Source organism: Streptomyces prunicolor NBRC 13075, from assembly GCF_000367365.1.
Classification (GTDB): domain Bacteria; phylum Actinomycetota; class Actinomycetes; order Streptomycetales; family Streptomycetaceae; genus Streptomyces; species Streptomyces prunicolor.
In genome coordinates this window covers 1-83689 of the sequence record NZ_BARF01000048.1, presented here as the reverse complement: position 1 = coordinate 83689, position 83689 = coordinate 1, and the positions used below count along the sequence as shown (strand labels likewise).

Sequence of the window (83689 nt, the reverse complement as noted above, 5' to 3'; positions counted from 1 at the left end):
GCCCCTGGTTGGCTGTCGCGTGAGGGCGTGAGGGCGTGAGGGCGTGAGGGCGTGAGGGCGTGAGGGCGTGAGGGCGTGAGGGCGTGAGGGCGTGAGGGCGTGAGGGCGTGAGGGCGTGAGGGCGTGAGGGTGCGCCTGCTGCCCTGGCCGGGTGACCGGCGCCGGGACTTCGCCGGTGCGTGTCGGTCGAGGTGCCGGGTGGGGGTGGGGGCGTAGGGGTATGCGCCTGTCTGCCTGACTGTCGCCAGCCGGATGGGCGGGACCTGTCGACCCATCGATCTATCGACCTGCCGGACCTGCCGAGCCCCGAGGTCGTGCGTCAGTCCCGCCCGCAGTCTCGAAACTTGGGCCGCCGCTGCCGTACGTGCCCGTGCTCCATGGCGCTTGAACGCCCGGTCGCTGATGCCGTACGTCCCCATCTACTCAGGGCACTTGAACTTCGGTCCCCTGTGTCATACGCGCTCGCGCACCCCCGGCGCTCACCCCAATCCCACCCACCCCTCAACTCCACCCCAAACTCCTGCCAACCTCGTTGACACACCATCAGCACGCGCGTTCACTCGACACTCGTGCATGGCAACGTTGTCAGGCCGTGGGAGCGACCAGGAACCGTTGCCTGTCGCCGGCGTGCCGGTGTTCTCCGGTGTGCCGTCACCTGATCTGCGAAGCACGAACCGCTGCGGAGGCGACCGATGGTGAGACCCCGACGTTCAGCCGTGCCACGTGACCGCAACAGATTCCGTCAACGCCTCGCCGTGGCCTGCGTGTTGGGCCTGACCGCCCTTCCGCTCACGGCGATCGGCAGCGCCGGCATCGCCCATGCCGCGAGCGCCGCGACGCCCGCCCTCGTGACGGACCCCGCGTCCCTCGTCAACCCCCTCATCGGCACCTCCGGGGCGGTGGACACCTTCCCCGGCCCCGACATGCCGGCCGGGATGGTGCAGTGGGGTCCCGACACGACACCGAACCGTCCTGACGGCGGTGGCTACGAGTACAACGACACCAAACTCTCCGGCTTCAGCCTCACCCACGTCTCGGGACCCGGCTGTCCCGTCGCGGGCGATCTGCCGATTCTGCCGGTGACCGGTTCGCTGTCGGGTGACCTCGGGAGTACGTCCGTCGGCTTCGGCCATGCCGACGAGCAGGCCGGCATCGGGCGCTACAAGGTCACCGACGCGAACGGGGTCAAGACCGAGCTGACCGACACCACCCGCGCCGGTCTTGGCGCCTTCACCTTCCCCGCAGGTCAACAGGCCAACCTGCTCTTCAAGTTGAGCGGCGGCGCCACACAAGTGGACGGGACCCGCGTCCAGGTGGTGAACGACAAGGAGATCAGCGGCGCGATCGACAGCGGTCACTTCTGCGGCGCGAGCAACAGGTACACGCTGCACTTCGACGTGAAGTTCGACCAGCCGTTCACCGCCAGCGGTACGTGGGTCGGTAGCACCATCAACCCCGACGCGCGATCGCTGAAGGCCGGCAAGGTCCAACTCGCCCCGCAGGTGACCAAGTCGGCGCCGCTGAAGGAGAAACACTTCACCGTCCCGGCGAAGCCCGCCCCCACGATCCATGGGACCGGTCCAAAAGCCAAAGCCAAAGCCAAAGCCAAAGCCAAAGCCAAAGCCAAAGCCACAGCCACAGCGAAAGCCGCCCAGCCTCCCACGACCGGCGCCAACGGCATGTACCTCACCTTCGACACCACCGCGAACCCCACGGTGAGCGCGAAGGTCGGCATCTCGTACACGAGTGACGCGGGCGCGGCGAACAACCTCAGCACCGAGATCAAGAACTGGAACCTCGGCACGGTCGAGAAGGCCAACCACGACGCCTGGAACGCCGTACTGAACAAGATCCAGGTGGGCGGCGGATCCACCGACCAGCAGACGCAGTTCTACACCGCGCTCTACCACGCGCTGCTGCACCCGAACGTCTTCTCCGACGACAACGGCCAGTACATGGGCATGGACAACCAGGTCCACACACTGGCCAAGGGGCAACAGGCCCAGTACGCCAACTACTCCGGCTGGGACACCTACCGTTCCCAGACCCAGCTGATGGCGATGGTCGAACCCAAGGTCACCGCCGACGTCGTCACCTCGATGCTCAACGGCTATGACCAGACAGGCCTGTTGCCCAAGTGGGCCTCGAACAACGGCGAGAGCTACGTCATGGTCGGCGACCCGGCCGCCGGCATCATCGCCGACGCGTACGCCTTCGGCGCGACCGGCTTCGACACCGACAAGGCCCTCGCGGCCCTGCAGCACGAGGCCACCGTCCCCAACAACGACCGCCCCGGCGAGTCGGTCCGGGACGCGAAGGGCTACCTGCCGCTGGACGAGAACGACTACAACTGCTGCAACTTCTACGGCCCCGTCTCCACCCAACTCGAGTACGACTCCGCCGACTACGCACTCGCCTCCTTCGCGAAGTCGCTGGGCAGGACGTCCGTCTACGAGAAGTTCGCCACCCGCGCCCAGGACTGGATGAACGTCTTCAACCCGCAGACCGGCTACATGCAGGCCAAGAACAAGGACGGCCAGTTCGCGGGCGGCTTCACCCCCGGCACCTCCAACGGCTTCGTGGAGGGCACCTCCGCGCAGTACACGCCGATGGTCCCGTTCAACCTGAAACAGCTCATCCAGGCTCGTGGCGGGAACCAGGCGTACTCGTCCTACCTGGACAGCCTGCTCGACGACATCACCGCACCCGGCAACACCGACGCCGACCTGAGCAACGAGCCCAGCGTCGAGATCCCCTGGGAGTACGACTACACGGGCCAGCCCTGGAAGACGCAGGCGGCCGTCCGCGAGGCGCAGCAGAAGCTGTACTTCAACGCACCGGTCGGCTCGTTCGGCAACGACGACCTCGGCGCGATGAGTTCGTGGTACGTCTGGTCCGAGCTCGGCATGTATCCGGAGACCCCGGGCACGGACACGCTGGCGCTCGGCAGCCCGGCGTTCACGGTGGCCAAGGTGACCTTCGGCGGCGGAAAGACGGTGCGGATCAACGCACCGCAGGCCGCGTCCGACGCGCCGTACGTGCAGTCGCTCGACGTCAACGGCAAGGCGTGGAAAACCTCTTGGCTGACGTATCAGCAGTTGCAGAGTGCGGGCACTGCCGACTTCAAGCTCGGCACACAGCCCAACACGGCCTGGGCGTCCGGACCTTCGGCCGCGCCGCCGTCGGACACCACGGGCGGCGGCCGGGTGCTGGCCGCGACCGGTCCCGCCAACGGCCTTGTACTCACGCCGGGTTCGGCCGGTGACGGCACGCTCGACCTGACCAACCTCGGCAGCGCGGCCGTCACGGTCGACTGGAAGGCGACGGCTCCCTCAGGCGTCACCCTGGACACGGCGTCCGGCTCGCTGACGGTGCCCGCAGCGGGCAGCGCCGAGGCGAAGGATCACGTCACGGCGGGTGCGGACGAGGGGCTGTTCCCGGTCACGTTCGCGCTGACCGACCACAACTCCGGTGCGGCGCTGGCCGGTGCGACCCTCCGGGTGGCCGTGGCCAAGGCCGGTGCGCTGTGGCCGTACAACACCAACGAGGGCATCTATCCCGACGGCGCCACCTTCTCGGGCGGCTTCGACGGCGGTGGTTGGGCCTTCTCGCAGAACGCGTTGGCGGCTGCGGGCGTCACGAGCGGCTCGCCCCTCACGGTCGACGGCATCAACTACACCTGGCCGACGGTGACTTCGGGTCAGTTGGACAACCTGGAGATGGCCGGCCAGACCATCTCGATGCCGGCCGGCACATCGGGTGCGTCGCTGGGTCTGCTCGGTACGGCGACCAACGCGCCGACCGACGGCAGCGGCGTCTCGGGCACGGTGACCGTCACCTACACCGACGGCACCACCTCGCAGGGGACGGTCGCCTTCCCGGACTGGACCCTCAACGGCGGTTCCAGCACGTCGATTCCAGGTGACACGACCGCGGCCACGACGGCCTACCGGAACACCGGGAGCGGGGGCCGGGACAGCGTGAAGACCTACGTCTTCGCCACGAAGGTCCCGTTGGACCCGTCCAAGCAGGTCGCGTCGATCACCCTGCCAGTGACGGGCTCGACGGGCACGGACCACCTGTTCTCGTACGGCTTCGGCCAATAGCCAATAGCCAATAGCCAATAGCCAATAGCCAATAGCCAATAGGGGACAGCTAGTCAGCGAAGGTGGACCAGGATCCGGCCCGCGTTGGTCGGATCCTGCTCCACGCGGGCGTAGAGCTTCTTGATGTGCTTCTGCGCCAACACGGCCAACACCCGCTTCTTCAGTTGGCCCGTTCCCTTGCCCGGGATGATCTGGACGGTGTCGACCCCGGTGGCGGCGGCCTTGAAGAGGGTCTGCCGCAGGGCCGTGTCGATATCGCGATCGCTGCGGAAGTAGGGGTGCAGATCCAGGGTGATCAGGGCCATCGCCTCCGGGGGTCTCGTCGTAGGGACGCAGCGTATGCGAGAGCGCTCCTGAGGCGGAGAGTCCGTGGTGCTCTCCAACCCTGGTTCTACGCGGCAGTCGTCCCGTAGCCCGAGGACCGCGCTCCGCCCCGACCCTAGGCTCGATCACATCGAGAGGGCGTCAGCCTCCTCGTGGCACCGGCCGGCGCCTGTCCAAGTCCCCTAGGATTGAAGAGGCGTTGTGTCCCCTTTCGGATCAAACCGTTCCCCGGGCAGCCAGTCACAGACCCGCCGCGCCGCCGCCGGAGTCCTGGCCGCCTCGGCCGTCGTCCTCACGCTCGGCGCGCCGAGCGCAGCGGCTCGGAGCGCGCCGGTCACCTCCGGTGTCGGCCCCGCCTATGTGGCGCTCGGCGACTCCTACGCCTCCGGGGCCGGACTGGCCGGGGTGAAGGACAAGGCGTGCGACCGTACGGCCGGCAACTACCCCGGTCTGATCTCCGAGTTCGCCTCGATGGTGGGGCTCAAGCACACGTTCGACGACGTCACCTGCAGCGGCGCCACCACGAACAACTTCTGGAACCCGCAGGGCGCCAACGCCCCCCAGGTCGACGCGCTCACGCCCCGCACGAGACTCGTCACCCTGACCCTGGGCGGCAACGACGTCGGCTTCAGCAGCGTGCTCGCCACCTGCGCCCGTGTCGCCGCGACGGACCGGGACGGTACCCCCTGCAAGCAGTACTTCACGGCGGGCGGCAAGGACGTACTGGCCGAGCGCGTCGCCACCATGGAGGGGCGCGTCCACGATGTGCTCGCCGAGATCAAGCGACGCAGCCCCGCCGCCAAGGTGATCGTCGTCGGCTACCCCGCGCTCTTCCCCGACAACGGCGTTGGCTGCGGCGAAGTACCCTTCGCCAAGGGCGACTTCGCCTATCTGCGGGACACCACGAAGCAGGCCAACGCGGCGCTGCGACGCCAGGCGAATGCCGAGGGGGTCCACGCGTCCTACGCGGACACCTACTCGCCGACGGTGGGCCACGACATGTGCCAACCGCGCGAGGAACGGTGGATCGAGTCGCTGACCCCCGCCGCGAACACCGCCGCCGCGCACCCCAACGCGTCCGGTCAGTTCGCGATGGCCGTGGCAACCCTGCGGCAGATCTACAAGCCGTAGCCGACCGACAGCGCCTCAAGGCCCCCGAGGAGCCTCAAGGCGTACGTCCTGAGGCTGACAAGCCGCCCGGAAATCCGCCGCGCGCCCGATGACGCTCCCTCGGTCCCGCCTGCAAGGTGGCGGCCATGGGTGAACCCAGAGAACTGACGAAGCGTCATAAACGTTCCTTAGTAAGCCGGTTGGCGGCTGTCGCGGCCGTCCTGTGTCTCACCTCGGCCACTGTCGCTCTGCTGCCCGCGTCCTCGTCCGCCGTGACGGGGCCGGCGTCGGGCGGCAAGACGGTGGCCGAGGGCGGTCACACGGTCCGGATCAGCCGGACCGAGTACGGCGTCCCGCACATCCTGGCCCGGGACTTCGACGGACTCGGGTATGGGTACGGGTACGCGTTCGCGCAGGACAACGTGTGTGAACTCGCCGACCATGTGGTGACGTTGAGGGGCGAGCGGTCCCGGTTCTTCGGGTCCGACGGAGAGCCTGGTGAAGGGGAAGTCCAAGGCTCCAACCTCGCGAGCGACACCTACTACAGCGGGCAGCTGCGTGCGGGCACCGTCCGCCAACTGCTCGCCAAGAAAGCCCCGTTGGGGCCGACGACCGAACTGCGCCGCATGGTCGAGGGATACGCCGCCGGGTACAACCGCTACCTCCGCGACACCGGCGTCGACCACCTCCCGGACCCGACCTGCAAGGGGAAGCCCTGGGTGCGGCCGATCACCGCACTCGACGTGTGGAGCGTCGTCTACGACGTCAACAGGGTCACCGCGACAGTGCCGTTGGTCCCGGACATCGGCGACGCGAAGCCTCCGACGACGACTGCCGCCGACGGCAAGGAAACGGAGGCCTCCAGCGCAGCCGCGACCCTCGCCACTGCCACTGCCACTGCCACTGCCACTGCCACTGCCACTGCCACTGCCACCGCCACCGACATCGGCAGCAACGGCTGGGCCCTCGGCCGCGATGCCACCCGCACCGGCAACGCGATGGTCCTGGCCAACCCCCACCTTCCCTGGGCCGTCGGCTACTTCCGTTTGTACCAAGTGCAGTTGACGATCCCCGGCACCCTCGACGTCTCCGGCGCCGGCCTCTACGGCACCCCGTTGGTCGAGATCGGCCACAACCGCACCCTTGCCTGGACGCACACCGCGAGCGACGCCGAACACGCGTCCCTCTACGCGCTCAAGCTCGCCCCCGGCGACCCGACCAGCTACGTACTGGACGGCAGGACCGTACCGATGGAACGCCGTTCGGTCCCGGTCACCGTGCGCGGCGCCGACGGCAAGCTGAAGACCGTCGAACGGACCCTGTACTCCTCGCACTTCGGGCCCGTGCTGTCCTCCGGCTGGACCACGACTACCGCCTACGCGATCCGGGACGCCAACGCCGACAACCTGCGCTCCATGAACACCTGGCTGGCGATGGGCAAGGCGCAGAACCTCGGCCAACTCCGCGCCGCCCAGGACGAGTTCCAGGGCGTCCCCTGGACCTACACCCTCGCGGCCGACACCACTGGCGGCACGTACTTCACCGACTCCTCGGCCGTCCCGCACCTCACCGACGCCCAACTCGCCCACTGCACCCTCCCGAACGACGAGGGGCCGACCGCCCTGGACGGTTCGACGTCGGCCTGCGCCTGGGGGAGTGACCCCGACGCGCTCGTGCCCGGCGTCTACGGACCCTCCCGCCAGCCGAAGTTGAGCCGTACCGACTACGTCGCCAACTCCAACAACGGCCCCCAGTACGTCAATCCGGAGGCGCAGATCACCGGCCTCCCGGGCGTGTACGACACCGATCCCCACCTCGACGGGCGGGCTCAGCTCGGCCTCGACATGATCGCCCAACGCCGGGACGGCACCGACGGGTTGGGCGCACCGGGCTTCACCGAAAGCACCCTGCGCGACTCGATGCTCGGCAACCGCGTCCGGTCGGCCGAGACGGGCCGCGACGACATCGTCGGCATGTGCCGCGCCCACCCGAGCCTGACGGCCACGGACGGCACGCTGGTCGACGTCACGCAGGCCTGCACGACCCTCGCCCGCTGGGACACCCGCGCCGACACCACCAGCCGGGGCATCGTGCTCTGGAGCACGTTCTACAACCGTCTCCTCGACGGCGGTCCGCCCGACACCTGGCGCCGCGTCCCCTACGACCCCGCCCAACCCCTCACCACCCCAAGGGGGTTCAACGGCGAGGACTCGCGCGTCCAACGCGCCCTGGCCGACGCCGTGCAGGAGTTCGCGGCCCGTGACCTCCCGGTCGACGTCGAGCTCGGCGCCGTACAGAAGTGGGACGGCATCCCGCTGCCCGGCTGCGACGCGGGCTGCTTCGACGTCGTGGAGGCGAGCCCGGACTCGGGCTCCGGCACCCCGACCGCCGGCGCCTTCGGCACCACCTTCCTGATGACCGTCGAACTGACCCCGGACGGCCCGCGCGCCCACACCCTGCTCACGTACGGCCAGTCCGCGAACCCGGCCTCGCCCCACTTCTCGGACCAGACCCGTCTCTTCTCGCGCAAGCAGTGGGTCATGGAACGGTCCACCCCGGCGGAGATTGCCGGCGACCCGGCTCTGGAGGTGACGACTCTGCGCAGGTGAGGCAGGCCGACGCAGCGCGGGCGGTCGCAACTCGGCGGGCCGGGTGCGGGGTTGACTGGTCTATACCCTTGACTGGTACATACCAATGCGGTTCAGTGAGTCGCGTCATCCCCCACCACGGCCGCCCCCCACGCCGTGACCGGTCCAACCGGCCCGTGCGCACAAAGGCTCCGCTTCGCCCTGCCCTTGGCGGGGTACGGCCGTGCTCCACAGAGGAGTTGAACCCTGTGTCGAGACGCCGCATCGCCGCAGTACTGACCGCACTCGTCCTCGGTAGCCTTACGCCCGTGGTCCTTCCCGCCGCCGGCGCGTCCGCCGCCTCCTGTTCGAGCTATCCGAACTGGGTGGCCGGCAAGTCGTACGTCACCGGCAACATCGTCCGCTACACCGACGGCAAGGCGTACATCGCCGAGCACGACAACCCGGGCTACGACCCGGTCATCAGCACCTGGTACTGGGAGCCGTACGCCTGCGACGGCTCCGGTACGCCGGTCGGGAACTTCGTCGTCAGCGAGGCGCAGTTCAACCAGATGTTCCCGAGCCGGAACTCCTTCTACTCGTACAGCGGTCTCACCGCCGCCCTCAGCGCCTACCCGGGGTTCGCGAACACCGGCAGCGACACGACGAAGAAGCAGGAGGCCGCAGCCTTCCTCGCCAACGTCAGCCATGAGACGGGCGGGTTGGTGTACATCGTCGAGCAGAACACCGCCAACTACCCGACGTACTGCGACTGGTCCCAGTCGTACGGCTGCCCGGCCGGCCAGGCCGCCTACTACGGGCGCGGCCCGATACAGCTCAGCTGGAACTTCAACTACAAGGCCGCCGGTGACGCGTTGGGCATCGACCTGCTCAACAATCCGTGGCTGGTGCAGAACGACTCGGCCGTGGCGTGGAAGACCGCGCTCTGGTACTGGAACACCCAGACCGGCCCCGGCAGCATGACCCCGCACAACGCGATGGTCAACGGCGCCGGTTTCGGCCAGACCATCCGCAGCATCAACGGCTCGATCGAGTGCGACGGCAAGAACCCCGCCCAGGTGCAGAGCCGCGTGGACGCCTACACGCGGTTCACCTCGATCCTCGGGACCAGCACCGGGGCCAACCTCTACTGCTGATCGTGCGGGACGGGCACCGGCTGGACCGTTCCAACGGCCGGTGCCCGTTCCACCCCCGCGTTCCAGGGACGGTACGTTCCCGCAGGTCAAACCCTGTGTGAGCGTTCCAGCTTCCCGTTTCCCCCGACTGCTGTGGCGGCTGGGACGGATCGCCGCACAAGCTGCGGTTGTTCGCAGCGAGACCCACCACGAACACCCGGTGGCTCGCCTTCCAGCACCGCACCCAGGGGGAACCCGATCATGTCCAACACCATCTTCCGCCGCCGTACGGCACTCCTCACCGCGACCTTCGCCGCAGCCGCCTCGCTCGCGCTGACCGCCTGTGGAACGAGCCAGGACTCGGCGGCCAAGAACACCCCGACCGTCGCCGCCGACAACGGCGTCTCCTCGACCGCGACGCCCAAGACGGCCGCCGGGGACACCAAGGCCGAGGCCTCCGGTACGGACACGGCCGTGACCTCGAAGTCGGGCGGCAACAGCACCACGGCCAAGGCGTCCAGCGGGTCCAGGTCGACGTCCAGCATCGTCACCTGCACCGGCGCCAACACCAAGGTCACCGCGCAGACCGTGTCGCGTCCGCTGAACCACCTGCTGCTGACCGTCAAGAACACCGGCTCCAAGACCTGCTACCTGTACGGCTATCCGGCCCTGAACTTCCAGGACGCCCAGTCCGTGCCCCCGGTCGACGAGGACACGCAGCCGCAGGCGGTCACCACGCTCAGCCCCGGACAGTCGGGCTATGCGGGCGCCCTCCTCTCCGCCGCCGACGGCAGCGGCTCCGGCGGCTACACCGCGAAGACGCTCTCGGTGATCTTCCAGAACCGCGCGCTCGACTTCGTCGGCTCGGGCGTCAAGGTCGCGCTGCCCAGCAAGGGCGTGTACATCGACAGCTCCCTGACCACCACCTACTGGCTGACCAACCCCTCGGACGCCCTCAACTAGGCAGCCGGTGCCGCGTAGTTCCCTGCCGCACAGAAAGGACGTAGGTGTGCCCAGTGCATCGAACAATGTGAACCGGCGGCCCGATCCCGGGGCGCCCGCGCACGAGCACTTCGAGGTGGTGTGGCACACCTCGTCCGACGGCGCGTTCAGGAGAGCGGGCGTGCTGGCCTGGGAGATCATCGGCATCGCGGTGGGCCTGCACTCGGCGGACGAGGTACAGCCGAGCGGAATCGAGATCCGCGCGTACGAGGGCCCGCTCGTCGTCAGGTTCGTCTACGGCGACGATCACGAACTCGCCCGCCGGCACACGGCGTTGGTGGAACGCCGGCTCTGGAGTTGCACGGTGGGGGAGTTCCTCGCCTTCCTCCGCGAGACGTCCGCCGACCCGGCGACGCAACCGGGATCCGACGCGACGACGCAACCCGGATCGCCGGATTTACCTCTCTTGGATTGCGCGTAGCCGGGCCCAACCACCCGCATACCCACCCGAACCAGTCGAGGAGACCTCCCCCATGTTCGACAGCTCCCCGCCGGCGGACCGGCGCCTGAGCCGCCGTGTCACGGCCCTCGCGGTGGCCGGTACGGCCCTCACACTCGCCGTCCCTGTCTCGGCCTCGGCCGTCTCCGGCGCCGACCGCGCCAACGCCGCTGCCCCGGACCCGGTGTCCTCCTTCTCGTTCACCGCCCAGGAACGCAAGGACGCCCTCGCCTACTGGACCCCGGCCCGGATCAAGGCCGTAGGAAAGTCGGTGGATCTGGGGCCGACCGGGCCGAAGACCAAGACGTGGACCGGTCCACAGCTGAAGACCGTGGGGCGGATGTTCATGGTCAACGCCGCGGGGGCCGACACCTGGTGCACGGCCACCGCGGTGAAGAGCGCCAACCGGTCCGTGGTGATGACCGCGGGGCACTGTGTCCGGCGGTCCGCCTCGCCCGTCAACACCAACATGTCGATGGTGTTCGTCCCGGCCTACAGCAAGGGCAAGCAGCCGTACGGCGCCTTTGCGGTGCGTACCGTCCTGACGCCGCGCGCCTTCGCCGAGGAGGGCACGAACGACGTGGCCGCGATGGTCGTCGACGCCGACCGGAGCGGTCGTAGGCTCACCGACGTCGTGGGTGGGACGCCGATCGCGTTCAACCGGGCCGTCGGCGGGAAGATCTCGTCCTTCGGCTACCCCGCCACCCACCCGCAGCTCGGCGAGGAACTCCTGCGCTGTGTGGGCACGGAGAAGAAGGAGGACGGCCAGCGGATGATCCCCTGCGACATGACCGGCGGCTCGAGCGGCGGCCCGTGGCTGGCCGACTTCAAGGAGACCACCGGGCAGGGCACCCTCGTCTCGGTCAACAGTTCGCTGGACGGCTTCACGCCGACCAAGATGTACGGCGAGATCTTCGGCGCCACGGCCAAGACGATGTACGGGCGGGCCGAACGCGGCTGATCTCAGGGCCCGTTGAGGAGGGCTGCCCCCGCCGACAGGGGCAGCCCTACGCGAATACCGCCAGGGGAGGTGCGGTGCCGGATGCCTTGCCATGACAGCCGTGGGGTTGACCAACACTGCCGGCCCCGACACGTCCCGTTCCCCTGGCGGTAGGACCAGCTTGGGGCGTCGGGCGGGTGCGGGGGGCCTGAACTCCGGGATATCGGTGGGGAGATGGGTGCACGTAGTCGTCGGCGGGGGCTTCGGCGGGAGTACGTAGGTACCGGGTACCTATGCCGACTTGGTGCCCTCGGGCTGTGCCGCGGCCAGGATCTCGGTACGCGAGGTGATGCCCAACTTGGCCAGGATGTGCTCGACATGGGCGTCCACCGTGCGCTTGGAGATGACGAGCCGTTCGGCGATCTCCCGGTTGGACAGACCCTGGGTGACGAGCGCGGCGACCTCGCGTTCGCGGCGGGTGAGGGGACCGGCGGGGCGGGTGTCCGCGGTGGTGTGGCGGGCCGCGGGGATGCCGGGCGGTTCGTCCGCGTCCGTGCGTACGGCGTCCAGGAGTTCACGGCCCGACATCCTGGCCCCCGCCTCCCGCCACCGCTCGTACTGTTCGGCGCCCAACGCCGCCCGCACCGCCCGCTGTTGGGACTCCTGTTCCTCCAGCAGCCGGGGCAGCATGCCGACCGGGTCGCCGCCCAGCCGTCGCGCGTGCTCCGCGTAACCCAGCAGCCAGCAGGCCCTGACGTACCGCTTCTGCCCGGCCGCGTGCCAGGCCAGGCCCAGGGACGCGAGCGCCGCGACCAGCACCTCGCCGATCTCGCTCGCCGCCTCCAGCCCCCGGTGCAACGCCGTCGCGCTCTCCTCGGGCCGCCCGACCAGCCACAGGATGACGCCCTGGACCGTGAGCGTGGAACCGTACAACTGGCGCTCGCCGCGGCCCTCCAGATACGCCAGGCCCGTCTCGCACCACTCCAGCGCCCGGTCCGTGAAGCCCAACGCCGCGTACAGCAGGGCCCCTTCGTAGTGGACGACGCCGATGCCCAGCGCGTCGTCCGCCGCGATCATCCGTCCACGGACCGCCTCGAGAGTCGCCGACCCCTCCTCCACGGCCCCGCCGAGCAGCGTCAGGGCGCCCAAGTAGCCCTCGCTGAACAGCTCCACGCGGCTCTCGCCGACGCGGTGCGCCACCTCGTGCGCCTGTGGGAACCGGTCCAATGCCGTCTCCAGATCGGCCGTCCAGATCCCGAACACCCCGGTCATGAACAGTCCCCAGGCCCGCTCCGCGGAGTCCTGCGGGACGAGGCCGAGCCCCTTGTCGATCCAGTACCGGCCCTCCGACAGCGTCCCCGCCGCCCGCCAGTACGCCCCGAGCCGCGTCGCCAGCCACAGCGCGTCGCTCGCCCGCCCCTCGGTGGCGCAGCCGTACTCCAGGGCGGCCCGTACGTCGGCGATCTCCGCGCGTACGGCAAGGTGCAGTTGGACCTGGGCCCGGCCCATCAGACCGTTCCAAAAACGGCCGACGAGTTCGTCGTAGTGGGCGAAGTGCCGTTGTCGTACGGCCTCCGCGTCCTCCGTGGAGGCGAGGCGCGCGGTGCCGTACTCGCGGATGGTGTCCAGGAGCCGGTAGCGGCCGCCGTCCTCGCCGATGCGCTGGACGACCGACTTGTCGACGAGTCCGATCAGTGCCTCGACGACCTGCTCGCCGTCGAGTTGGACCGTTCCACCAGGGTCGTCGCCCGCGCACACCCGCTCGGCGGCGGACAGTTCGAAGGAACCGGCGAACACCGACAGTCGGGCCCACAGGAGTTGTTCCTGGGGTGTGCACAGGTCGTAGGACCAGTCGATGGCCGCGCGCAGGGTCTGGTGACGGGTCAGTGCCGTGCGGCGGCCGCCGGTGAGGACCTCGCAGTGGCGGTCCAGGCGGGCGACGAGCTCCGCGAGGGGGACGGCCCGCAGGCGTACGGCGGCGAGTTCGAGGGCGAGGGGGATGCCGTCGAGGCGGTCGACGAGGGCGAGGGCGCTCTCCCGGTCGGCGCCGTTCAGGGCGGTTCCGCCGGTGACGGCGGCGGCGCGCTGCACGAACAGGTCGACGGCGTCGGCCCGGTCCAGCGGGGCGATCGGCAGACACCGCTCGCCGGGCACGTCGAGCGGCTGCCTGCTGGTGGCGAGGACGCTCAGTCCGGGGGCCTCGCGCAGCAGGATGTCGCAGAGCATCGCGCACGCGTCGACCAGGTGCTCGCAGGTGTCGAGGACGATCAACATCCGCCGCCCGCGCAGGTGTTCCACGATGGCGTCCAACGGGGTCATGCCGGACTGCTCGGGCAGTTCGAGGACGCCCGCGAGTGTCGGCGGCACCAACTCCGGGTCGTGCAGGGCCGACAGCTCCACCAGCCGCACCCCGTCGGCGAACCGGTCGGTGACCGCGCGGGCCGCGCGCAGTGCCGTACGGCTCTTGCCGACCCCGCCCGGACCGACCAGCGTGACCAGCCGGGACCGTGCCAACTCGGTGTGCAGCATCCCGAGTTCCTCGGTGCGTCCGACGAAGCTGGTCAACTCCACCGGGAGTTGACCGCCCCGCCGCTGTCCGAAGCCGTATCCCATGCCGCCCCCATACCCGTCCGCCAACCGGTCACCACAGCGTAGGCGAGTGACTCCCGAGCGTGAACGGTAGTCGAGTCCGGCGGGTGGGCGCGAGATCGCGCGGGCGCCCGGCGGCACGCTGATCAGGCGACGCGCGCGCCGTTCACGCCGGGCTCGCCCAGCTGCCGGTCTCGACGGAGCGCACCATGGCGTCCAGAACCGCCGCGCTGCGTACGGCGTCCGCGAGCGTCGCGCCGTACGGCACGCCCTCGGCGACGGAGCGCAGGAAGCGGTACGCCTCGATGACCTTGAGGTCGTCGTAGCCCATCGCGTTCGCCGCGCCCGGCTGGAAGGCGCCGAACTCGCCGTCGCCCGGGCCGACATACACCGTGGTGACGGGCTGGTCCTGGTACGTCGTACCGCGGCTGACGGCCAGCTCGTTCATCCGGCGGAAGTCCCAGAACACCGCGCCCTTGGTGCCGTGCACCTCGAAGCCGTAGTTGTTCTGCTCGCCGACCGAGACCCGGCATGCCTCCAGGACACCCCGGGCACCGGAGGCGAACCGCAGCAGGCAGTTGACGTAGTCCTCGTTCTCCACCGGGCCCAACTCGCCGCCGGTGGCCAGGGCATGGCCCGCGGTCGCGCCGGTGGGGCGGGCCCGCTGCGGCAGGAAGATCGCGGTGTCGGCGGCGAGGGAGGTGATGTCGCCGAGGAGGTACCGGGCCAGGTCCGCGCCGTGCGAGGCCAGGTCGCCCAGGACGCCGTGGCCACCGCGCTCCAACTCGTAGCGCCAGGTCAGCGCGCCGTCCGGGTGGGCCGCGTAGTCGCTGAAGAGGCGGACGCGGATGTGGGTCACCGTGCCCAGCTCGCCCGAGGCGATCAGGTCGCGAGCCGCCTCGACGGCGGGTGCGTTGCGGTAGTTGAAGCCGACCGTGCCCTGGACGCCGGCCTTGCTGACCGCGTCGGCCACGGCGGAGGAGTCCGCCGTGGAGAGGCCCACCGGCTTCTCGATCCAGATGTGCTTGCCGGCCTCCGCCATCGCGACGCCGATCTCGCGGTGCAGGAAGTTCGGCGCGGTGATGCTCACCGCCTGCACCCGCGGGTCGTCGACCACCTCGCGCCAGTCGCGGGTCGTGGAGGCGAAGCCGAACTGTTCGGCCGCCTGCTCCGCCCGCCCGGGCACCTCCTCGGCGACCGTCACGAGCTGCGGCCGCACGGTCAGCTGCGGAAAGTGGTGCGGGACACGGGCGTACGCCTGCGTGTGCACCCGCCCCATCCATCCGAAACCCACGACGGCAACACCGAGCGAGGTCACCATGACTGCCCTTCTTTGGACCGGTCCATAAACTGTCTCCGCCACAGTGGAACCCATTCATCCTGATGTCAATACATGCACGTCAACACCGAGTGTCCGCGCCTTTGACAGGGGGCGCGACCGCATGGAACGGTCCAGCCATGAGCGCTCCGACCATCCGTGACGTCGCCGAGCGGGCCGGTGTGTCGAAATCCCTGGTCTCCCTGGTGCTGCGCGGCTCCGAGCAGGTCCGGCCGGAGAAACGGCAGGCCGTGCTGGCCGCCGTGGCGGAACTCGGCTACCGCCCGAACGCAGCCGCCCGCAGCCTCAGCGAGCGCCGCACCCGCTCGGTCGGCGTCCTGCTGAACGACCTGCGCAACCCCTGGTTCGTGGAACTCCTCGACGGCCTGGGCTCCCGCCTGCACGAGCAGGGCCTGCACATGATGCTGGCCGACGGCCGCCTCAACCGTCACCTCGGCGAGGACCTCACCCGCATCTTCACCGAACTCCGCGTCGACGGGCTGGTCGTGGTGGGCACCCTCCCCGGCTCCGAGGAACTCCTCGCAGCCGCGACGCACATCCCCACGGTGATCGCGGGCGCCATTGAACCGGTCCTGCCCCACGTCGATGCCGTGGCCGGCGACGACTCGTACGGCGCCATCCTGGCCACCGAACACCTCATCTCCCTGGGTCACCGCCGTATCGCCCACATCGCCGGCCCGGGCGTCGCCGGCGCACTCCGCTGCACCTCCTTCGAAATGATCATGGACGACCACGGCCTGACCGACCTCGCGACGGTCGAACAGGGCGACCACACGGAGGAGGGCGGCTACCGCGCGATGGTCCGCCTGCTCACCGCCCCGGAACGCCCCACGGCCGTCTTCGCCTTCAACGACATCGCGTGCGTCGGCGCGCTCTCGGCGGCCGAGGAACTGGGCCTCCAGGTGCCCCGGGACCTGTCCCTCGTCGGCTACGACAACACGTACCTCGCGCGCCTACGACACCTCTGGCTCACCACCGTCGACAACGGCAGCCACGACATCGGGCGCCGCGCCGCGCAGCTTCTCGTACACCGGATGAAGGATCCGGGGCGGGCAGAGGAGACGGTGTTGTCGGAACCGAGGCTGGAAGTACGGGGGAGCACGGACTCGCCCTCGACGTCGTAGTCCCGGCGCGGGCATGATCCATACGGTGTCGAACGAAACCGTGGAAACGCGCCGCCCGCCCCTGCTCTGGGAACAGCACTGCTGCCTGGCGCTGGAGAAACACGCCGACGTCGGTGAACTCGCCCGCTACCGAAGGCCGGGCGGCAGCTTCGTCTCGGTGAACGTGGGCTACGCGCCCCACGGCACCGACGACGTCACCGGTCTCCTCGCGAGCTGGCGGAAGAGGATCGCCGACGACGACCGGCTGCGGCTCGTCGCGAGCGTCGACGACATCGACGCCGCCGCGCGGGCGGGGGAGGTGGCGGTCGCCTTCGACCTGGAGGACTCCGGGCCCCTGGAAGGGGAGTTGGACCGGGTGCGTCTCTTCCACGACCTCGGCGTCCGCACGATGCTGCCGAGCTACAACACCCGTAATGCGGCCGGCGGGGGCTGCCTCGACGAGGTCGACGAGGGACTCACCGCCTACGGCCGGGCGCTGGTACGGGAGTTGAACGCCGTCGGCATGGTCGCGGACGGTTCGCACTGCGGCACCCGTACCGGACTCGACCTGTGCGAGGTGTCCCAACTGCCCGTCGTCTACAGCCACTCCTGCATGCGCGCGGTCTGGGACCACCCCCGCAACATCACCGACGACCAGGCCAAGGAGTGCGCCGCCACGGGCGGGGTCGTCGGCATCACCGGGGTCGGCATCTTCCTCGGCCCCAACGACGCCTCCGTCGAGGCCCTCGTCCGGCACATCGACCACGCCGTCGACCTGGTCGGCCCGGAACACGTCGGCGTGTCCACCGACTACCCGTTCGACGAAGGGGACTTCAACGCGATGCTCGAACAGAGCCCGGAGCTGTACCCCGACTGCTACACCCGCTGGGGCCCGATCGACTTCATGCCCCCGGAGGGCCTGCTGACCGTCGAGGGCGTCCTGCGTGCCCGGGGATATCCCGAGGACGCCGTCGCCGCGATCCTGGGCGGCAACTTCCGGCGCGTGGCCGCGCAGGTGTGGCAACAGGGCGCGTCCGCAACGGCCGTAGGGGCCGGTCCAAGTCGTTGAACAGTCGCCGCAGCCCCGCCCGGCGCCCGTGTGATGTGACGTCACGCCACGCGCCCATTACGGTCGTACGGACGACTCGGACGCCGGAAGAGGGGCAGCATGAGCAGCCGGAACCTGGGTGAGATCACGCGTATCGAGGACGCGGCGCTCACCCTGGCCGCACAGGCCGGGGACGTCGCCTCCCTGGGGCTGCTGCTGGAGCGGCACCGGGCCGGGATGCGGGCCGTCGCGGTGAGTGTGCTGGGGCCGGGGCCCGATGTCGACGACGTGGTCCAGGACGCGGCACTGACCGCGCTGCGGCGCGTGGGGGACGTACGGGACCCGGAGGCCGTGGGGCCCTGGTTGCGGATGATCGTGCGGAACCATGCCCGTTCGCTGCTGCGCGGGGCCGTCGATTTTCGCCCGCTCGACGATCTGCATGTGCCCGTGACGGACTCCGGTCCGGAGCGGTGGCTGGAGCAGCACGCCATGCGGGACTGGATCTGGGAGGCCGTCGAGGAGCTGTCGCCCGCGCTGCGGCTGCCGCTCGTGCTGCGTCATTTCAGCGTCGGCGTCACGTCGTACGAGCAGATCGCCGAGGCGTGCGGGGTGCCCGTTGGAACGGTCCGCAGCCGGCTCAGTCAGGGGCGGGCCAAGCTCGCGCTGGCCCTCGCCGCCACGGCCGACGCCCCGCACGGTGACGCGGCCCGCCGCACTCGCGCCAGCCGTATCGAGGCGCGCGAGACGCTGGACGCCGCGGCGAGCGGACACTTCGGCAAGCTGCTCACCGAGCGCTGGTCCCCCGAGGCCGCTCTGGTCCGGGGGAACCAACCGGTGGGCGGCAGAAGCCTGTTGGTGCGCGGGATGGAGTGCGATCTGGAGGCCGGCGTACGGCAGCATCTCGCGCACGCCGTGGCCGGGCGGTCGCTCGTCGTCTGGGAGATGGACATCAGCAACCCCGACGACGACCCCGAACACTGCCCGCCCGCCGTGGCCTGGCTGATGAGTCTGGACGGCGCCGGGCGGGTGCACCGGCTGCGCCTCGTCCACCCCAGGCCGGTGCCCGTCCCACACTCCCTCCAGCCCCTTATGGTGTGACCGGCATCACATCGTCTGTTTCGAACTTCGGCCTTTCTCCCGCGTCCTGTCCGTGTCATCGCCGTATGCCGAACAGGGAGATCCCATGAGCACCACCCCCTCGACCGACCCGCTCGCGACCGGAACCCACACCGTCGAGATCGACGGGGTCACGCAGAGCTACCACGTGCACGGCAGTGGACCGGTCCTCGTCGCGCACTCCGGCGGGCCGGGCATCTTCTGGGAGTACCTGCGCATGCCCGCGCTGGAGGAGCACCTCACGGTCGTCTACCCGGAGCCCATCGGCACCGGCGCCTCCGGCCGCCTGCCCGCCCACCCGCACGGCTACACCCGGGCCCGTTACAGCCGCTTCCTCGCCGCCCTGATCGAGCACCTCGGCGTCCCCGAGGTGCACCTCCTCGGGCACTCGCACGGGGGTTTCGTCGCCCAGTACCACGCCCTGCACCACCCCGACCGCATCGCCGGCGTGATCCTCTACGACAGCGCTCCGGTGACCGGTCCCGAGCACGGCGCCGAGGCCATGCGCCTGGTGCAGGAGTTCGCCGCCCGAAACGCCGACAACCCTGACCTCCCCGAGGTCATTGAGGCGTTCCAAGGCATCCCCACCATCTCCGACGACGCGCAGATGACCGCCGTCGCCCGGGGGATCTTCCCCGCCTACTTCGCCGACTTCTGGGGTCGGCAGGACGAGTTCGGTCCCGCGCGGGCCGGGGTGACGGCCACGTACATCTCCGGTCTTGACGACGACCTCACCCCGGACGTCATCGACGACCGCGCCGCCCTCGGCTCGCTCACCGTGCCCACGCTCGTCCTCGTCGGCCGCCACGACGTCATCTGCGGAGTGCGCTGGGCCGAGGAACTGCACGAGCTCATCCCGGGCTCGGAGCTGGTGATCTTCGAGAACAGCGGGCACTTCGGGCACCTGGAGGAACCGGAGGCCTTCGCGAAGGCGGTGACGGCCTTCGTGGAAGCCCCGGCCGGCAACTAGGTCATTTGGTCGAAGCCCCGGCGGACGGGTCCGGCCTAGTTTGGACCCGTCCAGAGGGTTTCCGACAAGACAACCAAGGAGCTACGGCATGAGTGCCGTCAAGAACATCGTTCTCGTGCATGGCGGATTCGTCGACGGTTCCGGCTGGCAGTCGGTGCACCGCCTGCTCACCCAGGACGGCTTCAACGTCAGCGTCGTGCAGAACCCGACCGTGTCCCTCGCCGACGACGTGGCCGTCACCCGGCGGGCCCTCGACGCCCTGGACGGCCCGGCGGTCCTCGTCGGGCACTCCTACGGCGGCGCCGTGATCACCGAGGCCGGACGCCATGAGGGTGTCGCCGCGCTCGTCTACATCGCGGCCTTCGCGCCGGACAAGGACGAGTCGGTCGGCACGCTGGTCGCCGACCCGGCGCCCGGCGCGCCCGTGCCGCCGATCCTGCCGCCCGTCGACGGCTTCCTCTTTTTGGACCGTGACAAGTTCGCCGCGTCCTTCGCGGGCGACCTGCCGGCCGAGGACGCCGCGTTCCTGGCCGACTCGCAGGTTCCGTGGGGCCTGGAGGCGCTCGGCGGTCCGATCACCGAGCCGGCCTGGCGGACCAAGCCCAGCTGGTACCTTGTCGCGACCGACGACCACATGATCCCGCCGCCCGTCCAGCACCAGATGGCCGAGCGCGCCGGCGCAACCGTGGCCGAGGCCGCGGGCAGCCACGCCATCTACGTCTCCCAGCCCGCCGCGGTGGCGGACCTGATCAAGAAGGCCGCGGCCCACCAGGCCTGATGCCCCATCCCTGACCACATGTCAACTCCCTGCTTCAGCCCGCCTGTTCACAGGCGGGCTGTCCGCGTCGCTTGCCAACGAACCCGAAAGGGAAACAGAAACCCATGACGACCGCCGTCCAGCCGTCCGTCGCCGAGCAGTCCGAGGCGGAGGCCCTCTACCGATTCCAGACCGAGACCCCCGAAGCCGTCCGTACCGCGCTGGGCATGACCGCCACAAGGCTCGGCGGCGGGGTGGTGCTGTCGATGCGCGACGACATCACCCGCTTCTGGAGCAAGGCCCTCGGCTTCGGAGTCAGTGCCCCCGTCACCGCCCAACTCGTCGAAGAGGTCTGCGACTTCTACCGCGCGGCACGCACCCCGCAGGCCGTCTTCCAGATCGCGCCCGCGTTCCTGCCCGAGGACTGGCCGGAGATCTGCGCACGGGAGGGCATCGTCCAGGGCGCGTCCTGGGTGAAGCTCGTCGGCACGACCGAGGGGGCCGTCGCCCGCGCCGACGCCCTGGACGTACTCCCCGACGGCATCAGCGTCACCCCGCTGGAGGCCCAACACGCCCTGGAATGGGGCACGGTGATGATGCGGGCCTTCGGAACGCCGGTCGAGCACTACGCCGAGATGGGCGCCGCGACCGTGACCCGGCCGGGCTGGCATCCCTACGGCGCTTGGCTGGACGGGGAGTTGGTCGGCACCGGCACCATGCTCGTGCGCGGCGACACGGCGCAGATGTTCGCCGGCGCCGTACTGCCCCACGCCCGGGGTCGCGGCGGGCAGACCGCGCTGCTCGCCGCCCGGGCCCGTACGGCACAGGAGTTGGGGTGCCGGGTCCTCGTCGCCGAGACCGGTGCCGAGCAGCCCGGCACCCACAACAGTTCCCTGCACAACATGCTCCGCCTCGGCTTCGAGGTGGCCTACGAACGCCCCAACTGGACCTGGCACTTGGAACCCGAAGCGAGCTGAGCGGGAGACGTCACGGCATCGGGGCGGTCAGCGCGTCACGCAGGCCGCCCCGAGAGGTGACGTTCAACTTCCGGAAGACACTGCGGAGATGGGCCGCCACCGTACGCGGGGACAGGAAGAGCCGTGTCGCGATCTGCTTGTTCGTCAGCCCGGTGGCGGCCAGTTGGGCCGCCACCCGCTCCTGCGGGGTCAGCAGCGCGTACCGGTCCCGGCCGTCGGACTCGACCGGCTCCAACGGCTTGACGGGGATTCCGCTCGCCCGCAGCTCGCCCGCCGCCCGCGCACTCCACGGGGCCGCGCCGAGACGCTCGAACGTGCCGAGCGCCGCGTCGAGATGCACCCGGGCCGCGCCGCCCGCCTTGGCGCGGCGCAGTCGCTCGCCGTAGGCCAGACAGATCCGCGCCCAGTCGAACGGCCGGCGCTCGGCACCGGGCGTGGCGATGGCCGCCTCGAACAGGTCGTGGTCGATGAAGTCCGCGGTCGCCATCGCCTCGGCGGCATCCGTCAGCATGGCCAGCCGGGGCGAGATCGACTGGATGTCGGCCCTGCGGAACGCCGCCACGTGCGCGGCCGCCTCCTCGTGGTGGTCGGTGCGGGCCGCGGCCTCGGTGAAGTCCAGCAGCAGCCACAGGGCGTGCGGCATGAACCGCGGCACCTCGCCGGGCGTGACGAGGGCCCGCAGCAGGCGGTGGGCGGTGTCGAAGTCCGCGTCGCCGAGCGCCGAGAGGGCCCGGATGTGCGAGGCGTAGACGCGCAGCGCGCCCAGCCCGCGCGGGTTGCCCCAGGAGACGAGCCGGTCCGCGATCTCCCGGGCGGTGGCGCCGTCACCGCGCGCGGCGGCCACAAGTCCGCGCTGGAAGCGGCCCGTTGACGCCGTCAGACGGTAGTCGTACGTCTCGCACCAGCCGAGGCCCTCCTCGGTCATCGCCAGCACGTCGTCCCACTGGCCGCCGGAGTAGGCGTCGCCGGCCAGCAGGAACTGCGCCTGGATCGCCAGGGCCATGGCCCCGCCGTCGCGGCCGTCGTCGATGACCCGGCGCAGCGCGCTGCGGCACCCCGGGAGGCGGTCGACGTAGGTGGAGGAGAGCGCGACGCCGAAGACCCGTACGGGATCGGTCTGTTGGTGCAGGCCGCGGACGAGGTGGTCGAGCCGGTCGAGGACGGGCAGCGCGCGGTGTGCCGGATCGCCGAAGGCGCCCAGGATCACCGGCAGCAGGCGGCCCGACGTGGGCGGACGGCGTCGCTTCGCGACATCCTCGAAGGAGTGCCACAGTTCCGGTCGGCCGCCGTAGAAGCACACCAGGAGAAGGGTGTTCAGTGCCTCGCGGAAGATGTCCTCGACCGTCTCGCCGTCCCCGGGCCACTCATGGGTCTCTATGGCGCCGATGAGCAGCCGGTGCGCGGTGTCCACATCGCCCTCGCCGTTGAGCAGCCGACTGGCCGCGGCGGTGGCGGCGGCGAGGGAGCCGACGCCGGACGGGTCGGCGTGGCCGGCGTTGTCCAGCAGCGCGCGGACGTTGCGCAGATCGCCGGTGATGTTGGCGCCCAGGCAGGCCGCCTCCGCCAGCCGCCGCGCCTTGTCCGTGCCGGTGGCGCTCAACTCCGAGGCGCGCAGCAGGGTGGTGATGGCCGCGACGGCGTCACCGCGGCGCAGGGTGCTGTACGCCGCCTCGTGCAGCAGGGCGGCCACACGGTCGTCGGGGCCGACAGCCGCGTCGGCGAGATGCCGGGCCCGGTGCTCGGAGCCCTCGGGGAGTTCCGCCGCGAGCGCCCCGTGCGCCCACCGGCGCTCCTCGCTGGTCGAAAGGTCCATCACCGCGGAACGGGTCAGCGGATGCCGGAACTCCAGCCGCCCCGTGCCGCCGTCGACCTGCACGAGACCGGCGCGCTCGGCGGGGGACAGCCCGCCGAGACCGTCCGGTCCGTCCGACGCCCGTTGCAGGATGTGCAGTTCACCCGAACCGTCCAGCACGGCGAGCAGCAGCAGCTTCCGGGTCGCCGCCGGGAGCGCGGCGACCCGGGTGGAGAAGACGTTCTTGAGCCGCTCGGTCAACGGCAGTACGGCGGGCAGGGCGCCCCACTCCGTCTGCTGCAAGTCGTCGAGCGGGACGGGGAGTTCGAGCAGGGCCAGGGGATTGCCCCGGGCCTCCGCGACCAGCCGCCGGCGGACCCTGGCCGCCATCGCGGGGAACCGGTCCGCCACCAGCTCGTTCGCCGCCGCGTCGTCCAGCGGCCGGACCTCGTACTCGGGTATCCCGATGTTGTTCAGCAACGACTCGTCCCCGGTCCTGGACGCACCCAGCAGGGCGATCGGCCCGGCGTGCGGGGAGCGGCCCAGGGTCCCCAGGACCATGGCGCTGGACCGGTCCACCCACGCCGCGTCGTCGACGATCAGCGCGAGCGGACCGGTCTCGGTGGCGGTCCGCGTCAGCAGGGCCTGCACGGCGTTCGTGATGGCGAGCAGTTCGGCCGGCTGCTCCTCGGACCGTCCGCGGACCGCCTGGAGGGTCTCCGCGTGCCACGCGGGCAGCGCGGGAATCCCCTCGGCCAGCCGCAGCAACAGCTGGTTCAACACCGAGAAACCGATGCCCTTCTGGTAGGGGCAGCCGAAGATCCGCAGCACCCGGAAGCCCGCTTCGGACGTGCGCGCCGCCGCGGCGTCCAGCAGCGCGGTCTTGCCCACCCCGGCCTCACCGGTCAGTATCAGCGCGGCGCCCCGCGCGAGGGCGGTGTCGAAGTGCCGGTCGAGAACGGCCAGTTCGGCCGACCGTCCGACGAGGTTCGGCGAGGTGAGGGATGCCGATGCCATGACGCCTCCCGTAGGGGTCGAGCGGGGAACAGGAACGGTCCAAACGCCTGAGACCATGTCACGCGATGCGTGTGGCCGCCTCCGTGGCCGCGTGCTGGACGGCGACACGGTCGGCCTTGACCGTCTCACCGTCCACGACGACGGCCTCGCCCGCGACCCAGACGTCCTGGACCGCGCGCGAACCGGCCGCCCACATGAGGTTGGCGAGCAGCCGGCCGTCCTCGACGTCGAGGCCCGCGGCGAAGTACGGCCCGTCCACGGAGAGATGGATCATGTCCGCCCAGTTTCCCGGGCGGAGCGCACCGATGTCGGTCCGGCCCAGGGCCGCCGCTCCGGCCGAGGTCGCCATGAGGAAGGCGTCCGCGGCGGTGAGGGCCATGGCGTCGGCGGTGGCGAGACGGGAGAACATCATCGCGAGGCGGGCCTCCTCCCACAGGTCGAGGTCGTCGTTGCTCGCGGGCCCGTCGGTGCCCAGGCCGACGGAGACGGACGCGGCGCGCAGGGCGTGCAAGTGGGCGATGCCGGAAGCGAGTTTGGCGTTCGAGCCCGGGCAGTGCGCGACACCGGCACCCGATTCGGCGAGCAGCCGGATGTCGTCGTCGGAGAGATGCACCGCATGAGCCGCGAGCAGCCGACCGTCCAACAGCCCGGTCTCCTGGAGCAGTTGAGGAACCGAACCGTGCGACTCGCGCTGGGCGACGTCCTCGGCGAGGGTCTCCGCGACATGGATGTGCACCAGGGCACCGCGCTGCGCCGCCTCCTCCGCCGTGGCGCGCAGTGCCTCGGGCGGCAGGGTGTAGGCGGAGTGCGGGCCGTAGCAGAGCTCGACGCGCTCACCCGGTCCGAAGCGCAGTCCGTCCGTGTCGATCCACTTGCCGATGGCCGCGAGCGCGGTACGCCAGTCGTCGCCGGGCCGGTCGAAGTAGGCGGGCGCGATCAGCACCCGGCTCCCGGCCTCCAGCGCCGCGTCGGCCACCTGCTCGGCGTGCGCGTACATCTCGGCGCTGGTCGTCACGCCGTAGCGGAGCATCTCGACGCAGCCCAGCAGCATGCCCGCGCGGGCGTCCCGGGGGCTCATGCGGGACTCGGCGGGCCAGATGGCGTCCTGGAGCCAGGACAGCAGCGGGAGGTCGCCGCCGAGTCCCCGCAGGAGTGTCATCGGGGAGTGCGCGTGGGTGTTGACCAGGCCGGGAGCGAGGATGCCGGACAGGGAGGTGACCGGGACGCCGGCCGGCAGCGGGGGAGCGGTGGCCGCCGTACCGCAGAAGGCGATGCGGCCGTCCGCGTCGACGTCGACCACGGCGTCGCGCAGGACGGAACAGGACGGGTCGGCCGGGAGGACCACGGGGGCGAGAAAGCGACGGGGCACGGACATGGGGGAGAGCTCGCTTCCGGACGGAGTGCTGTCAACGGGAACAAGAGGCGGGACCGGTCCAAAAGTTCGATCCCGGCGGCGTGAACTCGATCACAGGAGTCGGGAAGCGGGGTGTTCTGCTGTCATGAGCATCGCCGGTTTCGGGTGGATAGGATGAGGTGTGTCTTCCTGGAGCCAAGCGCTGACCTTCTCCTCCGCGAGCGCCTGGGACGAGGTCTTCACCGACTTCCACGGCGCGAGCCGCATCAAAGTGCCGGACCGCGGCGCCCCCTGGACCGGGCACCTGGAGTGGCAGCGGTCCAAGACCTACAGCCTCGCGCAGTGTTCGGGCGGAGAGGAGGTGGTCCAGCGGGACACCCGGCACATCCGCGCCGATCCCCGCGGCACGCACGAACTCCTCGTCCCGCTCGCCGGGTCGGCCTGGGTGGAGCAGGCCGGGGAATCCGGCGAGATCGGGCCCGGCGCCATGGCACTGTGCGACATCGACCGGCCACTGACGTTCGCGCACGGCACCGACCTCCGCAGCATCTCCCTGATCATGACCGGCCGGAACCTCTCCGCGCGCAGCCCGCGCGCCGCCGGGGGACCGCAGTTGCTCCACGGCGACCGCGGACTCGGCCGCGTCATACGGCAGTTGATCACCACCTTGCACGAGGAGCGCGAGCACCTCTCCGAGACCACCTTCGACATCGCCTGCGACCGGCTCCTCGACCTGGTGTGCCTGGCCGTGGAGGGCGGCGTCGACTCGGCGCCCACCGGCCAGCGGGCGAGCGTCGAGGCCGCGATCCGGCGCTACGTCCGCGAGCACGCCTGCGACCGCGACCTGGACGTCGTCACCATCGCGCGAGCGCTCGGCTGGTCCGCGCGTTACGTCCAGCAGGTGCTCCAGGCCGCCGGCACCACCGCACGCGACCTGGTCCGCCGCGAACGGCTGAACGTCGCCAGAACCCGTCTGGCGAGCGCCAGCTGGAGCACGTACTCGATCGCGGAGATCGCCCACGCCAGCGGCTTCGGCAGCCACGCCTCCTTCGCCACCGCGTTCCGCGCGGAGTTCGGGATCACTCCGCGCGAAGTGAGGGGCGGCCGCTAGGAGTTGACCGGCGGGGTGAAGTACCGGCGCGGATTGTCGACCAGCATGGTGGTGAGCTGCGCCTCGGTGACACCGGCGGCGCGCAGGGCCGGGAGCACCTGGTCGTGCAGGTGGGTGTGGTGCCAGTTCGGCGCGATCTGCTCCCGCACGCCCGGCGGGAACCAGTCGATGTGGCAGGACGCGTCGTGCGACAGGACCATCCGCTCGGCGAACCCCTCGCGCGCGAGCGCCGCCACGGTGGCCACCCGCTGGTCCTCGGGCAGCAGGGCGTCGAGACCGAAGCGGTCCATGCCGACGTACGAACCGTTGTCGATGAGCTGGTGCAGATAGTCCAGGTCGGTGCTGTCGCCGCTGTGCCCGATGACCACCGCGCCCAGATCCACACCCTCGCTGCGCAGCACCTCCTGCGCGACAAGTCCCGTACGGGCGGCGGCACTTGTGTGCACCGTGATCGGAGCACCGGTACGCAGATGGGCCTGGGCCACCGCACGCATCACCCGCTCGACACCCGGGGTGAGTTCGTTCTCGATCGCGCACTTCAGGAACGCGGCCCTGATGCCGGTGTCCGCGATGCCCTCGGTGAGTTCGCGGACGAACAGGTCGGTCATGCCCTCGGGGCCGCCGAGCAGGGTGCCCGGGCCGTGGTAGCGGAAGAAGTCGGGGATGTCGGCGAGGGTGTAAATGCCGGTCGCCGCAACGATGTTGAGGTCGACCTGCTCGTTCACCAGGGCGACGCGGGCGACATTGCGGCCGAGCCCGATGACGGTCGGATCGACCAGCGTGGAGACACCGGTCGCGACGAGGGCCTTCAGCCGGGAGACGGCGTCGGCGATGCGTTCCTGCTCGTCCCAGGTCTCCGGGAGGCTCTGCCGGAGTTCCTCACTGACGACGAAGACGTGCTCGTGCATCAGGACGGGACCGAGGTCGTTCACGGCTACCGGGCCGCGCACGGTCTGGACTTGGGGGACAGGACGGGCGTCTGGGGCTTGAGGGGTCGTCATGCTGATCCTTCGGTGCGTGCCCGGTACGAACACCTGGTGAACGGGCGCTCAGGGGCGGGGAGTTGAGATGTGGGGAGGGGAAGTCGTCGGGAGCGCAACAGATGGGGGATACCGGGGGCGTCAGGCGTCGGCCGCGGCCTGCTTGACGAGGTCGGCCACGGCGTCCGGCCGGGACACGTACACGGCGTGGCCGGCGTCGGTGCCGGTGACCGTGCTGCCCGCCCGCCGGGCCATGGCCCGCTGCGCGGGCGGCGGGATCATCCGGTCGTCGGTCGACACCAGGTACCAGCTCGGCTTGTGCCGCCAGGCCGGTTCACCGATCGCGCCGCTGAGCGCGTCGAGCCCCCACGGCACCTGCGAGTCGGCCATGAACTCGGCCTCGGCCACCGGTAGATCGGCCGCGAAGGACGCGTGGAACTTGTCCCGGTCCAAAAACAGGAACCCGTCGACCGGCGGCAGGATCGGCGGCACCGGTGCGCCCGGCGCGGGGTCGGCGATCAAGGTGTTGACGGACTCGCCCTTGTCGGGCGCGAACGCAGCGATGTAGACGAGCCCGGCGACCCGTTCGTGGTTGCCGGCCTCGGTGATGACGGCCCCGCCGTAGGAGTGCCCGACCAGGATCGCGGGCCCGTCCAACGTGTCCAACACCCGCTCGGTCACCGCGACATCGCTCGCGAGGGACAGGGTCGGATGCTGCACGACGCTCACCCGGAACCCGTCGTCCGTCAGCAGCCGGTACACCTCCCGCCACCCGGACCCGTCCACGAACCCGCCGTGGACGAGTACGACGTTCTTGACCAGTTCCGTATCCATGGACCCGACTCTTCCAAGGTCACCCGGGTGCCGTCTTTCGCGCCGGCGCGCAGTCCTTTCGCGGGAGCGCGATCCCGGTACGGGCGGAAGGTCGCCAGGAATCCCGGGCGGCCGACATAGTGCCTCACGTTCGGCGGTCATGTCGCCCATAGGGCGTTACGTCACCATCTTCCGCCCCGCGCTGATACGTTGCTCGGGCGCCGGAGCACCCCCACACCCGCCGCATCCGACGCCCCCACACATCCCCCGAAGAAGGAGAGCCGAGTGGCCCCGCACGGGACGCGCCGCACCCCACCGGCCCTGTTCACCGTCGCCCTCGCGCTCGTGCTGCTGACCTGGCCGGCCTGCGTACCCGGTGTCGAATCCCCGCCCCTGCCCGCGAGAACCGCCCCGGCGCAGGCGTCCGGCCCGCCCACGGCCTACGGCGCCTACGTCGGCTACGGTGCCGACGCCGTGCGCCGAGTCGCGGAGTTCGGGGCCTGGCTGGGGCGGCCCGAACCCCGGGTCGGGCACGCGTATCTGCCCGGGGAGAACTGGAGCGACATCGAGGGCGCCTCCAACGACCTTGCCCCGTGGGCCGATTGGCGCCGGAAGGAGGAGGACCGGCTTCTCGTCCTCAACGTGCCGATGCTGGACCGCAACGAGGCGCACCTCCCCGACGACGTGGTCCGCGCCGAGCTGGCGGACGGGGCGGCCGGGCGCTACGACGACCACTTCCGCGCACTCGCCCGACGGCTGGTCCAACTCGGCGTTCCGGACACCGAGATCGTCCTCGGCTGGGAGATGAACGGCACCACCTACACCCACCGTTGCGCGCCCGACCCCGCCTCCTGGAAGCGCTACTGGACGCGCATCGTCACCGCGATGCGATCCGTCCCCGGGCAGCGCTTCCGCTTCGACTTCACCCCCACCCGCGGCCGCGACGCGATCCCCTGGACCGAGTGCTACCCCGGTGACGACTACGTCGACGTCATCGGCATGGATGCGTACGACGCGCCGCGCGGTCTGTCCTTCTCCCAGCAACTGACCGAACCGTACGGGCTGTTGGCGCAGGTCGACTTCGCCCGCGCCCACCACAAACCCATCGCCTACCCCGAGTGGGGCCTGTTCGACAACGGCGACAACCCCACCTACATGCGCGGCATGCTCACTTGGATGGCCGGCCAACACCCGCTCTACCAGACCATCAGCGACTACTGCCCGCACGGTGTGTGGCGTTGCCGTGACAACCCCAAGTCCTCGGCCGTATACCGTTCCTTGACGGACAGTCAGTCATGAGGGGGGCGGAGAACGGCACCCGCCGTTCTCCGCCCCCCTCAGACCTCGCGCACCGAACTACCGCTCTACGGCGTCCACTTCACGTTCGGATTCACCTGGCCGGTCCAGTTGAAGATCGCCATGTTGTCCCAACCGTCCCCGCTGCCCGAGATGTTGGCCGGGTCCCAGCCGTTGCCGGTGACCGCGTACCAGGTCGGCTCCCAGTAGAAGACGCCGATCGCTCCCGCGCTCCGGGCCGTGTTCTGTACCGCCGTGAACTCCGCACCCTGGCCCGCCCAGGTGAGCGGATAGCCCGAGCAGCCGGAGGTCACCGAGTTGGCGGTGCCGTCCGCGTCGGACGTCGTGAACGGGTAGGCCGTCTCCGCGATGATGACGTCCTTGCCGTAGCGCGACTTCATGTCCGAGACGACGCTGCCCATGTTGGCCAGCGTGCCGTGCCACATGCAGTAGTAACTCGGCCCGGTGATGTCCCAGTTGACGCCCTGCGCCTTGATGCCGTCGTAGAACCAGCGGGCGTTGGAGTCGCTGTCCGCGTCGGCCGTGTGGATGATCACCTGGGTGGAACTGTTGCACGCCTTGGTCGCGTTGTAGCCCGACTTCAGCAGCAGACCGAGGTTGGTGAAGCTGTTGTTGACGACCTTGCCGTCGTCCCACAGCATGCCGACGTTGATCTCGTTGCCGATCTGCACGCTGTCCGGGGTGGTGCCCTGGGACTTGAGGCTGTTGCAGACGTCGTAGGTGTAGTTGTAGACGTCGGTCTGCAGCGCGCTGATGCCGTGGCTCGACCAGGCCGCGGGCTTGTACTGCTTGCCCGGGTCGGCCCAGGTGTCCGAGTAGTGGAAGTCGATCAGCAGCTTGAGGCCCTTGGCCTTGACCTGCTTCGCGTACGCCAGCACCTTCGCCTTGTTGTTGTAGCCGCTGGCGGGGTTGTTCCAGATCCGCAGGCGGACGTAGTTGACGCCGGCGCCCTTGAGGATGTCGAGCGGGTCCTTGGCGGTCCCGCTGGAGTCGTAGTACTTGGCGCCGAGGTCGATCGCGCGCTGCGCGGACGAGACATCGGCGCCGAGCATGGTGAGCGAGTTCGCGGCGGCGGCGTTCGTGGGGGTGAGCATCGCCGCCGGCAGGGCGACTGCGGCCAGCAACAGGGCGGCCTTCACTATGCGGCCCGGGATTTTCACGGGGTACCCGACCTCCTTGGGTCGACTGACATGCGCATGCGGGTGGGTCTGAGAACGTTCACAGTAGGAGAGGTGACAAGCGCTGTAAATATGTGTGTCGGTTGTATTTCCCGCAGTTGGTGGGCGTCTCGAACAAGCAAGTGGGATGGGAACGTACACAACCGTGTGCGCACAGTGGTACCGGGGTACTACGCCCGCGCCCTCAATGACCCCCCGGTACGACGGTTTCGAGCCCCCCGCACTCCTAGCGTTGCCGGTGGGAAGGCCCAGTGGGGGCGGTGGCACGTGAGCGTGAGGGATGTCGATGATCGAGGCGCAGCAGCTGACGAAGCGGTACGGGGAGAAGACGGCGGTCGACCGGCTGGACTTCGTCGTGAAACCCGGTACGGTCACCGGGTTCCTGGGCCCCAACGGCGCCGGGAAATCCACCACGATGCGCATGATCGTCGGCCTGGACGCACCCACCAGCGGCACCGTCACGGTCAACGGCAAGCCCTACGCCGAACACAGCGCACCGCTCCAGGAGGTCGGCGCACTTCTTGAGGCCAAGTCGATCCACCCGGGCCGCTCCGCGTTCGACCACCTGATGGCACAGGCCCACACGCACGGCATCCCGCGCCGCCGGGTCGACGAGGTCATCGAACTGACCGGACTGCAGTCCGTGGCGAAGAAGCGGGCCGGGGCCTTCTCCCTCGGCATGGGCCAACGGCTCGGCATCGCCGCCGCGTTGCTCGGCGACCCGGCGACCGTCATGCTCGACGAACCGGTCAACGGCCTTGATCCCGAAGGCGTGTTGTGGATCCGCAACCTGCTGACCGGGCTCGCGGCGGACGGTCGTACCGTCTTCGTCTCCTCGCACCTGATGAGTGAAATGGCGCTGGTCGCCGACCACTTGATCGTCGTCGGACGGGGTCGGCTGCTGGCCGACACCACCGTGCAGGACCTGGTCCGGCACGCGGGCGGCGACACCGTCACCGTGGCCTCCGAACAACCGGCCAGGTTGCGCGAGGTCCTCGCCGGTCCCGGTGTCGAGATCAGCGGCGAGGTCGGCTCCGAGGAACTGCACGTCACCGGGCTGACCGCGCGCGCCATCGGCATCAGGGCGGCCGAGCACGGCATCCCGCTCTTCGAACTCAGCGCGCGCACCGTCTCGTTGGAGCAGGCGTTCATGGACCTGACCCGGGACGCCGTCGAATACCACGGCTCCACCACCGTCGAGACCCCCGGGAGGGCCGCGTGAGCACCATCACCGCGACCGACAGCGCCGCACCCGCACCGGTGAAACCGGCCCGACCGCCGTACAAGGTCACCGGGCGCCGGGTGGTGCGCTCCGAGTGGGCCAAGCTGTGGTCCCTCCGCTCCACCTGGATCACCCTGGGCCTGGGCCTGCTGTTCCTGATCGCGTTCGGCCTGATCGCCGCCGCGCACTACAAGTCCTCGTACGGATCAGGGCACTTGAGGTCCGACGACGCGAACTCCACCGCGCTCGACATCTCCCTCTTCGGTACGAACTTCGCGCAGCTGGCGCTCGGTGTGCTGGGCGTCCTGGTCACCGCCGGCGAGTACTCGACCGGCATGATCCGCTCCACCCTGGCCGCCGTACCGCGCCGTCTGCCGGTGCTGTGGTCGAAGGCCCTGGTGTTCGGTGTGGTCGCGTTCGGGGTCGCCCTCGTCGGGGTGTTCGTCGCGTTCCCGATCGTGAGCGGCATCGTCTCCGACACCCCGGCCGCCCTCACGTTCTCCCACTCCGGAGTCGTACGGAGCCTGCTCGGCGCCGGTCTCTACCTCGGGCTGGTCGGCGTGATCGGTACCGCGCTGGGGGCGCTGCTGCGCTCGGTCGCCGGGGGCATTTCGGTCCTCGTCGCCACGTTCATGCTGGTCCCGGGCCTGATCTCGCTGCTGCCCAGTTCCTGGCAGGACGACATCAGCCCCTATCTGCCGAGCAATGCGGGCGGGTCGATGTTCGCGCTGACCCACGACTCGACGACCCTCTCACCCACCGCCGGACTCCTGGTCTTCCTGGGTTGGACGGCCCTCGCGCTGGCCGGTGCCGCGTACCGGCTGGTGCGGACCGACGCCTGAGGCCGGTGCCTCTGGCGAGCCGCGCGGCATCCGGCCTGGTCACCGGCCGGATGCCGCGCCGCCGTATGACCGCCGCGACCGCACAATGGAGGGGTGACACCGATGAGCCTCGACGACCCCGCCCCCGCCCCCTTCGCGGAGGCGGACCTCCCGTGGAGTCACCCCCTGGCCGGCGGGCTGTCCCGGCTCGGCCGGCGGATCAAGCTGGGCGACCGGAAGCATCCGTGGGTGCTGGACACGGCCCTGATCGTCCTGGTCGCGGTGATGTTCTGCGTGCCGGACCTGGTGGACGACGACGACGGCCGACGGCGCGGCTTCGACAACAGCTTCATCCATCTGCCCTGGCCCGCGACCATCGCCCTCCAGGCCGGACTGATCCTGCCGCTGCTGTGGCGGCGCCGCAGACCGACGCTCGCCTTCGCCGTCATCGCCGCGGTGTTCTTCGTCCAACTCGGGCTGGGCGCCTGGCTGCGCGCCGACGTCGCCCTGCTGATCTCCCTCTACAGCCTTGCCCTGCACGGGCAGTTGCGGCGGCTGCCGATCGCCTGCGCCGTCACCGCCTGCGCCCTGGGGCTGTTCGCCGTCCGGCTGCCGTCCCAAGTGCCGTTCCTGGACGCGCTGTTCGTCCTGTTCAGCACGATCACCGCGGCCGTGGCGCTCGGTCTCGTCGTCCGCATCCGGCGCGCCCAGCTCGCCGTACTGCGCGATCGCGCGGCCCGCCTGGAGATCGAACGCGACCAGCGCTCCAAACTGGCCGCCGCCGCCGAACGCACCCGCGTGGCACGGGAGATGCACGACATCATCGGCCACAACCTCTCCGTCATCATCACCCTCGCCGACGGCGGCGCCTACGCCACCGACCTCGCCCCCGAGCGAGGAAAGCAGGCCCTCCTCCTCATCGGCGACACCGGCCGCCAGGCGCTCGGTGAACTGCGCCGCATGCTGGGCGTGTTGCGCGTCCAGACCGGCACGCCCGACGCCCTCGAACTCAGCCCGCAGCCCGGCATCGCCGACCTCGACGCCCTGTGCGCCCGTATCCGCGCGGCCGGTCCCCAGGTCGTGTACCGCACCGGCGGCGACCCGTCCGCGCTCGACCGCGGGGTCCAACTCACCGTGTACCGCATCGTGCAGGAGGCGCTCACCAACGCCCTCAAGCACGCGGGCCACGACACCCGCGTCGACCTGACGGTGAACGTCGAGGACGCACGGGTGCGCATCGACTGCCACGACACCGGCCCGGGCACAGCCACCGCCGGACCCGCACCCAGCCACGACGAAGGACACGGACTCGCCGGCATGAGAGAACGCGCCGCCCTCTACCACGGCACCGTCACCGCGGGCCCGGCCCCCGGCGGCGGCTGGACGGTACGGGCCACCCTCGACCCCACCCCGCTCACCGGGACGACCGGGACGACCGGGACGATTGAGGGAGCGGTATGACGACCGTGCTCATCGTGGACGACCAGCCCCTCCAACGCCTGGGATTCCGGATGCTGTTGGAGGCCAACCCCGACACCGAGGTGGTCGGCGAGGCCGCGCACGGCGGCGAGGCGGTACGCATGGCGGCCGAGCTGCGTCCCGACGTGATCCTGATGGACGTACGCATGCCGGGTATGGACGGCATCGAGGCCACCCGCCGGGTCGTCGCGGCCGGCGACCGCTCCCGCGTCCTCATCCTGACCACCTTCGACCTCGACGAGTACGCCCACGAGGCACTGCGCGCGGGAGCCAGCGGCTTTCTCCTCAAGGACGCCCACCCCGAGGAACTCCTCGCCGGTATCCGCGCGGTGGCCTCCGGCGACGCGGTCATCGCCCCCGCGCTCACCCGCCGCCTGCTGGACGCCTACGCCCAGCACCTGCCCAAGAGTTCACAGGCCGGACCGGCGACGCCACCCGCGACGGACGACCCCCGCATCCGCGCCCTCACCGAACGCGAGCGCGAGATCCTCGTCGCCATCGGCCAGGGCTGGACCAACGGCGAGATCGCCGAGCGCCTCTTCCTCTCCGAGTCCACGGTGAAGACCCATGTCGGCCGCGTTCTGGCGAAGGTCGGCGCCCGCGACCGCATCCAGGCGGTGATCCTCGCCTACGACCTTGAGCTGGCCCGCCCCAACTCGACCGACCGGTAGGCGAATCGGACACCCCGGATTCTGAGTGCCTCTCTCGTTCCCGGCGTCGCGGCAGACAGCCAGGCACTCACCAGCACTCACCAGCACTCACCATTTCCCTCGGGACAAAGAACTTGGCCCGGAGCGACGGGACTTGAAGGATGACGGCTGTGCACATTCGACAGGCATGGCCCGATGACGCTCCAGCGGTCGCCGGCGTCCACGTGCGCTCCTGCCGGGTGGCCTTCGCGGGTCTTGTTCCCCAGCACTACCTCGACACCATGGACCCGAGCCGCGAAGCGTCCGAGTGGAGGGCACACATCGCGGAATCACGGTGGCCGTCGTCGGGAGTACCGGTAGCCGAGACCGAGGCCGGGATCGTCGGATTCACCGGGTTCGACCCCGCTCCGGACACCCCCGGCACAGCGGAGATCGGCATGCTCTACGCGATGCCTGAGGTCTGGGGCACGGGCATCGGAAAGCAGTTGATGCCGGCCACGTCGAGGGCTTTCGGGCAGGCCGACTACAGACAAGCCGCTCTGTGGGTCCTGGCGGACAACGAACGTGCCCGCCGCTTCTACGAAGCAGCCGGCTGAGGTGCGGACGGAGCGGCGGTGGAGGACTCCACGGGCGGCGCTCCTCTCGGCAAGTTGCGTCACCGTCGCGCTCTCGGCCGGTCCGGGCACCTTTCGTCCGTTGCCCGAACTCGCGCGGCCTGCTGCCATGGGCGCCGACCGACCGACACACCGGTTGACCGTCGCCGGACAAACTCCCTGCTCACCCCGGGTTTCCCACCGGTCCCCCCGACGGGCAACAGGAAACCCGTCGACCCCGCGACTCCCCCGGGACAGGCTGATCCCGTCAGCACGAAGCACCGCCTGCGACGACGCAGGAGACCCACTAGGGGAAAACATGCGCACGATGTTCCGCGCCGCCGTCACGTTCGCGACCGCCGCCACCGCTCTGGTCGCGATGAGCGGGGCGGCCCAGGCGAAGCCCGCCGACGAGACGCCCTGGGACGGGTGCCCGTCCGGGGCGGTCTGCATCTACGGCGAGGGAGTGGTCCCGGCCAACAACCCGCACCCGACCAACGTGTACTACAGCTACGGCGCCCACAACCTCAGCAACCAGTTCGGCCAGCACTGGATCCTCAACAACCAGACCGGCGGCGCGTCCGCGAGCCTGTGCAACGGGTCCAACGGCACGAACTGCACCACGACGATCGCCCAGGACAACGGCCTCCGCGTCGACTTCGCCTTGCCTCCTTCGAGGATGCCCCGTCCTTCAAGGTGGGGAGGAATCGAAGCTCCCGCGTAGCGGGGGAGCGCGCGGGGTTTCGCCGCCAGGGCGAAAGGCCGTGTTTGGACGGCAAGTTGATCTCCCATGGCGAGTCGTACTAGGTTGTTCTACGAGAAGATCGTCGCGCAGGTGAAGATGTTGCCTGCGTCCGCTCATGACGCGGACGCCTTGGCGGCGACCCTGCGCGCTTGCAACCGGGCTGCGAACGCGGCCTCCGAAGTGGCGTTCGCGAAGGACTTGAAGCGGCGCAACGTGTTGCAGGATGCCGTGTACCACCGGATCAAGGCTGACTTCGATCTCGGGGCGCAGGCTGCGGTGCGCACGGTGAAGAAGGTGTGCGACGCGTACGCCACGCTGAAGGCGAACCTGCGGGCCGGGAACTACGGCCCCGACGGATCGAAGCGACGGGCCGGGGTGGAGTCGAAGCCGATCGTGTTCCGGGAGACGTCGGCGCAGCCCTACGACGACCGAATTCTGACCTGGAACCTCGACCGGCGGACCGTCAGCATCTGGACGGTCGCCGGACGGCTCAAGGGCATCCCGTTCGTGTGTTCGCCCGAGGCGATGAAACTCCTGGCTTCCCGCAGGGGTGAGTCGGATCTGGTGATGCGGGACGGCATGTTCTTCCTGATCGCCACCATCGACATCCCCGAGCCCGAGGTGTTCGAGCCTGACGGGTTCCTCGGGGTGGATCTCGGCATCGTCAACATCGCCACCACGTCGGACGGGCGGATCATGTCCGGCCGTCAGGTCAACCGGTACCGGCGGCGCAAGCGTGACCTGCGCAGCAAGCTCCAGAAGAAGCGCACCAAGAGTGCGGCCCGGGTTTTGAAGCGCCAGCGGCGCAAGGAAGCCCGGTACGCCACCCAGCGCAACCACATCATCGCCAAGAAGCTCGTGCATACCGCTGAACGCACCTCCCGGGGTATCGGTCTGGAAGACCTGACCGGTATCCGGCAGAGGGTTACGGCCAAGAAGGACCAGCGGGCACGACTGCACTCCTGGGCGTTCGCCCAGCTCGGCTCCTTCGTCGAGTACAAGGCCAGGCGGGCGGGTGTGCCCGTGGTCCACGTGGACCCGCGCAACACCTCCCGCCAGTGCTCCGAGTGCTGGCACACCCACCGGTCCAACCGGATCAGCCAGGCACGGTTCGTGTGCAAGTCCTGCGGGACCGTCCTGCACGCGGACCACAACGGCTCCCGCAACATCGCCCACCGGGCCGATGCCGCGTGGCAGCGGGGCGCAGTCAACCGCCCCAGTACCGCCTAGCGGTACCGGACGCAGGGAACCACAGCGGGACATCACGTCCCGCTCTGCCTGCAAGCCCGGCCCTTCAGGGCCGGGTAGTTGACGCCCATCAACTCCATCACCCTCAACAGGCCGTAGCGGGATCCCTCGCCACGGGGGAGCACTGCTGGGACCGGTCCACACCGGTCCCGGTGGTTCCGTTTCCGCCACTCACGAGGCCAGCAGGCACGACGGCGAGCGGGTCGGCTTCGACTGCTCGGGTCTCGTCCGCTATGCCTACGCGCAGGCCGCCGGCTCCGACATCCTCAACGGCGACGCGAGCCGGCAGTACTACACGACCCGCGCCGCCGCCCGCTTCACCGCCGCCCAGGGCCTCGCCCCGCTGCTCCCCGGCGACCTGCTGGCCTACGGCGACTCGGCGGACCTGCACCACATCGCGATCTACCTCGGCGCGGGCAAGATGGTCGAGGCCAAGCAGTCCGGCACGCATCTGATGGTCAGCGATGTCCGCCTGAGCCCCGACTACTTCGGGGCCGTCCGCGTCAACACCGGTGCGGTGACAGGGCATGTCTTCCGGACCTGGGGCACCGGCGTCTGGACGAAAACCGCACCCTCGGTCGGCGCCACGCGCGTCTACGCCTTCCCCGGTCCGACCAGCATCCGCGTCGAGTGCCAGAAGCACGCGGAGACCGTCACCTCCGACGGCTACACCAATGACGCCTGGGCCTATCTGCCCGACTACAAGGCCTGGATGACCAACATCTACATCCAAGGCCCGGCCTGGCTGGACGGCGTCCCCACCTGTACCTGACCACCCGCACCTGATAAATCCCGTGCTTCACCACCCCGGGCTTCTCTACACTCGCCACATCCGTTGACGAGTGAGGGGAGCCCGGCCGTGCGTGACAACACCGCTGCCGTCGTTCCCCGTTCGCAGTACGAGGTGATCCTCGTGTCTTCGGCCGTCCGGTGTCCGCTGCGCGGCCGACACCGGATGCCCGTGACGTGACAGCTTCTTGACGCTCCGTCAAATCACCTCACCTGCACGGGAATTGCGCTGCCCTGTATGGAATCACTTTCGAAAGGCCACGGGCCGTGCGCACCGAACGCCCTCTCACCACCCCGCTCTCCGCCGTCCGCAACCTGGGCATCCTCGCCCACGTCGACGCCGGCAAGACCACCGTCACCGAGCGGTTCCTCTACCTCACCGGCACCACCCACAAGCGCGGTGAGGTCCACGACGGCACGACCGTCACCGACTTCGACCCCCAGGAGCGCGACCGTGGGATCACCATCTTCGCCGCGGCCGTCACCTGCGCCTGGGACGGTCACCGGATCAACCTGATCGACACCCCGGGCCATGTCGACTTCGCCGACGAGGTGGAACGGTCCCTGCGTGTCCTCGACGGCGCGATCGCGGTGTTCGACGCCGTCGCGGGCGTGGAGCCGCAGAGCGAGTCGGTGTGGCGCCAGGCCGACCGGTACGGCGTGCCGCGTATCGCCTTCGTCAACAAGCTGGACCGCGCGGGCGCCGACCTCGACACGGCCGTCGCCTCGATCCGGGAGCGGCTCCATCCGGCGCCGCTGGTGGTGCAGTTGCCGATCGGCACGGAGGACGGCTTCACCGGCGTCGTCGACCTGCTGTGGCTACGGGCCCTGGTGTGGACCGATGGCAGCGACACGGCGGAGGAAGTCCCGGTCCCGGAAAGCCTGTTGGAGGAGGCGCGGCGACGCAGGCGACTGCTGGAGGAGGCGGTGGCGGAACTGCACGCGGGTGCGCTGGAGGAGTTCTACGACGAATCGGCCCTGTCCGCCGAGACGTTGAGCTCCGCGCTGCGCGACCTCACCCGCACCGGCGACGGTGTGGTCGTGCTGTGCGGCTCGGCCTACCGCAACCGTGGCATCGAGCCGCTGCTGGACGCCGTAGTGGCGTATCTGCCCTCGCCGTCGGACGTACCGGCGGTGCGGGGGACGTACGACGGTGGCGAGCAGGAGCGGGCGGCCGATCCTCAACTGCCGTTCTCCGCACTGACGTTCAAGGTGAGTGCGACCGCGACCGGCCGGCTGACGTATCTGCGGATCTATTCGGGCACGATCGAGAAGGGAGACACGGTGTGGGACCCGGGCGTACGGCGCACCGAGCGGATCGGGCGCATCCTGCGGGTGCAGGCCGACCGGCACGAGCGGCTGGACCGGGCGGTCGCCGGGGACATCGTCGCCGTGGTCGGGCTGAAGTCCGCCCGCGCCGGCTCGACCCTGTGCGCACCTGACGCCCCGCTCGTCCTCGAACCGCCCACGGTCGCCGACCCGGTGGTCTCCGTGGCGGTGGAGGCGCGCAGGAGCACCGACACCGATCGACTGGCTTCGGCATTGGCCCGACTGGCCGAGGAGGACCCCTCGTTGGTCGTCCGGACCGACGCCGAGACCGGCCAGACGGTCCTGTCCGGCATGGGCGAACTGCACCTGGAGGTCGCGGTGGAGAAGATCCGCCAGGCCACCGGTGTGGAGGTCAACGTCGGCCGCCCCAGGGTCGCTTACCGGGAGACGGTCGTGCGAGGGGTGTCCGGACTGGTGTACCGGCACGTCAAACAGGACGGAGGATCAGGGCAGTTCGCGCATGTGGTGCTCGATGTCGAGCCGCTCGACGGTCTCGGCTTCGAGTTCCGCTCGGCGGTCGTCGGCGGGCGGGTGCCGCAGGAGTACGTCCGCTCGGTGGAGGCCGGGTGCCGTGACGCCCTCACCGAGGGGCCGATCGGCGGCTTCCCGGTGACCGGGCTGCGCGTCACGCTGACCGACGGGGCGACCCATGTGAAGGACTCCTCGGAGCAGGCGTTCCGCACGGCCGGTCGGCTAGGCCTGCGGGAAGCCCTGCGCGCCTGTACGACGGTCCTCCTCGAACCGGTCGTCGAGGTCACCGTCACCGTGTCCGAGGACGCCGTCGGCGGAGTACTCGGCGACCTGGCCGCACGGCGCGGCCGCGTCACCGGCTCGACGACCCGCACGGGTTCGGCGATCGTCACGGCGACCGTGCCGCTGGCCGAACTCTTCGGCTACGCAACGCGGTTGCGCAGCCGGACACAGGGCCGGGGCACGTTCACCGCCCGGCCGACGGGGTATGCGCCCGCGCCGGGTGCGGTGACCGTCCGATGACGGTGGCGGGTGCGGACCGAAGGGGGAGCTTCGGCCCGCACCCGCCACGTACTGAGGGACTCCGGGTGGTCTCCATGGACTCCCGGGGGTCTCACGGGCTCCCGGGATTTCGGAGACTCCCGAGGTCTCAGGGGTACGAGACCACCGTGGACGGGATCGTCGACGTGCCCGAAGTCGGCGAGCCCGTCTCGTTGATGACGTGCTCGTACTGGCCCTGCCCGCCGAGCGAGACGACCAGCAGGTCGTGGAACTTCACGCCCGAACGGTTCGGTGCCGCGAAGCCGTTGTGCTGCACGATCGTCGGGGCGACGTTGTAGTAGCAGTAACTGCCCAGGCCCCAGCCCTCGTGCACGGTCACGCTGTCGGCGACCTTGTACGCGGCGTAGCCCTTGATCGAGCCGTTCTGGATGGCCGCCTGGTTCGGGGCGTCGTACGCCTTCTCGTTCTGGAAGAAGATCGTGCGGCCCCGCTCGCCGTTCCACTGCACGTCGTACTTGTTGAAGTGCTCGACGAACAGGCCGGTGGCCAGCACGTCGGCGCCGTTGACGACGAGGCCGTAGTCGGCCCGGTTGGTGTCCCAGCCGATGCCCGTGCCGTGGTCGGCGCGCCAGAGCCAGGTGTGGTCGACGATGGTGTGGCGGTTGTTGATGACCATGCTGGTGGTGGCCTTGCCCGCGCCCGCGCCGCCGATCCGGACGAACACGTCCTGCACGGTGGTCGGGTTGGCGGAGTGGTCCGTCGTCGTGCCCGACGGGCCGACTTCCAGCAGGGTGTTCGAGTTGACGGTGCCCGCGTCGATCAGGAACCCGGCCAGCCGTACGCCGTCGACGTCGGCGGTCTTCAGGGCGGTAACTCCGTTGTCGGGGACGAGAGTTGCGTAACCCAGGCCCAGCACAACGGTGTTGGCGCGGTTCACCTGGATCGGCTGGTCCAGGTGGTAGATCCCCGGGGTCAGCAGGAGGTGAAGTCCCTGTGTGAGCGCCTGGTTGAGGGTGGCGGCCGTGACGCCCGGCTTCGCGACGTAGAACTGGGAGAGGGACAGCGAGGTGCCGCGGGGTGTGCCGTTGCCCCACGTCACCCCGCTCGCGTTGGTGCGCTTCTCCGGGAGGAAGACGCGGTACTCGGTGCCGTTGAGGTACAGGAAGGGCTTCTCGCGGGAGACCGGGGTCGTGGCCAGCGTGGTGTACACCGGGTTCGGGAAGCCCTGTGCCGGTGCGCCCTGCACGCCTGAAAACACCATGTTCCAGACGCCGTTGAGCCAGCTGCCGATCGCGCTGTCCCGGGTGTACCACTGCTGTTGCGAGTACGGCTGGACCTGGCCGTCGATCCGGCTGTCGGCGATGTAGCCGCCGCTGGCCCAACCGTAGCCGTTCGGGGAGAGGTTGAGGCTGCCGCGCACATGCATACGACGGAAGGGGGCCGCCTGAGCCACGGCCCACCTGTTCGTACCGCTGACGGGCACGAGCGCGAGGTTCTCCGCCGAACGCCAGAAGTTCTGGGTGGCGTTGCCGTTGAACCAGCCGGCGTCGACCGTGATGTCACCGTTGATCGTGGTGTCGTCGGGGGAGAGGCCGAGCCCGGAGATCGAGGTGTAGAAGCCGAGTTGGGCGTTGAGTCCGCTGTACGTGCCCGGCTTGAACAGCAGTTGATAGCGGCCCGTGCCGAACTGGGCCGTCTCCTGCTGGGCGAAGATCTGGTCCAGCCTGGCCTGGATGCCGGCGGTGGACGGGTCGAAGACGATCACGTTGGGGCCGAGATCGCCGCCGCCCGGCAGGGCGGCAAGTGGCTTGTTCGCGGCGGGAGTTGTGGGGGCGGCGGAGGCGGGGGTGGGCAGTCCGGCCAGCGCGCTCACGGCTGCGGCCGCACCGAGAACGGTTCTGCGGGGAACTGAGGACATGTCGCGGCTCTCCTTGTTCATGAAATGAACGCCGGTGGGGTTGGGAGCGCTCTCTCGCGGGGGAATGCTTCAGGTCCGTGAACGCGGCCGTCAAGAGGTACGACCGAGTTCGACGAGTGGCGTCCAAACTCTTGACGCCTTTGGCTTCCGAGGTTTAACTCACGTCCTAAATTAAGTCGTGAGTGCATTCCCTGAAGGGACACCCGGAGTATGCGCAGCATCCGAGCCGCGGCCGTAGGCGCCGTCACCATGTCACTCGCCCTAGCGGCCACGGCCTGCGGAGGCGGTTCGTCCACGGGTGGGGGATCCAACGACTCGCCCAAGACGCTCACCTACTGGGCCTCCAACCAGGGCGCCAGCATCGCGATCGACAAGAAGGTCCTCCAGCCCGAGCTCGAGAAGTTCAAGAAGCAGACCGGCATCACCGTGAAGCTGGAGGTCGTGCCCTGGTCCGATCTCCTCAACCGCATCCTCACGGCGACGACTTCCGGCCAGGGCCCCGACGTCCTGAACATCGGCAACACCTGGAGCGCCTCGCTCCAGGCCACCGGTGCCTTCCTGCCGTGGAGCACGGCCAACTTCGCGAAGATCGGCGGCAAGGACCGCTTCGTAGACTCCGCGCTCGGCTCCACCGGCGCCACCGGCAAGGACCCGGCCGCCGTCCCGCTGTACTCGATGGCGTACGCGCTCTACTACAACAAGCAGATCTTCGCCGACGCGGGCATCTCCCAACCGCCCGCCACCTGGGCCGAGTTGGTCGCCGACGGAAAGAAGATCGAGGCGAAGGGCAAGCAGGCGCTCGGTGCCGAGGGCGCCAACGTCTCCGAGAACATCCACCACACCTTCGTCTTCGCCAAGCAGCACGGCGCCGAGTTCTTCACCGCCGACGGCAAGGCCGACTTCACCAACGACGGTGTCGTGGCGGCCGTCAAGCAGTACGTCGACCTGATGGCCAAGGACAAGGTCATCCCGGTCGGCAACGCCGAGTACGCGCAGAACCAGTCGGTCAGTGACTTCGCCAAGGGCAAGACGGCGATGCTGATGTGGCAGTCGGCCTCCGCCAACCTCAAGTCCCAGGGGATGAGCGAGAGTTCGTACGGCATCGCCCCGATACCCGTGCAGTCCGGCAGCCCGGGCACCGGCGTACAGACCAACTCGATGGTGGCCGGCATCAACCTCGCCGTCTTCAAGAACACGAACAACTTGGACGGTTCCACCAAGTTCGTGAAGTTCATGACGAGCGACGCCGAGCAGAAGATCCTCAACACCGCCTACAGCTCCATCCCGCCGGTGAAGACCGCGCAGGAGGACACCGCGTTCAACACCCCCGCGAACGCCGTCCTGAAGAACACCCTCGCCACCAGCGCCGCCGCGCTGCCGCAGGTCGCCGACGAGTCGCAGTTCGAGACGGCGGTCGGCACGGCCGTCAAGAACCTGTTCGCCGACGCCGCCGCCGGCCGCGCGGTCACGACAGCGTCGGTCAAGGCGGAGCTCGAAAAGGCTCAGCAGCAGATGCCGGCGAAGTGAGTGCGACTGTGACGAGCACTGTCACCCCGGAGGCCGCCGTGCGGAAGAACCCTTCCGACCCGGCGGCCCCCGGCCCGCGCCGGCGGCGCGGCGAACGGATCCGCCGTATCGGACTGCCCTACCTGCTGCTCCTGCCCGCCCTGATCCTCGAACTCCTGGTCCATCTGGTGCCGATGGTCATCGGCATCGTCATGAGCTTCAAGGAGCTCACCCAGTTCTACATCCGCGACTGGGGCACCGCGCCCTGGACCGGTTTCGGCAACTACAAGGTCTCGGTGGACTTCAGCGCCCCCGTCGGCAAGTCGCTGCTGCACTCTTTCTTCGTCACCGTCGCGTTCACCCTGCTGTCGGTCGCCTTCTGCTGGCTGCTCGGCACGGTCACCGCGATCTACATGCAGGACAACTTCCGCGGCCGGGGATTCCTGAGAGCGCTCTTTCTGATCCCCTACGCGCTGCCGGTCTACGCGGCCGTCATCACCTGGGTCTTCATGTTCCAGCACGACAACGGCCTGGTGAACCACGTCCTGCACGACCAGCTGCACATCACCGGCAAGCCGTCGTTCTGGCTGATCGGCGACAACAGCTTCTACGCGCTGCTCATCGTGCACGTGTGGAAGGGCTGGCCGTTCGCCTTCCTCATCGTCATGGCCGGCCTGCAGAACATCCCCAAGGAGTTGTACGAGGCCGCGTCCATCGACGGCGCCGGCATGTTGCAGCAGATCCGCCGCATCACCCTGCCGTCGCTGCGCCCGGTCAACCAGGTGCTGGTCCTCGTCCTGTTCCTGTGGACGTTCAACGACTTCAACACGCCGTACGTCCTGTTCGGCAGGGCGGCACCCGAGGCCGCGGACCTCATCTCGGTGCACATCTACCAAGCCTCGTTCGTCACCTGGAACTTCGGCACCGGCTCGGCCATGTCGGTCCTGCTGCTCCTGTTCCTGCTCGTCGTCACCGGCGTGTATCTCGTCATCACCTCACGCGGACGGAGGTCGGCCGATGTCTAGTGCCAGTTCCCCGATGGCCCCGCCCCGCTCCTTCATCTGGTCGCGGCGGATCTTCCTCACCCTGCTCGCCGGCTTCGTCCTGGTGCCGGTGTACGTCATGCTCTCCAGCTCCCTGAAACCGCTCTCGGACGTCACGGGCAAGTTCCGCTGGCTGCCGAGCGGCCTCACGATCCGCCCGTACATCGACATCTGGTCGACGGTCCCGCTCGCGAAGTACTTCATGAACTCGCTGATCGTGTCCGTCGCAGCGACCCTCTGCTCGGTGGTGATCGCGGTCTTCGCCGCGTACGCCGTCAGCCGCTACGAGTTCCGCGGCAAGCGCGTCTTCACGGTCACCGTCCTGTCCACCCAGATGTTCCCGGGCATCCTCTTCCTCCTCCCGCTGTTCCTCCTCTACGTCAACATCGGCAACGCCACGGGCATCGCCCTGTTCGGCTCGCGCGGCGGCCTGATCCTGACGTATCTCACCTTCTCCCTGCCCTTCTCCATCTGGATGCTGATCGGCTACTTCGACTCCGTGCCAAGGGACTTGGACGAGGCGGCGCTGGTCGACGGCTGCGGACCGCTCGGCGCACTGCTGCGCGTCGTCGTACCGGCCGCGATCCCCGGCATCGTCGCGGTCGCCGTCTACGCCTTCATGACCGCGTGGGGAGAAGTGCTCTTCGCCTCCGTCATGACGAACGACTCGACCCGCACGCTCGCCGTCGGACTCCAGGGCTACTCCACGCTCAACGACGTGTACTGGAACCAGATCATGGCCGCCTCGCTGGTCGTCAGCGTGCCCGTGGTCGCCGGCTTCCTGCTGCTGCAGCGCTATCTCGTCGCCGGGCTGACGGCGGGCGCCGTCAAGTGACCGACCCGACCAACTCCGCTGACCGTAAAGGGACTTCAGTGACCATCGATTTCGCCGCACTCCCGCACGACTTCCTGTGGGGCACGGCCACCGCGGCGTACCAGATCGAGGGAGCCGTCGCCGAGGACGGACGCGCGCCGTCGATCTGGGACACCTTCTCGCACACTCCCGGAAAGATCGCGAACGACGACAACGGCGACGTCGCCTGCGACCACTACCACCGCTGGCGCGAGGACCTCGGCCTGATGCGCGAACTCGGCGCCAACGCCTACCGGTTGTCGATCGCCTGGCCCCGGGTGATCCCCGGCGGCGACGGCCCGACGAACCCCAAGGGCCTCGCGTTCTACGACGAGTTGGTGGACGGACTCCTGGAGGCGGGCATCACCCCCTCCGTCACCCTCTACCACTGGGACCTGCCCCAGGCCCTCCAGGACCGCGGCGGCTGGCCCGAGCGAGCCACCGCCGAGCACTTCGCCGCGTACGCCTCGGTCATGGCCGAACGCCTCGGCGACCGCGTCACCCACTGGACGACCCTCAACGAGCCCTCCTGCTCGGCCTGGATCGGCCACCTCGAAGGCAAGATGGCCCCGGGTTGGACCGATCTAACGGCCGCCGTCCGCGCCTCCTACCACCTGCTGCTGGGCCACGGCCTGGCCGCCCAGGCGATCCGCGCCGCCGCCCCGAACGCCCAGGTCGGCATCGTCAACAACCTCTCCACGGTGTATCCCGCGAGCGACCGCGACGAGGACGTACAGGCGGCCCGCCGGCAGGACGGCCACGTCAACCGCTGGTGGCTGGACCCGATCCACGGCCGCGGCTTCCCGGCCGACATGGTCGAGACGTACGGCGTCGAACTCCCGGAACAGCCGGGCGACTTGGCGACCATCGCCGCCCCGCTCGACTGGCTCGGCCTGAACTACTACTTCCCGGCGACCGTCGCGGACGACCCCACCGGCCCCGCCCCCTACACCCGCGCCGTGCGCCGCCTCGGCGTCCCGCGCACCGGCATGGACTGGGAGATCGACGCGTCCGGCATCGAGACCCTGCTGCTCCGCCTCACCGAGGAGTACGACCCCCGCAGGATCTACGTCACCGAGAACGGCTCCTCGTTCCCCGACGTCGTACGCCCCGACGGCACCGTCGACGACCCGGAACGCCAGGACTACCTGGTCCAGCACCTCGCCGCCTGCGCCTCGGCGGCCCGCAAGGGCGCCCCGCTGGCCGGCTACTTCGCCTGGTCGCTGCTCGACAACTTCGAGTGGGCGTACGGCTACGAGAAGCGTTTTGGACTGGTCCACGTGGACTACGAGACCCAGGTCCGCACGATCAAGGGCTCCGGCCGCCGGTACGCGGACATCATCCGCGACCACCGCAGCCGGGCCCGGCGCGCGGCCTGAGCAAGGCCGCCCCGGTGGGCGCGGGCGGGGGAGCCCGCACCCACCGGGGCACCACCACCCTCATATCTGTCATGCGCACGACAGTCAGCTGTACGTCAGCACGAGCACCCCCAGAAGGAGATCCGCCCCTCAAGGAGACCCGCATGCCCGCACGCACCCTGCTCACCGCGCTCACCGCACTGGCCCTGCTCTCCGCCACCCCGGCCCTCGCGGCCCCCGCCCCGCAGGCCGCGGCCGCCGCGACCTGGGACACCGACCGCGCGGCCGCCGCCTACGCCGCCAACCCGGCCGCCGTCACCGCCTCCGGCAGCGAGAACGCCGGCACCGCCCCGGGCCTCGCCTTCGACGGCGACGGTGCGACCCGCTGGTCCAGCAACTTCGCCGACGACGCCTGGATCCGCCTCGACCTCGGCACGACGATCCGCATCGACCGCGTCACCCTCGACTGGGAGACCGCCTACGGCAAGAGATACGTCCTGGAGGTCTCCAAGAACGGCACGGACTGGACGCCGTTCTACACGGAGACGGCGGGCACCGGAGGCTCGGTCACCACCAGCACGTACCCCCAGGAGGTGACGGGCCGTTACGTCCGGATGCGCGGCTTGGAACGTGCCACGCCCTACGGCTACTCGCTCTACTCTTTCAAGGTCTACGGCGGTGAGCCGGCCGCCGCGTCCACGACCCGCACCAACCTCGCCCTGAACCACCCCGCGTACTCCAACTACTATCAGCACAACGGCAATTCACCGGCGTACGTCACCGACGGCGGCTGGCCCGCCAACCTCAAGGACGACGCGAGCCGTTGGTCCAGCGACTGGAACGCCGACCGCTGGGTCTCGGTGGACCTGGGCGCGACCTCGACGATCGACACGGTCGACTTCTACTGGGAATCGGCGTACGCCGTCGACTACTTGCTCCAGGTCTCGGACGACAACACCACCTGGCGCACGGTCTACGAACCCTCGGCCGCCGACATCGCCGCCCGCCGCGCGAACATCCAGGCCCCCGCCGACGCGACCGGCCGCCACGACACGGTCACCCTGCCCCAGCCGGTCACCGGTCGCTACGTCCGCATGCTCGGCAAGGAACGCCGCTCCTTCTACAACCCGGCCCCCTACACGGCCCAATTCGGCTACTCGCTCTACGAGTTCCAGGTCTGGGGCACCGGCGGCAGCGCGGCGGCGGCCTACCCCGCACTCCCCGCCGACCAGTCGGGCACGTACCAGACGGCGTTCTTCGACGACTTCACCTCGGCGGCCTTGGACCGATCCAAGTGGCGGGTCGTCCGGACCGGCACGGAGATGGGCTCGGTCAACGGCGAGTCCCAGGCGTACGTCGACTCGACGGACAACGTCCGCACGCAGAACGGTGAGTTGATCCTCGCGGCGAAGTACTGCAAGGGCTGCACCCAAGCGGGCGGCGGTACTTACGACTTCACGTCCGGCCGCATCGACACCAACACCAAGTTCGACTTCACGTACGGCAAGGTCAGCGCCCGCATGAAGCTTCCGGTCGGCGACGGATTCTGGCCCGCCTTCTGGCTGCTCGGCAGCAACGTCGACGACCCGTCGGTGTCCTGGCCCGCCTCCGGCGAGACCGACATCATGGAGAACATCGGCTACCCGACCTGGACGAGCACGGCCCTGCACGGCCCCGGCTACTCCGCCGACGGCAACATCGGCGCCCGCCAGACCTACCCGAACGGCGGCACGGCCGACCAGTGGCACACGTACGCCGTCGAGTGGACCCCGACCGGGATGCGCTTCTACGTCGACGACAACCTCGTCCAGGAGACCACCCGCAACAAACTCGAATCGACCCGCGGCCAGTGGGTCTACGACCACAACCAGTACGTCATCCTCAACCTCGCCCTGGGCGGCGCGTACCCGGCCGGTTGGAACCAGGTCACCACGCCGTACTGGGGCCTGCCGCAGTCGAGCGTCGACAAGGTCGCGGCCGGGGGAGTGCAGGCGGAGGTGGACTGGGTGCGGGTCGAACAGAAGAAGTGACAGCTGGACCGGTCCGGAGCGCGGCGCCGGACCGGTCCGTTCCACCGCCCGACAATCCGGTTGCCGCACACGAGGACCCCTGACACGCTCACGCCCATGCCGACCTTCGCCGCACCCGACGGAACCCGCCTCGCGTATCACGCATCGGGCGACGGCCCGCCCCTTATCTGCCTCCCCGGCGGCCCGATGCGCGACTCGGCATACCTGGGCACCCTCGGCGGCCTGACCGCCCATCGCCGTCTGATCCGGCTGGATCTACGGGGCACGGGCGAGTCGGAGGTCCCGAGGGACCCGGCGTCGTACCGCTGCGACCGCCTGGTGGACGATGTCGAGGCGCTGCGCGAGGAGTTGGGCCTCGACCGGATGGATCTGCTCGCCCATTCGGCGGGCGCGAACCTGGCCGCGCTGTACACGGCCCGCCACCCGGAGCGCGTGGCCCGACTGACCCTGGTCACCCCCAGCGTCTACGCGGTCGGCATCCCGATCTCCGCCGAGGACCGCCTGGAGGTCGCGCGACTGCGCGGGTCCGAACCGTGGTTCGGACCCGCGTTCGCCGCCCTGGAGGAGATCACCGCCGGCCGAGCGACCCCCGGCTCCTGGCCGGCCATCGCGCCCTTCGCCCACGCCCGTTGGGACGAGACGGCACGCGCCTTCGACGAGGCCGACGCCAAGGAGAAGAACGCGGAGGCCGCGACCGCCTACGCCGCCGAAGGCGCCTTCGACCAGGCCGCCACCCGCGCTGCCCTGGCCGACTTCCGGTCCCCGGTGCTCGTCCTGGCCGGGGAGTTCGACATCTCCGCTCCGCCGCGCGCGATGGCGGAGTACGCGGGACTGTTCCCGAACGCGGAGTTCGCGGTTCAGCCGGGCGCGGGGCACATGCCGTGGCTGGACGACGCGGAACGGTTCGTCGCGGCCGTGTCGGCGTTCACGGCCTGACCGACTGCTCCCTGGGCCTCAGCAGTCCCTGAACTCCGGTGACTGGTTCAGCACTTGGGACCGCACCGACGTGAACCGAGCGTACGTCTCCCCGTCCAGTGCCGTCGGCCGGAACGCCGCCACCCGATGGCAGTTCTGGAAGGCCAGGGCCACTCCGAAGTGGCGCTCCAGGCTGCCCCGGATCGCGTCGCTGGCCAGCGCCCGCAGCAACTGGCCGCGTTCCTGCTCGGACGGGGGCGGGGTCTGGTTGTCGGTGAAGTCGGCTGTGCCGTCGCGGAGTTCGGTGGCGAGGTCGGCGATCAGGTCGTAGGCGTACGGCAGGGACGTGCGGACCGTGTCCACGAAGTCCGCCTCGCGGATGTCACCGTGCTCGGCTTCGGCGAGGAGCTTCGGGGAGACGTCGAGAGACATGAAAAGGGGTGTCCTGTCTGGTAGTTGGCGAACACTGAGTGAGCGAGTGAACGAGCGAGCAGGTGGTGGTCAGGGCTGTGGTGTCGGGCCCGGTACGTAATCCGGGTCCACCTGGGTCGCGAGATCCAGGCCCGTTGCCTTGTCCGCCCAGGCGTGGGCGTTGCGGAGGTGGAACTCGACGGCGTGGCGGTGCAGGGTCGGCCAGTCCCTGGGGTGGGCGTCGACGGCCTCGCGGAGGACGTTCAGGGCGTGGACGTTGTGTGACTCCAACTCGCCCTGCGCCCTGCCCTGTTCGGCGGCGCGGACGGCGGGGGAGTGGACCAGGTGGGTCAGGAGGTCGTCCCCCACCTCCTCCTTGAGGAAGAGCAGGTCGTCCTCGCCGGTGACCTTGTTGCCGATCACGGCCAGGCGGATGCCGAACTCCCGTGCGTGGTCGCGGTACTGGCGATAGACGGAGACGCCCTTGCGGGTGGGTTCGGCCACCAGGAACGTCAGGTCGAAGCGGGTGAACAGGCCGGAGGCGAAGGCGTCGGCGCCCGCCGTCATGTCGACCACGACGTATTCGCCGGGGGTGTCGACCAGGTGGTTCAAGTACAGCTCCACCGCGCCGAGTTTGGAGTGGTAGCAGGCCACCCCGAGGTCGCTCTCCTCGAACTCGCCCGTCGCCATCAGTGGAACGTCACCCGCACGGACCACATGACGGGCGTGCACCTCGTCGTCGCCGAGCAGACGCAGGAGACGTGAACCGCGTCCCGGTGGCGTGGTCTTGATCATGGCCTCGGGGGAGGCGATGCGCGGGTTGGTGCCGCGCAGGAAGTCCTTCAGCTCGGTCAGGTGGGCGGCCAGGGGTGGGGCGGTGACCGGTTCGGTGCCGGGAGACGTGTCGGGGGACAGCGCCTCGGCCAGGTGCTGGTTGATGTCGCCGTCGATGGCGAGCACGGGGGCGCCGGAGCGGGCCAGATGGCGGGCGAAGAGGGCCGAGAGCGTGGTCTTTCCGCTGCCGCCCTTGCCGACGAACGCGACGCGCACTACCGGGTCGCCACAATCGCGGTTTTGAAAATGAATGTCATGTGGCTAGGTTTTAGGGGGTGGCCGCGAGGCTGTCAAATCGAGTGGATCAAAGGCGATCCAGGAACGGTCCAAGGGTGATCAAGGCCTAGGAGTCTTAATGCATATGATGTGCAAGTGCTTGACTACTGCATCAGGGCGGCAGGCCCGGACGATATCGACGGTGCGCGTGCCGTGATGCTCGACACCGTCTACCGCGACTTCCATACCGGGTACGTGCCCCGCTGGCACGGCGACATCATCGACCCGGCCGCCGCCTACCTCGCCCCGGCCCGCCACACCCTCCTCGTGGCGCTCGACCCCGCCGACGGCACGGTCGTGGCGACCGGCGCCCTCGACTCCCGTGGACCGGTCCACCCGCCGAACCCGCGCGACCTCGCCGAGCGCTACCCCTCCGGCGAGACCGCGCAACTGCGCCGCGTCTACGTCCGCCCCACGCACCGTCGGCGCGGCCTCGCCCGGCATCTCGTCGCCGACCTCCTCGCGTTCGCCGCGGCCGACGGCGGTTACCGCGCCGTATATCTGCACACCGATCCCGCCGTGCCCGGCGCCGAGGCGTTCTGGCGGTCGCTCGGCAAGGTCGTGCACGACGAGCGCGACGATCCGGACGGCGAGCACGGCGGGCACGGCGGGCACGGCGGAATCGTGCACTTCGAACTGGGCATGGAGCGATAGCCGCGATGCGATTCCGACGTACAAGTGCCCGTACAAGTAGCCGTACCGGTGCCCGTATGCATACGCGTATTGGACCGATCCAACGGCCCCGACTGCTTCTCGCTCTTGCCCTCGCCCCGCTGCTCACCGGCTGTTTCGCCTCCGCCGGTGGCGAGAGCGGAGAGGCCACCGGTGAGTCCGGTTCGCGGCTGCGGGTGGCCCTCGCGTTCCCGCCCGCCGAGAGCCTCTCCCCGTACGGCGCCGACGCCACCATCCTCAGCCGTCTCGGTGTCACCGAGGGCCTGACCTCGCTGGACGCCAACGGCTCCGCCGCCCCCGCGCTCGCGCGGTCCTGGCAGCGGGAGGGGGACCGGAGTTGGCTGTTCACCCTGCGCGAGGCCACGTTCCAGGACGGCACCGAGGTCACCCCGGCCCGCGTGGCCGCCGCCCTCACCCACGCCACCGGGGCGAAGCCCGCCCCGGCCGCGCTGTCCGGTGTCACTCTCACCGCCGAGTCCGCGGGCGGTGACCGTATCCGCATCCACACCAACTCCCCTGATCCGGTACTGCCGTTGCGGCTGGCCGGTCCCGCCCTCGCCGTCCTCTCGCCGAAGGCGTACGAGGAGAAGGGGCGCGTCGACCCGGTCGGCACCGCCACCGGCCCCTTCGAACTGACGAAGGTCACCGGCTCCACGGCGGCCACGCTCGACCGCTTCGACGACTACTGGGGCGGCCTCGCCCAGGCCGCCGGAATCGACGCACGGTTCATCGCCGACGGCACCGCCCGCACCAACGCCCTGCGCACCGGTCAGGTCGACCTCGCCGAGGCGATACCCGTCGCCCAGGCCGCCACCTTCGCCCCGGCCACCCGCCGCGAGACCGCCACCACCCGCACCACGAGCCTCCAACTGAACACCAGGACAGGCCCGTTCAAGGACCCGAAGCTCCGGGCCGCCGCCCGCGAGGCCGTCGACACCTCCGCACTCGCCAAGGGCGTCTACGAAGACCACGCCGACGCCGGAGCGGGCATCTACGGCCCCGCCGTCACCTGGGCCGCGAGCAAGCGCGAGCAACCGGCCGGGCGCGCGAGGGCCGTTAAGCCCACCGGGACGGCGATCACCCTCGCCACTTACGACAACCGCCCCGAACTCCCCGAAGCAGCACAGGTGTTGAAGCAGCAGCTGGAACAGGCCGGATTCAAGGTCGAGTTGGAGGTCCGCGAGTACTCACGGATCGAGAGCGACGCGCTGGCCGGGAAGTTCGACGCGTTCGTCGTCGCCCGCAACACCCTGGTGGACACGGGCGATCCGGTGGCCGTACTGGCCAGCGACTACACCTGCGACGGCGGCTACAACCTCGCCCTGCTCTGCGACAAGGACGTCGACCGGGCCGTGGCGAAGGCCGAGGGCGCCGCCGACACCTCCGCACGCCAGAGCGCGGCGATGGCGGCCGAGGCCGAGATCCTGGGCACGGACGCCGTCGTGCCTCTCGTACACCAACGGGTCGTCACCGGCGTCGGAACTTCGGTCAAGGGCGTCCTCCTCGACCCGTACGAGCGCACGCTCGTCGGCCCCGGAACCCGGCGCTGAACCATGCCGCACCGTACGACCGCGCTCCTGTGGCGTGCCTTCCTCGCGGCCGCCCTCGTGTGCGCGGTGGGCCTGCTGCCCTGGCTCACCCGCACCGACCCGGCCCTCACCGTCCTCAAGGCACGCTCGGCCGAACGCGACCCCGACCCCGAGGTACTCGCCGCCGTCCGCGCCCAACTCGGCCTCGACGACGGCCCGTTGCGACTCCTGGGCCACTGGCTCGGCGGCCTCCCGCGCGGCGACGCCGGGCACTCGTGGATCTCCGGCGCCGAGGTCATGCCCGGAGTGCTCCAAGCCCTGGGCGCGTCCCTGCTGTTGATGGGCGCGGCAGCCGTAGTGGCCGTCGCCACCGCCGGGTTGGTGTGCGCGCGCACGTTGCGACGGGGCGGGCGTACGGCTGGGCGTCCCGGCGGCACCGGCTCCGCCGTGCTCGCCGCGCTGCCCGAGTTCCTCACCGCCTCCGTGCTCGCCACCGTCGTCGGGGTGCAGTTCGGGTGGTTGCCCGCGCTCGGGTGGTACGGGCCGCGGTGGATGGTGTTGCCCGCGCTCGCGCTCGGGTTGCCCGCCGGGGCCGTGCTCGGGCGGTTGCTCGATGATCTGCTGCCGGGGGCGTTCGCCGAGCCGTGGGTGCGGGCCGCTGCGGCGCGGGGGCTGCCCGGGCGGCGGATCGCGCGGCAGGCCGTGCGGCGGTGTCTGCCCGGACTGCTGCCCAACATGGGGCTGTTCGTGGTCGGGTTGACCGGCGGGGCCGTCGCCGTCGAGCAGATCTTCGACATCCCCGGGCTCGGGCGCACCACCCTCCAGGCCGCCCTCGCCCAGGACTTGCCCGTCCTCCAGGCCGGCACCCTCGCCCTTCTTCTGCTCGCCGCCGTCGCCGCCGGACTCTTCCACCTCGCGGCCCGTCTCCTCGTCGGCCCCGCACTGCGCGCCGACGCCCTCCCCTCCCTCCACCGGCCCAGCACCTCAACTGCTCGACGAACCCCGCCCCTTGTCTACGGCGCGCTCCTCCTCTCCGTCGTCGCGCTCGGCCTGCCCCGCGATCCCCTCGCCCTCGACACCGCACTGCGTCTCCAACACCCCACCTGGGCCCACCCGTTCGGCACCGACGCGCTCGGCCGGGATCTCCTCGCGCGGGTCGCCCACGGCGCCGTCGACACCCTGCTGCTCGCCCTCGCGATCAGTGCCGTCGCGCTCGGCACCGGCGTACTGCTCGGACTGTTGCCCCGGCTGTCCGGGCCGCTGGTCGACACGGTGAACGCCCTGCCGCCGGTCCTCGCCGCGCTGTTGGTCACCGCCGTGGCCGGCAACGGAAGCGCCACGCCCGCTCTTGCCGTGGCCGCCCTCGCCTGGACCCCCCTCGCGGCGCACACCTCCGCCCTGCTCCACCAGGAACGCGCCACCCTGCACGTGACCGCCACCAGGGGTCTGGGCGCGGGCCGTTGGCACCTCCTGCGCCACGCACTCCTGCCCGCCGTCCTGCCACCCGTCACCCGGCACGCCCTGCTCCGTCTGCCCGGGGTCGCCCTCGCCCTCGCCTCGCTCGGCTTCCTCGGCCTCGGCGCGCAACCGCCCTCCCCGGAGTGGGGCCTGCTCCTCGCCGAGAACCAGCCCTACGCCGAACGCGCCCCCTGGGCGGTCCTGGCCCCCGCCGCCGTTCTCGCCCTGCTCGGCGCACTGGCGGTCACGGCTGCCGGAAGCATGCAAGGGACCAACGAACGAAGGGAGTTGGCCGCTCGGTGACCTCAGTGGCCCTCGTGCGTACCCCGCTCTCACCACTGCTCCGGCTGCTGATCCTCACCCAACTCGCCTTCAACATCGGCTTCTTCGCCGTACTGCCGTTCCTCGCCGAGCACCTGGCGGAGGCGATCGGCATGGCGGGCTGGCTCGTTGGGCTTGTGCTGGGGCTGCGGACCTTCAGTCAGCAGGGGTTTTTCGTGGTCGGCGGAGCCCTCGCGGATCGGTACGGCGTACGGCCCGTGGTGCTCGCGGGGTGCGTGCTGCGGATCGCCGGGTTCGGTTGTCTCGGGTATGCGGGGGAGACCTGGAGTGTCGTCGGAGCCGTGCTGCTCATCGGGTTCGCCGCCGCGCTGTTCTCGCCGGCCGTGGAGTCGGAGGTGGCGCGGCAGGCGGTCGAGTGGGAGGAGACGGGCGGGGGATCCCGCACCCGTGTGCTCGCGTTGTTCAGCGTCGCGGGTCAAGTCGGGGCGTTTGTGGGGCCGTTGCTCGGTGCGTTGCTGCTCGCGGTGGACTTCCGGGTGACGTGTCTCGTCGGGGCCGGGGTCTTCGTACTCGTTCTCGGCGGGCACGCGTGGTTGCTGCCGCAGCACATCTCCGGGCGGAACATCGCCGGGAGGGCGCAGATCACCCAGAAGGGCGGCATGCGCACCCTCGTGCACAACAGGCCTTTCCTGGCGCTGTGTTGTGCCTACGGCGCCTATCTCCTCGCCTACAACCAGCTCTATCTGGCCCTCCCCGAGGAGGTGGAGCGCGCGGCGGGCTCGCAAGCACCGCTGGCCTGGTTGTTCGCGCTGTCGTCGCTGTTCGTGGTGAGCGCGCAGTTGCCCGTGACCCGTTGGGCGGGGGAGCGGCTCGACCCGCGCCGGTCCATGGCGGCGGGGCTGCTGCTGATCGCCGTAGGGTTCACGGCCGTGGCGGTGGCACGCCCCGCCCAACTCACCGGCACCACCGGGCTGTTGCCCGCGACCGCCCTCGTCGTCCTGCTCACCCTTGGCCAGATGCTCATCGCCCCGGTCGCCCGCGCCTGGGTCCCCGACCTCGCCGAGCCCGGCCGTCTCGGCCTCTACATCGGGGCCCTTTCCTCCGTCTCCGGCCTGATCGTCCTCCTCGGCAGCGCGGCCACCGGCACCCTCCTCGAGACGGGGCTGCCCGTGGCCGTGCCGTGGCTGGTGCTGGCCGTCGTACCGGTCGTGGCGATCGGGTTGTTGCCGCGCCGAAAGTGAGCCGCGCTCGAGCCGCCGTATCCACGCATGTCCGGGCGACCGCGCATGAATCCCCAGGCCGGCGGCCGGCGGCCGGCGGCCGGCGACCGGCGACCGGAGTTGCCGGTCTTGCGGGGGATGAGCCGCCAAGGGGCGTCCGTGTCCCCGCGATTGGACCGGTCCTCCGCTTCCTGCGCCCCTGGCTCCCTGGCTCCCCGGCTCCCCGTATCCCGGTAAATCGACGCATGCCCGCACGAGTCCGCCCACCCGAACTGAACGCCCCACCCGCCCCCGCCGTACCAAGCCATGAACCAGATATGAGCTGCCCCCTATACCGCCATCGACGGCTTCGGCGGCGGTGGCGCGTGGGAGGATCCGTCACCATGAGCGCATCACCGGCGGTACGTAGCCTGCGCGCCGCGGTGTTCGCCGCGGTGTGTGTGCTGCTGGCTGCCGCCGGGCACGGGCTCGCCACCGGTGCCACGCCTCCGTTGTGGGCGGACGGCGCCGGATTCCTCCTTGTGTTCGTCATGGGGTGGTTGCTCGGCGGGCGGGAACGGTCCATGCCCGGCATCGGTGCCGCCATGCTCGCCACCCAGGCCGGGCTCCACCTCGGGTTCGATGTCGCGCGGCCACGGACCGGCATGGCGATGGCCGGCATGGCGCACATGTCGGGTCACACCATGTCCCCCATGCGGCAGACGCAGGCGATGACCCCGCACGCCCTCGCCGCCCACGTCGTCGCCGCGCTCGTAGCGGCCTGGTGGCTGCGGCGCGGCGAGGCCGCGCTGTGGTCGCTGCTGCGCTGGGCCGTCGCCTTCGTGCCGGGGCTGGCCGCCTGGTGGCGGGACGCCCCCGCACCCCAGACCTTCCGCATCGCCCGTCGCCCCGGACGCGCCGCCGCCGACGCGGCCCCCCTGCGCCAACTCCTCCTGCGGCACGCGGTCAGCCGCAGAGGGCCACCGGACCTGATCCCGTACCCGGTCTGACCACTCAACTTCCTTTTCCCGTACGGAGATCACCTCACCATGTCCGCATACCGCACCACCCTGCGCCGCGCAGGCACCGTCGCCGCGCTCGCCACCGCCGGAGTCCTGGCCGCCGCGGGGGTCGCCTCCGCGCACGTCACCGTCCACCCGGAGAGTTACGCCAAGGGTGCGACGGACGGTGTCCTCACCTTCCGTGTCCCCAATGAGGAGGACAAGGCGAGCACCACCAAGGTCCAGGTCTATCTGCCCACCGACCACCCCGTCCTCGGCGTCCTGGTCACCCCGCAGAACGGCTGGACCGCGAAGGTCACCACCAGCAAGCTCAAGACGCCGGTGAAGACCGACGACGGCACCATCACCGACGCCGTCTCCGAGATCACCTGGACCGGCGGGAAGATCGGGGCCGGACAGTACGAGGACTTCAACGTCGCCTTCGGTCAACTGCCCGGCGACACCGACCAGTTGGCGTTCAAGACGCTGCAGACCTACTCGGACGGCGATGTCGTCCGCTGGATCGAGCAGACCACGGCCGGGGACGACGAGCCGGAGAACCCGGCGCCCGTCCTCAAGCTCACCGCCAAGGAGAGCGAGGACGGCGACGAGACCCCGGCCGCGAGCACAGCGGTCACCTCCACGAAGGCCGGCACCACCGCCTCCTCGTCCAGCAGCGACTCGACCGCCCGCGGGCTCGGTGTCGCCGGGCTGATCGTGGGCGTGCTCGGCCTCGCGGCGGGCGCCTTCGCGATCGTGCGCAGCCGGACCCCGCGGTCGTAGCACCCAGGGGGTAGCACCCAAGTCGTAGCACCCAAGGGGTGCGCGGAAGGGCCCGGATCACCAGTGATCCGGGCCCTTCCGCGCAACCGTCCCTACTGCGAGACCAGTTCCAGCAGCTTCTCCTCCGCCGGAACCTCCTCGATGGGGGAGGTGCGCGAGGTGCGCCACAGCCACAGGATGTCGCGGCCGAACGACCAGACCAGGGTGCCGAGCGCGAGCGCCACCACGCCGATGTTGGCCGCGTGGGGCAGCAGGTTCGCGCCCGCGAGGAGCAGCAGGATGCCCTGGGTGGCGGCGACCGTCTTACGGGCGGTGCTCGGCGGCAGCGGGGCGTTCAGCCACAGCCAGACGCGCGCTGCGGCGACGAACGCGTAGCGCATGCCGCCGATCAGCAGGACCCACGGGCCCATCTGTGTCGCGACGTACACGCTGAGCACCAGGATGAGGAACGCGTCGACCTCCATGTCGAAGCGCGCCCCGAGCGCGGTGGAGGTGTTCGTGCGCCGGGCGACCTTGCCGTCGACGCCGTCCAGGATCAGGGCCACCGCGGTCAGTCCGACCAGCAGTGTGACCGGCGGGGAGCTCTCGAAGGAGTCCGCGACCAGCGCGGTCACCCCGCCGACCAGGATGGCCCGGCCGAGGGTGACCCGGTTGGCCGGCCCGAAGGAACGGGTCCTGGACCGGTGCAAGGCCTTGGAGAGCACGGCCCAGGTGGCGATCGCGAATGCCAGGCCGGTCAGCCAGCCGGCCGGCCCCATTCCGATCGCCGTGCCGAGCAACGCCAGCAACAGGATCTGAACGCCCGCTCCCACAGCGGTCTCCTGCTGGACCAGCCTTGCTTCGTATGTGTTGTTCAGGGCCACCGCACACCCTCCGGCCGTATGACAGAGTCGATCAACGCCGCGTACTGTGCGCGGCCTGTGGTTACCCGTACGTGAACAGCTTCCCGATCGTTCAGGAGGAATCCGATGAAGCGCACCGCGAGGGCGTTTTGGATCGGTCCACCGGGTCACGGCGAGATACGCGACGTCGTCCTGCCCGACCCCGCCGAGGACGAGGTGCTGGTCCGCTCCCTGTGGTCGGGCGTGAGCCGCGGCACCGAGACCCTGGTCTTCCGCGGGGGCGTCCCCGAGAACCAGCACGCGACCATGCGGGCCCCCTTCCAGGAGGGCGACTTCCCAGGTCCGGTCAAGTACGGCTACCTCAATGTGGGGGTCGTCGAGGAGGGCCCGGCCGCGCTGCTCGGCAGTACCGTCTTCTGCCTCTATCCGCATCAGACGCGCTACGTCGTCCCCGCGAGCGCCGTGACACCGGTGCCGGATTCCGTGCCCGCCGGGCGGGCCGTTCTCGCCGGGACCGTGGAGACCGCCGTCAACGCCCTGTGGGACGCGGCGCCGCTGGTCGGCGACCGGATCGCGGTGGTCGGGGGAGGCATGGTCGGCTGCTCGGTGGCCGCGCTGCTGGGCCGTTTCCCGGGCGTGCGGGTGCAGTTGGTGGACGCCGATCCCACGCGCGCGAAGATCGCCGAGGCGCTCGGTGTCGGCTTCGCGCTGCCTTCGGACGCGCTCGGCGACTGCGACCTCGTCGTCCACGCCAGCGCCACCGAACAGGGACTCACCCGCGCGCTGGAACTCCTCACCGCCGAGGGAACGGTCCTCGAACTGAGCTGGTACGGCGACCGGAAAGTGAGCCTCCCGCTCGGCGAGGCGTTTCATTCGCGCCGCCTGGTCATCCGTAGCAGCCAGGTCGGTACGGTCTCGCCGGCGCGCGCCAACCGCAGCTATGCCGACCGGCTCGCCCTCGCCCTCGACCTGCTCGCGGACCCCGCGCTGGACGCGCTGGTCACCGGGGAGAGCGACTTCGAGGAACTGCCGGACCTGCTGCCCAGGCTCGCCTCGGGGGAGATCCCGGCGCTGTGCCATCGGGTCCGTTACACCGACATCGGCTGAGAATCGTTCAATTCCGTACGAGCAAGAGCGTCTGACCTGAGAAAAGAGTGAGAGCGGGCTGAACAGGGGGAGGCGTGCAGCCGTACTACACGGCATCCCCCGGCAGGGATCAGCCGCGGGACCAGACGCGCCGCACCTGGAGGGTCGTCCGTTGTTCAGCATCACCGTTCGCGATCACATCATGATCGCCCACAGCTTCCACGGCGAAGTGTTCGGGCCCGCCCAGCGGTTGCACGGAGCCACGTTCCTGGTGGACGCCACCTTCCGGCGCGAGCAGCTGGACGACGACAACATCGTCGTCGACATCGGACTGGCCACCCAGGAACTGGGCGCCGTCGTGAGCGAGTTGAACTACAGAAACCTCGACAACGAGCCCGACTTCGCCGGGGTCAACACCTCGACGGAATTCCTCGCGAAGGTCATCGCCGACCGGCTCGCCGAGCGGATCGAGAAGGGCGCGCTCGGCGAGGGCGCCCGGGGCCTGACCGGCCTTCAGGTCACCCTGCACGAGTCGCACGTCGCCTGGGCGAGTTACGAGCGTGCCCTGTGAGCGACGTGACCATCGACCGCGCCCCCTCGCTGGGATTCCTGCCCGCGCAGCGCGCCGCCTCCCGGAATGCCGAGATCATCCCCATGTCCCTGCGCACCGTGCACTTCGTGATGCCGGGCGGCGTCGACGACCCGGCCGCGCCGAGCGGCGGCAACGCCTACGACCGGCGGGTCAGCCTGGACCTGCCCGGCTTCGGCTGGCAGGTCCACAAGCACGCCGTGGACGGCGAGTGGCCCCGGCCCGGCGCCGCCGCCCGTGCCGAACTGGCCCGAGTGCTGCGCGAGTTGCCGGACGGTGCCGCCGTACTGATGGACGGGATCGTGGCCTGCGGGGTCCCCGAGATCGTCGTCCCGGAGGCCGACCGGCTCAGCCTGGCCGTCCTGGTCCACCTCCCGCTCGGTGACGAGACCGGCCTGGAGGCCGCCGTGGCCGCCGAGTTGGACGAGAAGGAGCGTACGGTCCTGCGGGCGGTGTCGGCGGTCATCGGCACCAGCGAGTGGGCGGTCCGCCGCCTCGTCTCCCACCACGGCCTCGCCCCCGAGCGCGTCCATGTCGCCACCCCCGGCGCCGACATCGCGCCCCTCGCCTCCGGCACCGACGGCGTCTCCCACCTCGTGTGCGTCGCCACGCTGACTCCGCGCAAGGGCCAGCACCGGCTGATCGAGGCACTGGCCGCCGCGGCCGACCTGCCGTGGACCTGCGAGTGCGTCGGCGGCTTCGGCAACGACCCGGAGTATGTCGACCACCTGCGCGACCTCATCAAGCGCCACGGCCTCCAGGACCGGCTGCACCTTGCCGGCCCGCGGGCCGGCGCCGCACTCGACGCCACCTACGCCTCCGCCGACCTCATGGTCCTCATGTCGTACGCCGAGACCTACGGCATGGCCGTCACCGAGGCCCTCGCACGGGGTATCCCCGTGCTGGCCACGGACGTCGGCGGGCTGCCCGAGGCGGTCGGCCGCGCCCCCGACGGCGGGGTGCCCGGCATCCTCGTCCCGCCGGAGGCGCCCGCCGCCCTCGCCGCCGAACTGCGCGGCTGGTTCGGCGAGGCCGACGTACGCCGACGTCTGAAGGCGGCGGCCCGGGGCCGGCGCGCGGCCCTCGACGGCTGGGCCACCACGGCCCGCAGCCTGGCCGGAGTGCTCACCCGGCTCCCCAGCGAACCCCGGAGGGCGGCATGAGGAAGTCGGCAACCACGGCACAGGCTGGACGGATCCCGGCGCAGCCGGGGCCCAGGGGCGTACCGCTGGGCATGCTGGTCGCCCCGGTACAGCCCGACGCGAAGGACCTGACGGCTGGACAGCCGGGGCCGGAGGACATCATGGCGGGAACGGTCCAAGCGGACACCGGCGAGCAGACAGGGCCAGGTTCCGTGATCCCCGGCGCCGGTCCCGCGGGCCGCCCCGGCGAGCGGGCCACCGTACGGCTGCGGGACGTCGGACCCGACGACCCGCCGCGCTACGCGCCCGAGTGGCTGGAGCTGCGGGAGGGTGCCGACGCCGTCGCGCGGGCGCCCGAACTGCTCGACCCGCTGCGCATCCGGCTCGCCAACCTGCCCGGCCGCTCCGGGGTCGTCATCCACGACCTGGGCTGCGGTACCGGCTCGATGGGACGCTGGCTCGCGCCCCGCCTCGACGGCGCCCAGCACTGGATCCTGCACGACCGGGACCCCTACCTCCTGCACTTCGCCGCCGTCGCCTCACCGCGCGCCGCCGCCGACGGCAGCCGCGTCACGGTGGAGACCCGGCGCGGCGACGTGGCGCGGCTGACCCCGGACGCGCTGGTCGGCGCCTCGCTGGTGACGGCCTCCGCGCTCCTGGACGTCCTCACCCGCGAGGAGGTCGACGCCCTCGTCGCCGCCTGTGTCGGCGCCGGCTGCCCGGCGCTGCTCACCCTGTCGGTGGCGGGCAAGGTCGAACTCACCCCGGCCGACCCGATGGACGCGGAGATCGCCGACGCGTTCAACGCCCATCAGCGGCGCGACGGCCTCCTCGGCCCGGACGCGGTCACCGTCACCTGCGAGGCCTTCGCCGCGCACGGCGCCACGGTCCGCGTCCACCCGAGCGCCTGGCGGCTCGGCCCCGACGAGGCCGCGCTCACCGCCGAGTGGCTGCGCGGCTGGATCGGCGCGGCCGTCGAGGAACGCCCCGAGCTGAAGGAACGTGCCGACCAGTATTTGGAACGGCGCCTCGCGGCTTGCGCGGCAGGCGAGTTGAGCGTGCTCGTCCACCACAGCGACCTGCTGGCGCTGGCCCGGCCGACAGGGGGCACGTCATGAGCGTCGAGACGATGCGGACGGTCGCACCGCGGCCGAGCACCAGGACGCGGCGGGTACGTGTGGACCGGTCCACACCGGTCGCCCTCGCCCTGCGTACCGAGACCGCCGTAGAAGCCGTAGAAGCGGTACGCCGTCCCAAGCACACCCCGCCGCTGCACAGTTCGGCCGTCTCCGGCGACCGCATCGGGGTGATCGTCTCCGCCCCGCGCCCCGGCACCGACCGCGCCTCCGGCGCCCGCCGCGTCCTGCGCGCGATCCTGACCCGGGTGAACTCCCGCGCGGTACGCACCCACTTCGGCACGGTCGCCGGCATCGCCATCCTCGGCGTCCTCCTCTGGCGCCTGGGCACCGGCGTCTTCCTGGACGGACTGCGCCGCATCGACGCGCCGACCCTGCTGATCGGGCTCGCGATCGGTGTGGTCACGACGGTGTTCAGCGCCTGGCGCTGGGCCCTGGTCGCACGCGGCCTGCGCATCAAGCTGCCGCTCGGCCCGGCCGTCGCCGACTACTACCGCGCCCTGTTCCTCAACGCGGCCCTGCCCGGCGGCATCCTCGGCGACGTGCACCGGGCCGTACGCCACGGACAGAGCGCCGGAGACATGGGCCGCGCCGTACGCGCCGTGGTCCTGGAGCGCGTCGCGGGCCAGATCGCCCTGGCCGTCGTGGGCGTGACGGTCCTGCTGGGCCTGGACTCGCCGGTGATGGCCGACGCCCGCAGCATCGCCCCGCTCGTCCTGCTCGCCGCCGTCGGAGCGCTCGCGGTCGTCGCCGCCGTACGCATGAACCGTCCGGCCACCGCCACCCGGCGTGGTCGCGCCCTGCGCACGACCCTCGACGAGGTGCGTGCCGGACTGTTCTCCCGCGCCAACTGGCCCGGCGTCACGGTCTCTTCGCTCGTCATCCTCGCGGGCCACCTCGCGATGTTCGTGGTCGCCGCCCGGGCCGCCGGCTCCGCCGCCACCGTCGCGCAGCTGCTGCCGATCGCGGTCCTCGCGCTGGTCGCCATGGGCCTGCCGCTGAACGTCGGCGGCTGGGGCCCACGCGAGGGCGTCACCGCCTGGGCGTTCGGCGCCGCGGGCCTCGGCGCGAGCAGCGGCCTGGCCGTCTCCGTGGTCTACGGCGTGCTCAGCTTCGTCGCCGCCCTGCCCGGCCTGCTGGTCCTGGTCGCCCGCTGGTACACCGGCCTGCGCACCGCCGGGCCCGGCACCGCCGTACCGGACCCGGAACCCGCTCAGGCGTCCGCGGTCACCATGGAGAAATACGCGCCGAAGGAATCGGCGAGGCTCGCCAGCAGTGCCTTCCCCTTTTCCGCCGAGCCGAGGGACGGGCGTCCGATGACGCCCGACTCGGTATAGCCGGACATACCGAGCGTCAGGAGATGGCGACGGTCGTCGGCGACGAAATCGGAGGTCTCATATCCGGGACGGATCAATTCGGGATGAGCGTGCAGAAGAATGGAGGTCTCGATTTCCCCCGCATGCATATCGGTGAGCAGCGAGGTCACCACCCCGGCCCGCTCCAGCGCCGTCTCCCAGTCCTCCGCGGCCGGGAACAGCGCCATCCGCTCACCGCGGGCAGAAGATTCCTGAACGACGTTGCCCAGTACGTAGTTTCCGCCGTGACCGTTGACCACCACCAGGGTCTCGACCCCCGAGCGGCGGAGCGAGTCCGCGATGTCCCGCACCACCGCATGAAGGGTCACGGAAGAGATGCTGACGGTCCCCGGCCAGGCCGCGTGCTCGTGCGAGCAGGCGATCGTCACCGGCGGCAGGAGATGCACCGGGTACGCCGCGGCGATCTCGCGGGCCACGGCACAGGCGACCAACGTGTCGGTCGCCAGCGGAAGATACGGGCCGTGCTGCTCGAAACTGCCGACCGGAAGGACGGCGACCTGTGTTGATACTTCTGCCCCCCTAGACCTCACGTCCTCCGTGGTGTCCGCCGGCACCAGTCCGTATGCCGCCGTCCGTGAGTCCGAACCATTCATTTTTTCACGGCCTTTCGTCTCTGCTTAGGAACCAGATCATGACAGAAAACATTGGCGTACTCGGCAAGCAGAAGTCCGCGCAGTCCAGGGGCGCGGAACGCGTCGTGAATGCTCCCTTGCCCACCGTGTACGGCAAATTCCAGGCGATCGGCTACCTGGACCACGACCGCGGTGATGAGCAAGTGGCCCTGGTCTACGGTGACATCGGCACGGACGACGTACTCACCCGACTCCACTCGGAGTGCCTGACGGGCGATGCCTTCGGTTCCCAGCACTGCGAGTGCGGCGACCAGTTGGACGCCGCGATGCGGGCCGTCGTCGCCGAAGGCCGGGGCATCGTCGTCTACTTGAGAGGGCACGAGGGCCGCGGCATAGGCCTGCTCGCCAAGTTGCGCGCGATGGCCCTGCAGGCGGAGGGACTCGACACGGTCGAGGCGAACCTCGCCCTCGGCCTGCCGGTCGACGCCCGTGACTACGGCGTCGCCGCCGAGATCCTGCACGACCTCGGGGTGGCCAGCGTCCGCCTGCTCTCCAACAACCCGCGCAAACGCGAGGCGTTGCTGGAACACGGCATCAAAGTCTCCGAAGAGGTACCGCTGTTGATCCCGCCGTGCGAGAACAACATCACCTACCTCCGCACCAAGCGGGAGCGCCTCGACCACCACCTGCCCCATTTGGACGCGGTGGCGCACTGGTCCTGATTCGGGTGCGCGCGGTCCGGACAGGAAGAGGGAATGACCGACGACGTCCTCTTCCTCTCCGGCGACCGGGTCACGGACCTGCTCGACGCCGACGCGGCCATCGCCTCGCAGCGCGCGGCCTTCACCGCGCTCGGCGACGACAACGCCGACCTGCCCGGCAAGATCATGCACCCGAGCCGCTTCGACGACAGCGTTGTCTTCGCCTACGTCTCCCGGCTGTCGGCGGACACCGGGGCGGTGGCGAAGTTCGGCAGCGTCAACCCCGCCAACGCCCGCGCCGGACTGCCCACGATCCACGCGGTGATCAGCGCCCTGGACCGGTCCACTGGACAGCTGGTCGCGGTCATGGACGGCACGGCGGTGACGACCCTGCGCACGGCCGCGGGCAGCGCCGTAGCCGTCGACGCCCTGGCCGCCCCCGACGCCGACCGCCTCGCCGTCCTAGGCTCAGGCACCCAGGCCCTCGCCCACGTCCGCGCGATCGCCCGGGTCCGGGACCTGACCTCCGTACGCCTGTGGAGCCCGAACCCCCGGCGGCGCGCACGGGCCGCACAGACGCTGAGGGCCCAACTACCCTTCCCCGTCGAGGCGGTGGACACCGCGAAGGAAGCAGTGAACGGCGCGTCCGTGGTCGCCGCCTGCACCCTCAGCACCACCCCCGTGGTGCACGGCGCCTGGCTCGCGCCCGGCTGCACGGTCGTCAGCGTGGGCTCCTTCGAACCCACCCGCAGCGAGGTCGACCCCGAGGTCCTACGGCGATCCGCGGCCGTCGTCGTCGACGACCCGGAGACGGCCGCCGAGCACGCCGGGCCGATCGTGACCGCACTGCGCGAGGGCCTGCTCACGCCCGAGGACCTGATCCCGCTCGGCGCCGTACTCACCGGCCGCCGCGCGGCCCGTACCCGACCCGACGACATCGTCTACTACAACAGCGTCGGACTCGGCATCCAGGACGCGGCAGCGGCCTGGGCCGTCATCGACGCGGCCAAGAAGGAGCGTCCATGAAGCGTCAGGCTGAGGTCGTCGTCATCGGCGGCGGGGTCATCGGTACGAGCATCGCCTACCACCTGGCCCGCGCCGGGGTCCGGGACGTCGTCCTGGTGGAGCGGGACGAACTCGCCGCCGGGTCCACCTCCAAGGCAGCCGGCGGGGTACGGGCCCAGTTCTCCGACGGGCTCAACGTGCAGCTCGGCGCCCGCAGCCTGGAGGCCTTCGACCGGTTCGAGGAGGACACCGGGTACGACATCGGGTTACATCGCGTCGGCTATCTGTTTCTGCTGTCGCGGCCCGAGGACGTCGCCTCCTTCGAGGCGGGCGTCCGGCTGCAGAACTCCCTCGACGTGCCCAGCCGCATGATCGACCCCGCCGAGGCCCAGCGGCTCTCCCCGCTGATCAGCACCGAAGGCCTGCTCGCCGCCGCCTACTCGCCCGACGACGGCCACTGCACCCCCGAGGCCGTCGTCCACGGCTACGCCTCCGCCGCCCGGGCGCACGGCGCGACGATCCTGCGCCACACCGACGTCACCGGCATCGAGACCCACGGCGAGCACATCACCGCCGTGGTCACGACCCTCGGCCGCATCGACACCAATGCCGTGATCTGCGCGGCCGGCGCCTGGTCCAAGGGGATCGGCGCGATGGCGGGCGTCGACCTCCCGGTCCAGCCGCTGCGCCGCCAGATCGCGGTCACGGGACCGGTCCAGGGACTGCCGCCCAACCTCCCCATGACGATCGACTTCACCACCAGCCTCTACTTCCACGCCGAGGGCCCCGGCCTCCTCGTCGGCATGTCAGACCCCGACGAGCGTCCCGGCTTCGCCGCCGACACCCACGACCGCTGGATCCCCCGCCTCGCCGAGGCCATGCGCCGCCGCGCCCCCGACCTCCTGGAGCTGCGCCGCACCGGCGGCTGGGCGGGCCTGTACGAGAACACGCCGGACCACAACGCCCTGATCGGCGAGGCGACTTCGGTCTCCCGCTTCCTCTACGCGACCGGCTTCTCCGGCCACGGTTTCCTCCAGGGACCGGCCGTCGGCGAGGTCGTCCGTGACCTGTACCTCGGCCGCGTACCCTTCGTGGACGTCAGCCCCCTGAGCGCCGGCCGGTTCGCGGCCGACGCCCCGCGCCCGGAGGTCAACCTGGTATGACCGAGCTCCATCTGTGGCTGCGCCACGAGCCCCGCACGACCGAACGCCGCACCCCGGTCGTCCCCTCCGACGCCCGCCGCCTCGTCGAGAACGGCGTGACCCTCACGGTCGAGGAGTCCCCCCAACGGATCTTCCCCATCGAGGAGTACGAGGCGGTCGGCGCCCGCGTGGCCCCCGCGGGCTCCTGGGTGTCGGCGCCGCGGGACACGGTGATCCTCGGCCTGAAGGAACTCCCGGACGAGCCGAAGGAGTTGACCCACCGTCATATCTTCTTCGGGCACGCCTACAAGGGCCAGCCGGGGGCGAGCGACCTGCTGAGGCGGTTCGGCGCCGGGGGAGGAGCGCTGCTCGACCTCGAATACCTGGTGGACGAGAACGGCCGCCGCCTCGCCGCGTTCGGCTTCTGGGCGGGCTACCTGGGCGCGGCCCTCGCCGTGCTCCAGCACCGGGGCCGACTCGTCGCACCGCTGACGCCCACCTCGAAGGAGGAGTTGGACAAGACGCTCCAACCCGCCGCCCGGGACGAGGAGTTCAGCGCGCTGGTGATCGGCGCGCTGGGCCGCAGCGGACGCGGAGCGCGGGTCGCGTTCTCGACGGCCAGGATCGAACCGACCTGTTGGGACCTGCCCGAGACCCAAAACCTGGACCGCCCCGCCCTGTTGACCCACGACGTCCTGGTCAACTGCGTCCTGGCGACCACCCCCGTCCCGCCCTTCCTCCGCGAGCCGGACCTCGACGACCCGACCCGCCGCCTCCGCACCGTCTCCGACGTCACCTGCGACGTGGGCTCCCCTCTCAACGTCCTGCCGGTCTACGACCGTACGACCGAATGGGACGACCCGGTACGGCAGTTGAGCGACCGTCCCCCGCTCGACCTCATCGCCATCGACAACCTGCCGTCGCTCCTGCCGAGGGAGTCCAGCACCGACTTCTCGGCGGCACTGCTGCCCCAACTCCTGGAGTTCGAGACGGGCGGGGCGTGGGGCCGCTGCCTGGACCTGTTCCGCACGAAGTCCCGTGAACTCGGAATCGCCGTAGGGGAAGGGGAGCTGGGCCATGTCTGACGTGGTGCGCGCGAGCGGTACCGTCCACTGGATCGGCGCCGGACTGTCCACGGGCAGCGGTCTCGCCCTGCTCTGCGACACGGCGGATCGGGTGCGGCTGTGGCACCGCACCGAGGAGCGCGCGGCGCAGGCTCTGGATCACCTGGGTCTGACGGGTCGCGCCGAACCGCGAGCGTTCGACCTCGCCGCGCTCACGGCCGAGTTGGCGCCCGGAGACGTCGTCGTCTCCATGCTGCCCGCGCCCGAACACGCGGCGCTGCTGGCCGCCTGTGTCCGGCGGCGGGCGCACTTCGCCTGCTCCAGCTATGTGTCGGACGCCGTCCTGGAACAGCTACCGGCGGCCGAGAAGGCGGGGATCGTCGTCCTCACCGAGGCCGGTCTCGACCCCGGCATCGACCACCTCTTCGCGCACAGCCTCGTCGCCCGCGCTGGGGAGGCGATCGGCGAGGGCACGGTGGCCTCGTACAGCCTCACCTCGTACTGCGGCGGAGTCCCCGCGGTGCCCAACGACTTCCGGTACCGGTTCAGTTGGGCACCGGCCGGGGTGCTGGGCGCGCTGCGCTCACCGGCGCGCTATCTGGAGGACGGCGAAGAGACCACCGCTGCCCGGCCCTGGGAGGCGACCCGGCCGCATGTCGTGGACGGCGAGACCTTCGAGGTCTATCCGAACCGGGACAGCGTGCCGTTCATCGAGCAGTACGGGCTGCCGACGGCCTGGACACCACGGACCTTCGTGCGCGGCACCCTGCGCCTCGATGGCTGGCTGCGGGCCTGGGACGCGGTGTTCGAGGAGCTGAAGGCGGGCGACGACACCCGGATCGCCGCGCTGGCAAGGGAGTTGGCGGCCACCTATCCCACCACGGAGGCCGACCACGACCGGGTCGTCCTGGCCGTGTCCCTGGACGTGCGGGGCGACACGGGCGAGACCTGGTCCGGCAGCTACCTCCTCGACCTGGTCGGTGACGAGGAGGAGAGCGCGATGGCCCGCTGCGTCTCGCGTCCGCTCTCCCTCGCCGTCCGCCACATCCTGTCCGACGACCTGCCGTCCGGCTTGATCCGGGCGGCGGAGACGGCGCAGCGGTCACGGGAGTGGCTGAGCGAACTGGCGGGGGAGGGGCTGGAGTTCACCTTGCGGGTGGATCAGTAGCGAACCAGTGGTGGATCAGTGAGCCGGCGGTCGCGGTTCAGGCCGTGACCGCCTCGTGCACCAACTGCTTCAGCTCCGGCATGATCTTCAGCGACGACTTCGGCCGGAGCTGCGTCATGAACTGCACGGTCAGGTCACGGCCCGGGTCGACCCAGAACGTCGTGGTCGCCACCCCACTCCACCCGAACGTGCCGAGCCCCGTGGGGGATTGGGTGCGTTCGGGGTCGATGACGACGGAGACACTGAGGCCGAAGCCGATGCCGTCGTTGCCGGGTTCCTGGTGGGCGGGGCTGCCGAAGGCGCGCATGTCGGCGCCGCCGGGGAGATGGTTGCTGGCCATGAGGTCGACCGTCTCCGGCGACAGCAGCCGGGTGCCGTCGAGTTCGCCCCGGCGCCGCAGGAACTCCGCGAACCGGTGCACATCGTACGGGCTCGCCGCCAACCCGCCACTGCCCGACAGGAACCGCGGCCGGCCGCCCCGCAGCGGCAGCCCGGCGATCGGCTCGATACCGCCGCCGTCGGCGTCGCCGTACAACTCGGAGAGCCGGTCGGCCTTTTCGTCCGGTACCGAGAAGCCGGCGTCCGGCATCCCCAGCGGCCGGAAGATCCGCTCGGCGAAGAACTCGTCGAGCCGCTGCCCGGAGACCACCTCGACGATCCGGCCCAGGACGTTGGAGGCGACGGAGTAGTTCCACTGCGTGCCCGGCTCGAACTGGAGCGGCAGGCTCGCGTAGATGTCGATCGTCTCGGCGAGGTTCGCGCCGGGCGGCACGGACGACTCCAGGTGCGCCTCCCGGTACAGGGCGTCGACCGGGTGCGAGTGGTAGAAGGCGAAGGTCAGGCCCGAGGTGTGGGTCATCAGGTGGCGGATCAGCATCGGCTGCTCCACCGGCCGTGTCTTCACGTCGGCGCCGGACCCGCTGTCGTAGACCCGCATGTCGGCGAAGGCCGGGAGATGCAGGCCGACCGGGTCGTCCAGGGAGAGCTTGCCCTCCTCCATCAGGATCAGCGCGGCGACCGCGGTGACCGGTTTGGTCATGGAGTAGATCCGGTACAACGTGTCCGGCGTGACGGGCAGTTGGGCCGCGACATCGCGGTGCCCGTGGGCGGTGAGGTGGGCGACGCGGCCGCCGCGGGCCACGGACACCAGGAAGCCGGGCAGGCGCTCCACGTCGACGTAGTGGGCGAAGTGCTGGTCCAGGCGGTCCAGCGCCTTGTGATCCAGTCCGACCTCGTCCGGGTCGACTTCTTGTCGCAGCTGTGCCATGGCTCTCCTCCGAATTGCGTTCACGAGGTGGGGTCCCGCATACCCGGCCCCGGACACCTCGGAACTCATCGTCCCGCAGGAACACCTGCGCGGTCTCCTGTAACGGGGGGATGTGTGAGCGACGCGACTGTCCGCCCGGGCAGCGCGAGGCAGGCGAGAGCGCCGGTCAGGGCCACCGCGGCGAGTATTCCGAGCGCCAATTCCCGGCCACCGGCGGCCATCAGCGCACTTCCCGCCGCGACCCCGAGCGTCGGACCCACGTTCGTCGAGGTCTGCTTGAGCCCGCCCGCCACCCCGGCCGAATCGACGGCCGCTTCCCGCACGACCACTTGGGTCGCCGCCACCAGGACCGTTCCAAACCCGGCCCCGAGCAGGGCGAAACCCCCGCATACCGCGACCGCGCCGGAGGCCCGGGACAACACGAGGACAGCCAGGGCCACGACCGTCATCGCCACGCCGGCCGTACGACGCGCCCCGACCCGGCGCAGCACCACGGCGGTCGCGGGTGCCGCGAGGACCATCGCGGCGGCCAACGGCAGCCCTCGGAGGGCGCTTTGGAACGGTCCAAGTCCCAGCGTGTCCTGCAGGAAATAGGTGACGACGAACAGCGTCCCGGAGAAGGCGGCCGACGCCGCGAGCAGCATCCCGAGCGCCCCGCGGATCGCCACCGACCCGACGACGTCCGGCGGCAGCAACGGATGCGCCGTACGACGCTCATGCCGTACGAAGGCGAGACCGGCCAGCACGGACACGGCCAACCCGGCGGCCGAACCGGGGAGATCCACCAACGCCTGGACGAGGGAGGCGAGGGAGAGCGCGAGCAGCAGGGCGCCGGGCAGATCGAACCGGACGGTGGCCGCTTCTGTGCGCCGCGGGCCCCGGACGGTGAGCGCGAGTACGCCGAACACCAGCGAGGGCACGACGTTGAGGAAGAACACGGCCCGCCAGCCCGCCGCGCCCACCAGCGCCCCGCCCACCAACGGCCCGGCGGCGGCCGCGATTCCGATCACACTCGTCCGTACGGCGATGGGCATACCGAGCCGGTCCGGCGGGAACGCGGCACGCAGCATGCCGAGCGTGGCCGGTTGCAGCAGCGCCCCGAACACCCCCTGGACGACCCGGAGTCCGATCGCCCAGCCGACCCCGGGCGCCAGCCCGATCCCGGCCGAGGCGAGACCGAAGCCGAGCATGCCGAGCCCGAACACCCGCTGATGCCCGTACCGGTCCCCGATCCGCCCGGCCGACACCAACAGGCTTGCCACGGCGACGAGATACGCGGTGCTCGTCCACTGGACCTGCGCGAGCGACGCCCCCAACTCCCGCTGGAGCGTGGGCTGTACGACGGTGAGCACGGTCCCGTCCAGCGCGACGATCGCCGCCCCCGCGACACTGCTCGCCAGCACGAGCCTGCGGTGAACCGTCATCGGGTGGCCTCCGGACCCAGGTGCGCGTCGAGCGCCGACCGCAGCAGGGGTACGAAGTCATCGGCGCCGGTGGCGAGTTGGAGGCTGCCCCAGCGCCAGAGCTGGGCGATGCCGTGCAGGTTCGCCCACAACGCGCCCGCGACGAGCCGGGCGTTCACGTCGGGGCGGGCCCGGCCGACCAGGTCCACCAGGACGCCGAACAGCGGCAGGCTGGTGTCCCGAAGTCCCAAGTGGCCGCTCTCCAACAGATCGTGACGGAACATCAACTCGTACATGCCGGGGTTGTCGAGCGCGAACTCCAGATAGACGCGGCCCAGCGCTGTCAACTGCGCGCGCGGGCTTGCCGCACCATCCGCGATCGCGCTCTTCGCTCGCTCACCCAGCTCGGCGAAGCCGCGCCGCGCGATCGCCGACAGCAGCTCCAAGTGGGTGGGGAAGTAACGGCGCGGCGCCCCGTGCGAGACACCGGCCCGCCGGGCGATCTCGCGCAGGGTCAACGCCTGCGCACCCTCCTGGGCCACCAGCTCCACCCCTACGTCGACCAGGCGGCCCCGTAGTCCTGCTTCCGGTTCGCTCATGCTCATAGACACTGTCTACCAGTCGACCGTAGACAGTGTCTACACGCGGGCTCCCGCCTGAGGGGAATGCGTGACCTGCTTCACACGGTTGAAGGACGCATGACTCACGACGCGACGCAGGACGCACTGCTCCAGCTGATCTCCGAGGGCCACGGCGGAGTACTGGTCACCCTCAAGAGCGACGGCCGCCCCCAGCTGTCGAATGTCAGCCACGCCTACTACCCCGACGAGCGCGTCATCCGGGTGTCGATCACCGACGACCGCGCCAAGACCCGCAATATGCGCCGGGATGCCCGCGCCTCCTACCACGTGACCAGCCCCGATCGCTGGGCGTACACGGTCGCCGAGGGCACGGCCGACCTCACCCCGGTCGCCGCCGACCCGCACGACGACACGGTCGAGGAACTCATCCGGCTCTACCGCGATGTCCTGGGCGAACATCCGGACTGGGACGACTATCGGGCGGCGATGGTGCGGGACCGGCGGCTGGTGCTGCGGTTGCGGGTGGAGCGGGCCTACGGCATTCCGAAGCGCGCCGACCAGGGCTGACCGATCGTCACCATCGTTCACCGGAGCCGAGGCTGAGCGGCTGCGCGGTGAGCGGACCATGAGCCGGCAGCGTCAGCCGGACCCGGGCCCGCGTGCACCGGCCGCCCCTGAAATCGGCCGGGGCACGCGGAGGACCTTACTGGCGGCGCAGAGCGACGAGTGCCGCGGCTGTTCTTTTCTGCTTGTTCCGGCCGATGTTCTTGCGTGAAACGTCATCTGTCAACGGGGTGTCCGTGTCCGGGGAGAGGTCACGTCGGTCTGGACCGCTCCAAAATGGAAACCCCCGGGCAATGAAGCCCGGGGGTGCGGTACTTGGGGAGCGACGGTCAGGCTGTCACGGTCTCCGGCGTCGACGCGTCCCGGAGCGACCGCGTACCGAGCAGCTCCGTCGGGACCGTGTGGGTCTCGCGGGCCGTGAGCGCCGCGATCACCGGCGGGACGCACAGCGCCGCCGTGAACAACGCCACCGCGGACCAGTCCGTGCCGTCAGGACCCGCGATCTGCGCGGCGAACGTGACCGCGAACCCGGCCACGGCGAAACCGATCTGGGTGCCGATGGCCATGCCCGACAGCCGGACACGGGTCGAGAACATCTCGCCGTAGAAAGAGGGCCACACGCCGTTCGCCGCGCTGTAGACCACGCCGAAGGCGACGATGCCGAGGATCAGGATGAGGGCGTAGGAGCCCGTCGAGATCGCCCAGAGGTAGAGGAACATCGTGATCGCGCTGCCGACCGCGCCGATCAGATACACCGGGCGGCGGCCGATGCGGTCGGAGAGCGTGGCCCACAGGGGGATCGCGGCGAGGGCGACAAGGTTGGCGAACGCGCCCACCCACAGCATCGACGAGCGGGACATGCCGACGGAGTCGCTGGTCGCGTAGGCCAGCGCCCACACGGTGAAGATCGTCGAGACGGAGGCGATCAGCGCGCCCGCGATCACCCGCAGGACGTCCGCCCAGTGCTCGCGCAGCAGCACCACGAGCGGCAGTTTCACGACGCCCTCGGTCGCCGCCTGCTCGGCGAAGGCCGGGGTCTCCTGGAGGTTGCGGCGGATGAAGTAGCCGGCCACCGCGACCAGCACGCTCGCCCAGAATGGAACGCGCCAACCCCACGACAGCAGCTGTTTGTCCGGGAGTTGGGCCACGGCGAGGAACACGAGTGTCGCGATGAGCTGGCCGCCCTGGGTGCCGCCCAGCGTGAAACTGGTGAAGAAGCCACGCCGGTCCGCCGGCGCGTGCTCCAGTGTCATGGAACTGGCGCTGGCCTGTTCGCCCGCCGCCGAGATGCCCTGCAGGACCCGGCACAGCACGAGCAACACCGGGGCGAGCGTGCCGACTTGGCCCCGCGTGGGCAGACAGCCGATGAGGAACGTCGACAGGCCCATCAGCAGCAGCGTGAAGATCATGATCTTCTTACGGCCGACCCGGTCCCCGAAGTGTCCGAGGAACAGCGCGCCGACCGGCCGGGCCGCGTAGGCGACACCGAAGGTCGCGAGGGAGAGCAGGGTCGCCGTGGCCGGGTCCGAGTCGTCGAAGAAGACCTTGGGGAAGATCAGGGCTGCGGCGCTGCCATAGATGAAGAAGTCGTAGTACTCCAGGGCACTGCCGATCCAGGCGGCGGTGGCGGCCTTTTTCGGTTGCCCGACGGCTTTGGCGGGGACGGACACGGCTTGCTCCTTCGGGGGAACTCCACCGTAGGCGGAGTGAGCGGCGGGGGAGAGGTGCCGGATCCCTGGGGTGACGGGACGGCCGCGCCGGGTGCTGCCCGACTAATTAACCCACTGGATAGTTAGTAGCGGTGGCTACGGATGTTGCGCTCACGTTTCCCGGGTGTCAAGAGGCCGTACCGAAGGATCTCGCGGCTCAGTCCGCCGCCCGCTCCGCCGTCAGATAGGCGATCACCATGTCGCCCAGCATCGTCCGGTAATGCTCGCGCTGGGCCGGCGCCACCAGGTCGCGGCCGAACAGGGCGCCGAAGGTGTGCCGGTTGGCGACCCGGAAGAAGCAGAAGGAACTGATCATCACGTGCAGGTCGACGGCGTCCACGTCGGCGGTGAACAGGCCCGACTTCTGCCCCGCCTCCAGGATCCGGCGGATCACGTCGAGGGCGGGCGAGCCGATCTTCCCGAGCTTCTCGGAGGCGGCGATGTGCTCGGCGCCGTGGATGTTCTCGATGGACACCAGGCGGATGAAGTCCGGGTGCTGCTCGTGGTGGTCGAAGGTCAGCTCCGCGAGCCGGCGGATGGCCGCGACCGGGTCCAGATGTTCGACGTCCAGGCCTCGTTCGGCCTCGCGGATCACTCCGTAGGACCGTTCCAAAACGGCGGTGAAGAGCTGCTCCTTGCCGCCGAAGTAGTAGTAGATCATCCGCTTGGTGGTGCGGGTGCGGGCGGCGATCTCGTCCACGCGGGCGCCGTCGTAGCCGGCCCGGGCGAACTCGTGGGTCGCCACGTCGAGGATCTCGGCCTTGGTGCGGGCCGCGTCACGGATGCGCCCGTTCGGTCGTGCCGGTTCTTCGACGCTGGTCATCGGGTTCCTTGGCTTCCTTCGGGCGTGCGCGCGGTGTGCGGCCGATTGTAGAAGGAGCGACCGGTCGCGGGCGGACGGGTTCCCGGCCGAGGGGTTCCCGTGGCTCGGCGATGCTGATATAGCTAACGTACTAGTTCGTACATTAGTGACCCGCTCAGCTCGGGAGGACCACCGTGGCCGACGTCTTCAAGGACCCGTCTGTCGGCGACCCGTCTTTCGTCGACTCGTATCTCGTCGGGCTGATCGGTTCCGGTATCGGTCCCTCCCTCAGCCCCGCCCTGCACGAGCGCGAGGCCGACCGGCAGGGCTTGCGCTATCTGTACCGGCTCATCGACATCGACGTGCTCGGCGTCGGCCCGGAGGCGGTGGGCGAACTGGTGCGCGCCGCCCGCGACTTGGGCTTCGACGGGCTCAACATCACCCATCCGTGCAAGCAGCTCGTCATCGAGCACCTCGACGGGCTCGCCCCGCAGGCCGAGGCGCTGGGCGCGGTCAACACCGTCGTCTTCGAGGCGGACGGCCGCGCGATCGGCCACAACACGGACGTCACCGGCTTCGCCGCCTCCTTCGCCCGTGGACTGCCCGACGCGCCCATGGAGCGGGTCGTGCAGGTGGGCGCGGGCGGCGCGGGCGCGGCCGTGGCCCACGCCACGCTCACCCTCGGCGCCGAGCGCGTCACCGTCGTCGACGCGCTGCAGGAACGATCGATTGCCCTCGCCGACTCCCTGAACCGGCACTTCGGCCCGGGCCGCGCCGCCGGCGCCACCCCCGACCGGCTGCCCGAACTGCTTGCCGACGCCGACGGCATCGTCCACGCGACCCCCACCGGGATGGCCGCCCACCCCGGACTGCCCTTTCCCGCACGCCTGTTGCACTCCGCGCTGTGGGTGGCCGAAGTGGTCTACCGCCCGCTGGAGACCCAACTGCTCAGCACCGCCCGCGCGTTGGGCTGCGCCACCCTCGACGGCGGCGGCATGGCGGTCTTCCAGGCGGCGGACGCGTTCCGCCTGTTCACCGGCCGGGAACCCGACAGCGCGCGGATGCTCGCGGACATCGCCGAGCTGGCCGGTGCCGTGCCCGCACCGAAATAGAGCCGCGCCCGCCCAGAAATAGCCGCGGCCCGCCCAGAAATAGCCGCGCCCGCACCGAACTGGCCGTGCCCCGCAGCGAAATTGAGAGGTACCCCGATGCGTACGTCGATCGCCACCGTCTCCCTCAGCGGCTCCCTCACCGAGAAACTCACCGCCGCCTCCCGGGCCGGCTTCGACGGCGTCGAGATCTTCGAGAACGACCTCCTCGCCAGCCCGTTGACGCCCGAGGAGATCCGCGCCCGCTGCGCCGACCTCGGCCTGACCATCGACCTCTACCAGCCGATGCGGGACATCGAGGCGGTGCCCGAGGCCGAGTTCGCCCGCAATCTGCGCCGCGCCCGGCACAAGTTCGAGCTGATGCGCAGGCTCGGCACCGACACCGTCCTCGTCTGCTCCAGCGTCTCCCCGCTCGCCGAGGACGACGACACGCTCGCCGCCGCACAGCTGAGCCAACTGGCCGACCTCGCCCAGGAGTTCGGCGTCCGCGTCGCCTACGAGGCGCTCGCCTGGGGACGGCATGTCAGCACGTACGAGCACGCCTGGCGCATCGTCGAGACGGCCGGCCACCCGGCACTCGGCACCTGCCTGGACAGCTTCCACATCCTGTCGCGGAGCTCCGACCCCGAGGACCTCAAGGGGATCGCGGACATCCCCGGCGAGAAGATCTTCTACCTCCAACTCGCCGACGCCCCCCTGCTCGCGATGGACGTCCTCCAGTGGAGCCGCCACTACCGCTGCTTCCCCGGCCAGGGCGGCTTCGACGTCGCCGGACTTGTCCGGCACGTCCTGGGCACGGGCTACGACGGTCCGCTCTCACTGGAGATCTTCAACGACGTGTTCCGGCAAGCGGAAGCGGGCCCCACGGCGGTCGACGCCCACCGCTCGCTGCTGGTCCTCCAGGAGGCGGTCGGCGTACTGGAGCCCCCCGCCCCCGTCGTCCCCACGGGCGTCGCCTTCGCCGAACTCGTCACCCCCGACGCCGAACCCGTCTCGGCACTGCTCGGCGCCCTCGGCTTCGCCCGCACGGCCCGTCACCGCACCAAACCGGTGGACCTGTGGCAGCAGGGCGAGGCCCGCATCCTGGTCAACACCGGCCCCGCCCTACGACGGGACGGCACGGCCCTCGCGGCGATCGGCCTGGAGTCACCCGACCCGGAGGGCGCCGCCCGCCGCGCCGAGGCCCTCCTCGCGCCGGTCCTGCCCCGCCGCCGTACCCTCGAGGACGCCCCGCTCGACGCCGTGGCCGCACCGGACGGCGCGGAGCTCTTCTTCTGCGCCCGCACCACCCCCGAACTCCCGGGCTGGCACGCCGACTTCACCGACGCCGCCGCTCAACTGCCCGCAGGGACAGGCGTCCAGCGCATCGACCACCTCGCCCTCACCCAGCCCTGGCACCACTTCGACGAGGCAACTCTCTTCCACCGCAGCGTCCTTGGCCTCCAGGCGCAGGAGAGCGTCGACGTCGCCGACCCCTACGGCCTGCTCCGCAGCCGCGCGGTCACCACCCCCGACGGCAGTGTCCGTATCGCGTTGAGCGTCGGCGCGGCCCCGAGCGAGGACGGCGCCCACGCCCAGCACATCGCCCTCGCCACCGAGGACGTGGTCACCGCGGCCCGCGGCTTCCGCGAGTCCGGCGGCCAACTGCTGCGCATGCCCGCGAACTACTACGACGACCTCGCGGCCCGGTTCGCTTTCCCCGAGGGCGAGTTGGCGACGTACCAGGACCTCGGCATCCTCTACGACCGGGACGCGGGCGGCGAGTTCCGGCACTGCTACACGCGGACCGTCGGGCGGGTCTTCTTCGAACTCGTGCAGCGCGACGGCGACTACCGCGGTTACGGCGCCCAGAACGCGCCGGTGCGCCTTGCCGCCCAGCACACGGCGAAGGGCCTCACTGGCGGCTGACGGACCGGGTCACGCCGGTGACGACCGTCGTGGCGAGGATCCAGCCGGTGATGATCAGGGCGTAGGAGAGGTACTGGTACCAGCCCTCCGGCGCGAACGCCTCCTCCTGGCCGAAGGAGATCACCGGCAGCAGCAGATCGAGCGTGTAGAACACCGGGTTGAAGTGCGGGGCCTCGGACGGCTTGAGGGCGGGGGGCTGGTGCAGGCCGTACGCGAGGGAGCCGATCGCCAGCAGCGACAGCAGCCAGGTGCAGGCGCGCAGCGGGCGGAAGCCGTAGCCGACGGTGGTGTCCTGGGCGTAGCCCCAGATCCGGTAGTACCACCGGAGGGTGCCGCGCAGGCGGCGCTGCTTGGCCAGTTGGACGTTGCGGGCGGCGTAGTCGTCGCCGACGCGGCGATACGCGGCGGCCAACTCCTCGTAGGCGTGCGGGACATAGCCGTCGCCGTCGCGTTCCAGCATGGTCAGCCGACGCTCGGCGGGCTCGTGCGGGATGAGCGAGGTGTAGCTGAGGCTGGTGAGGAAGACCTGGTCCGGCAGGGCCTCCGGCTCCAGCAGCAGCACGTCGATCTGGGCACTGCGCAGCACGAGTCCCCCCTGCATGGGCGGGCTCTGGCGCAGCCAGAGTTCTCCCATGGTGGTGCTGCTCGCCAGCAGGACGGGACCGCCGGGGTTCGACAGGGTCGAGTACGACAGGTCCAGCCGACCCGCGATCCGGGCTCCGCGCAGGCCGATCCAGCCGTCCACTCGGGCCTCGCGCAACAGGAAGTTGCCCTCCACGACGAGCACTTCGGCGTCGACGGTGGAGTCCCCGGGGTTGGAGAGGTGCGCGGTGTTGAGGTTGACCGACCCGGCGACGCTCGCTCCGCTGAGCCGTATCTGACCGTGTGTGCGCAGTCCGCTCGCCCGGAGATCGTCGCCTACGGCCGCCTGGTTGAGCTGGAGCACCGGTTCCTCGGCGTCCGGGGCGATGATCTCCGCGCTCTCCATGAACAGGCTTCCGGAGATCTTCGCCCCGGCGAGCCGCACCACTCCGCGGAACCGGGACCGGGTCAACCGCAACACGCCGTCCACGCGCATCGCGTGGGCGGTGAGACCGGGCAGGACCGAGTCGCCGAAGTTGAGTTCGCGCAGTCGGCAGGCGTAGAAGCGGGGCACCTCGTCGAAGTGGCAGTACCGCAGCCGCACCGGGTGGTCGATCGTCGCGTACTGCAGATCGAGCCTCCCGCTGATCCGGGCGCCCTCCAGGCTCAGTGACGCTATCTCGCCCGCTTCCTGCGGCCCGTTGAGCAGCAGCGCCCGCAACACCTCGGCGCGGACGGTCCGTTCGGGACCCCAGTCGCCGCCGAGGGCGACGTCCTCGGCGTCCGCCGTGCGGAAGTCCACGGACTCGCCCAACGGGAAGGCTCGCCACACCTGTTCCTCGGCCGGTGTCAGATCGTTGATCTCCATCAGGCGGGACTCTAGCCGCGCGGAGGTCGCGCGCACAGGGGACGAATCCGGCCCGGACCGCACGTCAACGTGCGGTCCGGGCCGAGGAGTTGTGCCGTTGTTACGGTCGGGTGTTCCACTCCGCGATGACCGGGCGGTCGTGCTCGGTGGAGAGGCGGCTGACCGTGCCGGTGGCCAGTTGGAACAGGCGACCGTCCGCCGCTGTCAGGCCCAGGCGGCGGGCCGTGAGGACGCGCAGGAAGTGGGCGTGCGCCACGAGGACCACGTCACCGTCCCCGAGCGCCGAGTCCACCCGCTGCAGGACCCGGTCGGCACGGGCGCCGACCTCGTCCGGGGACTCGCCCGGGTGTCCGGCCGGGCCCGGCGGGACACCGTCGGTCCACAAGTACCAGTCGGGGCGGGTGCGGTGGATGTCGACGGTGGTGACACCCTCGTAGGCGCCGTAGTCCCACTCGTGGAGGTCGGGGTCGGGTACGGCCCCGGTGATGCCCGCGAGTTCGGCGGTGCGTATCGCGCGGCCGAGCGGGCTGGTCAGTGCGAGAGCGAAGGTCCGGTCCGAGAGGAGCGGAGCGAGGGACTTGGCCTGTTCCTCGCCGTGCTGGGTGAGGGGCAGGTCGGTCCAGCTGGTGTGCTGGCCCGACACGCTCCACTCCGTCTCGCCGTGGCGGACCAGCAGAAGATCCCCCACGGCGCGCCTACTTGGACTCGACGGCGTGGCCGCCGAACTGGTTGCGCAGCGCCGCGATCATCTTCATCTGCGGCGAGTCGTCCTGACGCGAGGCGAACCGCGCGAAGAGGGAGGCCGTGATCGCAGGCAGCGGTACGGCGTTGTCGATGGCCGCCTCGACGGTCCAGCGGCCCTCGCCGGAGTCCTCCGCGAAACCGCGCAGCTTGTCCAAGTGCTCATCGCCGTCAAGGGCGTTGACCGCGAGGTCGAGCAGCCACGAGCGGATGACGGTGCCCTCCTGCCAGGAACGGAACACCTCCCGCACGTCCGTGACGGAGTGGACCTTCTCCAGCAGCTCCCAACCCTCGGCGTACGCCTGCATCATGGCGTACTCGATGCCGTTGTGAACCATCTTCGAGAAGTGCCCGGCGCCCACCTTGCCGGCGTGCACGAAGCCGAACTCGCCCTCGGGCTTGAGCGCGTCGAAGATCGGCTGCACCTTGGCGATGTTCTCGGCGTCGCCGCCGACCATCAGCGCGTAGCCGTTCTTCAGGCCCCACACACCGCCGGAGACACCCGCGTCGACGAAGCCGATGCCCTTGGCACCCAGCTCCTCGGCGTGCCTCTCGTCGTCCGTCCAGCGGGAGTTGCCGCCGTCCACGATGACGTCGCCGGGCTGGAGCAGCTCGCCCAGCTCGTCGACGACCGACTGGGTCGGGGCACCGGCCGGGACCATCACCCATACCGTGCGCGGCGCTTCGAGCTTGTCGACCAGTTCGGCGAGGCTCTCGACGTCGGTCACTTCGGGGTTGCGGTCGTAGCCGATGACGGTGTGGCCCGCGCGGCGGATGCGCTCGCGCATGTTGCCGCCCATCTTGCCGAGGCCGATCAGTCCGAGCTGCATGTCAGTTCACTTCCTGAGAATCCTGGGAACTACGGAGAGTCCGGTAGGTGGCCACGAGAGCGGCGGTGGAGGAGTCGAGCCCCGGCACGTCCGCGCCCTCGGTCAGGGCGGGTTCGACGCGCTTGGCGAGGACCTTGCCCAGCTCCACGCCCCACTGGTCGAAGGAGTCGATGTTCCAGATCGCGCCCTGGACGAACACCTTGTGCTCGTAGAGCGCGATGAGCTGGCCGAGGACCGACGGGGTCAGCTCGCGGGCCAGGATCGTGGTCGTGGGGTGGTTGCCCTTGAACGTCTTGTGCGGCACCAGTTCCTCGGGCACGCCCTCCGCGCGTACCTCGTCCGGTGTCTTGCCGAAGGCCAACGCCTGTGTCTGGGCGAAGAAGTTGGCCATCAGCAGGTCGTGCTGCTTCTTGAGGCCGTCACTCAGCTCGGCGACCGGGTTGACGAAGCCGATGAAGTCCGCCGGGATCAACTTCGTGCCCTGGTGGATGAGTTGGTAGT

Annotated in this window: 69 protein-coding genes and 2 pseudogenes; 49 read left to right on the top strand and 22 right to left on the bottom strand. The window is 70.4% G+C overall.

Annotated features, from left to right (window positions below; translation table 11 throughout):
* Positions 1-716 precede the first annotated feature (716 nt).
* Positions 717-4106 (top strand): lectin, encoded by a 3390-nt coding sequence (locus tag SPR02S_RS21655; protein ID WP_019059094.1) that lies wholly within the window; start codon positions 717-719, stop codon positions 4104-4106.
* Between the two features lie 53 nt (positions 4107-4159).
* Here the strand turns inward: SPR02S_RS21655 and SPR02S_RS21650 are convergent, their stop codons facing one another.
* Positions 4160-4411, bottom strand: a complete 252-nt coding sequence (locus tag SPR02S_RS21650) for a Smr/MutS family protein (protein WP_019059093.1) — start codon at positions 4409-4411, stop codon at positions 4160-4162.
* 220 nt (positions 4412-4631) lie between these two features.
* Here SPR02S_RS21650 and SPR02S_RS21645 point away from each other — a divergent pair, with 220 nt between their 5' ends.
* The 6 genes from SPR02S_RS21645 (at position 4632) to SPR02S_RS21615 (ending at position 11645) form a co-directional block, all read left to right on the top strand.
* On the top strand, positions 4632-5561 hold the full coding sequence (locus tag SPR02S_RS21645; protein ID WP_019059092.1) for an SGNH/GDSL hydrolase family protein: 930 nt from the start codon (positions 4632-4634) through the stop codon (positions 5559-5561).
* Between the two features lie 179 nt (positions 5562-5740).
* On the top strand, positions 5741-8149 hold the full coding sequence (locus SPR02S_RS21635; protein ID WP_019059090.1) for a penicillin acylase family protein: 2409 nt from the start codon (positions 5741-5743) through the stop codon (positions 8147-8149).
* 227 nt (positions 8150-8376) lie between these two features.
* On the top strand, positions 8377-9264 hold the full coding sequence (locus SPR02S_RS21630) for a glycoside hydrolase family 19 protein (protein WP_019059089.1): 888 nt from the start codon (positions 8377-8379) through the stop codon (positions 9262-9264).
* A gap of 240 nt (positions 9265-9504) precedes the next feature.
* Positions 9505-10206 (top strand): DUF4232 domain-containing protein, encoded by a 702-nt coding sequence (locus SPR02S_RS21625; protein WP_019059088.1) that lies wholly within the window; start codon positions 9505-9507, stop codon positions 10204-10206.
* A gap of 46 nt (positions 10207-10252) precedes the next feature.
* On the top strand, positions 10253-10666 hold the full coding sequence (locus SPR02S_RS21620; protein ID WP_174447559.1) for a hypothetical protein: 414 nt from the start codon (positions 10253-10255) through the stop codon (positions 10664-10666).
* A 52-nt stretch (positions 10667-10718) separates the two neighbouring features.
* Positions 10719-11645, top strand: coding sequence for a trypsin-like serine peptidase (locus tag SPR02S_RS21615; protein WP_019059086.1), 927 nt, complete (start codon positions 10719-10721; stop codon positions 11643-11645).
* Between the two features lie 270 nt (positions 11646-11915).
* Here SPR02S_RS21615 and SPR02S_RS21610 read toward each other — a convergent pair whose 3' ends face one another.
* Both SPR02S_RS21610 and SPR02S_RS21605 read right to left on the bottom strand, forming a co-directional pair.
* On the bottom strand, positions 11916-14237 hold the full coding sequence (locus SPR02S_RS21610; RefSeq protein ID WP_019059085.1) for a helix-turn-helix transcriptional regulator: 2322 nt from the start codon (positions 14235-14237) through the stop codon (positions 11916-11918).
* Positions 14238-14379: 142 nt separating this feature from the next.
* A complete protein-coding gene (locus SPR02S_RS21605; RefSeq protein ID WP_019059084.1) occupies positions 14380-15534 on the bottom strand; it encodes a Gfo/Idh/MocA family protein in 1155 nt (384 codons plus the stop codon).
* A 137-nt stretch (positions 15535-15671) separates the two neighbouring features.
* On the opposite strand from SPR02S_RS21605, the gene SPR02S_RS21600 reads away from it, so the two are divergent.
* The 6 genes from SPR02S_RS21600 to SPR02S_RS21575 all read left to right on the top strand — a co-directional run bounded on the left by SPR02S_RS21600 (position 15672) and on the right by SPR02S_RS21575 (position 21523).
* On the top strand, positions 15672-16676 hold the full coding sequence (locus SPR02S_RS21600) for a LacI family DNA-binding transcriptional regulator (RefSeq protein WP_019059083.1): 1005 nt from the start codon (positions 15672-15674) through the stop codon (positions 16674-16676).
* A gap of 25 nt (positions 16677-16701) precedes the next feature.
* Positions 16702-17724 carry a dipeptidase gene (locus tag SPR02S_RS21595; RefSeq protein ID WP_019059082.1) on the top strand — a complete coding sequence of 341 codons (1023 nt, stop codon included), beginning with the start codon at positions 16702-16704 and terminating at the stop codon, positions 17722-17724.
* A gap of 99 nt (positions 17725-17823) precedes the next feature.
* On the top strand, positions 17824-18801 hold the full coding sequence (locus SPR02S_RS21590; protein WP_019059081.1) for an RNA polymerase sigma factor: 978 nt from the start codon (positions 17824-17826) through the stop codon (positions 18799-18801).
* Positions 18802-18886: 85 nt separating this feature from the next.
* Positions 18887-19789, top strand: a complete 903-nt coding sequence (locus SPR02S_RS21585) for an alpha/beta fold hydrolase (RefSeq protein WP_019059080.1) — start codon at positions 18887-18889, stop codon at positions 19787-19789.
* 88 nt (positions 19790-19877) lie between these two features.
* Positions 19878-20567, top strand: a complete 690-nt coding sequence (locus tag SPR02S_RS21580) for an alpha/beta fold hydrolase (RefSeq protein WP_019059079.1) — start codon at positions 19878-19880, stop codon at positions 20565-20567.
* A 104-nt stretch (positions 20568-20671) separates the two neighbouring features.
* Positions 20672-21523, top strand: a complete 852-nt coding sequence (locus tag SPR02S_RS21575; protein ID WP_019059078.1) for a GNAT family N-acetyltransferase — start codon at positions 20672-20674, stop codon at positions 21521-21523.
* Between the two features lie 10 nt (positions 21524-21533).
* Here SPR02S_RS21575 and SPR02S_RS21570 read toward each other — a convergent pair whose 3' ends face one another.
* Entirely contained in the window at positions 21534-24332 is a 2799-nt protein-coding gene (locus SPR02S_RS21570; protein ID WP_019059077.1) for an ATP-binding protein, read from the bottom strand.
* A 58-nt stretch (positions 24333-24390) separates the two neighbouring features.
* The gene (locus tag SPR02S_RS21565) at positions 24391-25707 is read right to left on the bottom strand and encodes an amidohydrolase family protein (protein WP_019059076.1); all 1317 of its coding nucleotides are present in this window, start codon (positions 25705-25707) and stop codon (positions 24391-24393) included.
* A 160-nt stretch (positions 25708-25867) separates the two neighbouring features.
* On the opposite strand from SPR02S_RS21565, the gene SPR02S_RS21560 reads away from it, so the two are divergent.
* Positions 25868-26797: a helix-turn-helix transcriptional regulator gene (locus SPR02S_RS21560; RefSeq protein ID WP_019059075.1), complete on the top strand. Its 930-nt coding sequence runs from the start codon at positions 25868-25870 to the stop codon at positions 26795-26797.
* On the opposite strand, the gene SPR02S_RS21555 is transcribed toward SPR02S_RS21560, so the two are convergent.
* Together SPR02S_RS21555 and SPR02S_RS21550 are read right to left on the bottom strand one after the other, a co-directional pair.
* A complete protein-coding gene (locus tag SPR02S_RS21555; protein WP_052347023.1) occupies positions 26794-27798 on the bottom strand; it encodes a phosphotriesterase family protein in 1005 nt (334 codons plus the stop codon). The genes SPR02S_RS21560 and SPR02S_RS21555 overlap by 4 nt on opposite strands.
* Before the next feature lie 120 nt (positions 27799-27918).
* Positions 27919-28611 carry an alpha/beta fold hydrolase gene (locus SPR02S_RS21550; protein WP_019059073.1) on the bottom strand — a complete coding sequence of 231 codons (693 nt, stop codon included), beginning with the start codon at positions 28609-28611 and terminating at the stop codon, positions 27919-27921.
* Between the two features lie 264 nt (positions 28612-28875).
* Here SPR02S_RS21550 and SPR02S_RS21545 point away from each other — a divergent pair, with 264 nt between their 5' ends.
* Complete coding sequence (locus SPR02S_RS21545; RefSeq protein WP_019059072.1) at positions 28876-29889, top strand: glycoside hydrolase family 26 protein; 1014 nt, start codon at positions 28876-28878, stop codon at positions 29887-29889.
* 65 nt (positions 29890-29954) lie between these two features.
* Here SPR02S_RS21545 and SPR02S_RS21540 read toward each other — a convergent pair whose 3' ends face one another.
* Positions 29955-31067: a glycoside hydrolase family 53 protein gene (locus tag SPR02S_RS21540; RefSeq protein ID WP_245607594.1), complete on the bottom strand. Its 1113-nt coding sequence runs from the start codon at positions 31065-31067 to the stop codon at positions 29955-29957.
* Positions 31068-31371: 304 nt separating this feature from the next.
* Between SPR02S_RS21540 and SPR02S_RS21535 the strand changes: the two genes are divergently transcribed.
* The 9 genes and pseudogenes from SPR02S_RS21535 (at position 31372) to fusA (ending at position 40954) form a co-directional block, all read left to right on the top strand.
* A complete protein-coding gene (locus SPR02S_RS21535; protein WP_026150749.1) occupies positions 31372-32307 on the top strand; it encodes an ABC transporter ATP-binding protein in 936 nt (311 codons plus the stop codon).
* Positions 32304-33149, top strand: coding sequence for an ABC transporter permease (locus SPR02S_RS21530; RefSeq protein WP_019059069.1), 846 nt, complete (start codon positions 32304-32306; stop codon positions 33147-33149). The genes SPR02S_RS21535 and SPR02S_RS21530 overlap by 4 nt, the downstream gene beginning before the upstream one ends.
* Positions 33150-33251: 102 nt before the next feature.
* On the top strand, positions 33252-34589 hold the full coding sequence (locus SPR02S_RS21525) for a sensor histidine kinase (RefSeq protein WP_019059068.1): 1338 nt from the start codon (positions 33252-33254) through the stop codon (positions 34587-34589).
* Positions 34586-35278: a response regulator gene (locus SPR02S_RS21520; RefSeq protein WP_019059067.1), complete on the top strand. Its 693-nt coding sequence runs from the start codon at positions 34586-34588 to the stop codon at positions 35276-35278. Before SPR02S_RS21525 ends, SPR02S_RS21520 begins: the two co-directional genes overlap by 4 nt.
* Positions 35279-35427: 149 nt before the next feature.
* Positions 35428-35853, top strand: a complete 426-nt coding sequence (locus SPR02S_RS56060; protein ID WP_245607593.1) for a GNAT family N-acetyltransferase — start codon at positions 35428-35430, stop codon at positions 35851-35853.
* Between the two features lie 316 nt (positions 35854-36169).
* Complete coding sequence (locus SPR02S_RS56055; RefSeq protein ID WP_019059065.1) at positions 36170-36574, top strand: hypothetical protein; 405 nt, start codon at positions 36170-36172, stop codon at positions 36572-36574.
* A gap of 66 nt (positions 36575-36640) precedes the next feature.
* Positions 36641-37825: an RNA-guided endonuclease InsQ/TnpB family protein gene (locus SPR02S_RS21505; RefSeq protein WP_043258406.1), complete on the top strand. Its 1185-nt coding sequence runs from the start codon at positions 36641-36643 to the stop codon at positions 37823-37825.
* A gap of 187 nt (positions 37826-38012) precedes the next feature.
* Positions 38013-38615 (top strand): annotated as a pseudogene (locus tag SPR02S_RS56050) (NlpC/P60 family protein); the annotation flags it as partial.
* 284 nt (positions 38616-38899) lie between these two features.
* Entirely contained in the window at positions 38900-40954 is a 2055-nt protein-coding gene (gene fusA / locus SPR02S_RS21490; RefSeq protein ID WP_019059061.1) for an elongation factor G, read from the top strand.
* A gap of 127 nt (positions 40955-41081) precedes the next feature.
* On the opposite strand, the gene SPR02S_RS21485 is transcribed toward fusA, so the two are convergent.
* A complete protein-coding gene (locus SPR02S_RS21485; RefSeq protein WP_019059060.1) occupies positions 41082-42851 on the bottom strand; it encodes a pectate lyase-like domain-containing protein in 1770 nt (589 codons plus the stop codon).
* 210 nt (positions 42852-43061) lie between these two features.
* Here SPR02S_RS21485 and SPR02S_RS21480 point away from each other — a divergent pair, with 210 nt between their 5' ends.
* From SPR02S_RS21480 to SPR02S_RS21455, 6 genes are all read left to right on the top strand, one after another.
* Complete coding sequence (locus SPR02S_RS21480; protein ID WP_019059059.1) at positions 43062-44378, top strand: ABC transporter substrate-binding protein; 1317 nt, start codon at positions 43062-43064, stop codon at positions 44376-44378.
* 8 nt (positions 44379-44386) lie between these two features.
* On the top strand, positions 44387-45382 hold the full coding sequence (locus SPR02S_RS21475; RefSeq protein WP_019059058.1) for a carbohydrate ABC transporter permease: 996 nt from the start codon (positions 44387-44389) through the stop codon (positions 45380-45382).
* On the top strand, positions 45375-46235 hold the full coding sequence (locus tag SPR02S_RS21470; protein WP_078622954.1) for a carbohydrate ABC transporter permease: 861 nt from the start codon (positions 45375-45377) through the stop codon (positions 46233-46235). The genes SPR02S_RS21475 and SPR02S_RS21470 overlap by 8 nt, the downstream gene beginning before the upstream one ends.
* A gap of 38 nt (positions 46236-46273) precedes the next feature.
* A complete protein-coding gene (locus SPR02S_RS21465) occupies positions 46274-47632 on the top strand; it encodes a GH1 family beta-glucosidase (protein ID WP_019059056.1) in 1359 nt (452 codons plus the stop codon).
* A gap of 143 nt (positions 47633-47775) precedes the next feature.
* Positions 47776-49641, top strand: coding sequence for a discoidin domain-containing protein (locus SPR02S_RS21460; protein WP_019059055.1), 1866 nt, complete (start codon positions 47776-47778; stop codon positions 49639-49641).
* 96 nt (positions 49642-49737) lie between these two features.
* Positions 49738-50577, top strand: coding sequence for an alpha/beta fold hydrolase (locus SPR02S_RS21455; RefSeq protein ID WP_019059054.1), 840 nt, complete (start codon positions 49738-49740; stop codon positions 50575-50577).
* An 18-nt stretch (positions 50578-50595) separates the two neighbouring features.
* Here the strand turns inward: SPR02S_RS21455 and SPR02S_RS21450 are convergent, their stop codons facing one another.
* Both SPR02S_RS21450 and SPR02S_RS21445 read right to left on the bottom strand, forming a co-directional pair.
* Positions 50596-50988, bottom strand: coding sequence for an SCO5389 family protein (locus tag SPR02S_RS21450; RefSeq protein WP_019059053.1), 393 nt, complete (start codon positions 50986-50988; stop codon positions 50596-50598).
* 69 nt (positions 50989-51057) lie between these two features.
* Positions 51058-52017: an ATP-binding protein gene (locus SPR02S_RS21445; protein WP_019059052.1), complete on the bottom strand. Its 960-nt coding sequence runs from the start codon at positions 52015-52017 to the stop codon at positions 51058-51060.
* A 156-nt stretch (positions 52018-52173) separates the two neighbouring features.
* Between SPR02S_RS21445 and SPR02S_RS21440 the strand changes: the two genes are divergently transcribed.
* The 6 genes from SPR02S_RS21440 (at position 52174) to SPR02S_RS21415 (ending at position 59001) form a co-directional block, all read left to right on the top strand.
* Positions 52174-52731, top strand: coding sequence for a GNAT family N-acetyltransferase (locus SPR02S_RS21440; RefSeq protein ID WP_019059051.1), 558 nt, complete (start codon positions 52174-52176; stop codon positions 52729-52731).
* A 56-nt stretch (positions 52732-52787) separates the two neighbouring features.
* Positions 52788-54299, top strand: a complete 1512-nt coding sequence (locus SPR02S_RS21435; protein ID WP_019059050.1) for an ABC transporter substrate-binding protein — start codon at positions 52788-52790, stop codon at positions 54297-54299.
* A 3-nt stretch (positions 54300-54302) separates the two neighbouring features.
* Complete coding sequence (locus tag SPR02S_RS21430; protein WP_019059049.1) at positions 54303-56039, top strand: ABC transporter permease subunit; 1737 nt, start codon at positions 54303-54305, stop codon at positions 56037-56039.
* Positions 56036-57259: an MDR family MFS transporter gene (locus tag SPR02S_RS21425; protein ID WP_019059048.1), complete on the top strand. Its 1224-nt coding sequence runs from the start codon at positions 56036-56038 to the stop codon at positions 57257-57259. Before SPR02S_RS21430 ends, SPR02S_RS21425 begins: the two co-directional genes overlap by 4 nt.
* Positions 57260-57621: 362 nt before the next feature.
* On the top strand, positions 57622-58227 hold the full coding sequence (locus SPR02S_RS21420; RefSeq protein ID WP_019059047.1) for a hypothetical protein: 606 nt from the start codon (positions 57622-57624) through the stop codon (positions 58225-58227).
* 39 nt (positions 58228-58266) lie between these two features.
* Complete coding sequence (locus SPR02S_RS21415; protein WP_019059046.1) at positions 58267-59001, top strand: YcnI family copper-binding membrane protein; 735 nt, start codon at positions 58267-58269, stop codon at positions 58999-59001.
* Positions 59002-59093: 92 nt separating this feature from the next.
* On the opposite strand, the gene SPR02S_RS21410 is transcribed toward SPR02S_RS21415, so the two are convergent.
* On the bottom strand, positions 59094-59864 hold the full coding sequence (locus tag SPR02S_RS21410; RefSeq protein ID WP_019059045.1) for a CDP-alcohol phosphatidyltransferase family protein: 771 nt from the start codon (positions 59862-59864) through the stop codon (positions 59094-59096).
* Positions 59865-59969: 105 nt separating this feature from the next.
* On the opposite strand from SPR02S_RS21410, the gene SPR02S_RS21405 reads away from it, so the two are divergent.
* The 5 genes and pseudogenes from SPR02S_RS21405 to SPR02S_RS64910 form a co-directional block, all read left to right on the top strand.
* A complete protein-coding gene (locus tag SPR02S_RS21405) occupies positions 59970-60950 on the top strand; it encodes a zinc-dependent alcohol dehydrogenase (protein ID WP_019059044.1) in 981 nt (326 codons plus the stop codon).
* Between the two features lie 151 nt (positions 60951-61101).
* Positions 61102-61500, top strand: coding sequence for a 6-pyruvoyl trahydropterin synthase family protein (locus SPR02S_RS21400; protein ID WP_019059043.1), 399 nt, complete (start codon positions 61102-61104; stop codon positions 61498-61500).
* Entirely contained in the window at positions 61497-62681 is a 1185-nt protein-coding gene (locus tag SPR02S_RS21395; RefSeq protein ID WP_019059042.1) for a glycosyltransferase family 4 protein, read from the top strand. Before SPR02S_RS21400 ends, SPR02S_RS21395 begins: the two co-directional genes overlap by 4 nt.
* Positions 62678-63778, top strand: coding sequence for a hypothetical protein (locus tag SPR02S_RS21390; protein WP_026150747.1), 1101 nt, complete (start codon positions 62678-62680; stop codon positions 63776-63778). The genes SPR02S_RS21395 and SPR02S_RS21390 overlap by 4 nt, the downstream gene beginning before the upstream one ends.
* A pseudogene (locus tag SPR02S_RS64910) lies at positions 63775-64866 on the top strand (lysylphosphatidylglycerol synthase transmembrane domain-containing protein); the annotation flags it as partial. The gene SPR02S_RS21390 and the pseudogene SPR02S_RS64910, both read left to right, overlap by 4 nt.
* Before the next feature lie 143 nt (positions 64867-65009).
* Here SPR02S_RS64910 and SPR02S_RS60320 read toward each other — a convergent pair.
* The gene (locus tag SPR02S_RS60320; RefSeq protein WP_078622952.1) at positions 65010-65765 is read right to left on the bottom strand and encodes a creatininase family protein; all 756 of its coding nucleotides are present in this window, start codon (positions 65763-65765) and stop codon (positions 65010-65012) included.
* A gap of 38 nt (positions 65766-65803) precedes the next feature.
* On the opposite strand from SPR02S_RS60320, the gene ribA reads away from it, so the two are divergent.
* From ribA to SPR02S_RS21350, 5 genes are read left to right on the top strand one after another with little or no spacing between them, the layout of a single operon-like run.
* Positions 65804-66466, top strand: a complete 663-nt coding sequence (gene ribA, locus SPR02S_RS21370) for a GTP cyclohydrolase II (protein ID WP_019059038.1) — start codon at positions 65804-65806, stop codon at positions 66464-66466.
* 33 nt (positions 66467-66499) lie between these two features.
* Complete coding sequence (locus SPR02S_RS21365) at positions 66500-67471, top strand: ornithine cyclodeaminase family protein (RefSeq protein WP_019059037.1); 972 nt, start codon at positions 66500-66502, stop codon at positions 67469-67471.
* Positions 67468-68613, top strand: a complete 1146-nt coding sequence (locus tag SPR02S_RS21360; RefSeq protein ID WP_019059036.1) for an NAD(P)/FAD-dependent oxidoreductase — start codon at positions 67468-67470, stop codon at positions 68611-68613. The genes SPR02S_RS21365 and SPR02S_RS21360 overlap by 4 nt, the downstream gene beginning before the upstream one ends.
* Positions 68610-69677 carry a saccharopine dehydrogenase gene (locus SPR02S_RS21355; RefSeq protein WP_019059035.1) on the top strand — a complete coding sequence of 356 codons (1068 nt, stop codon included), beginning with the start codon at positions 68610-68612 and terminating at the stop codon, positions 69675-69677. Before SPR02S_RS21360 ends, SPR02S_RS21355 begins: the two co-directional genes overlap by 4 nt.
* Positions 69670-70824 carry a saccharopine dehydrogenase family protein gene (locus SPR02S_RS21350; protein WP_019059034.1) on the top strand — a complete coding sequence of 385 codons (1155 nt, stop codon included), beginning with the start codon at positions 69670-69672 and terminating at the stop codon, positions 70822-70824. The genes SPR02S_RS21355 and SPR02S_RS21350 overlap by 8 nt, the downstream gene beginning before the upstream one ends.
* A gap of 37 nt (positions 70825-70861) precedes the next feature.
* On the opposite strand, the gene SPR02S_RS21345 is transcribed toward SPR02S_RS21350, so the two are convergent.
* The 3 genes from SPR02S_RS21345 to SPR02S_RS21335 all read right to left on the bottom strand — a co-directional run bounded on the left by SPR02S_RS21345 (position 70862) and on the right by SPR02S_RS21335 (position 74093).
* Positions 70862-72091: a serine hydrolase domain-containing protein gene (locus SPR02S_RS21345; protein WP_019059033.1), complete on the bottom strand. Its 1230-nt coding sequence runs from the start codon at positions 72089-72091 to the stop codon at positions 70862-70864.
* A gap of 65 nt (positions 72092-72156) precedes the next feature.
* On the bottom strand, positions 72157-73515 hold the full coding sequence (locus SPR02S_RS21340; RefSeq protein ID WP_019059032.1) for an MFS transporter: 1359 nt from the start codon (positions 73513-73515) through the stop codon (positions 72157-72159).
* Complete coding sequence (locus SPR02S_RS21335; RefSeq protein WP_043258407.1) at positions 73512-74093, bottom strand: TetR/AcrR family transcriptional regulator; 582 nt, start codon at positions 74091-74093, stop codon at positions 73512-73514. The genes SPR02S_RS21340 and SPR02S_RS21335 overlap by 4 nt, the downstream gene beginning before the upstream one ends.
* A gap of 99 nt (positions 74094-74192) precedes the next feature.
* Here SPR02S_RS21335 and SPR02S_RS21330 point away from each other — a divergent pair, with 99 nt between their 5' ends.
* On the top strand, positions 74193-74642 hold the full coding sequence (locus SPR02S_RS21330; RefSeq protein WP_019059030.1) for a PPOX class F420-dependent oxidoreductase: 450 nt from the start codon (positions 74193-74195) through the stop codon (positions 74640-74642).
* Between the two features lie 326 nt (positions 74643-74968).
* Here SPR02S_RS21330 and SPR02S_RS21325 read toward each other — a convergent pair whose 3' ends face one another.
* Positions 74969-76309: an MFS transporter gene (locus SPR02S_RS21325; protein ID WP_019059029.1), complete on the bottom strand. Its 1341-nt coding sequence runs from the start codon at positions 76307-76309 to the stop codon at positions 74969-74971.
* A gap of 196 nt (positions 76310-76505) precedes the next feature.
* Complete coding sequence (locus tag SPR02S_RS21320) at positions 76506-77171, bottom strand: TetR/AcrR family transcriptional regulator (RefSeq protein ID WP_019059028.1); 666 nt, start codon at positions 77169-77171, stop codon at positions 76506-76508.
* 173 nt (positions 77172-77344) lie between these two features.
* On the opposite strand from SPR02S_RS21320, the gene SPR02S_RS21315 reads away from it, so the two are divergent.
* Positions 77345-78262, top strand: a complete 918-nt coding sequence (locus SPR02S_RS21315) for a shikimate dehydrogenase (RefSeq protein ID WP_019059027.1) — start codon at positions 77345-77347, stop codon at positions 78260-78262.
* A 96-nt stretch (positions 78263-78358) separates the two neighbouring features.
* Positions 78359-80167 carry a bifunctional sugar phosphate isomerase/epimerase/4-hydroxyphenylpyruvate dioxygenase family protein gene (locus SPR02S_RS21310; protein WP_019059026.1) on the top strand — a complete coding sequence of 603 codons (1809 nt, stop codon included), beginning with the start codon at positions 78359-78361 and terminating at the stop codon, positions 80165-80167.
* Here SPR02S_RS21310 and SPR02S_RS21305 read toward each other — a convergent pair.
* The 4 genes from SPR02S_RS21305 to SPR02S_RS56045 all read right to left on the bottom strand — a co-directional run.
* On the bottom strand, positions 80154-81617 hold the full coding sequence (locus SPR02S_RS21305; protein WP_019059025.1) for a hypothetical protein: 1464 nt from the start codon (positions 81615-81617) through the stop codon (positions 80154-80156). The genes SPR02S_RS21310 and SPR02S_RS21305 overlap by 14 nt on opposite strands.
* A gap of 100 nt (positions 81618-81717) precedes the next feature.
* On the bottom strand, positions 81718-82305 hold the full coding sequence (locus tag SPR02S_RS21300) for a histidine phosphatase family protein (RefSeq protein WP_019059024.1): 588 nt from the start codon (positions 82303-82305) through the stop codon (positions 81718-81720).
* Between the two features lie 7 nt (positions 82306-82312).
* Positions 82313-83188 (bottom strand): phosphogluconate dehydrogenase (NAD(+)-dependent, decarboxylating), encoded by an 876-nt coding sequence (gnd, locus tag SPR02S_RS21295; RefSeq protein WP_019059023.1) that lies wholly within the window; start codon positions 83186-83188, stop codon positions 82313-82315.
* A gap of 1 nt (position 83189) precedes the next feature.
* Positions 83190-83689: phosphoglucose isomerase-related protein (locus tag SPR02S_RS56045; RefSeq protein ID WP_043258404.1), on the bottom strand; the 500-nt coding region annotated here is incomplete at its 5' end.

Bases quoted from the DNA above. Each gene is read 5' to 3' on its own strand.
- SPR02S_RS21650 (WP_019059093.1), bottom strand. From the start codon at position 4,411: ATGGCCCTGATCACCCTGGATCTGCACCCCTACTTCCGCAGCGATCGC.
- SPR02S_RS21625 (WP_019059088.1), top strand. From the start codon at position 9,505: ATGTCCAACACCATCTTCCGCCGCCGTACGGCACTCCTCACCGCGACC.
- SPR02S_RS21615 (WP_019059086.1), top strand. From the start codon at position 10,719: ATGTTCGACAGCTCCCCGCCGGCGGACCGGCGCCTGAGCCGCCGTGTC.
- SPR02S_RS21610 (WP_019059085.1), bottom strand. From the start codon at position 14,237: ATGGGATACGGCTTCGGACAGCGGCGGGGCGGTCAACTCCCGGTGGAG.
- SPR02S_RS21605 (WP_019059084.1), bottom strand. From the start codon at position 15,534: ATGGTGACCTCGCTCGGTGTTGCCGTCGTGGGTTTCGGATGGATGGGG.
- SPR02S_RS21600 (WP_019059083.1), top strand. From the start codon at position 15,672: ATGAGCGCTCCGACCATCCGTGACGTCGCCGAGCGGGCCGGTGTGTCG.
- SPR02S_RS21590 (WP_019059081.1), top strand. From the start codon at position 17,824: ATGAGCAGCCGGAACCTGGGTGAGATCACGCGTATCGAGGACGCGGCG.
- SPR02S_RS21585 (WP_019059080.1), top strand. From the start codon at position 18,887: ATGAGCACCACCCCCTCGACCGACCCGCTCGCGACCGGAACCCACACC.
- SPR02S_RS21580 (WP_019059079.1), top strand. From the start codon at position 19,878: ATGAGTGCCGTCAAGAACATCGTTCTCGTGCATGGCGGATTCGTCGAC.
- SPR02S_RS21575 (WP_019059078.1), top strand. From the start codon at position 20,672: ATGACGACCGCCGTCCAGCCGTCCGTCGCCGAGCAGTCCGAGGCGGAG.
- SPR02S_RS21570 (WP_019059077.1), bottom strand. From the start codon at position 24,332: ATGGCATCGGCATCCCTCACCTCGCCGAACCTCGTCGGACGGTCGGCC.
- SPR02S_RS21565 (WP_019059076.1), bottom strand. From the start codon at position 25,707: ATGTCCGTGCCCCGTCGCTTTCTCGCCCCCGTGGTCCTCCCGGCCGAC.
- SPR02S_RS21555 (WP_052347023.1), bottom strand. From the start codon at position 27,798: ATGACGACCCCTCAAGCCCCAGACGCCCGTCCTGTCCCCCAAGTCCAG.
- SPR02S_RS21550 (WP_019059073.1), bottom strand. From the start codon at position 28,611: ATGGATACGGAACTGGTCAAGAACGTCGTACTCGTCCACGGCGGGTTC.
- SPR02S_RS21535 (WP_026150749.1), top strand. From the start codon at position 31,372: ATGATCGAGGCGCAGCAGCTGACGAAGCGGTACGGGGAGAAGACGGCG.
- SPR02S_RS21525 (WP_019059068.1), top strand. From the start codon at position 33,252: ATGAGCCTCGACGACCCCGCCCCCGCCCCCTTCGCGGAGGCGGACCTC.
- SPR02S_RS21520 (WP_019059067.1), top strand. From the start codon at position 34,586: ATGACGACCGTGCTCATCGTGGACGACCAGCCCCTCCAACGCCTGGGA.
- SPR02S_RS56055 (WP_019059065.1), top strand. From the start codon at position 36,170: ATGCGCACGATGTTCCGCGCCGCCGTCACGTTCGCGACCGCCGCCACC.
- SPR02S_RS21505 (WP_043258406.1), top strand. From the start codon at position 36,641: ATGGCGAGTCGTACTAGGTTGTTCTACGAGAAGATCGTCGCGCAGGTG.
- SPR02S_RS21485 (WP_019059060.1), bottom strand. From the start codon at position 42,851: ATGTCCTCAGTTCCCCGCAGAACCGTTCTCGGTGCGGCCGCAGCCGTG.
- SPR02S_RS21480 (WP_019059059.1), top strand. From the start codon at position 43,062: ATGCGCAGCATCCGAGCCGCGGCCGTAGGCGCCGTCACCATGTCACTC.
- SPR02S_RS21470 (WP_078622954.1), top strand. From the start codon at position 45,375: ATGTCTAGTGCCAGTTCCCCGATGGCCCCGCCCCGCTCCTTCATCTGG.
- SPR02S_RS21460 (WP_019059055.1), top strand. From the start codon at position 47,776: ATGCCCGCACGCACCCTGCTCACCGCGCTCACCGCACTGGCCCTGCTC.
- SPR02S_RS21455 (WP_019059054.1), top strand. From the start codon at position 49,738: ATGCCGACCTTCGCCGCACCCGACGGAACCCGCCTCGCGTATCACGCA.
- SPR02S_RS21450 (WP_019059053.1), bottom strand. From the start codon at position 50,988: ATGTCTCTCGACGTCTCCCCGAAGCTCCTCGCCGAAGCCGAGCACGGT.
- SPR02S_RS21435 (WP_019059050.1), top strand. From the start codon at position 52,788: ATGCATACGCGTATTGGACCGATCCAACGGCCCCGACTGCTTCTCGCT.
- SPR02S_RS21430 (WP_019059049.1), top strand. From the start codon at position 54,303: ATGCCGCACCGTACGACCGCGCTCCTGTGGCGTGCCTTCCTCGCGGCC.
- SPR02S_RS21420 (WP_019059047.1), top strand. From the start codon at position 57,622: ATGAGCGCATCACCGGCGGTACGTAGCCTGCGCGCCGCGGTGTTCGCC.
- SPR02S_RS21415 (WP_019059046.1), top strand. From the start codon at position 58,267: ATGTCCGCATACCGCACCACCCTGCGCCGCGCAGGCACCGTCGCCGCG.
- SPR02S_RS21405 (WP_019059044.1), top strand. From the start codon at position 59,970: ATGAAGCGCACCGCGAGGGCGTTTTGGATCGGTCCACCGGGTCACGGC.
- SPR02S_RS21390 (WP_026150747.1), top strand. From the start codon at position 62,678: ATGAGGAAGTCGGCAACCACGGCACAGGCTGGACGGATCCCGGCGCAG.
- SPR02S_RS60320 (WP_078622952.1), bottom strand. From the start codon at position 65,765: ATGAATGGTTCGGACTCACGGACGGCGGCATACGGACTGGTGCCGGCG.
- ribA (WP_019059038.1), top strand. From the start codon at position 65,804: ATGACAGAAAACATTGGCGTACTCGGCAAGCAGAAGTCCGCGCAGTCC.
- SPR02S_RS21365 (WP_019059037.1), top strand. From the start codon at position 66,500: ATGACCGACGACGTCCTCTTCCTCTCCGGCGACCGGGTCACGGACCTG.
- SPR02S_RS21360 (WP_019059036.1), top strand. From the start codon at position 67,468: ATGAAGCGTCAGGCTGAGGTCGTCGTCATCGGCGGCGGGGTCATCGGT.
- SPR02S_RS21355 (WP_019059035.1), top strand. From the start codon at position 68,610: ATGACCGAGCTCCATCTGTGGCTGCGCCACGAGCCCCGCACGACCGAA.
- SPR02S_RS21350 (WP_019059034.1), top strand. From the start codon at position 69,670: ATGTCTGACGTGGTGCGCGCGAGCGGTACCGTCCACTGGATCGGCGCC.
- SPR02S_RS21345 (WP_019059033.1), bottom strand. From the start codon at position 72,091: ATGGCACAGCTGCGACAAGAAGTCGACCCGGACGAGGTCGGACTGGAT.
- SPR02S_RS21340 (WP_019059032.1), bottom strand. From the start codon at position 73,515: ATGACGGTTCACCGCAGGCTCGTGCTGGCGAGCAGTGTCGCGGGGGCG.
- SPR02S_RS21335 (WP_043258407.1), bottom strand. From the start codon at position 74,093: ATGAGCGAACCGGAAGCAGGACTACGGGGCCGCCTGGTCGACGTAGGG.
- SPR02S_RS21330 (WP_019059030.1), top strand. From the start codon at position 74,193: ATGACTCACGACGCGACGCAGGACGCACTGCTCCAGCTGATCTCCGAG.
- SPR02S_RS21320 (WP_019059028.1), bottom strand. From the start codon at position 77,171: ATGACCAGCGTCGAAGAACCGGCACGACCGAACGGGCGCATCCGTGAC.
- SPR02S_RS21310 (WP_019059026.1), top strand. From the start codon at position 78,359: ATGCGTACGTCGATCGCCACCGTCTCCCTCAGCGGCTCCCTCACCGAG.
- SPR02S_RS21305 (WP_019059025.1), bottom strand. From the start codon at position 81,617: ATGGAGATCAACGATCTGACACCGGCCGAGGAACAGGTGTGGCGAGCC.
- gnd (WP_019059023.1), bottom strand. From the start codon at position 83,188: ATGCAGCTCGGACTGATCGGCCTCGGCAAGATGGGCGGCAACATGCGC.